At 68.1% G+C, this 114,304-nt stretch carries 103 protein-coding genes and 2 pseudogenes (1 of these 105 only partly in view); 50 read left to right on the forward strand and 55 right to left on the reverse strand.

What is annotated here, in order from left to right; genetic code table 11:
• Positions 1 to 120: 120 nt before the first annotated feature.
• Complete coding sequence (locus tag EV649_RS04700; protein WP_130380851.1) at positions 121 to 1,068, reverse strand: hypothetical protein; 948 nt, start codon at positions 1,066 to 1,068, stop codon at positions 121 to 123.
• 103 nt (positions 1,069 to 1,171) lie between these two features.
• Between EV649_RS04700 and EV649_RS04705 the strand changes: the two genes are divergently transcribed.
• Positions 1,172 to 1,681 carry a SigE family RNA polymerase sigma factor gene (locus tag EV649_RS04705; protein WP_241997708.1) on the forward strand — a complete coding sequence of 170 codons (510 nt, stop codon included), beginning with the start codon at positions 1,172 to 1,174 and terminating at the stop codon, positions 1,679 to 1,681.
• A complete protein-coding gene (locus EV649_RS04710; RefSeq protein WP_130380853.1) occupies positions 1,678 to 2,808 on the forward strand; it encodes a Gmad2 immunoglobulin-like domain-containing protein in 1,131 nt (376 codons plus the stop codon). Before EV649_RS04705 ends, EV649_RS04710 begins: the two co-directional genes overlap by 4 nt.
• Positions 2,809 to 2,812: 4 nt before the next feature.
• On the opposite strand, the gene EV649_RS04715 is transcribed toward EV649_RS04710, so the two are convergent.
• From EV649_RS04715 to EV649_RS04740, 6 genes are all read right to left on the reverse strand, one after another.
• On the reverse strand, positions 2,813 to 3,142 hold the full coding sequence (locus tag EV649_RS04715) for a helix-turn-helix domain-containing protein (protein ID WP_130380855.1): 330 nt from the start codon (positions 3,140 to 3,142) through the stop codon (positions 2,813 to 2,815).
• 80 nt (positions 3,143 to 3,222) lie between these two features.
• Positions 3,223 to 3,939, reverse strand: a complete 717-nt coding sequence (locus EV649_RS04720) for a 16S rRNA (uracil(1498)-N(3))-methyltransferase (RefSeq protein ID WP_130380857.1) — start codon at positions 3,937 to 3,939, stop codon at positions 3,223 to 3,225.
• 33 nt (positions 3,940 to 3,972) lie between these two features.
• A complete protein-coding gene (gene dnaJ, locus EV649_RS04725; RefSeq protein WP_130380858.1) occupies positions 3,973 to 5,115 on the reverse strand; it encodes a molecular chaperone DnaJ in 1,143 nt (380 codons plus the stop codon).
• 25 nt (positions 5,116 to 5,140) lie between these two features.
• Complete coding sequence (hrcA, locus tag EV649_RS04730; RefSeq protein WP_130380860.1) at positions 5,141 to 6,163, reverse strand: heat-inducible transcriptional repressor HrcA; 1,023 nt, start codon at positions 6,161 to 6,163, stop codon at positions 5,141 to 5,143.
• A 51-nt stretch (positions 6,164 to 6,214) separates the two neighbouring features.
• Positions 6,215 to 7,306: a Gfo/Idh/MocA family oxidoreductase gene (locus EV649_RS04735; RefSeq protein ID WP_241997709.1), complete on the reverse strand. Its 1,092-nt coding sequence runs from the start codon at positions 7,304 to 7,306 to the stop codon at positions 6,215 to 6,217.
• Complete coding sequence (locus EV649_RS04740; protein ID WP_241997710.1) at positions 7,303 to 7,944, reverse strand: ThuA domain-containing protein; 642 nt, start codon at positions 7,942 to 7,944, stop codon at positions 7,303 to 7,305. Before EV649_RS04740 ends, EV649_RS04735 begins: the two co-directional genes overlap by 4 nt.
• 178 nt (positions 7,945 to 8,122) lie before the next feature.
• Here EV649_RS04740 and EV649_RS04745 point away from each other — a divergent pair.
• From EV649_RS04745 to EV649_RS04760, 4 genes and pseudogenes are all read left to right on the forward strand, one after another.
• Positions 8,123 to 8,422, forward strand: a pseudogene (locus tag EV649_RS04745) (EF-Tu/IF-2/RF-3 family GTPase); the annotation flags it as partial.
• Positions 8,423 to 8,435: 13 nt separating this feature from the next.
• Positions 8,436 to 9,209: an MBL fold metallo-hydrolase gene (locus EV649_RS04750; protein ID WP_130380866.1), complete on the forward strand. Its 774-nt coding sequence runs from the start codon at positions 8,436 to 8,438 to the stop codon at positions 9,207 to 9,209.
• 104 nt (positions 9,210 to 9,313) lie between these two features.
• Positions 9,314 to 10,849, forward strand: coding sequence for an NCS1 family nucleobase:cation symporter-1 (locus tag EV649_RS04755; RefSeq protein WP_130380868.1), 1,536 nt, complete (start codon positions 9,314 to 9,316; stop codon positions 10,847 to 10,849).
• Positions 10,850 to 10,858: 9 nt separating this feature from the next.
• Positions 10,859 to 11,683: a DUF3097 domain-containing protein gene (locus EV649_RS04760; protein WP_130380870.1), complete on the forward strand. Its 825-nt coding sequence runs from the start codon at positions 10,859 to 10,861 to the stop codon at positions 11,681 to 11,683.
• Here the strand turns inward: EV649_RS04760 and EV649_RS04765 are convergent.
• Positions 11,658 to 14,234, reverse strand: coding sequence for a DUF3376 domain-containing protein (locus tag EV649_RS04765; RefSeq protein ID WP_198682303.1), 2,577 nt, complete (start codon positions 14,232 to 14,234; stop codon positions 11,658 to 11,660). The genes EV649_RS04760 and EV649_RS04765 overlap by 26 nt on opposite strands.
• Positions 14,235 to 14,337: 103 nt before the next feature.
• Between EV649_RS04765 and EV649_RS04770 the strand changes: the two genes are divergently transcribed.
• The 3 genes from EV649_RS04770 to EV649_RS04780 are packed head-to-tail and all read left to right on the forward strand — an operon-like array spanning position 14,338 to position 16,288.
• Positions 14,338 to 14,988, forward strand: a complete 651-nt coding sequence (locus EV649_RS04770; protein ID WP_130380874.1) for a hypothetical protein — start codon at positions 14,338 to 14,340, stop codon at positions 14,986 to 14,988.
• 3 nt (positions 14,989 to 14,991) lie between these two features.
• On the forward strand, positions 14,992 to 15,828 hold the full coding sequence (locus EV649_RS04775; RefSeq protein ID WP_130380876.1) for a hypothetical protein: 837 nt from the start codon (positions 14,992 to 14,994) through the stop codon (positions 15,826 to 15,828).
• 37 nt (positions 15,829 to 15,865) lie between these two features.
• A complete protein-coding gene (locus tag EV649_RS04780; protein WP_157996171.1) occupies positions 15,866 to 16,288 on the forward strand; it encodes a VOC family protein in 423 nt (140 codons plus the stop codon).
• Between the two features lie 18 nt (positions 16,289 to 16,306).
• On the opposite strand, the gene EV649_RS04785 is transcribed toward EV649_RS04780, so the two are convergent.
• The 8 genes from EV649_RS04785 to EV649_RS04820 all read right to left on the reverse strand — a co-directional run bounded on the left by EV649_RS04785 (position 16,307) and on the right by EV649_RS04820 (position 25,183).
• A complete protein-coding gene (locus EV649_RS04785) occupies positions 16,307 to 17,314 on the reverse strand; it encodes a LacI family DNA-binding transcriptional regulator (protein WP_130380880.1) in 1,008 nt (335 codons plus the stop codon).
• Positions 17,315 to 17,410: 96 nt separating this feature from the next.
• Complete coding sequence (locus EV649_RS04790) at positions 17,411 to 18,733, reverse strand: ABC transporter substrate-binding protein (protein WP_130380882.1); 1,323 nt, start codon at positions 18,731 to 18,733, stop codon at positions 17,411 to 17,413.
• A 213-nt stretch (positions 18,734 to 18,946) separates the two neighbouring features.
• Positions 18,947 to 20,047 carry a LacI family DNA-binding transcriptional regulator gene (locus tag EV649_RS04795; protein ID WP_130380884.1) on the reverse strand — a complete coding sequence of 367 codons (1,101 nt, stop codon included), beginning with the start codon at positions 20,045 to 20,047 and terminating at the stop codon, positions 18,947 to 18,949.
• Positions 20,007 to 20,306, reverse strand: coding sequence for a hypothetical protein (locus tag EV649_RS04800; protein WP_130380886.1), 300 nt, complete (start codon positions 20,304 to 20,306; stop codon positions 20,007 to 20,009). Before EV649_RS04800 ends, EV649_RS04795 begins: the two co-directional genes overlap by 41 nt.
• Positions 20,303 to 20,680 carry a M60 family peptidase N-terminal accessory domain-containing protein gene (locus tag EV649_RS41445; protein ID WP_130380888.1) on the reverse strand — a complete coding sequence of 126 codons (378 nt, stop codon included), beginning with the start codon at positions 20,678 to 20,680 and terminating at the stop codon, positions 20,303 to 20,305. The genes EV649_RS04800 and EV649_RS41445 overlap by 4 nt, the downstream gene beginning before the upstream one ends.
• On the reverse strand, positions 20,677 to 23,061 hold the full coding sequence (locus tag EV649_RS04810) for a polysaccharide lyase 8 family protein (protein ID WP_130380890.1): 2,385 nt from the start codon (positions 23,059 to 23,061) through the stop codon (positions 20,677 to 20,679). The genes EV649_RS41445 and EV649_RS04810 overlap by 4 nt, the downstream gene beginning before the upstream one ends.
• A gap of 94 nt (positions 23,062 to 23,155) precedes the next feature.
• Positions 23,156 to 24,367, reverse strand: a complete 1,212-nt coding sequence (gene hemW, locus EV649_RS04815; protein ID WP_130380892.1) for a radical SAM family heme chaperone HemW — start codon at positions 24,365 to 24,367, stop codon at positions 23,156 to 23,158.
• Between the two features lie 66 nt (positions 24,368 to 24,433).
• Positions 24,434 to 25,183: an META domain-containing protein gene (locus EV649_RS04820; protein ID WP_130380894.1), complete on the reverse strand. Its 750-nt coding sequence runs from the start codon at positions 25,181 to 25,183 to the stop codon at positions 24,434 to 24,436.
• Positions 25,184 to 25,279: 96 nt separating this feature from the next.
• On the opposite strand from EV649_RS04820, the gene EV649_RS04825 reads away from it, so the two are divergent.
• The 3 genes from EV649_RS04825 (at position 25,280) to EV649_RS04835 (ending at position 29,247) form a co-directional block, all read left to right on the forward strand.
• Positions 25,280 to 26,155: an alpha/beta fold hydrolase gene (locus EV649_RS04825; protein WP_157996172.1), complete on the forward strand. Its 876-nt coding sequence runs from the start codon at positions 25,280 to 25,282 to the stop codon at positions 26,153 to 26,155.
• Positions 26,152 to 26,838 (forward strand): IMP cyclohydrolase, encoded by a 687-nt coding sequence (locus EV649_RS04830; protein ID WP_130380898.1) that lies wholly within the window; start codon positions 26,152 to 26,154, stop codon positions 26,836 to 26,838. The genes EV649_RS04825 and EV649_RS04830 overlap by 4 nt, the downstream gene beginning before the upstream one ends.
• 120 nt (positions 26,839 to 26,958) lie before the next feature.
• On the forward strand, positions 26,959 to 29,247 hold the full coding sequence (locus EV649_RS04835; RefSeq protein WP_130380900.1) for a choice-of-anchor P family protein: 2,289 nt from the start codon (positions 26,959 to 26,961) through the stop codon (positions 29,245 to 29,247).
• 85 nt (positions 29,248 to 29,332) lie between these two features.
• Here EV649_RS04835 and EV649_RS04840 read toward each other — a convergent pair whose 3' ends face one another.
• A complete protein-coding gene (locus EV649_RS04840; RefSeq protein ID WP_130380902.1) occupies positions 29,333 to 31,168 on the reverse strand; it encodes a long-chain fatty acid--CoA ligase in 1,836 nt (611 codons plus the stop codon).
• Between the two features lie 108 nt (positions 31,169 to 31,276).
• Here EV649_RS04840 and EV649_RS04845 point away from each other — a divergent pair, with 108 nt between their 5' ends.
• Positions 31,277 to 32,872 (forward strand): peptide-N4-asparagine amidase, encoded by a 1,596-nt coding sequence (locus EV649_RS04845; protein ID WP_130380904.1) that lies wholly within the window; start codon positions 31,277 to 31,279, stop codon positions 32,870 to 32,872.
• Positions 32,873 to 32,875: 3 nt separating this feature from the next.
• Here EV649_RS04845 and EV649_RS04850 read toward each other — a convergent pair whose 3' ends face one another.
• The 3 genes from EV649_RS04850 to EV649_RS41060 all read right to left on the reverse strand — a co-directional run bounded on the left by EV649_RS04850 (position 32,876) and on the right by EV649_RS41060 (position 34,957).
• Positions 32,876 to 33,901: an aspartate-semialdehyde dehydrogenase gene (locus tag EV649_RS04850; protein ID WP_130380906.1), complete on the reverse strand. Its 1,026-nt coding sequence runs from the start codon at positions 33,899 to 33,901 to the stop codon at positions 32,876 to 32,878.
• 208 nt (positions 33,902 to 34,109) lie between these two features.
• The gene (locus tag EV649_RS04855) at positions 34,110 to 34,295 is read right to left on the reverse strand and encodes a tautomerase family protein (protein WP_130380908.1); all 186 of its coding nucleotides are present in this window, start codon (positions 34,293 to 34,295) and stop codon (positions 34,110 to 34,112) included.
• A gap of 245 nt (positions 34,296 to 34,540) precedes the next feature.
• On the reverse strand, positions 34,541 to 34,957 hold the full coding sequence (locus EV649_RS41060; protein ID WP_198682304.1) for a hypothetical protein: 417 nt from the start codon (positions 34,955 to 34,957) through the stop codon (positions 34,541 to 34,543).
• A gap of 317 nt (positions 34,958 to 35,274) precedes the next feature.
• Between EV649_RS41060 and kduI the strand changes: the two genes are divergently transcribed.
• Genes kduI through EV649_RS04875 form a run of 3 tightly spaced genes read left to right on the forward strand, consistent with a single transcriptional unit; the run spans position 35,275 to position 37,627 of the window.
• On the forward strand, positions 35,275 to 36,099 hold the full coding sequence (kduI, locus tag EV649_RS04865; RefSeq protein ID WP_238155344.1) for a 5-dehydro-4-deoxy-D-glucuronate isomerase: 825 nt from the start codon (positions 35,275 to 35,277) through the stop codon (positions 36,097 to 36,099).
• Positions 36,096 to 36,851, forward strand: a complete 756-nt coding sequence (locus EV649_RS04870; RefSeq protein ID WP_130380910.1) for an SDR family oxidoreductase — start codon at positions 36,096 to 36,098, stop codon at positions 36,849 to 36,851. Before kduI ends, EV649_RS04870 begins: the two co-directional genes overlap by 4 nt.
• A 20-nt stretch (positions 36,852 to 36,871) precedes the next feature.
• On the forward strand, positions 36,872 to 37,627 hold the full coding sequence (locus tag EV649_RS04875; protein WP_130380912.1) for an IclR family transcriptional regulator: 756 nt from the start codon (positions 36,872 to 36,874) through the stop codon (positions 37,625 to 37,627).
• Here the strand turns inward: EV649_RS04875 and EV649_RS04880 are convergent.
• The 6 genes from EV649_RS04880 to lepA form a co-directional block, all read right to left on the reverse strand.
• Positions 37,606 to 38,829, reverse strand: coding sequence for an MFS transporter (locus tag EV649_RS04880; RefSeq protein WP_130380914.1), 1,224 nt, complete (start codon positions 38,827 to 38,829; stop codon positions 37,606 to 37,608). The genes EV649_RS04875 and EV649_RS04880 overlap by 22 nt on opposite strands.
• 190 nt (positions 38,830 to 39,019) lie before the next feature.
• Complete coding sequence (locus tag EV649_RS04885; protein WP_130380916.1) at positions 39,020 to 39,646, reverse strand: MOSC domain-containing protein; 627 nt, start codon at positions 39,644 to 39,646, stop codon at positions 39,020 to 39,022.
• 24 nt (positions 39,647 to 39,670) lie between these two features.
• Entirely contained in the window at positions 39,671 to 41,062 is a 1,392-nt protein-coding gene (locus tag EV649_RS04890; protein WP_130380918.1) for an MFS transporter, read from the reverse strand.
• Positions 41,059 to 41,637, reverse strand: coding sequence for a TetR/AcrR family transcriptional regulator (locus EV649_RS04895; RefSeq protein WP_198682305.1), 579 nt, complete (start codon positions 41,635 to 41,637; stop codon positions 41,059 to 41,061). Before EV649_RS04895 ends, EV649_RS04890 begins: the two co-directional genes overlap by 4 nt.
• A gap of 68 nt (positions 41,638 to 41,705) precedes the next feature.
• A complete protein-coding gene (locus EV649_RS04900; RefSeq protein WP_130380920.1) occupies positions 41,706 to 42,614 on the reverse strand; it encodes an aminoglycoside phosphotransferase family protein in 909 nt (302 codons plus the stop codon).
• Entirely contained in the window at positions 42,615 to 44,504 is a 1,890-nt protein-coding gene (gene lepA / locus EV649_RS04905) for a translation elongation factor 4 (protein WP_198682306.1), read from the reverse strand.
• 114 nt (positions 44,505 to 44,618) lie between these two features.
• Here lepA and EV649_RS04910 point away from each other — a divergent pair, with 114 nt between their 5' ends.
• Genes EV649_RS04910 through EV649_RS04920 form a run of 3 tightly spaced genes read left to right on the forward strand, consistent with a single transcriptional unit; the run spans position 44,619 to position 47,176 of the window.
• Positions 44,619 to 45,524: a phosphotransferase gene (locus EV649_RS04910; RefSeq protein ID WP_130380922.1), complete on the forward strand. Its 906-nt coding sequence runs from the start codon at positions 44,619 to 44,621 to the stop codon at positions 45,522 to 45,524.
• A gap of 33 nt (positions 45,525 to 45,557) precedes the next feature.
• The gene (locus EV649_RS04915) at positions 45,558 to 46,067 is read left to right on the forward strand and encodes a SigE family RNA polymerase sigma factor (protein ID WP_130380924.1); all 510 of its coding nucleotides are present in this window, start codon (positions 45,558 to 45,560) and stop codon (positions 46,065 to 46,067) included.
• Complete coding sequence (locus EV649_RS04920) at positions 46,064 to 47,176, forward strand: hypothetical protein (RefSeq protein WP_130380926.1); 1,113 nt, start codon at positions 46,064 to 46,066, stop codon at positions 47,174 to 47,176. Before EV649_RS04915 ends, EV649_RS04920 begins: the two co-directional genes overlap by 4 nt.
• A 48-nt stretch (positions 47,177 to 47,224) precedes the next feature.
• Here the strand turns inward: EV649_RS04920 and EV649_RS04925 are convergent, their stop codons facing one another.
• Positions 47,225 to 50,221, reverse strand: a complete 2,997-nt coding sequence (locus tag EV649_RS04925; RefSeq protein ID WP_130380928.1) for a S8 family serine peptidase — start codon at positions 50,219 to 50,221, stop codon at positions 47,225 to 47,227.
• Between the two features lie 154 nt (positions 50,222 to 50,375).
• On the opposite strand from EV649_RS04925, the pseudogene EV649_RS41450 reads away from it, so the two are divergent.
• Positions 50,376 to 50,843, forward strand: a pseudogene (locus EV649_RS41450) (SRPBCC family protein).
• Between the two features lie 144 nt (positions 50,844 to 50,987).
• A complete protein-coding gene (gene rpsT, locus EV649_RS04940) occupies positions 50,988 to 51,248 on the forward strand; it encodes a 30S ribosomal protein S20 (protein ID WP_130380934.1) in 261 nt (86 codons plus the stop codon).
• A 129-nt stretch (positions 51,249 to 51,377) separates the two neighbouring features.
• Here rpsT and holA read toward each other — a convergent pair whose 3' ends face one another.
• Complete coding sequence (holA, locus tag EV649_RS04945) at positions 51,378 to 52,328, reverse strand: DNA polymerase III subunit delta (RefSeq protein WP_241997711.1); 951 nt, start codon at positions 52,326 to 52,328, stop codon at positions 51,378 to 51,380.
• Positions 52,329 to 52,446: 118 nt separating this feature from the next.
• Here holA and EV649_RS04950 point away from each other — a divergent pair, with 118 nt between their 5' ends.
• A complete protein-coding gene (locus EV649_RS04950) occupies positions 52,447 to 53,034 on the forward strand; it encodes an isochorismatase family protein (protein WP_130380938.1) in 588 nt (195 codons plus the stop codon).
• On the opposite strand, the gene EV649_RS04955 is transcribed toward EV649_RS04950, so the two are convergent.
• The 4 genes from EV649_RS04955 to EV649_RS04970 form a co-directional block, all read right to left on the reverse strand.
• On the reverse strand, positions 53,024 to 55,405 hold the full coding sequence (locus EV649_RS04955; protein WP_241997712.1) for a ComEC/Rec2 family competence protein: 2,382 nt from the start codon (positions 55,403 to 55,405) through the stop codon (positions 53,024 to 53,026). The genes EV649_RS04950 and EV649_RS04955 overlap by 11 nt on opposite strands.
• A 142-nt stretch (positions 55,406 to 55,547) precedes the next feature.
• Entirely contained in the window at positions 55,548 to 56,627 is a 1,080-nt protein-coding gene (locus EV649_RS41455; RefSeq protein WP_241997713.1) for a ComEA family DNA-binding protein, read from the reverse strand.
• A 296-nt stretch (positions 56,628 to 56,923) separates the two neighbouring features.
• Positions 56,924 to 58,333, reverse strand: a complete 1,410-nt coding sequence (locus tag EV649_RS04965; RefSeq protein ID WP_241997714.1) for an MFS transporter — start codon at positions 58,331 to 58,333, stop codon at positions 56,924 to 56,926.
• Between the two features lie 146 nt (positions 58,334 to 58,479).
• Complete coding sequence (locus EV649_RS04970) at positions 58,480 to 59,322, reverse strand: DegV family protein (protein ID WP_130380942.1); 843 nt, start codon at positions 59,320 to 59,322, stop codon at positions 58,480 to 58,482.
• Between the two features lie 53 nt (positions 59,323 to 59,375).
• Between EV649_RS04970 and EV649_RS04975 the strand changes: the two genes are divergently transcribed.
• Complete coding sequence (locus EV649_RS04975; protein WP_130380944.1) at positions 59,376 to 59,894, forward strand: pyridoxamine 5'-phosphate oxidase family protein; 519 nt, start codon at positions 59,376 to 59,378, stop codon at positions 59,892 to 59,894.
• Positions 59,895 to 60,523: 629 nt separating this feature from the next.
• Here EV649_RS04975 and EV649_RS04980 read toward each other — a convergent pair.
• From EV649_RS04980 to EV649_RS05020, 9 genes are all read right to left on the reverse strand, one after another.
• Positions 60,524 to 63,076 (reverse strand): helix-turn-helix domain-containing protein, encoded by a 2,553-nt coding sequence (locus EV649_RS04980; RefSeq protein ID WP_241997715.1) that lies wholly within the window; start codon positions 63,074 to 63,076, stop codon positions 60,524 to 60,526.
• Positions 63,077 to 63,298: 222 nt separating this feature from the next.
• A complete protein-coding gene (locus EV649_RS04985) occupies positions 63,299 to 63,493 on the reverse strand; it encodes a hypothetical protein (protein WP_130380948.1) in 195 nt (64 codons plus the stop codon).
• A 101-nt stretch (positions 63,494 to 63,594) separates the two neighbouring features.
• Positions 63,595 to 63,999, reverse strand: a complete 405-nt coding sequence (locus EV649_RS04990; protein ID WP_130380950.1) for a YjbQ family protein — start codon at positions 63,997 to 63,999, stop codon at positions 63,595 to 63,597.
• Positions 64,000 to 64,011: 12 nt separating this feature from the next.
• A complete protein-coding gene (leuS, locus tag EV649_RS04995; RefSeq protein WP_277875616.1) occupies positions 64,012 to 66,492 on the reverse strand; it encodes a leucine--tRNA ligase in 2,481 nt (826 codons plus the stop codon).
• Between the two features lie 215 nt (positions 66,493 to 66,707).
• Positions 66,708 to 67,568, reverse strand: a complete 861-nt coding sequence (locus EV649_RS05000) for a trypsin-like serine protease (RefSeq protein ID WP_130380952.1) — start codon at positions 67,566 to 67,568, stop codon at positions 66,708 to 66,710.
• Positions 67,569 to 67,670: 102 nt separating this feature from the next.
• Positions 67,671 to 68,570 carry an AraC family transcriptional regulator gene (locus EV649_RS05005; RefSeq protein WP_130380954.1) on the reverse strand — a complete coding sequence of 300 codons (900 nt, stop codon included), beginning with the start codon at positions 68,568 to 68,570 and terminating at the stop codon, positions 67,671 to 67,673.
• Positions 68,567 to 69,334 carry a phytanoyl-CoA dioxygenase family protein gene (locus tag EV649_RS05010; protein WP_130380956.1) on the reverse strand — a complete coding sequence of 256 codons (768 nt, stop codon included), beginning with the start codon at positions 69,332 to 69,334 and terminating at the stop codon, positions 68,567 to 68,569. Before EV649_RS05010 ends, EV649_RS05005 begins: the two co-directional genes overlap by 4 nt.
• A 97-nt stretch (positions 69,335 to 69,431) precedes the next feature.
• Complete coding sequence (locus EV649_RS05015; protein ID WP_130380957.1) at positions 69,432 to 69,680, reverse strand: hypothetical protein; 249 nt, start codon at positions 69,678 to 69,680, stop codon at positions 69,432 to 69,434.
• Between the two features lie 23 nt (positions 69,681 to 69,703).
• On the reverse strand, positions 69,704 to 71,383 hold the full coding sequence (locus EV649_RS05020; RefSeq protein WP_130380959.1) for a sodium:solute symporter family protein: 1,680 nt from the start codon (positions 71,381 to 71,383) through the stop codon (positions 69,704 to 69,706).
• 165 nt (positions 71,384 to 71,548) lie between these two features.
• Here EV649_RS05020 and EV649_RS05025 point away from each other — a divergent pair, with 165 nt between their 5' ends.
• Genes EV649_RS05025 through EV649_RS05035 form a run of 3 tightly spaced genes read left to right on the forward strand, consistent with a single transcriptional unit; the run spans position 71,549 to position 73,777 of the window.
• Positions 71,549 to 72,034, forward strand: a complete 486-nt coding sequence (locus tag EV649_RS05025; RefSeq protein WP_130380961.1) for a hypothetical protein — start codon at positions 71,549 to 71,551, stop codon at positions 72,032 to 72,034.
• A complete protein-coding gene (locus EV649_RS05030; RefSeq protein WP_130380963.1) occupies positions 72,031 to 73,143 on the forward strand; it encodes a histidine kinase in 1,113 nt (370 codons plus the stop codon). The genes EV649_RS05025 and EV649_RS05030 overlap by 4 nt, the downstream gene beginning before the upstream one ends.
• On the forward strand, positions 73,136 to 73,777 hold the full coding sequence (locus EV649_RS05035) for a response regulator transcription factor (protein ID WP_130380965.1): 642 nt from the start codon (positions 73,136 to 73,138) through the stop codon (positions 73,775 to 73,777). Before EV649_RS05030 ends, EV649_RS05035 begins: the two co-directional genes overlap by 8 nt.
• On the opposite strand, the gene EV649_RS05040 is transcribed toward EV649_RS05035, so the two are convergent.
• A complete protein-coding gene (locus tag EV649_RS05040; RefSeq protein ID WP_130380967.1) occupies positions 73,766 to 74,767 on the reverse strand; it encodes an endonuclease/exonuclease/phosphatase family protein in 1,002 nt (333 codons plus the stop codon). The two genes, EV649_RS05035 and EV649_RS05040, sit on opposite strands and share 12 nt — an antisense overlap.
• A 153-nt stretch (positions 74,768 to 74,920) precedes the next feature.
• Between EV649_RS05040 and EV649_RS05045 the strand changes: the two genes are divergently transcribed.
• From EV649_RS05045 to EV649_RS05055, 3 genes are read left to right on the forward strand one after another with little or no spacing between them, the layout of a single operon-like run.
• A complete protein-coding gene (locus EV649_RS05045) occupies positions 74,921 to 75,523 on the forward strand; it encodes a hypothetical protein (RefSeq protein ID WP_130380969.1) in 603 nt (200 codons plus the stop codon).
• 20 nt (positions 75,524 to 75,543) lie between these two features.
• Positions 75,544 to 75,966, forward strand: a complete 423-nt coding sequence (locus tag EV649_RS05050) for a carboxymuconolactone decarboxylase family protein (protein ID WP_130380971.1) — start codon at positions 75,544 to 75,546, stop codon at positions 75,964 to 75,966.
• A gap of 5 nt (positions 75,967 to 75,971) precedes the next feature.
• Positions 75,972 to 76,523, forward strand: a complete 552-nt coding sequence (locus EV649_RS05055; protein ID WP_130380973.1) for a dihydrofolate reductase family protein — start codon at positions 75,972 to 75,974, stop codon at positions 76,521 to 76,523.
• Here EV649_RS05055 and EV649_RS05060 read toward each other — a convergent pair.
• From EV649_RS05060 to EV649_RS05085, 6 genes are all read right to left on the reverse strand, one after another.
• The gene (locus EV649_RS05060) at positions 76,520 to 77,533 is read right to left on the reverse strand and encodes an iron-siderophore ABC transporter substrate-binding protein (protein ID WP_241997716.1); all 1,014 of its coding nucleotides are present in this window, start codon (positions 77,531 to 77,533) and stop codon (positions 76,520 to 76,522) included. The genes EV649_RS05055 and EV649_RS05060 overlap by 4 nt on opposite strands.
• Positions 77,534 to 77,559: 26 nt before the next feature.
• The gene (locus tag EV649_RS05065; RefSeq protein ID WP_130380977.1) at positions 77,560 to 79,839 is read right to left on the reverse strand and encodes a glycoside hydrolase family 95 protein; all 2,280 of its coding nucleotides are present in this window, start codon (positions 79,837 to 79,839) and stop codon (positions 77,560 to 77,562) included.
• Entirely contained in the window at positions 79,840 to 81,501 is a 1,662-nt protein-coding gene (locus EV649_RS05070) for an extracellular solute-binding protein (protein WP_130380979.1), read from the reverse strand.
• Between the two features lie 193 nt (positions 81,502 to 81,694).
• Complete coding sequence (locus tag EV649_RS05075; protein WP_130380981.1) at positions 81,695 to 82,639, reverse strand: carbohydrate ABC transporter permease; 945 nt, start codon at positions 82,637 to 82,639, stop codon at positions 81,695 to 81,697.
• Positions 82,636 to 83,634, reverse strand: coding sequence for an ABC transporter permease subunit (locus EV649_RS05080; RefSeq protein WP_130380983.1), 999 nt, complete (start codon positions 83,632 to 83,634; stop codon positions 82,636 to 82,638). Before EV649_RS05080 ends, EV649_RS05075 begins: the two co-directional genes overlap by 4 nt.
• A gap of 346 nt (positions 83,635 to 83,980) precedes the next feature.
• On the reverse strand, positions 83,981 to 84,865 hold the full coding sequence (locus EV649_RS05085; protein ID WP_157996174.1) for a phosphotransferase: 885 nt from the start codon (positions 84,863 to 84,865) through the stop codon (positions 83,981 to 83,983).
• 303 nt (positions 84,866 to 85,168) lie between these two features.
• On the opposite strand from EV649_RS05085, the gene EV649_RS05090 reads away from it, so the two are divergent.
• On the forward strand, positions 85,169 to 86,404 hold the full coding sequence (locus EV649_RS05090) for an MFS transporter (protein ID WP_130380987.1): 1,236 nt from the start codon (positions 85,169 to 85,171) through the stop codon (positions 86,402 to 86,404).
• An 11-nt stretch (positions 86,405 to 86,415) separates the two neighbouring features.
• Here EV649_RS05090 and EV649_RS05095 read toward each other — a convergent pair whose 3' ends face one another.
• Complete coding sequence (locus tag EV649_RS05095; protein WP_130380989.1) at positions 86,416 to 87,402, reverse strand: TerC/Alx family metal homeostasis membrane protein; 987 nt, start codon at positions 87,400 to 87,402, stop codon at positions 86,416 to 86,418.
• Between the two features lie 10 nt (positions 87,403 to 87,412).
• Between EV649_RS05095 and EV649_RS41950 the strand changes: the two genes are divergently transcribed.
• The 6 genes from EV649_RS41950 to EV649_RS05120 all read left to right on the forward strand — a co-directional run bounded on the left by EV649_RS41950 (position 87,413) and on the right by EV649_RS05120 (position 91,708).
• Positions 87,413 to 87,535 (forward strand): hypothetical protein, encoded by a 123-nt coding sequence (locus EV649_RS41950; RefSeq protein ID WP_277875617.1) that lies wholly within the window; start codon positions 87,413 to 87,415, stop codon positions 87,533 to 87,535.
• A 183-nt stretch (positions 87,536 to 87,718) separates the two neighbouring features.
• Positions 87,719 to 88,267 carry a TetR/AcrR family transcriptional regulator gene (locus EV649_RS05100; protein WP_198682307.1) on the forward strand — a complete coding sequence of 183 codons (549 nt, stop codon included), beginning with the start codon at positions 87,719 to 87,721 and terminating at the stop codon, positions 88,265 to 88,267.
• Positions 88,264 to 89,763: an MFS transporter gene (locus tag EV649_RS05105; RefSeq protein WP_130380993.1), complete on the forward strand. Its 1,500-nt coding sequence runs from the start codon at positions 88,264 to 88,266 to the stop codon at positions 89,761 to 89,763. The genes EV649_RS05100 and EV649_RS05105 overlap by 4 nt, the downstream gene beginning before the upstream one ends.
• Before the next feature lie 285 nt (positions 89,764 to 90,048).
• Positions 90,049 to 90,282, forward strand: coding sequence for a septal ring lytic transglycosylase RlpA family protein (locus tag EV649_RS41460; RefSeq protein ID WP_241997717.1), 234 nt, complete (start codon positions 90,049 to 90,051; stop codon positions 90,280 to 90,282).
• 12 nt (positions 90,283 to 90,294) lie between these two features.
• Positions 90,295 to 90,891 (forward strand): cell wall protein, encoded by a 597-nt coding sequence (locus EV649_RS05115; RefSeq protein ID WP_130380997.1) that lies wholly within the window; start codon positions 90,295 to 90,297, stop codon positions 90,889 to 90,891.
• A 1-nt stretch (position 90,892) separates the two neighbouring features.
• Positions 90,893 to 91,708: a MauE/DoxX family redox-associated membrane protein gene (locus EV649_RS05120; RefSeq protein WP_130380999.1), complete on the forward strand. Its 816-nt coding sequence runs from the start codon at positions 90,893 to 90,895 to the stop codon at positions 91,706 to 91,708.
• A gap of 153 nt (positions 91,709 to 91,861) precedes the next feature.
• On the opposite strand, the gene EV649_RS05125 is transcribed toward EV649_RS05120, so the two are convergent.
• Positions 91,862 to 92,371, reverse strand: coding sequence for an NUDIX hydrolase (locus tag EV649_RS05125; RefSeq protein WP_130381001.1), 510 nt, complete (start codon positions 92,369 to 92,371; stop codon positions 91,862 to 91,864).
• Between the two features lie 123 nt (positions 92,372 to 92,494).
• Here EV649_RS05125 and EV649_RS05130 point away from each other — a divergent pair, with 123 nt between their 5' ends.
• The 5 genes from EV649_RS05130 to EV649_RS05150 all read left to right on the forward strand — a co-directional run bounded on the left by EV649_RS05130 (position 92,495) and on the right by EV649_RS05150 (position 99,690).
• Positions 92,495 to 94,804, forward strand: coding sequence for a PQQ-dependent sugar dehydrogenase (locus EV649_RS05130; RefSeq protein WP_206751578.1), 2,310 nt, complete (start codon positions 92,495 to 92,497; stop codon positions 94,802 to 94,804).
• A gap of 51 nt (positions 94,805 to 94,855) precedes the next feature.
• Positions 94,856 to 95,251 (forward strand): VOC family protein, encoded by a 396-nt coding sequence (locus tag EV649_RS05135; RefSeq protein WP_130381003.1) that lies wholly within the window; start codon positions 94,856 to 94,858, stop codon positions 95,249 to 95,251.
• 169 nt (positions 95,252 to 95,420) lie between these two features.
• The gene (locus EV649_RS40730) at positions 95,421 to 95,909 is read left to right on the forward strand and encodes an SRPBCC family protein (RefSeq protein WP_157996175.1); all 489 of its coding nucleotides are present in this window, start codon (positions 95,421 to 95,423) and stop codon (positions 95,907 to 95,909) included.
• Between the two features lie 102 nt (positions 95,910 to 96,011).
• Complete coding sequence (locus EV649_RS05145; protein WP_130381007.1) at positions 96,012 to 96,440, forward strand: DUF1801 domain-containing protein; 429 nt, start codon at positions 96,012 to 96,014, stop codon at positions 96,438 to 96,440.
• Between the two features lie 220 nt (positions 96,441 to 96,660).
• Complete coding sequence (locus EV649_RS05150; RefSeq protein WP_241998093.1) at positions 96,661 to 99,690, forward strand: BTAD domain-containing putative transcriptional regulator; 3,030 nt, start codon at positions 96,661 to 96,663, stop codon at positions 99,688 to 99,690.
• On the opposite strand, the gene EV649_RS05155 is transcribed toward EV649_RS05150, so the two are convergent.
• Both EV649_RS05155 and EV649_RS05160 read right to left on the reverse strand, forming a co-directional pair.
• Positions 99,674 to 100,417: an ABC transporter permease gene (locus EV649_RS05155; RefSeq protein ID WP_130381012.1), complete on the reverse strand. Its 744-nt coding sequence runs from the start codon at positions 100,415 to 100,417 to the stop codon at positions 99,674 to 99,676. The two genes, EV649_RS05150 and EV649_RS05155, sit on opposite strands and share 17 nt — an antisense overlap.
• Positions 100,414 to 101,349, reverse strand: coding sequence for an ATP-binding cassette domain-containing protein (locus EV649_RS05160; protein WP_130381014.1), 936 nt, complete (start codon positions 101,347 to 101,349; stop codon positions 100,414 to 100,416). The genes EV649_RS05155 and EV649_RS05160 overlap by 4 nt, the downstream gene beginning before the upstream one ends.
• 148 nt (positions 101,350 to 101,497) lie before the next feature.
• Between EV649_RS05160 and EV649_RS05165 the strand changes: the two genes are divergently transcribed.
• From EV649_RS05165 to EV649_RS05190, 6 genes are all read left to right on the forward strand, one after another.
• Complete coding sequence (locus tag EV649_RS05165) at positions 101,498 to 102,172, forward strand: DUF4097 family beta strand repeat-containing protein (RefSeq protein ID WP_130381016.1); 675 nt, start codon at positions 101,498 to 101,500, stop codon at positions 102,170 to 102,172.
• Between the two features lie 156 nt (positions 102,173 to 102,328).
• A complete protein-coding gene (locus EV649_RS05170; protein WP_241997718.1) occupies positions 102,329 to 103,600 on the forward strand; it encodes an ROK family transcriptional regulator in 1,272 nt (423 codons plus the stop codon).
• The gene (locus tag EV649_RS05175) at positions 103,584 to 104,402 is read left to right on the forward strand and encodes an ABC transporter permease (protein ID WP_130381018.1); all 819 of its coding nucleotides are present in this window, start codon (positions 103,584 to 103,586) and stop codon (positions 104,400 to 104,402) included. Before EV649_RS05170 ends, EV649_RS05175 begins: the two co-directional genes overlap by 17 nt.
• Positions 104,399 to 105,217, forward strand: a complete 819-nt coding sequence (locus tag EV649_RS05180) for an ABC transporter ATP-binding protein (RefSeq protein ID WP_130381020.1) — start codon at positions 104,399 to 104,401, stop codon at positions 105,215 to 105,217. The genes EV649_RS05175 and EV649_RS05180 overlap by 4 nt, the downstream gene beginning before the upstream one ends.
• A gap of 9 nt (positions 105,218 to 105,226) precedes the next feature.
• Positions 105,227 to 106,231, forward strand: a complete 1,005-nt coding sequence (locus EV649_RS05185; protein WP_130381022.1) for an aliphatic sulfonate ABC transporter substrate-binding protein — start codon at positions 105,227 to 105,229, stop codon at positions 106,229 to 106,231.
• Positions 106,228 to 107,724 (forward strand): sulfatase-like hydrolase/transferase, encoded by a 1,497-nt coding sequence (locus EV649_RS05190; RefSeq protein WP_241997719.1) that lies wholly within the window; start codon positions 106,228 to 106,230, stop codon positions 107,722 to 107,724. The genes EV649_RS05185 and EV649_RS05190 overlap by 4 nt, the downstream gene beginning before the upstream one ends.
• A 37-nt stretch (positions 107,725 to 107,761) precedes the next feature.
• Here the strand turns inward: EV649_RS05190 and EV649_RS41065 are convergent, their stop codons facing one another.
• Positions 107,762 to 110,149, reverse strand: coding sequence for a family 43 glycosylhydrolase (locus EV649_RS41065; protein ID WP_198682308.1), 2,388 nt, complete (start codon positions 110,147 to 110,149; stop codon positions 107,762 to 107,764).
• Positions 110,150 to 110,335: 186 nt separating this feature from the next.
• Here EV649_RS41065 and EV649_RS05205 point away from each other — a divergent pair, with 186 nt between their 5' ends.
• The gene (locus EV649_RS05205; protein ID WP_130381024.1) at positions 110,336 to 110,983 is read left to right on the forward strand and encodes a dihydrofolate reductase family protein; all 648 of its coding nucleotides are present in this window, start codon (positions 110,336 to 110,338) and stop codon (positions 110,981 to 110,983) included.
• Between the two features lies 1 nt (position 110,984).
• On the opposite strand, the gene EV649_RS05210 is transcribed toward EV649_RS05205, so the two are convergent.
• Positions 110,985 to 112,109 (reverse strand): HAMP domain-containing sensor histidine kinase, encoded by a 1,125-nt coding sequence (locus tag EV649_RS05210; RefSeq protein ID WP_130381026.1) that lies wholly within the window; start codon positions 112,107 to 112,109, stop codon positions 110,985 to 110,987.
• The gene (locus EV649_RS05215; RefSeq protein ID WP_130381028.1) at positions 112,102 to 112,791 is read right to left on the reverse strand and encodes a response regulator transcription factor; all 690 of its coding nucleotides are present in this window, start codon (positions 112,789 to 112,791) and stop codon (positions 112,102 to 112,104) included. Before EV649_RS05215 ends, EV649_RS05210 begins: the two co-directional genes overlap by 8 nt.
• A gap of 87 nt (positions 112,792 to 112,878) precedes the next feature.
• Between EV649_RS05215 and EV649_RS05220 the strand changes: the two genes are divergently transcribed.
• A complete protein-coding gene (locus tag EV649_RS05220) occupies positions 112,879 to 113,469 on the forward strand; it encodes a M15 family metallopeptidase (RefSeq protein WP_130381030.1) in 591 nt (196 codons plus the stop codon).
• Positions 113,466 to 114,304, forward strand: partial view of a peptidoglycan bridge formation glycyltransferase FemA/FemB family protein gene (locus EV649_RS05225; protein ID WP_130381032.1) — the 5' portion only. 289 nt of this gene lie beyond the right edge of the window; the window shows 839 of its 1,128 coding nt (coding positions 1–839); its start codon is at positions 113,466 to 113,468; its stop codon lies off the right edge, out of view. The genes EV649_RS05220 and EV649_RS05225 overlap by 4 nt, the downstream gene beginning before the upstream one ends.

The raw sequence follows: 114,304 nt of genomic DNA on the forward strand, positions 1-114,304 counted from the left end.
GATCTTGTGCGACGCCTGCGTGCTGGCGGCAGCTGCCCCGTTCGGGCGCGCCTCCGGTTCGATACTGCGTGGCCTGGACAGCCTGTTCCCTCCTGATGCCGATGAAGTAGTCCACCCATGCTAGCCGTCTCGTCCGACACCCTCACCGGTAATTCCCCGGGACACGCTTCCCGGGCGCCGCTCGGGCGGCTTCGCCGGGGTCGCCCCGGCGGCGGCGTTCGGGCTCAGGACACCGGCGAGGCGGGCGATCTCGTCCGCCTCCGGGCCGGCCTGGAGCACCCCGTGCTCGAGAGCGAGCCGGCGGTTCCGCTCGAGGGTCCACTCCCGGCCTGGGTACAGGTTCACGGTGACACCGGACGGCGACGGGCGCAGCATCGGCGCCAGGTCGTTGCGCCGGGCCCGGTTCGCCGTCTCTGGAGCGAGGTCGCGATTGAGCTCGTAGCTGTGCAGCATCCGGTACGTCGCCTCGATCGCGGCGCGCGTCGAGCCCGAGGTGGCCGGTGGCGTGTCGAACTCGTCGGAGTGGGTGTTCTTACCGTCGTCGATTCCCACCGCGTGTACGGGCGTGAACACGTGCAGCGACTGCACCGGCGCGGTCGGGTCACCGTCGTACACCGAGTCCGCACGCCAGGCGTGCGCACCGGAGTAGCTGTCCTGCAGGGCATGGGCCGCCGCGCCGAGATGCTTGAACTCGTCGGCAGCCGACGCCCGCGCGAGCTCGTCGTAGATGTACTCGGTGTTGATCTGCAGATTGTCCCAGCCCTTGCGGTACGGGTCCGCCATGAAGTGCTCGCGTTGCGCGTTCGGATTCACGTACGCCGAATGCGCGGTCGGGCCGGGACCGGCGTACGGGACGGACTTGCCGGATCCGCCGTAGTTCTCGATCACGCCCGCGCCGAGCGGGCGGTCCTGATGCGCCTGGCTCTTGTCCAGCGCGGCGGCGTACTCGTCCTGTCGCAGACCGCGGATGGTCCCGTCCGGTCCCGCCAGCTGCTCGTACAGGCGCGCGACCGCGGCGTACGTGATGTCGTGATGCCCCGACCACTGACCGTCACCGCGTTGCTTCATGCGTCCAGGTTCCCACTGGTTCGGGCGAACCTGTTGTCAACCTGGGACGGGGTCTTTGCGTCGTCTTTTCGTGGCACAACCGGCCGTGGTGTACGAAGAGTGCGTGACACATGAGTCCTCGTGGGATGCCGACGAGGCGCTGACGGCTGTCTACACCGCGCACTACACCTCGCTGGTCCGCCTCGGCTCCCTGCTGCTGCGTGACACCGGTACGGCGGAAGAGATCGTGCAGGACGCGTTCGTCGCGATGCACGGCCGCTGGCACCGGTTGCGCGACCCGCACAAGGCGCTCGCGTACCTGCGGACCGCGGTGGTGAACCGCTGCCGCTCCCGCCAGCGCCACCTGGTGGTGGTGGACAAGCACACCCCTCGGACCCTTCCCGATGAGCCGAGCGCGGAGCAGGCCGTACTGCGGACCGCGGAGACCGACCGGGTGATCGAGGCGATGCGGACCCTCCCGGAGAAGCAACGCACAGTGATGGTCCTGCGCTACTACGGTGACCTGTCGGAGGCCGAGATCGCGGACACGATGGGCATCAGCCGGGGATCCGTGAAGAGCCACGCCGCGCGCGCGAGCAAGTCGCTGCGCCAGCTCCTGGAGCAGAACGTATGAACGACAACAAGCCGAACGACCCGTTCGACGAGCTGATGCGGCGGTCCCTCCACGAGGAGGCGGACCGGATCGAGCCGTCCGACGCACTGCCGGAGATCCGCGCCCGCGCGCACGCCCAGCGTCCCGCGGCGCGGCGCCCCTGGCTCCTGACCGCCGGCCTCGCCGCAGCCGGCACCGCCGCCGCCATCGGCGCCTTCACCATGCTCAACGGCCCCGACAACATCGCCGACGACGGCGACGCAGTAGCGGGCCCCGGTACGACGACCACCGCAACCGGTGTACCGGAGAGCCAGACCCCGTCGATCGCGAGCGCCACCCCCGAACCATCGCAGGCGCCGACCGAGCCGCCGACCACGTCGCCCTCGGCGAAGACCGCCGGGCCGACGGATCGCGGCGTACCGGAACCGGCCGTCAAGAGCACCGTCGTACCCGTGTACTGGCTCGGCCAGCAGGTCGGTGCGCCGAAGAAGTCGGCCGCGCGTCTGTACCGCACCTGGGCCAAGGTCAGCGGCCGCCCGGCCGAGCAGGCGGTCCGCATCATGACCACCAAGCAGCCGAGCGACCCGGACTACTACTCGGTCTGGCGCGGCGCAGCCCTGAACACCGTCACCCGCTCGAACGGCATCGTCACAGTCGACTTCAAGCAGCTGCCAACGACCGCCCTCGACGCCGACCTCGCGCGGGTTGCGGCGCAACAGCTGGTCTACACCGTCCAGGGCGCGCTCGGAGACAACCGAACCCCGATCCAGGTCACCGAGGCCGGTCGCTCAGGTCGAAGGCTGTTCGGCCAGGTCGACACCAGTGGGCCGTTGAGCCGTGCGCAGGCAGCCGACGTGCAGGCGCTGGTCTGGATCGACTCGCCGGCCGAGGACCAGTTGGTCAAGTCCAAGGTCACGGTGCAGGGCGTCGCGTCGGCGTTCGAAGCGACGGTCAACTACGAGGCGACGAACCTGAAGACGCGAGAGACGAAGAAGAGCTTCACCTCCGCCAAGGAAGGGCAGAAGTTCTCGCCGTACTCCTTCCAGCTGACTCTCACGCCTGGGGAATGGCAGATCAGCGTTTACCTGCTCTCGGCCGAGGACGGCAGCATCACGAACACGGACAGCAAGTCAGTCGTCGTGAAGTAGTTCCTCAGTCCGCGCGGTCGATGGTGGCCGACAGGAGGCCGGGGAAGGCTGTGTCGAATTCGGGCCGGCGAAGGCGGTTGAGGCGGCGGGCGCCTTCGTCGCGTTGTTCGATCAGGCCGGCGGCGCGGAGTACGGAGAAGTGGTGGCTGGCGGTGGCCTTCTTCACCGGGAGGTCGAACGTGCCGCAGGCGCGGGTCCAGTCGTCGTGGACGGCCAGGTCCCGCAGGATCGAGCGCCGCACCGGGTCCGCCAGCGCATCCAGCGCAGCCTGCAACGGCACCTCGGCTGGATCCACGTGGCTGAGCGTGCGGGCACGAGCTGACTCGACGGACATGGTGTTCGATCCCTGTCGTACAGTGGTGTTCGGTTCCTGTCTAACAGCTTAGCGAGGGCGAACCAGCGAGAAGGGCGCGGTCAGGTCCAGCGGGAGCGGGACAGGAGGGCTGCGGCTGCTGCGACGCCGGCTGTTGAGGTTCGGAGGACGGTGTCGCCGAGGCGGATCGGGTTGGCTGCGAAGGACTTGAGCTCGGTCGGGGCTATGCCGCCTTCGGGGCCGATAACTATGACGACGTCGCCGGTTGTGGGTAGTTCGAGGGACGCCAGTGGGGTGGTGGCTTCTTCGTGCAGTACGACGGGGAGGGCTGCGCCGGCCAGCAACTCGGCGACCTCGGTCGTGGTCGCGATAGGGGTCACCTCGGCGAACCAGGTACGCCGCGACTGCTTGCTGGCCTCGAATGCCCATGCCCGCCACTTCGCGAGCGTCTTCTCGACGCGCTCCGGGTTCGCGCGGAACTGACTGCGCTCCGCGTTCCACGGCACGATCACGTCGACGCCGACCTCGGTGAGCATCTCCACCGCCAGCTCGGCCCGCTCGCCCTTCGGCACCGCCTGCACCACAACCACGCGGGGATCGGCGGCAACAACGGCTCCCCGCTCGTCCACCGCCACGGTCACGCCAGCCTTGGACGCGGCAACCACAGCCCCTTCGGCCCAGGTCCCGCGCCCGTCCGTCAGCCGAACGCGCTCCCCCGGCCCGATCCGCCGTACGACCGCCGCATGCCGCCCCTCGGCGCCGTCGAGCACCAACTCGTCCCCGCCGAGGTCAGCGCAGAAGAACACCGCAACCCCCACCTACAGAACACCTCCGGGGCGTCGCGAGGCCATCTAGTGGGTGCCGAAGGCGTCGCGGAGGCGGCCGAAGACGGTCTTGTGGGTGGCTTGGACCTGGCCCTGCGGGCGTTCCTCGTCGCGGACGGCCGCGAGTTGCCTGAGGAGCTCGGCCTGGGCGTCGTCGAGCTTGGTGGGGGTCTCGACGATGACCTGGACGATGAGGTCGCCACGACCGGCGTGCCGCAGCCGCGGTACGCCGCGTGCGGTCAGCGTCATCGCCGTACCGGACTGCGTGCCGGGCCGGATCTCCAGCGGTGTCGTCTCGCCCTCGAGCGTCGGGAGGTCGATCGTCGTACCGAGCGCGGCCGCCGTCATCGGCAGGGTCACCGTGCAGTGCAGGTCGTCGCCGTTGCGGGTGAAGATGTCGTGCGGCTCGACCTCGATCTCGACGTACAGGTCGCCGGCCGGACCACCGCCGGGGCCGACCTCGCCCTGCCCGGACAGCTGCACGCGCGTGCCGGTGTCGACGCCGCCGGGGATCTTCACGGTGACGGTACGCCGGGAGCGCACGCGCCCGTCGCCGGAGCACTCGACGCACGGGCTCGGGATCGTGGTGCCGTAGCCGCGGCAGTTCGGGCACGGCCGCATCGTCCGCACCTCGCCGAGGAACGATCGTTGCGTGTGCGTGACCTCGCCACGCCCGTGGCAGATCTCGCAGGTGACCGGCTCGGACCCGGCCGCCGCGCCGGACCCGCTACAGGTCGGGCACAGTACGGCGGTGTCGACCTTGAGCTCCCGCGTCGTGCCGAACGCCGCCTCGGCCAGGTCGATCCGCAGCGGGATCAGCGCGTCCTGACCACGCCGGGTCCGCGGCCGCGGCCCGCGGGTGGCCCCGCCGGTCTGGCCGAAGAACGCGTCCATGATGTCGGTGAACGTGAACGCCTGGCCGAAGCCGGCCCCGCCCGGTCCACCCGCCGCGGTGGCGAACGGATCGCCGCCGAGGTCGTGCATCTGCCGCTTCTGCGGGTCGCTGAGCACCTGGAACGCTCGTCCGATCTCCTGGAACTTCTGGTGCGCGTCCTCGGAGTCGTTCACGTCCGGGTGGTACTGGCGTGCCAGCTTGCGGTACGCCTTCTTGATCTCGTCCGACGAAGCGTCACGGCTGACACCTAGGACGGCGTAGTAATCGGTGCTCATACTCCAGACCAGGGGGTTGTCTTCATTAGGATTCGGCCAGGATCTGGCTCACATAGCGCGCGACGGCACGTACGGCGCCCATCGTGCTCGGGTAGTCCATGTGGGTCGGGCCGACGATGCCAAGTGTGGCGAGCGCCTCCGACTGCGACCCGTACCCGGTCGCGACCACCGACGTGGTGGCCAGCTCCTCGAACGGGTTCTCGTGACCGATGCGAACGGTCAGCGTCTGCGGGTTGGTCGCCTCGCCGAGCAGCTTGAGGAGGATGACGTGCTCCTCCAGCGCCTCCAGCACCGGCTTCACGTTCCGCTCGAAGTCGTCGCCGTACCGGGTCAGGTTGGCGGCGCCGCCGACCGCGATCCGCTGCTCGCCGACCTCGTCGGTGAACGCCTCCAGCAAGGTGGTGACGATCGCCGCGACGATCGACCGGTCGGCCGGCGCGAACGACTCCGGCACGCCGGCCAGGGACGTCGTCGCGTCGGTCAGCCGCTGACCGGCGAGCGCAGTGTTCAACCGGGACCGCAGGTCCGCGATCAGCTGCTCGTCGACGTCGTTCGGGTGCTCGACGAGCCGCTGCTCGACCCGGCCGTTGCTGGTGATCAGCACCAGCAGCAACCGCCGCGGGCTCATCGTGACGACCTCGATGTGCCGGACGCTCGACCGGTTCAGCGACGGGTACTGCACGATGGCGACCTGGCGGGTGATCTGGGCGAGCAGCCGGACGGTACGGCGGACGACGTCGTCCAGGTCGACCGCTCCGGCCAGGAACGACGTGATCGCCTTCTTCTCGGCGATCGACAACGTCTTGACCGTGCTCAGCTTGTCGACGAACAGCCGGTAGCCCGCGTCGGTCGGAATCCGGCCGGCGCTGGTGTGCGGCTGGGTGATGTACCCCTCCTCCTCCAGCGCGGCCATGTCGTTACGCACGGTGGCCGGGGAGACGCCGAGATTGTGCCGGTCGACCAGTGTCTTCGAACCGACCGGCTCATGAGTGGCCACGTAGTCCTCGACGATGGCGCGGAGCACATCCAGCTTGCGTTCGTCGAGCACGCGCACCACCCTCTCCGACTGTCTTGGCACTCAATCGTTCGGAGTGCCAGTCTAGGCGGTCTCGGGCGACGCTCCCAACGGAACGGCCGCGGGACGTGTCACCGTACTGGCCACATCGAGGGGCTGATCCTGTACGGCGGAGTCCACGAACGACTCCAGTACGTCGAGCACGTGGTACGCCAACTCCCCGCTCGCGCGGTGCGGCTCGCCGGTCCGCAACGCCCGGGCCATGTCCGCGACACCGACCCCGCGCCCGGCTCCGGCGTACCCACCGGCGACCGGGACCTCGGTCCACTCGCGCTGCTCGGGAGTCACGACCTCGACGGTCCCGTCGAACCCGTTCGGGTCCGGAACGGACAGGCTGCCGTCCGTACCGTGGACCTCGATCCGCGGCAGCCGCCCGGCCCACACGTCGAACGACATCAGCACGGTCGTCAGCGCGCCCGACTCGTGCTCCAGCACGCCGGTGACGTGCGTCGGCACCTCCACGTCGAACACGGTCCCGGCCCGCGGCCCGGTGTGGATCTTGCGCTGCTGTTTCGACTGGCCCGCGCGAGCGGTGACCCGGACGACCGGGCCGAGCAGCGTGACCAGGCTGGTCACGTAGTACGGGCCCATGTCGAGGACCGGTCCGCCGCCCGGCTGGTAGTAGAACTCGGGCGCGGGGTGCCACAACTCGTGGCCGGGCGTCACCATGAACGCGGTCGCCGCGTGCGGGGTGCCGATGTCACCGCGGTCGATCACCGCACGAGCCGTCTGGGTGCCGGTGCCGAGCACCGTGTCCGGTGCGCAACCGATCCGGAGGTCGTTGGCGGCGGCGTACTTCAGCAGCGGCTCCGCTTCGGTGCGGTCCATGGCCAACGGCTTCTCGCCGTACACGTGCTTGCCGGCTGCCAGCGCGGCCTGGTGCACAGCGGCATGGGCGGCCGGGATCGTCAGATTGACGACAATCTCAATGTCGTCAGCCGCGTACAGCTCCTCCGGTGTGAGCGCGCGGATGGCCGGGTTCTTGTCGGCAATCGTTTGAGCACGCGCCACGTCCAGGTCCGCGACCGCGACCACGTCGACGCCGGGAAGCTTGCCCAGGTGGTCGAGGTACGTGCCGGAGATGACGCCGGTGCCGACGATGCCTACGCGTGTCACTTGCTCGCCCACAGCAGTCCCCGTTCGATGATCGTGCGGACCTCGGGCGTCTCCAGGTCGTCGAGCTTGTGACCGACCGTGCAGACGAAGACCTTGCCCTCGCCCCAGGTGCGGGTCCAGACGGCCGGCATCACGGCACCCTCGATCCACGGGTAGTCCGGGTGCGACTCGAACGTTGTGGTCGCGAGCACGTTGTTGGTCGGGTCGTAGTGCACGTAGTACTGCTCGGTGTGCACGTCGAAGTGCGTGATGCCCTCGACGATCGGGTGGTCGGCGACCACCTCGACGCGATAGTCCGTGAAGCCGTGCGGGTGCGAGATGAACTGCCCGCCGGTGATGAAGCTGTAGTCCACGTTCTTGCGGAACGAGTCCGCGATCCCGCCGTGCCAGCCGGCGAACCCGGTGCCGCGCCGGATCGCCGCTTCCAGACCCTTGAAGTGCTCAGGCTCGATCTCGCTCATCGTCACGCACTGCAGGATCAGGTCGACGTTGTCGAGATCCAGGTACGCCTCGGTGCTGTCGAAGACGGCCACCTCGTAGCCGCTCTCCTGCAGGAACGGGATGAACAGGTCGGTCGCTTCGACCGGGGAGTGCCCTTCCCAGCCGCCCCGGACCACCACAGCACGTCGTGTCGTCACACCGACCACCCTTCGAAAGTTTCGGAGTTCCGATCGGAACACTTGCGACCTTAAGTCGCCAGGAGAGGGCTTGCCAACCCGCTAGTCTCGATGGATGGGCTGGAAGTTTTGGAAGCGGTCTAACCCGATGGATCCGCAGGAGATGCTTGCGCGGGGGCATTCGCAGCCGAACAGTTTTCCGGGGCCACCGCGGCCGCAGGACAACCTGCCGGTCGGGTCGTTCGGGATGACGGTCGAGGACGTGTTCTCGATCACCGGTCGCGGCACCGTGGTGACCGGGCGGGTGCAGGCCGGGACGGTGACGGTCGGCGAGCAGGTGCTGCTCAGCCGGGCCGGGCAGCCGATGCTGCAGGTCGAAGTGACCGGCGTCGAGATGTTCCGCAAGACCCTGCAGACCGCGACCGCCGGCGACAACGTCGGGCTGCTGCTCCGCGGCCTCGCGAAGGACCAGGTGGCCAGAGGCGATGTGCTGAGCAAGTAATGTCGAGTCCATGAGCGCTTGGGCCGAGATCGGCGATCGCACCTGGGTCCGCCGGTACGACGAATGGGACCTGAACGTCGGCCTCGTCGTCGGAGCCGACGGCGCACTGGTGATCGACACCCGCGCCACGACCGAGGAGGCCGAGCAGCTCCGCGAGCACATCCGCGAGCTCACCGACGTACCGGTCAAATGGGTCGTCAACACGCACGCGCACTTCGATCACGTGGCCGGCAACAGCGTCTTCACCGACGCGACGGTCTACCTGCACGAGAACGCCGCCGCCGAGGAGAAGCTCACCGGTACGACGTTCGCGGTCGCGAAGGTCATCGACCTCGGCGACCGTCGCGTCGAGCTGCTGTACGTCGGCAACGGGCACACGTCCGGCGACACCGTGGTCGGCGTACCGGACGTGAACGTGTTCTTCCTCGGCGACCTGCTTGAGGAGTCCGCGCCGCCGTCGTACGGCGAGGACTCGTTCCCGCTCGAATGGCCGGACACGGTCCAGAGCGCGATCGGCATGATGACCGCGGACGCGAAGATCGTCCCGGGCCACGGCGCGGTCGTCGACGTCGAGTTCGCCACCGACCAGGCGATGGACCTGGGCAAGGTCGCCAACACGATCTCGACCCTGCACCACAACGGCACGCCTCTCGAGAAGGCGCTCGAGCACACCGAGGACTGGCCGTGGCCGGTCGACAAGCTCCAGGACGCGATCCGCCGCGGCTACCAGGCTCTCGGTACGCCGCAACGCCCGAGCCTCCCGCTGCTCGGCCTCTCCGACTAAGGGCTGACCCGAGTTCCTGCCCTTTCGGTAGTTGTCCGTTGACACGAAGTCATCCCGTCGCGCAACTTGTTCGGAGCGGACCCGACCGGATGGGGTGGAACTTCATGGCCACGACCGAACAAACGGTTCACCCCGACGGGCGCGTCGAGCTAGCTGATCCTGACGTACTGGCGGACAGCGCGTACGCGAACGCGGAGCTGGCGCCGACGCGGTTGCCCGAGCGCACCTGGACGACGTACAACTACGCCGCGCTGTGGATGGGGATGGCGCACAACATCCCCAGTTACCTGCTCGCATCCGGCCTGGTCGCGATCGGGATGAACTGGCTGCAGGCGTTCTTCACGATCACCCTCGGGAACCTGATCGTCCTCGTTCCGCTGCTGCTGAACAGTCACGCGGGAACGAAGTACGGCATCCCGTTCCCGGTCTTCGCGCGGGCGTTCTACGGCGTCCGCGGCGCGAACTTCCCGGCGTTGCTGCGGGCCTTCATCGCCTGTGGCTGGTTCGGGATCCAGACCTGGATCGGCGGGCAGGCGATCTACGTGATCGTCGGCGAACTGGCCGGCACGGGCTGGATCGAGGCGTCCGCGATCGGCGGGCATCCGTGGACGATGTGGCTGAGCTTCCTGTTCTTCTGGGTGCTGCAGATGGTGCTGATCTTCCGCGGTATCGAAGGACTGCGCCGGTTCGAGAACTGGGCGGCGCCGCTGGTGACGGTCGCGTTCGTGGCGCTGATGGTGGCGATCCTGGTGAAGGCCGGCGGGTTCGGGCCGATCCTGTCGCAGCCGTCGAAACTCGGCTGGGACGCCGACTTCTGGAAGATCTTCGCGCCGTCGCTGATGGGCATGATCGCGTTCTGGGCCACGCTGTCGCTGAACATGCCGGACTTCACCCGGTTCGGGAAAGGCCAGCGGGCGCAGGTCTGGGGGCAGATCATCGGCCTGCCGACCACGATGTCGTTCATCGCGCTGGTCTCGATCATCACGACGTCCGGCACCGTCGTGCTGTACGGCTCGGCGATCTGGGACCCGGTCGAGCTCACCCGCCGGTTCGAGAACCCGGTGATCGTCACGATCGGCCTGGTGATGGCGATCCTCGCGACGATGTCCTGCAACGTCGCGGCCAACGTCGTGAGTCCGTCGTACGACTTCGCGAACGCGCTGCCGCGATGGCTGAACTTCCGGACCGCGGGCCTGCTGACCGGCGTGATCGGCATCCTGATCCAGCCGTGGCGGCTGATCTCGGACCCCTCGATCTACATCTTCGTGTGGCTGTCGTTCTACGGCGGTCTGCTCGCGTCGGTGGCCGGCGTACTGATCGCGGGCTACTGGGTGATCGACCGGACGAACCTGAACCTCGCCGACCTCTACCGGCCCGGCGGCCGCTACTGGTACGCCGCCGGCTGGAACTGGCGCGGCGTCGTCGCCACCCTGCTCGGCTCACTGCTCGCCGTCGGCGGCGCGTACTCGAACCCGGGCGCCGGCCCGTTCCCCGAGAACGGCCTGATCCCGTTCCTCAAGCCGCTGTACGACTACTCCTGGGCCGTCGGTCTCGCAGTCGGCTTCATCGCGTACTTCGTTCTCACACTCACCGCGCCGAGCCGCCGGTCAACTGCGACGCATGCGGCTCCCAGTTATTAGCATGAGCAGGTGGCTGACAGGTATGGGAACGACGTGCTTGCGGGTGACTGGCGTAAGCCCAAGAACGGGCGGACCGTCGAGGTCGAGATCGCGAAGGGGATGGTCGTCGAGGAGCCGAGTTCGGGGTTCGTCGGGGCGATCGTGCGCTGGGAGCACGGGGTCGTCGACCTGGAGGACCGGCACGGCAAGATCCGTACGTACCCGCTCGGTCCGGGGTTCTGGATCGACGGCAAACCGGTCAGCCTGAAGCCGCCGAAGAAGGCCGGGCCGGCGAAGAAGACCCGGACCGCTTCGGGATCGGTGGCCGTCGACAACGTCCGGGCGAAGGTCGCGCGAGCCAGCCGGATCTACGTCGAGGGCCGGCACGACGCGGAGCTGGTCGAGAGGGTGTGGGGTGACGACCTGCGGATCGAGGGCGTCGTGGTCGAGTACCTCGAAGGCGTCGACGACCTGGTCGAGATCGTCAACCGGTTCCAGCCCGGTCCCGGCCGGAGGCTCGGCGTACTCGTCGACCACCTGGTCGAGGGGTCGAAGGAGTCGAAGATCGCCGCGCAGGTGTCGAACCGGTACGTGCACGTGGTCGGCCACCCGTTCATCGACATCTGGGAAGCGGTCAAGCCGTCGTCGGTCGGTATCAAGGCGTGGCCGCGGATCCCGCACGGGCAGGACTGGAAGAAGGGCGTGCTGCAGGCGTTCGGCTGGCCGGCCACCGATCAGGCCGACGTCGCCGCCGCCTGGAAGCACATCCTGTCCAAGGTGAACAGCTTCGCCGACCTCGATCCGGCCCTGCTCGGCCGCGTCGAGGAACTCATCGATTTCGTGACTCTCGACTGATTTCGGGCATCCGCCGCACGATCCACGCGCGGATCCGGCGGCGGGCGCGGCGTACATACCAGGTGACGACGCCGAGCACCGCGCTGAGTGCGAGCACCGCACCGGCCAGCACCGCGGCCGGGATCCGTAGGGCATCGACGACACCGGAGAGCACCAGCAGCACGATGCCGGCGGCAGCTGTTGCCGCAGGCAACCATGGCTCGAAGATCGCGGGTCGATGCGCGGGGCTCAGCTTGGCGCCGCGCACCATCCGCTCCCACACCGTCTGCCGGGCCGGTTCGGTGAACCAGCGCGCGGTCCGCAGCAGCCACGAACCGGGCTGCTGCTTACGGCCCGCGGCCGCCTTCACCCAGCTGCCGACCTGCGGACCGAGACCACCGGAGACGTCGACCATCCGGTCCGCGATTCCCTTGGTGATCGCGCGTCCTTCGGGTGACGCGTTCAGCTCGTCCCGCATCGTCACGAGCGCGCCGAGGCCCGCATCGACCGGGAAGTCCTTGGCCAGTCGTTCGATCCGCTCGGCGACCGCGTCGAGCTGCCAGCCTTCGGCCTGCAGGACCTGACGCTGGGTCTCACGGATCCAGTCCTCGTCCGCACCGAGCATCGCGCCGAGGTGCGCGACGCAGTGCAACCGGCCCATCAGCCAGTCCCACCGTCGCCAGTCGGCCGCCCCGAACGCGCCGAAGTGACCCACCTGGCTGCCGTAGAGAATGCGATCGTTCAGCTGGTTGGCGATCGATCCTTCCTGCAACTCGTCGAGTACCTCGAGCGGGATGTCCGGTCCGAGGCGGAGGAACTGGAACGGGGCGCTGCGCTGTTGCGGCGTGCGTGCCGACGTACAGCGGGAAACGATCTCGACCTCGAGCGCGGTGTCGACGAGCTCCCAGCCGACCACCGCGATCAGGGTGGCGAACGCGTCGCCGAGCGCGCGCTGGATCTGCAACTGCTCGAAGATGTCGTTCAGCCCGACCGCGACCGCTTCCGCGCCGCCGGCCGGACGAAGGTCGAGATTCGCGGCGGCCAGTTGTACGTCGAGTGCGTCGCGGACCGCCTGGACCTTCATCAGGCAGTCGCTCGCCGCGGTCAGCCGCTTGTCCAGATCGCCGCGCTCGTCCTGCGGCGCGGACCTGATCCGGTTCCGCAGCGAGCGCAGGATCAGGCGGACGATCCGCTCGGCGGCGCCGGTCCCCCACAACCAGCTCGGGTTGCCGTCGGCATCGTCCCGGAGCGCCGCCGTGGAGCCGTCCGGCGCCGGGACCCACGGGTGCTCGGTGGCGAGGATCTCGTCGATCTCCGATTCCGAGAGCGCGGTCGCGGCGTCCAGCACGGTCGACTGGTCGTGGCTCGCGATCGTCACAGCCTCCCAGACGCCGCCGGCCGCGCGTCCCCGCGAGTAGGCCGGCTGCAGCGCCTCGGCCGCCGCCTTCAACCGCACTCGCTCCTCTGGTTGCTTCAGGCAACGGTCGAAGAGGCGCTGGCTGTCGGACCAGGACGCGTCCGCCTCCAAGAGCAGGCGTTCCAGCTGCTCGACGTCGGAGCGGAAGTCCACCTCCCGCGGGAACTGCACCGCGGACATCGCCGCGACCCGCCAGCTCGGCTCCTTCGCACCGGGCAACGCCGTCGACGCGTGACCGATCCCGGCCGACGGTACGACGTACAGCACATAGCGGGTCGCCTTGCCGTTGACCGGACGCCGGGCAACGACATCGAGCACCGGACCGAAGGGCGCGTTGTCGAGCACGCCGCCGTCGACGAGCCAGGATCCCGACTCGGCCGGGCCGGGCTGGATCCGCGGAGGTTGCGCGGCCAGCTCCGGCGTCTCCAGCACCGGACCGAACGCGGCCGGGAACGACGCGCTCGCCCGCGCCGCCCGCGCGAGCAGGTCGGTGTCCTTCAGTCCGTTCTTGTCCTCGACGGTGAACTTCCGCTGCGCGCCGTCGTACGTCGGCGCATCCTCACTCGTGAAGCCGTACAGGTACCGATGATCCGGTACGACGAATGCCTGGCCCGCAGCGTCCTTCGCCTCGAACTGCTGCACACCCAGCCCCGACGCGGTGACGAACAACGTCACCGGCTCCTCCGCCTTGCTCTCGCCCGCGTCGGCGACGCCCTTGAGCAGGTCCTCGAGCTGCCGCAGGAAGTACTTGCCGTCGAGCACCGAGCTCGACTTCGCTCCCGCGGACGGCACCAGCTTGCCGACGTCGAGCGACCCGAGCCCGATCCACTTCTGCCGCAGCCACGGACCGTTGTCGCCGTCGGGGTCGAGGGTCGAGCCGTTCGCGATCGCGGTCGCCAGCAGCGAACCGTTCAGACCGCCGGCGCTCGTCCCCGCGATCACGTCGACCACCACCCGGCGCCGTTCCTCACCACGATGGCACAACTCCCGCCAGCGATCCGCGAGCACCGCGTCGTACGGCTGCGGGCCGGGCGCATCGTTGCCACCGGACGCGCGCCGGATCAGATCCAGCTCATGCGTCACCCCGCCCATCCAGACCGCCAGGCTGACACCACCGTTCAGAACCAGCGCGATCCGGATCTCGTGGTCGGTCATGGGGCTTAGAACTATCACGGATGGCCGGTCGTCGCAGCGGAGAGTGAACAAAAGGTTGTGGCCTTCTGCACGCAGGGTCATCCTGTTCGTGGGGGTGGTCGTGATGCGCGCCTGGGCTGTGATGGTTTCCGTCATCGCACTGCTGGTGGCGGGGTGCTCCGACACGTCGGGTGACGAAGGTACGTCGCCACCGGACGGGACCACGACCTCCGAGAGCACCAGCGAGCCGGCTCCCGAGTCGACGGGCGCCGAGTCGACGCAGCCGCGCGAGAAGAAGCCGTCGGTCGAGATCGCAACGCTGCCGATCGGTCCGGGAGCCCAGGCGAACCAGCCGGACGACCAGGCCAAGCAATGCGTCGGGGTCAGCCTGACCGGACTGGAGCTTCCGCAAGGGTCCACAGCGACTTACCGCGCACCCACTCTGAAGCAGGACGGTACGTACTTCGAGATCGACCAGTCCGCCTGTGGCGGCCAGAGCCCGGTGTGCTCCGGCCACCAGATCAGCGCCGACGAAACACCGGCCTGCTTCGCCGGAGTCCGGCAGGTGACGAACGCCGAAGGGCACCACGCCACCTTGATCATCACCGCGGACGCGACGTGCGCCACCGCGGAAGACTGCAAGGCACTCGAGCCTGGTGGCATCAGCCAGATCGGCTTCGACTCACGCGCACTCGGCGGCCCGGGGCCGAGCGAGTCGCCGATCGAGACGCCCGAGACGCCCGAGACGCCCGCTGAGACGCCGTCGGACGGCTGACCGATGGCGGACGAGCGGTCGCAGGCTGAGCGGTGGATCAGTTTCGCGGCGAGCATCGTCACACCGGTGACGTTGGTCAGCGCGCTGCTGTTCTACTTCGGGTACGTGTCGGCGCGTTCGCAGTACGAGTACTTCGGGATCGACGTCGACACGATCGGGCTCAGCACGCAGGACTACGTGATGCGGAGTCCGCAACCGCTGCTCGTCCCGCTGCTCGTCATCACGTTGCTGGTTGTCGCCGCGCTGCTGATCCACAATGCGATCCACCCGACGCCAACCGGCGTACGGCGGGCTGCGCGGATCGCCGTACTGATGCTGATCGTCGGTGTGGCCGGCCTGCTCGCCTATCCGTTGATCGGCGGGATCGCGTACTACGCGCTCATCGTGCCCGCCGTCATCGGCCTGGCCGCCGCGACACTTGCCTACCTCACCTATCTACGCCGCAAGGCCGACCCGTCCGTCGGTCCCCAACGGATCCTCATCGCACTCCTGGCCGTCGTCACCGTCATCTGCGCGTTCTGGGCCACCGCAACCATCGCCCAGTACTCCGGCCTCGGCCTCGCCAAGTCGGACGCCCGCCACCCGAACCGTTTCCCCGTGGTCATCCTCGACACGAAGGAGAAGCTCGCGCTGCGCTCCCCCGGTCTGGAGGAGACCGCGCTGCGTGCGGGTGCGGGGCAGACGTTCAACTACCGCTACCGCGGCCTACGCCTGCTGGTAGTCGGCGAGAACCGCCTGTTCCTGGTGCCGACGAACTGGTCCGCGTCGAACACCACGCTGATCCTCCCCCTCGACAACACCATCCGGGTCCAGTTCCAGTTCGAGAACGACCCGCCCTAGCCGGAAAATGTCGGACCCGCGAGCGACGATGTCGCTTATGAGTGCTGACGCTCCTGCGACCCGACCGGTACTTCGCAGCCTTGATGCGGTCGTCCTCACGGTTCCCGACCTGGACGCAGGCCTCCGGTTCTATCGGGACCGGCTGGGACATGACCTGCTGTGGCGCAACGACGACCTCGGTCAGGCCGGCCTCCGCTGCCCGGAGTCGGCGACCGAGATCGTGATCTCGACACGTCTGCCACCTGAGCCCAACTGGTTGGTGCAATCGGTGGACCAGGCGATCGAGGCGATCACGGCAGCCGGTGGTCAGCTGCTCAGCGGCCCCACCGACATCCCAGTTGGCCGCGTCGCGGCGGTGTCCGACCCGTTCGGAAATCGGCTCGTTCTGGTCGATCTCAGCGCGGGCCGCTACACCACGGACCAGCACGGCCAGGTAACAGGCGTCACCCCGGAGCCGTAGTCCGCCGCGAGTGTCTGGTCAGGCGCTGTCGCGAATGATGAGTTCGGTGTCGTAGATCTCGGCGGCTGTCAGGTTCGCGCCGGCGATCTTGGCGAGGAGGATCTCCGCGAGGCGTGCGCCCAGTTGTTCGACCGGCTGGCGGACTGTGGTGAGTTTGGGGGTGGTCGTGGTGGCCAGGACCGAGTCGTCGAAGCCGACCACGGCTACGTCAGCGGGGACGCGGCGGTTGTGTTGCGACAGGACGCGGAGGGCCGCGGTCGCCATCAGGTCGGACGCCACGAACAGTCCGTCAAGATCCGGGTGCTCGTCCAGGAGCCGGAGGGTCGCCTGTTCACCACCGTCGGCGGTGAAGTCGCCGTACGCGATCATCGCGGGCAGTCCGGCTTCCTTCATCACTTCCTGGTAGCCGGTCAGGCGGTCGATGCCGGCGGTCATGTCGAGCGGCCCGGCGACCGTCGCGATCTTGCGGCGGCCGATCGACAGCAGGTGCTCGACCCCGGTCCGGGCGCCGGCGACGTTGTCCACGTCCACACTCGCCACCGGTACGTCGACCCCGAGCGGCCGCGCGCTGAACACGATCGGCAACGGCAACTGCGCCAGCTCCTGCAGCACGTTGTCGCGGCCGTGGTGGCTGATGATGATCGCGCCGTCCACGTGCCCGCCGCGCAGGTACCGCAGGAACCGCTGGTCGTCGGCCTCGGCCGGCTCGATCAGCAGCACGAGCTGGGACGACGTCGGCGCGAGCGTCCGGCTGACGCCGCTCAGCATGCCGGCGAAGAACGGGTCGGAGAACACCCGGCTGTCCGGCTCCGGTACGACGATCGCGATCGAGTCGGTCCGCCGCGTCACCAGCGCGCGAGCCGCCCGGTTCGGCACGTAGCCGAGTTGCAGGATCGCCTGCTCGACCGCGGCGACCGTGTCCGGCAGCACCTTCGGCGATCCGTTCACCACCCGCGAGACCGTTGCCCGCGACACCCCGGCGAGCGCCGCGACCTGCTCCAACGTCGGAGAACCAGACTCGTTCATCGGCACTCCTCAGTTCTCGATTGGCCCGCGTTCACACCGTAGTACCTCCCCGGCCGAACGCGCGTCAGACGTCGGCCACCGGACGTGGCGTGTTGTTCAGTTGCCGACGCGGGTGTCGGCGACCTTCTCCGCCTGGGCGAGGGCCTGCTTCCACGCGGCGTCCGGCGGCTGCTTGCCGTCGTCGACGCGGGACAGCGCCGCACTGAAGATCTGGTTGATCTCGCCGTCGCGGGGACCCTTGTGCTGCTTGAGGATCACGTTCCGGGCCCGGTTGATGAAGATCTGCCCGACCGGCGCGTTGTTGAAGTACGCGTTGACCTGCGACTTCACCTGCGGGTCGTTGTAGGCGTCGAGCGTGGACGGGAACGAGCCGATCTTCTTGAACACCTTCACCTGCTGCTCCGGCGCGGTCAGCCAGGCGGCCAGCTTGGCGGCCTCCTCGGGCTGCGGCGACTGCGCCGGCACGGTCAGGTACGACCCGCCCCAGTTGCCACCGCCGCCGGGAAACACGTCGGCGACGTCCCACTTGCCCTTGCCGTAGGCACCAGCGTTGTCCTGGATCACGCCGAGCAGCCAGCCCGGGCATGCCATGGTCGCGAACTTGTCGCTGCGGAACGCGGCGTTCCACGCGTCGCTCCAGGCCGGCAGCCCCGCGGACAGACCGTCCTTGCTACCGGCGACCACCTGTTTCCAGGTGTTCTTCAGGAGCGGGTTCTCGTCGCCGAGGAAGCGGTCCTGGTTCGAGTAGTACGCCTGGATCAGCTGGTTGCGCATCGCTTCCCAGGTCAGCACCGCGGAGTCGTACCAGGCCGAGCCCGGGACCCGCTCCTTGAACTTCCGTCCGGTCGCGAAGTACGACGGCCAGTCCTGGAAGAGCTCGGCCACCTTGGCCCGGTCGGTCGGCAGCCCGGCCTTCTCGAACAGGTCGCGGCGGTAGCAGATCGCCTCGGGGCCGATGTCGGTGCCGTAGCCGATGATCTTCCCGTCCGGCGCCGTCGCGCCGGCCACCTTCCAGTCCAGCCAGCGGTCCCGCAGGTCGTCCGCGCCGTACTTGCGCAGGTCGACGAACTTGTCGTCCTTGGCCAGGTACTTGTAGATCCAGCTGACCTCCATCGCCTCGATGTCGGCCAGGCCGGTGCCGCGGGCGAGGTTCGCGTCCAGGTTCTTGACGTGGTCGTCGACGGTCTTGGCGTGCTGCTCCACGATCGTGATGTTCGGGTGCGCGGCCTCGTACTCGGCGTACAGGTCGGCGTACCCGAACTCGTTGAAGGTGGCGATGGTCAGCTCGACCTTCGGCCCGTCGGTCTCGGCGGCACCGGACTCGGGGGTGCCGGAACCGCCGCCGCAGGCAGCGGCGGTTAAGATCGCGGCGCAGACCAGGACGCCGGCTACGGGGCGATAGCGGGCCTTGGGCCGCATGCGAAGCTCCCTGGAACTCGGACGGGGGTTGAGAGCGCTCTCGGATCGCGAAAGTGAGCTGAGTCTCAAGTGTCCACAGTGGATATGTCAAGCATCCCGTCGTCACACTGAGACACGAGGTCAGACAGGTCCTGACATAGTGTCATCGCTGATCACGCTGCGAATCACTCCGATCACCGAGGGCGGCCGAGGCTGGCAGTTCGCTGTGAGTGATCAGCGCGACCGCGGCGGTCCGACGGAGTCGCGGACCACGACGACGGTGCCGAGCGTGGTCATCGGCTGCTGATGTGCGAACGGGTCCGCGCTCGGTGCCTGGCCCGCAAGCCCGGCCCGTACGGCGGCCCGCCCGAGCTCCTCCAGCGGTACCCGCACGGTCGTCAGCGCCGGCTGCAGCTCGGTCGCCACCGGTACGTCGTCGTACCCGGCCACCGACACGTCGTCCGGGATGCGCAGGCCGCGCTCGCGCAGGGCGGCGTACACGCCCGCGGCGACGATGTCGTTGGCGGCGAAGATCGCGGTGAAGTCGAGCCCGTCGTCGAGGGCCCGGAGTGTCTGCTGGTAGCCCCACTGCCGGCCGAACGCGCCGGTCCGCACCAGGGTCGGGTCGTGCTCGAGCTTGCGCGCGGCGAACGCCTGCCGGAAACCGCGGAGCCTGGCGGTCGTCGTGGACAGGGTCGTCGGCCCGCCGAGATACAGGATCTTGGTGTGACCGGCGCTGAGCAGGTGATCGGTGATCGCCGCCGCGCCGCCCGTGTTGTCGTACTCGACCGCGAACGCCGGTACGCCGTCCTCCAGCCCCGGCCGACCGCAGAGCACGAGACTCGAACCGTTCTTCGCCAACTGACGGGCGCGTTGCCCGACCGCGGCGAAGTACTCCTTGTCCTCGACCGCTCCGCCGACCAGGATCACCGCGTCGGCGCGCTGTTCGAGCAGGAGGTCGACGAACCGCAGCTCGGCGGACTCGCCGCCCTGGGTCGAGCAGACCAGGCACAGGCGGCCGGAGGCGAGCGCCTCGGACTGGACGCCGCGGGCGATATAGGCGAAGAACGGATCGACGATCTCGCTGACCACGATGCCGACCACGCGGGTGGTGGACCCGGCGAGGGCGCGGGCGTGCGCGTTCGCGACGTACCCGAGGTCCCGCATCGCGCGTTCGACCGCGGCCCGGGTCGAGGCCGCGACCGGATAGTTGCCGTTGACAACACGAGAGACGGTCGCGGTGGAGACGCCCGCGCGGGCGGCCACGTCCCGGATGGTCCGGGCGGAGTCGGGGTCACGCCGGCGCGCCCGCGACCGGGGCGGTTCCGCCGCCATCACCCACCTCCTCACCCAGTTGTACGTCGGCCGTCGTACCGTCGGCGAACCGGACTGTGACGTGCAACCCGTGCACCGTCACGTCGATGCTCTCGGCCAGTTGCCGCGGCCAGACCGTGTCGCCGGACAGTACCACCGCGGACACCAGCACCAGCGGATCTTTCCCGTCGTGCTGAGCCTCCAGGTACGGCGTCGCCGAGTGCGGACCGAACGCGTTCGCGTCGAGCCCACGTCGTACGGCGGCGCTCTCGGTACTCACGCAGTCCGACCACCACTGACGTGAGCCGGTCGTCCCTGAGCCTCCTCGCCGATCGTGACCTTCGCCTGGCCGGTGTCGCCGATCAGCTTGAGGTAGACGACGCCACCGCCTGCATCGGTGACAGTGTTGCGGCCGAGTTGGAGCGGGTACTCGCGCGGTGACTTGAACTCCTTGCGCGCATCGGCGTCTGAGGCGCCGATCACCAGCGCCGGGGCCAGGCACCCGTCGTGGACGACCAGGTTGAGGGCGGTGGCGGCAGGCAGGTAGTAGCCGGTCGAGCGGAGCTCGCTGGCGCTCAGCGAGTTCCGCGTGCGGTCGAGCTCGGTCGGCGGGCCGGCACGGGTTGCCGGCCCCGGTTGCTTGCGGAAACTCAGTTGAACGACACGGTGTGAGTTGCGCCTTTCGTACCGCTGACGGCGATGTCCATCACCAGCTGTTTGCCGGTGGCAACTACCGTGACGGCCGGATCCTTGGCGAGCACCGCGCCGACCTGACGGTCGATCGTCAGCCGGACGGTTTGCGCGGTCCGGCTCGGATCGGACACGGCGACAGTCGTCGTCCGGCCGTCGCTGCCGATCACCACGGAGGCGGGCCCGTCACTGGCCACCAATCGCGGCCCTTCAGCTACCTCGGACACGGCACCGGCTGTCCAGAAGTTCACCAGGACCAGGTTCTCGCGGTGGGACCGAATCGCTTGGACATTCGGATTGTTGACAAGGACGGTCATCCCCGGATCAGCCGCCCGCTCGGCCGTCTGCCGACTGGTTGCATTGGGCAACACGACGTACGCGTAGTTCCCGGTCTCGGTCCCGTGTTCCAGGATGAGCTTGGCGTAGCGGCGGGTGTACGGCGTCGTCGAGCCGGCCGTGTCGTTGCCGATGTTGATCTCGGACCACGATCCGGTCCGGTCCTCGCGCTGGATCCTGAGTGGCCCGCCACTGGGGAACACGTAGCCCGCGACGCCCTCCAGGTGCGCCCACTGCGGGTCGTCGTACGTCCCGTCCGTTGCTCCGCTGCCGTCGAGCAGCAGCGCGGCCGTCCCGTTCTCGTGGAGATTCCGATTGTCGACAATCGTCTCGACCGGGTAGCCGCCGGTGCCGGTGACTCCGGCGCCGAGGGCAACGATCGAGTCGCTCAGACAGAACCAGGACTTCCTGGCCTGCAGGGTCTTGTCGTGGTTGATCAGGTGCATTCCGACCGCGCCGGCGACGTTCTTGTACGACGCTCCACCGACCCATTCGGCGTACGCCGCGACCGTCCCGGTCCCACTCCCGGAGCCGCCCGGTTGGCGGGGTTGCGTGCTGACCGTCGTACCGGGCATCCGTTGCGCGTCGACCGTCGGCCAATAGGCGTCGTTGAACTGGGACTGGTCGCCGTTGTACAGGTACGTCATGCCGTCGCCGACGTACCAGCCGCGGAGGTTCTCGCCGTTGCCCCACTCGTAGCGCGCCATCCGCTTCGACGACATCGCGATCGCGAACGTCCAGCCCGGACGGCGGTGCACGACGCGGTCCTGGTTGTAGAACTGGAAGTGCCGCGGGACAGCCGGCGCCGGGACGACACCGGCATCGTCGAGCAGCGCCTTCGCACGGGAGATCTCCGGGATCGACGCACCCGGGAGGTAGTCGTTGAGGCGATCGCGGGTGATCCAACCCTTGGCGAGCGGCTTGTAGCGCGAGGCGTACGGCTCGGCGACGCCGCTCGCGAGGAGCAGGACTGTCGACGTGGTGCCGTGGCCGTTGCGATGGTCGCCGGCCCGTTCGCGGGAGATCGCGCGGCCGGAGACGCAGTCCATCATCAGATTGTCGACAATAAACGGCGCGAAGCTCGCCTCGACCGCGTCCAGGAGTACGGCGCGGTTCGGGTCGGCGATCTCCCAGGTGGAGCCGCCGAGCAGGGCGATCAGGTTCGCGACCCCGCCCAGCGCCACGTTGCCGTACGTCCCGACGTACGCGAGGTTGCCGTGCTGGACGAACGAGCCGTCGCGGTAGAAGCCGTCGCCGCTCGTGACGTAGGTGAAGACGCTGTTCTTGCCGGACTCTGCGACGTCGCTGAGGGCATCGCGTGCTGTCGACAATTTGACGGTCGACTTTCCGACGATGCCGCGGAGCGCGACGATCAGCGCCTTGTCGACCCGGTTGGCGCCGGTCTCGCGGAGCGTGGGCGAGTTGGTACGCCGGTTCGGGTCCGGGACGAACCGGTCGACGGCCGTCAGGTACTTGGTGAGCTGCTCAGCGGACAGGACGTCGTACGCGAGAACGCAGGTGTCGAGCAGCGCCCGCGGCGCACCGATCTCCCAGAACCACCAGTTCCCGGTCTCTTTGAGCGTCTCGTTGTAGGCGTTCGCGTTCAGGAAGTCGAGCGCCCCACTCAACAGTTCTCCGGTCTCGCTCTCGGTCTGGGTAGTGCCTGTGGTCGCGCGGGCGAGCGCGATCGTCTTCAGGCGCGTGTAGCTGATCGAGAAGTTCCCGCTCGTCGAGCTGAGCGGCAGATCCGGCCAGAGCGCCGTCCGGTCCGCCGACGTGATCATCGTGTCGACGTACTGCTGCGCCTGCGTGCTGAGGCCGGCGAGCGCGTTGGCGTACGCCGGATCGGCCGTGTCGATCGCCCCGCCGGTGTTGAGCTCGGCCCAACGTGTGCGGAGTACGTCGTACTCGTCCTCGGCGTACGCGCGGGTGGGCAACCCGAGCGTGCTGAGCGCACCGGCGGCAAGGCCGGCCTGAAGCAACAGTCGACGACGGATGAAGGGCGGCATCGCGACTCCTCGAACGGTAGTAAACGCTTACCGCCAAGCCTGCCGTCTGCTCATAACAGTCGTCAACAGGTGACTGTGATCAGTTCTGATCACTTCACGGGAGCAGGTCCCGGACCACCGCATCGGCCAGCAACCGCCCGCGGTCAGTCAGCACGAGCCGGTCGCCGGACACCACGACGAGCCCGTCGGCCACCACCTGGTCCAGTGAAGCGCGACCTGGCTCGTCGAGCACATCCAGCGGAAGTCCGGCCGACAACCTGACCTCGAGCAGCACTCGCTCGACGCGCCGGGTCTCCTCGTCGAGGGTCTCCCGCGCGTGCGCCGGACTCTCGCCGGCGTTGATGCGCTCGGCGTACGCGCTCGGATGCTTGACGTTCCACCAGCGCACCCCGCCGACATGGCTGTGCGCGCCCGGCCCGATCCCCCACCAGGTGTCGCCGCGCCAGTACAGCTCGTTGTGGCGGCAGCGTGCCGCCGTACTGCGGGCCCAGTTGGACACCTCGTACCACCGCAGCCCCTGGGCCGACAGCAGTTCATCGGCCAGCACGTACTTGTCGGCCAGGTCGTCGTCGTCCGGCATCGGCAGTTCACCGCGCCGGATCCGCCGCGCGAGCTGCGTGCCGTCCTCGATGATCAACGCGTACGCGCTGACGTGGTCCGGCTGCGCCGACAACGCCGACTCCAGCGACGCCCGCCAGTCGTCGAGCGACTCCCCCGGCGTCCCGTAGATGAGGTCCAGGTTCACGTGCTCGAACCCGGCCGCGGTCGCTTCCTTGACCGCCTGCAACGCGCGGCCCGGCGTGTGCTGCCGGTCGAGGATGCGCAGTACATGCGAGGACGCGCTCTGCATCCCGAAACTGACCCGGGTGAATCCCGCCTCGAGCAACGCCTCGAGGTACGCCGGGTCCACCGACTCCGGATTCGCCTCCGTCGTCACCTCCGCGCCAGGCGCGAGCCCGAACTCGTCCCGCACGGCGGCCAGCATCTTCCCCAGATCGGCGGCCGGCAGCAAGGTCGGCGTACCGCCCCCGAAGAACACCGTGTCGACCGGCCGGTCCAGATCCCCCAGGACCCGCCGCGCCATCCGGACCTCGTCGACCGCGGTCTCGGCGTACGACGCCTGCGAACCCCCACCACCCAACTCCTTGGCGGTGTAGGTGTTGAAGTCGCAGTACCCGCACCGCGACGCACAGAACGGCACATGCAGATAGAACCCCAACGGCCGCGCGGAAGCCTCCCGCACAGCAGCATCCGGCAACGCCCCATCCCGAGGCGCAACCTCCCCCTCAGGCAATGTCGACGGCACCCACCCATCCTACGGACCCACAACCACCCCTCCACACGCTGACCACAGCCCGCCCCCACAGTCCGGTCAGAAGCTGGGGTAGGGGGTTCCTTCGGGGCGTGGGGCCTTGAGGTTGAGTCCGGCGGTTCGGGTCGGGCCTCGGAGTTTCAGGTGGTTGGACTCGATTGTGTAGGTAAGCGGCGTGCGGAGGCTTTCGAGGACCGCCTCTTCGAGGGCGGTGGGGTGACCGGGGGCGACGGTGAGGTCGGTGAAGGTGAGGGTGTCGTTGTCGCGCGTAACCGTGGCGATGAAGGGACTGCTGCCGGTGGAGCCGCTGGCTTCGGTGCCGTCGAGGGTCAGGGTTGCGGGGCCGACGCCGAAATAGTGTTGGAAGAGGCCACCGCGGACGACCGACTCGATGGTCCAGGTGGTGCCGTCGAGCGGGAGATCGGGTTCGGCGAACCGGCGATCGAGCAGCACGATCGTCGTACCGCCGTCGATCAAGGTGAGCGTATCGCCCTCGACCGACCACTCCGGCTCGTCCAACAGGAGCCTCATGAGCCAGTCGTCCTGGGCCTCGAACTCCGGACCGCATCCCATCTGGGTCTGGATCGCCCGCTCGAACCGCAGGACCCCGTCGTCGAGCATGATCCCACCGCTCAGCTCGTTACAGCCGGCCCGCGCGATCAGGACGCCGTCCTTCCGGATCTCCACCCGAATCCGGGTCCCCGGGACCAGCTCTCGCTCCACATCATCTTCGGTCACCGCCACCGACAAGTACGTCTTCCCGAGCGGCGATCCCTCTCCACCGATCAACGGCCCATAAACCAACGTCATCCGATGCCCCCAACCGCGTCCTCCCCATCATGGACCCGTGAACGACGGGTTCGTAAAGGCGTCTTTGGGCTCGGGTGCGCGTATATGCTCGCCGCCATGCTGAGTGATGGGGTGCGGACGATCACCGCTGGTGGGGTTGAGCATTGGGTGCGGGTGGCTGGGGCGGGGAACGGCGGGGTGCCGTTGGTCCTGGTGCACGGCGGACCTGGGGAGAGTTCGTATTCGATCGAGCAGTCCGTCGGGGACGAGGTCGCGAAGCTGGCGCCGGTCGTGTTCTACGACCAGCGTGGGTGTGGGCGTTCGGCGCGGCCGGACGATACGTCGACGTACACGATGGAGCAGCTGGTCGCGGATCTCGAAGAGTTGCGTACGGCGCTGGGCGTCGAGCGGATCGTGCCGTGGGGTGTGTCGTTCGGGTGCCTGCTGGCGGCCGAGTACGCCGTTGCGCACAGCAACCATGTGGACGGCCTGATCCTGCACGCGCCGCCGATCACCGATCCGCTGCACCCGGGGCTGTGGACGATGCGGCCGGGTGCCGTCGACCCGTTCCTCACGCCTGACGAGCGGACGGCGCTCCGTGCGCAGCTCGACGGCGTCACGGAGTCGATCGAGCGTACGGTCGCTGCGCTCGGGGCGATCGCGGGCAGTGCGAACGCCGCCCGCTTCTTCTACCACGACCCGGCGAACATCCCGCCCGACGACGAGAACGCGCCCGAGTCCAACCTGGAGATGGCGATGGCGCTGGTCGGCAACGAACGCGTGGAGCTCGCCGACGACCTCGCCGCCCTCGACGTACCCGTCCTGATCCTTGCCGGTCTCTGGGACCGCCACGTCGGATTCGACATGCCCCGCGATCTCGCGACCCGGTTGCCGCGGGCGACGCTCGAGATCTTCGACCGTTCGGCGCACTCGATCCATGACGAACAGCCCGGCGAGTACGTCGAGGCCATCCGCAGGTTCCTCGCCCGATGAACCTCATCGAATCGGTCGAGTACCCGGGCCGCGGTCTCGCCATCGGCCGTGACGTCAACGGCGTCCCGTTCTTCACGTACTGGCTGACCGGCCGCTCCCCCGCCTCCCAGTCCCGCGAACTCGTCGTCCACGATCGCGAGATCATCGTCCGCGACACCTCGGGCGGCCCGGTCGACGACCTGCGCCACTACACCGCGGCGACCCGCGGAGACGACTGGGTCATCGTCGGCAACGGCACCCAGGTCAGCGAACTGACCGCAGCCCGCGATCAGCAACCGGACCTGCAACTCGCGCTGAGGCGACTCACCTACGAACCCGACCCGCCGATCCGCACCCCACGCATCACCGCCGGCGCCACCATCACCGGCAACGAACTCACCGACGCCGTCATCGGATCCGCACGAGCGTACGACGATGCGCCGGAACTCACCGAGCACCCGTCGCTCTACGCAGCCCGCATCGCACCGGCAACCGCCGTCACCACCACGACGTACTCCGGTACGACGGACCACGTGATCACCAACGGACGCCCGGAAACGATCGCGATCCCGTTCACCTGGTCCGAGTCCACCGACCTGATCTGGCGCGCCCTGCAACCGGCACTCCGCGTCGCCGCGATCACGGTCCGCCTGAACGAACCCACCTTCACCGACGCGGTTCTGCAAACGAGAGCAAGTGCCTGAGCCTCCCGACCTCGCAGTGGAGTGAACCCCTGTGTGCGTAGCATCACAGCCTTTCATCGAAGGACTGTGCACGCGCACCAGCAGTAGCTCCAGGACGATCAGGTCGGAGGAGACACTCGAATGCTCGGACAACTGGGCCGCTCACGCGCTGCCCTTGTCACCGTCGGCGCCTTGCTCGTAGGAACGATCGGAATCACCGGCTCGGACGCCGCGATCAGCGAAAAGCCTGCTGCACAAGGCCAAACCTCAGCTGTCAGGACGACCGCCGAGACCGCCCACGACGCGACGACGAGTCGCGCCAAGACTCATCGCAGTACCACGACGCACACCACCAAGAAGGATTCGGCGACACGCGCGACCCGGGACATCGCGCTGCGCAAGGTCCTCGCCAAATATCTGAAACCTGGTCACCGTGACTATCTCGGTCTCGAGAAGGGCCTGTCGGCGATCGGCGCGACCGGTCTGCGGATCGGTGGCCGTACGCCGGCCGAAGCGCAAGCGGCGCAGAACGAACCGAAGGGCAAGGCTGCGGCACCCCGGACCCTCCAAGGCGAGGACGGCAAGTGCCCGAAGGCGACCAAGGAGTACCGGTTCAACTGTGAGCTGCTCTTCTTCCACGAGACCTCTCCCGGCTACACCTACATGGGAGATGTCGCCGTACTGTCGTGGGACTTCGAGTTCCTCGGCGGTGACAAACCCAAGGGCAGCCCGCTCGACGACATCGCCGCGATCGACTTCGGCAACTACAACGAGAAGTGCTACGAACCGGGCAAGTCGTCCGAGGCGGCGTGGACGTACTACCCCGGCGGCGGCGAACTGAACGGCGAGCCTGCCAAGGACGTGAGCGACCTGGTACGGCGGGAGTCCGCGAGCCCGGAGAACAACGCCACGGTCTGGCGGGTCGTCGACGAACCCCAGGACGGAACGAACCTGCCGAAACCTCTGGTCGGGTACGTCGAGGTCAGCCTGCAGCATCGGATCGGTGCGCCGGGGTGCGGCGACAGGTTCGAGGAGATCCGCGCCGCCGGTCACTACCTGCACAACGAGGACGGCAAGGGCAACTGGGACGGCGTGACCGTCGGCGCCGGGTACGGGCCGCTGTCGGTGTCGTACACGCCCGGCTCCGACCCGGGAATCGACAGGCAGTCGTCCACTGGGGTTCTGGCGCTGCACGAACCGGATGTCGTACCGACGAGACTGAACTACATCGGTTCGAAGAACATCCGCTACAACGTGCCGTTCACGGCTGCGGCCAGGCTGACGGGTGGTGCGGCAACGGCAGCCCACAGAGGGTCAGCTTCGCCTCGGACGCGGGCCGGAGAACCGAGCGTGCCGATCCCAGGTGCACGGATCCAGTTCACGCTCGGTCTTGGTGGTGGTACCCAGACGTGCACCGGGACGACCAACTCCAATGGCGTCGCGAGCTGTGTGCTCACGCCGACGCAGAAGTCCGGGCCGACGACCCTGACGCTGCGGTACCTCGGCGGTGACGGGTCCGCTGCGAGCTCCAGCTTTGTCGCGTTCACCGTCGAACACCAGGCGACGGACGTTGCGTACACGGGACCGAAGCGGGTCGCCAACGGCACTCCCGCCAATCTGTCCGGGACGCTCCGCGAGCACCACGGTCCGCCGATCGCCGGCCGGAAAGTCCAACTGGCGTTGGGGAACGGCAGTCATCGCCAGGTCTGCACCGGGACGACCGACAAGTCCGGCAAGGCCCGCTGCACGATCAAGTCCGTCGATCAGCCGTTGAATTCCAAGGCCACTGTTCCGGTGTCGGTGGGGTTCTCCGGGGACGACTACTACCTGTCCTCCAGCAAGTCGGCGACTGTCCTGCTGGAGTACTACACCGGACGCGCGTACGGCATGACCGGCAACGTCACGCTTCCGCTGATCGCCCAGATCAAGGTGCCGCCGTCCCCGGACACCAAGGGCGTCCGCGTCGCGAAGGCGTACAGCACCAAGACATCCTGCACGGCGGAAGTCAGCGCTGACCGTCTGGTGACCACGAAGGCGCTGTGCCCGAAGGTCGTCACCGCCCTCGCGCCCGGCACGTCCACCGCGACGTCCACGGTGGAACGGACAACGATCGGCATCCCCGGTCTCCCGGCGATCGAGGTGCGGGGCGCCACCGCCACGTCCACCAGCAAGTGCGGTGCCAGCGGTTCCGCATCCGGCACCACCGACCTGGCCGGCCTCTACATCGGCGGCCGACGGATCCCCATCTCCGCCGAACTGAACAGCACGATCGACGTAGCCGGAATCCACATCATCACCAACGAACGCAAGCCGGCACCAGGAGCCGAACACGGCCAAACCGTGAACGCCCTCCACATCACGGCTCTCGACGGCAAGGTAGACGTAGTCGTAGCCTCCGCCACCACCGCCGTACACAACTGCGCCAGCTAACCCCGAACGCAACAGCCACCGGGGCCGGCACTGCAGGACATGCACCGCGAGGCACCTACTGCGGCGCTTGTCCTGCAGGCAGGTGCTACTCGTACATCTTGTCGAGTACGTCGGCGTACTGGGTTTCGACGTGTTTGCGTTTGAGTTTGAGGCTCGGGGTCATCTCGCCCGACTCGACGGTGAGGTCGCGGTCGAGGATGGTGAACTTCTTGATGGTCTCCCAGCGGTTGAGGCCGGCGTTGAGTTCGTCGACGTACCCCTGGACCATCGCGTGCGCGGCGTCCGACGTGACGATCTCGTCGTACGGCTTGCCGCCCAGGCCGTTCGCGGCGGCCCAGCCCTCGATCGCGTCGGGATCGAGGGTGACCAGCGCGGAGACGAAGTTGCGCAGGTTGCCGTGCACGATGAACTGGCTCGCGTACGGGCAGATCGTCTTGAAGCGGCCCTCGATCACCTGCGGCGCGACGTACTTGCCGCCGGAGGTCTTGAACAGGTCCTTCTTCCGGTCCGTGATGAACAGGTACTCGTCCTCGAAGTGCCCGATGTCGCCGGTGTGGAACCAGCCGTCGGCGCCGAGCACCTCGGCGGTCTGCTCGGGCTGGTTGTGATACCCGCTCATCACCCCGTCGCCCTTGATCAGGATCTCCCCGTCCTCGGCGATCTTGAACTGCGTCCCGGGGAACGCCGGCCCGACACTTCCCAGCCGGTACTGCGTCGGTCGGTTCAAGGTCGATCCCGCCGAGGTCTCCGACAACCCGTACCCCTCGAGGATCAGCAGCCCGGCCGCGTGGAACCACTCCGCCAGCGACTTGTCGAGCGCGGCAGACCCGGACACGAAGAACCGGATCCGCCCGCCGAAGCGGGCCCGGATCTTCGACAGCACGAGCCGATCGGCCGCCGCGTACTGGGCGCCCAGCAACCCGCCCGGCTCCTTGCCGGCCTGCCGCAGCGCCGAGACCTTGGCACCCACCCCGAAGGCCCAGTCGAAGAGCTTGGCCTTCGCGCCGCCCTCGGACTGGATCATCGTCACGATCCGCCCGTGTGCCTTCTCGAAGATCCGCGGCGCCGCGGCCATGAAGGTCGGCTGTACTACCGCCGCATTGTCGACAATCTTGTCGATCCGTCCGTCGACCGCGGTCGCGAACCCGAGCTGGAACTGTACGGCGAGCAGCACCTGGCCGAACACGTGCGACAACGGCAGCCACAGGAACTGCAGGTCGTCCGGTGAGAGCACCCGCATCCCCTCGACCGCGGCGCCCTCGTACGTCCACACCGAGTGCGGCAGCCGCACGCCCTTCGGACGTCCCGTCGTACCGGACGTGTAGATCAACGTGCACAGGTCGCCCGGCTTGATGCCTGCAATCCGATCGTCGACAATCGACGGGTGCTCGGCCAGGTGCGCGTCGCCGAGCAGGTCGAGCTCGGCCAGCCCGATCACCCAGTCACCGTCGCTCTCCTCCGGCGTCCCGTCGAGCAGCACGACCTTGCGCAGCGACGGCGTCTCGGTCCGGTGCTCGCGGAGCTTGTCCACCTGCCCCGCGTCCTCGGCGAACACCACCTGGACGTCGGCATCGGCCACGATGAACGCCACGTCGGACGAGATCGTCGACGGGTAGATCGTGGTGGTCGCGGCGGCGGCCAGTACGGCGGCCAGGTAGCACTCGATCCACTCGATCCGGGTGCTCGAGGCGACGGCGACCCGCTGCTCCGGCTCCACCCCGAGCGCGATCAGGCCGGCGGCGCGCCGGCGGGTCAGTGCCTCGGTCTCCCGCCAGGACACCGACTTCCATTGCTCCCCGCGCGGGAAGCGGAACGCCTCCCGGTCAGGCGTCGCCTCCACCCGGTCCAGGAACATCTGGGCCATGGTGTCCTTGCGGTTGCTGAGAAGCGCGAGCTGGCCGGAATCGGCGACAGGCTTCATAACTGGCCTCCGTAGGGGGTCAAGTGACTGGAGGGTAATCGCTGGGCACCGTGCCTGACCATGGCACTCGCTTGCCCACCTGCACCTTCTCCATTACGTTTCCGCAACATGCGCATACGGTCGGTGGCTCTCGTCTCACTATCCGTTCTACTCCTCGCTCTCGGCGCTCCGGCCCACGCGGTGACCCCGCCGGCGGAGTTCGGGTCGGACTACGACGATCCGCGGACCCCCGCGCCGACGGTCGCCGTACCGGACACCAGGCACTGCGAGGTGCAGATCGTCCGGAACCAGTTCCGCAACTTCGACCCGTACCAGGCGACATACACACCGCCGGCTGCCTGTGCGGGGCCGTGGTCCAAGGTCGTGCTGCGGATGCACGGCGAGGTGAAGGGCGTCCAGTACGACCGCCTCGGACACATCACGATCGGCGGCGTCGGCGTCTTCCGTACGTCGACCCCGGAGCCGAGCGCGGACGGTATCGCCTGGGACGTGGAGAAGGACGTCACGTCGTACAGCCCGCTCCTGCGGACGTCGCAACCCGTCGTGATGGAGCTCGGCAACGTCGTCAACGACACGTACACCGGTGTCCTCGACATCACCGTCACGCTCGACTTCTACACGACCGACCGGCACACCCCGGCTGCCCGGACCGCCAACGAGGTACTCCCGCTGGAGAACCAGACGCGTCAGGACTCGGACCTGATCGGTACGGCGACGTTGCCGCGGAACACGACCCGCCTCCTCGGCGAGGTCTACGTCACCGGATCGGGCGGCGGCTGTGAGGAGTTCTGGGACACGTCGGCGCCGGCTGAGACCGGGTACTCGTGCCCGGACGGATCGCCGTACCGCGAGGTCGACGTCAGCATCGACGGCAAACTCGCCGGGATCGCGCTGCCGTACCCGTACATCTACACCGGCGGCTGGTCGAACCCGTACTCGTGGCGCCCGTCCCCCGCACCGCGCGCGTTCGACATCAAGCCCTTGACCTATGACCTCACGCCGTTCACGGGACTACTCACCGACGGCAAGCCGCACGAGTTCCGCGTGCACGTCGACGGCGTACCCGCCGGCCAGTCCGGGTGGTTCACGGTCCCGAATCTGCATGTGTGGACCGACGCACACCGCGCGCAGACTACCGGCGGCCTCACCTCGTACGCCGTCGGCCCGCTGACGAAGACCGACGACGTGACCGGCGCACCGAACGCGGCCGGCTCCGTCACCACGAACGCGTCCCGCATCCTGACGATCAACGGGTACGTCGACACCTCGGCGGGCCGCGTCCGGACGAGCGTCCAGCGCACGCTGAGCAATGTCTCGAAGCACACCTGGGACGCCGGCGAGTCCCGTGACGCACTCGACGCGAACTGGCGCGACACCGCGACGACGATCAGCAACGGACGCGTCGAACGCACCGACCTCGACTACGGCAAGAACGGCGTACTCACCTTCTTGCCCAACGCAACAATCCCCGGAGCGTACGACGTCGTCACCGACCTGAAGATCCACGACACGATCCGCACGCCGGCCAGGATCAGCACCGAGACGTACGACGGCCGCGCGTCCTGGATCTACGGCGTACCGCGGGACCAGCGACATGCAACCGGGACCCAGACCGTGCGCTACCGCGCGATCGGGCACGGCTGCTACGACCACACCCTGACCGCGGTCAACGGCGTGTACACCAAGGACTTCTACCGCTGCTGAAGGTCAGCGTTGGGCGAGGAGCTCTGCGATCTGGACCGCGTTCAGGGCGGCGCCCTTGCGGAGGTTGTCGTTCGAGACGAACAGGATCAGTCCGTGGTTACCCGGGACGGACTGGTCCTGCCGGATGCGACCGACGTACGACGGGTCCTGGCCGGCCGCGAGGAGCGGGGTCGGGAGGTCCGTGACGGCGACGCCCGGCGCGGCACCCAGGATCTCGGTGGCGCGCTCCGGGGTGATCGGCTCGGCGAACTCGGCGTGGATGCTGAGCGAGTGGCCGGTGAAGACCGGCACCCGGACGCACGTGCCGGCGACCGGCAGGTCCGGGAGGTGCAGGATCTTCCGGCTCTCGTTGCGGAGCTTCTGCTCCTCGTCGGTCTCACCGGTGCCATCGGCAACGATCGAGCCGGCCAGTGGCAGGACGTTGAAGGCGATCGGCCCGGCGTACACCTTGGGCTCCGGGAGGGTGATGCCATCGGTCCCGCGGGCGAGCGCGCCGCCGGCCACGGCCAGCTCACGAGCCTGGTCCTCGAGCTCACTGACGCCGACGCCGCCGGAACCGGAGACGGCCTGGTAGGTCGAGACGACAAGGCGAGTCAGACCGGCTTCGCGGTGCAGCGGGGCCAGCACCGGCATCGCGGCCATGGTCGTGCAGTTCGGGTTGGCGACGATGCCCTTCGGGATCGTGCCGAGGTCCTCGGGGTTCACCTCGGACACCACCAGCGGCACGTCCGGGTCCATCCGCCAGCCGGACGAGTTGTCGACGACGACGGCACCGGCCGCCGCGACCTTCGGGGCGAGCTCCTTCGACGCCGTCTTCCCGTTGGAGAACAAGGCGAGCTCGAGCCCGGAGAAGTCCGCCGTCGCCGAGTCCTCGACGACAACCTCCCGGTCCCCGAACGCCAGCTTCTTCCCCGCCGACCGGGCCGAGGCGAAGAACCGCACCTCGTCCACCGGGAAGTTGCGCTCAACCAGCAACTCCCGCATCACGCCGCCGACCTGACCCGTAGCACCGAACACACCAACTCGCATGCGACAGACATTAATAGGTCAAAGCCGAACCCGCCCGCGCGTTTCACCATCCGGTGCCCCCGGCCGACCACAGACGCCCGCATCTCGTGGGTTGGCGTCCGAGATGCCGGGTTTGCGTCCGGGATCCTGGACGCAAACCCGGCATCTGGTGGGTGGACCCACGAGAGGGGATCAACCCGCGGGCCGGTGGGGTGCGCGGGTGCGCGGGTCAGGCGTCGGAGGCGAGGGTTCCGCCGTTGGCTACGTCGGTCTTCTCGATCTCGGTGAAGACGATGCGGACGGCTTCGCGCTTGGCGCCGAGGATGGCGATCGCGGAGTCGGTGACGGCGGCGACGAACTCGCGACGCTGGTCGAGGGTGCGGCCGGAGAGGAGTTCGACGGTGATGTTCGGCATAGGGGTCTTCTCCTAGGGTGGACGGTTCCGTGACGTGGGACAGTGTTTCAGATTCAGGACAGCGTTTTCAGGACAGGGCCGCCTGGCGGATGGTGACCTCATCGGGGTCGGTGTTCAGCGAGTCGACCAGTTCGTCGACGTCCGCGCGGTTCTCCGGCGCGAGCAGGCCGAGTCCCACGTACACCACCAGGGAAGTTGCCAACGGCAACGCGACGACCAGCCCTTGCGGGGCTGGGGTTCGCGGTTCATAGCCGTGCCTGACTGCGCAAGAAGGCTCCCCGCACTGCCACGGCCCGTCCGGCCGCGGTTACTGCTGGTCCAGCTACTGCCGGTTGCTTGGCTATCGCAACTGGTGAGGACGTTACCTCCCCCAACCGACAAAATCTGAATCGAGCGAGTACGGCGATCGCGACCCACTTCGACGCGATGTCGACGACCTTCAGCGCGGCACCGGAGTACGCGAGCGCCTGCTGCGTCGGCAGGTTGTAGCGGCGCGCGAGGTACTCCAGCGGCGACACGACCCCGTGTTTGGCCCGCAGCCGGTTCCAGCGCGCCGCGAACAGGAACGCGCCGATGCCGACACCGACGCCGATCGTCATCGCCCACCAGACGTAGACGGTGATGCCGTACGAGTACGCGACCGCCGCGCACGCGACGAACATGCCCTCGGCCGGACATGTGGTGCGAGATGCCGGACAACCACCAGGGAATCCGGCCTCCGGTCGTGAAGTAGTCCACGACCGTCTTGATCTTGGTGCGCGACCAGACTCCGATCAGCACCATCAACACGAAGTAGCCGACCAGGACCGACCAGTCCACAGCGGTCATCGAGATCCTCCCAGGGGCGATGGGCGAGTGACTGGACGGTTCCATTCACCAGAACCGCGTGTCAAGGCACAGAACCTGGAACACCTTCCTGGCCCAGTTCCAAGACTCCACAGCGATTGACAGGTGGTTCTGCTGAGTAGAACCTTGTTCCGTGACTCTGCAGATCAGGCACGCCACCCACCCCGAGCAGCTGCCCGGCTTCGACACGGCCGCGCTGCGCCGCCACTACCTCGTGGACGACCTCTTCGTCCCCGGCGCCGTCACCGCGGTGCTCACCCACCACGACCGGATCGTGCTCGCCGGCGCCCGCCCGACGGACGGGCCGCTGACGCTGGGCACCTACCCCGAACTGCGCAGCGAGTTCTTCCTCGAACGCCGCGAGGCCGGCATCGTCAACGTCGGCGGACCCGGCACGGTCACCGCCGACGGAACGAAGTACGAGCTGACCACCGGCGCCTGCCTGTACGTCGGACGCGGCGTCCGCGACGTGGTCTTCGAGGGACCCGAGTCGGCGTTCTACGTCTTCTCCGCGCCGGCGCACACCAGCTTCCCGACCGCGCAGGTCAATCCCGGTGAGGGCAATCGCCTCGAGCTCGGCGATCAGCAGACCGCGAACCGCCGGACGATCGACCAGTTCATCCACGCGGACGGCGTACAGAGCTGCCAGGTCGTCCTCGGCGTGACGACGTTGCACGCGGGCAGCACCTGGAACACGATGCCCGCCCACACCCACGACCGCCGTACCGAGTGCTACCTGTACTTCGGGCTCCCGGAGACCGAGCGGATCGTGCACCTGCTTGGCGAGCCCGAGGAGACCCGGCACCTGCTGGTCGCGGATCGTCAGGCGATCATCTCCCCCAGCTGGTCGATCCACTCGGGCTGCGGCACGTCGTCGTACAGCTTCGTCTGGGCGATGGCCGGCGAGAACCAGGCGTTCGGCGACATGGACGGTGTCGACGTACGGGATCTGCGGTGACGCTCTTCAGCCTCGAAGGACGTACGGCGCTCGTCACCGGAGCGCGGCGTGGGATCGGCGCGGCGATCGCTGCCGGGTACGCCGCCGCCGGTGCCGAGCTGATCCTGATGGCTCGGGACGCCGCGCTCGAGGACACGCTCGAGGCGATCAAGCAGAACGGCGGCGGCGACGCGACCGTGGTGATCGCGGACTTCGCCGACCCGGCCGCGGTCGAAAGGGCAGCGACTGAGATTGTCGACAACAGGAAGGTCGACATCCTGGTCAACAACGCCGGCACGATCCGGCGGGCGCCGGCGGCCGAGACCACGACCACGGACTGGCAGCACGTCATCGACGTGAACCTCAACTCCACCTGGGCGGTGACGCGCCCGATCGGGGCCGCGATGGCGGAACGGCGTACCGGGAAGATCGTCACGATCGCGTCGTTGCTGAGCTTCCAGGGCGGGATCACCGTCCCGGCGTACACGGCGAGCAAGCATGCGGTGGCGGGGCTGACCCGGGCGCTGGCCAACGAGTGGGGGCCGGCAGGGGTCCAGGTGAACGCGATCGCGCCCGGGTACATCAGCACGGACAACACCACGGAGCTGCGCGCGGACCCGGAGCGGGAGGCTTCGATCCGGCAGCGCATCCCGGCCGGCCGCTGGGGGCAGCCGGAGGACGTCGTCGGGGCCGCGGTGTTCCTCGCGTCGGCGGCGGCGGACTATGTCAACGGGCACGTGCTCGCCGTCGACGGTGGCTGGCTGGCGAGGTAAGGAGTGGCAGGATGTCCGACATGAGTTCGCCCTCGGCCATCGACAAGACGTTGATGGTGCTGGACGCCGTACTGGAGCACTCGCGGTTCACCGACGTGGTGAACGCGACCGGCCTGGCCAAGTCGACCGTGCACCGGATCATGGCGTCCCTCGTCGAGCACGAGTTCGTCACGCAGGCCGACGACGGCTCGTACCACCCGGGCCCGAAGGCGCTCCGGCTGGCCGGTCACGCGCTGACGAACGTCGATCTCGCCACCGTGGCCCGCCCGGTGCTCGCGGACCTCGTCGCGCAGACGCGGTGCACGGTCCACGTCGGCCTGCTGAACGGTGACGAGGCGATCTACGTCGCGCGCCTCGACGGCCCGAAGCCGTACCGGATGCCGTCGCGGGTCGGCAAGGCGATCTGGCTGCACTGCACCGGCATCGGCAAGGCGCTGCTCGCGGAGAAGGACGACGAGGCGCTCGACGTCCACATCACCCGGACCGGCCTGCCCGCCCGCACTCCCCTGACCCATACGTCGGCGGCCGCGCTGAAGGCCGATCTCGCGCAGACCAGGTCCCGCGGCTACGCGCTCGACGACGAGGAGAACGAGCCCGGCATCCGCTGCGTCGCCGCAGTCATCCACGACCACACCGGCGCCGCGATCGCCGCAGTCAGCATCTCGACGCTCTCGCTGGAACAGTCGATCGCCCAAGTCGCCCTAATGGCACCGGCCGCCATCGAGGCCGCCCGCAAGATCTCCGCAGCCCTCGGCTACCGCGAACCCACCAACTGACCCGCCGCCTGCCGCGCGGCCGCCCAGCGCACGACCGGTACCGACAGGATGCCGACGACGGCGAACCAGACGCCGAGGATGATCCAGCCGGGGACGCCCAAGCCGAGTGGGAGAAGGGCGAGGACGGTCGGCGCGAGCATGCTGCTGATCGACATGCTGGTGTTCCAGACGCCCTGGTACTGCCCCTGAGCGTGGCCCGGCGCCAGGTCGAAGCTGAGCAAGAACGACCCCGAGGACTGCAGCAGTTCGGCAATCACCTGGACCAGAGCACCGACCGCGAGCAGACCGACCGCGATCGCTGCGTTGCCCCAGGTTGCGCCGGCCATCAGGACCATCGATGCCAACAGCAACAACCCTGCGGTACGGGTGGCGCGGGCGGCCGTGGTCGGATCGGCGATGCCGCGCGACGAGCGCACCTGGAACAGCGAGACGACCACGGTGTTGATGATCAGGAGCAGCGCGACCGTCCAGCGCGGGGCGTCCGTGTGATCGACCACCCAGAGCGGGATCGCCACATCGAGTACGGCGAAGTGGATGCTCATGCCCGCGTTGAGCGCGGCGACCGCGAGGTACGCGCGGTCGCGCAGCGCGATCCACACCGGCCCGTCGTCGTCATGGGGTCGCGGCGCGACGCGCGGGATGGCCAGTACGGCGAACGCCGCGATGCTGCTGAGTGCGGCGTCGAGCACGAACATCAGGCGGTACGCCGTACCGGTATCGAAATGCAGCGCGAACGCGCCGATGCCCGCACCGGCCATGATGCCGATGTTCGTGACGGCCCGTAGGTACGCGCGGGCCGCGACCCGGCCGGCCCCTACCGTGACGGCGGCGATCAACGCGGCGCGGACGGCTCCGGCGCCACGGTCGATCATCGTCAGCACGATGCTCACGACCAGGAACTGCCAGAAGTTGTGCACGAACAGGTAGACCAGCGAGAGCGCGCACACCATCAGACTCAGTACGACGAACAACCCGCGAGGCCCGCGACGATCCGCCAGATGCCCGAGCGGTACGGCGGACAGCAGCCCGAACAACCCAGCCACGGTGAGGCCAAGCCCGACCTGCGCGATCGACAGCCCGATGATCCGGTTGAAGTACAGCACGCTGACCGTCATCAACAGCCCGTTACCGACCCGACTCAGCAACGTCGCCAGCGCCAACGGCCGCAACGGCCCAGCCTCCGGCAGTACCCCCTTCACCACCCCCGCTCTCCTCTCCCCATTTGCCTGGTTGACCCACCAATTTGCCTGGCTGACCCAGCAGATCCTGGGTTACTGACCCTCAGTACGGGTGTGCAACCCCTCATTTGCTGGGTCAGCCAGGCAAATTGGCCGGACACCCGGGTCGGGGTGATGTGGGTGCGGGCCGTTGGGGTTGGTTGCGGGTCGGGGCTCATCCGCGGGACAGGACGCGGTGGGCGGTGTCGCGGAGTTCGTCCATCAGGTCTACGCCGGAGTCGAGCATGCGCCGGAACTTCGCCGGATCCTGCGGGCTGAACATCTCCGCGATGGTGACCTCGTGGTCCGGTCGGCTGATGATCTCGATCGGGTCGCCGGCGCCGATCGTGCCTTCGCGGAGCACCTTCAGGTACGCGCCAGGGCAGCCGGCCTGGTGGAAGCGTTTGACCCAGTGCGGTTCCTGCATGCGGTGCTGGAACGTGATGCACGGGATGCGCGGCGCGCGGACCATCACCTCGACCTCGTCGCCGATCCGCCAGACCTCACCGAGCAGGGCACCGCTGATGTCGAGCCCCTCGGTCCGCAGGTTCTCGCCGAACAGACCGGTCGGGATGTCGCGCCCCAGCTCGGCGGCCCACCAGTTGGCGTCTTCCTCGGCGTACGCGTAGAGCGCGAGATCCGGGCCGCCGTGGTTCTTGGTGTCGCAGACCCGGTCGCCGGCGAGACCGAGCTCACCGACCCGGACCCGGCCGGACTGCGGGCGCTTGTCGATCGCGGTGAATCCCGTCTCCTTCGGACCCGGGATCAGCTTCTCCACCACATTGACCGTCAACAACCGCATACCGGCATCCTCTCCCGGCAACCGCTAACGATCCACCGGTTTAAGCGGGAGTACGGCGATGATCAGCAAGGTGACCGCGGTGGCGGCAACCCCGATCCAGGCGGCCGCGCCGTACCCGGACTCGCGGGGGAAGACGCCCGTCGTATGAGTCGCCAGGATCAGGCCGCCGAGGGCGCTGCCGGTGGAGAAGCCGACGCTCCGGACGACCGCGTTCACGCTCATCGCGCTCGCGGTCTCGGCGGGCGGCGTGACCGCGAGGATCACGACCGGCATCGCGGCCGAGAACGCGCCGACGCCGAACCCGAGGATGCCGATCGCAAGGATCGGTTCGACCAGATGTGACCGGGTGAGTGCGAAGAGTACGAACGCGGCGAGGACCACCGACGTACTTGCTGCTAGCAACAACCTGGCGCCGAGGCGGTCCCGCCAGGCCGGGATCAGCCGGCCGGCGGCGAAGCCGAGGAGCGAGAACGGGACCAGGACGAGGCCCGCCTGGAACGAGTTCAGGCCGAAGCCGTAGCCGGCCGCCGCGGGCGTCTGCACGTAGCGGGTGATCAGGCTGAAGAGCAGGTACATGCCGACGCCGCCGGTGAGCATCACGAGATTGGCGGCGGCCACCGCGGGGTGCCGGAGGAGCTTGATGTCGACCAGCGGACTCTCGGTGCGGACCTCGAGGAAGGTCCAGCCGATCAGGAGCAGAAGCGCGGCCACGAGGATCGCGACGGCCAGGCCCGCGTGGTGGCGCCACAGGCCCGTGTCACCGATAACGAGCAGTAAGGCCGGCAGGGCGATCGCGAGCAGGATCGCGCCGCGGACGTCGAGTCGGGACGACGGCCGGTCCGGGGCCTGCGGTAGCGCGAAGACGGCGGCGGCGAAGGCGGCTGCGGTGATGGCGAGGCCGAGTCCGTACGCCGCGCGAACGCCGGCGACATCGGTGAGCAGCCCGGACAACGGGTAGCCGATCCCGATCCCCGCGGTCGACGCGACGGACAGCAACGCGATCGTCCGCGCGGCCCGCTGCTCGTCCAGGTGGTCCCGCGCGACCGCCATCATCAGCACGATCAACCCGATCCCGGACCCCTGCAACGCTCGGCCGACCAGCAGGAACGCGAACGGCAACGGGATCACCGTCAGCAGACTGCCGACGACCTCCACCGCCAGCATCACCAGTACGACGGTGCGCCGCCGCGGGCCGGACCCGAGCCGCCCAAGCACCGGCGTCGTCACAGCGCCCGCCAGCAACGCGATCGTCAACGTCCACTGCGAGGCGGCGAGCGAAACGTCGTACGCCTCGGCCACCGCCGTGATCAACGGAGCGCCAAGACTCCCGATCACCGCGCCGACCAATCCGACGAAGACCAAGAACCGCGCGAGCATCCCTGGCGACTGCACCAAGGCGCTCTGCCTCGTGCTCATCGGTTCGTGTCGGTGGTGATGTGGGTGAAAAGGCCTGGTTTGATGCGGGTTCTGGCTTGGTGGGACCACGGTTCGTCCACCTGCGGGAGATCCAGGGCCGCGTTCGTGTTGAGAAGCATGCCGAAGGCAAGGAACGCCTTCACCGTGACCGGGTCCAGTTGGGCGGTGTCGGCGACGGACTGCCACAACCGCGCGAAGCTCGCCCGTACGGCGTCCCGCACCTCACCGTCACCCGCTGCCGCGGCGGCTGTGCCCTGCAACTGGAGCAGCAGCGTCGTGCGGTCGGCGAGCATGTCGTTGTACTCCTGCCCCATCGCCGCCAGCGCCTCGACCCCGCTCGCCCCGCCGGCGGCCGCGACCATCGCCAGCCGCATCCGCTCGAATGCGGCGTCCACGCACTCCAGGAACAACAGTTTCTTCGTCCCGAACAGCCGGAACACGTACGCCTGCGTGATCCCGGCCCGCCGTGCGATCGTCTCGGTCGAAGCGCCGTACAGCCCCGCGGCCGCGAACTCCTCCTCGGCGATCCCGAGGATCTGCTCCCGCCGCTCCTGCCCGCTCATCCGTGTTGGCATATCGCCGAAGTTAGTAGGTAGTAACTACTAACTTCAACCCAGTGTCTCCTACCTCACGTCGACCCGTATCAGTCCTGGATGGCCTTGACGATGGCGATGTTGCGGGTCAGCCAGTCCTGCGGGAGGGACTCGTCGCTGCTGGTGGACTCCAGGGTCCAGAGGACGTTGAGCATCTGGCGGACGATCACCCAGTTGCGGGCGCGGTCCTCGTCGAAGCCGGCTGCGTCGATCGTGGTCCAGAACCGTTGCCGGACCGCGAAGCGCAGGTCATGGGCGGCCTCCACTTCATCCCAGCGGTTCCAGATCAGAGGCGCGACCTCGTAGTGCGGGTCGCCGGACAGCGGTTTCGGGTCGATCACGAGCCACGGTTCACGGTCCGCGGCGAGCATGTTCTCGTAGTGCAGGTCGGTGTGGATCAGCCGGCCGTCGGTCGCGGGATCGGAGATGAAGTCCTCGGCCAGCGAGATCGCCTGCTCGACGTACCGGTGCGGCACCGGCGCCGACGCGGGCAGTTGCCGGAATCGAGCCACCCAGTGCTTCAGTTCCTCGGACAGGGTCCGGAACTGCGGTCCCGCGGGCACATGCAGTCGCTTGTAGGTGCCGCCAACGAGCTCGCAGGCGTCGAGCGCGTCGATCGTCGTCAGGTCTCGCGGTTCCAGGCGTTCGAGCAGGAGCGCGAACCGGCGCGGGTCCGCGCGCAGCATCCGTACGGCGCCGTTGCCGGCCCAGGTCCGCAGCGCCAGGTGCTCGGTCTCCGCCTCCCAGTGCGGGAACTGCACCTTCAGCACGGCCCGCTGACCCTGGGCAAGCACGGGTACGACGATCGCACAGTTCCCGTACGCCGCCGTACCGTCGACGCGCAACTCCCACTCGTCGAGGAGATCCCGCAGCAACCGCGGCAGCCGATCCAGCCAATCCGCCCAGTCCTGCCCGCGCGAAGCGACAACGAGCAGGCCTTCAGGTATCTGGACCGGCACCTATTTCTTGCCGGCTTTCTCGGCGGATTCCGACGTACGGAGGGCGGCGATGAAGGCCTCTTGCGGGACCTCGACGCGGCCGACCATCTTCATCCGCTTCTTGCCTTCCTTCTGCTTCTCGAGCAGCTTGCGCTTCCGGGTGATGTCACCGCCGTAGCACTTGGCGAGGACGTCCTTGCGGATCGCGCGGATCGACTCGCGGGCGATCACCCGGGATCCGATCGCGGCCTGGATCGGCACCTCGAACTGCTGCCTCGGGATCAGTTCCTTCAGCTTGCCGGCCAGGGCGACACCGTACGAGTAGGCGTTGTCCTTGTGCACGATCGCCGAGAACGCGTCGACCGTCTCGCCCTGCAGCAGGATGTCCACCTTGACCAGCGCCGCCGCCTGCTCACCGGTCGGCTCGTAGTCGAGGGACGCGTAGCCCTTGGTCTTGGACTTCAGCTGGTCGAAGAAGTCGAAGACGATCTCGGCCAGCGGCAGCGTGTAGCGCAGCTCGACCCGGTCCTCGGACAGGTAATCCATGCCGCCCAGGTTGCCCCGCTTGGTCTGGCACAGCTCCATGATGACGCCGATGAAGTCCTTCGGGCTGAGGATCGTCGCCTTGACCACCGGCTCGTAGATGTCGGCGATCTTGCCCTCGGGGAACTCGCTCGGGTTGGTGACGACGTGCTCCTTGCCGTCCTCCATCTCGACCCGGTAGACCACGTTCGGCGCCGTCGAGATCAGGTCCAGGTCGAACTCGCGCTCGAGCCGCTCGCGGACGATCTCCATGTGCAGCAGCCCGAGGAACCCACAACGGAAGCCGAACCCGAGCGCGCCCGAGGTCTCCGGCTCATATTGCAGGGCCGCGTCGTTCAGCTGCAGCCGCTCCAGCGCGTCCCGCAGCGTCGGGTAGTCGTCGCCGTCGATCGGGAACAGCCCGGAGTACACCATCGGCTGCGGGTGCTTGTAGCCGCCGAGCGCCTCGGTCGCGCCATGGACGGCTGCGGTGACGGTGTCACCGACCCGGGACTGGCGGACGTCCTTCACGCCGGTGATCAGGTAACCGACCTCGCCGACGCCGATGCTCGGGGACTTCATCGGCTCGGGTGAGATGACGCCGACCTCAAGCATCTCGTGCACCGCGCCGGACGACATCATCTTGATCCGGTCCCGGTGGGTCAGCTCGCCGTCGACCACCCGGACGTAGGTGACGACGCCGCGGTACGTGTCGTAGACCGAGTCGAAGATCAGCGCGCGCGGCGGTGCGTCCTTGACGCCCTTCGGCGGCTCCACCTGCGCGACGATCTCGCTGAGCAGCTCCTCGACGCCCTCACCGGTCTTCGCGGACACCTTGAGCACGTCGGACGGGTCGCATCCGATGATGTGCGCAAGCTCCGCGGCGTACTTCTCCGGCTGCGCGCTCGGCAGGTCGATCTTGTTCAGCACCGGGATGATGTGCAGGTCGGCGTTCAGCGCGAGGTACAGGTTCGCGAGCGTCTGCGCCTCGATCCCCTGCGCGGCGTCGACCAGCAGGACGGCGCCTTCACACGCCTCGAGCGACCGCGAGACCTCGTACGTGAAGTCCACGTGGCCCGGCGTGTCGATCATGTTCAGGATGTACGTCGTCCCGTCCGGGGCGAGCAGGCCGCCCGGGGAGTCCGGACCGGGTGCGTACGGGAGCCGGACCGCCTGCGACTTGATCGTGATGCCGCGTTCCCGCTCGATGTCCATCCGGTCCAGGTACTGCGCCCGCATCTGACGGCCGTCGACGACACCGGTGATCTGCAGCATCCGATCGGCCAGCGTCGACTTGCCGTGGTCGATATGGGCGATGATGCAGAAGTTCCGGATCAGCGACGGGTCGGTGCGACCCGGCTGCGGCACTTTCGTGGGGCCAACGGGCACGGAGGGGATCCAGTTCTGGTCTCGAAGGGTATATCCGGTCAATCATCCCATGGCGGTCCAGCAGATTCGAAAATCACGGGCGGACGGCCTGTGGGCCGCCTACCGTTTGGTCGCATGGCACATGCTGCTGGGGTCCGGTTGCCCTTCGAGAAGCTGCCCGCCGCGGTGCGGGCCTGGGTGGAGCGCTCTCTCGGCTCGGTCGTGGTGTCCGCGGTCACCCAGCAGGGCGGCTTCTCCCCCGGCGTCGCGGCCCGCCTGGTGACCGCCTCCGGCCGCCGGGCCTTCGTCAAGACCGTCGGTACGGCGCTCAACCCGAAGACGCCGGAGCTGTTCCGCCAGGAGATCACCGCGACGCAGGGAATCGGCACGGTCCCGATGGCACCGGTCCTGTTCGACGTGTACGACGACGGCGACTGGGTCGGGATGCTCTTCGAGGACATCGAGGGGCGACTACCCGCGCACCCGTGGGAGCAGGCTGACGCCGAACGGGTGCTGGGCGCACTGGACGAGCTGACCGATGCCCTGGACCCGTCACCGTGGCCTGACGCACCTGTGGCGGCTGTGCGGAGCAGGGAGTTCCTGAGCCGGTGGGACAAGGTGCTGGAGGACGGTCTCGCCGTACCGGACTGGATGGACGGCCGGGTGGAGGAGTTCGCGGAGCTGGCGCGGACCGGGCTCCGTGCGCTGGCCGAGGGGAAGGCGCTGGCGCACTGGGACCTGCGGGCGGACAACATCATCCTGACCGACGACCGCGTGGTGTTCATCGACTGGGCGCACCCGGCGCTGGCACCGCGCTGGGCGGACACGGTGATCCTGCACGCCGAGATGCGCGCCTCTGTCACGCTGCCGGAGTTGCCGGACGACGAGGCGATCACGGGGTTCATCGCGGCGATCGGTGGCGGGTTGTGGTGGGGTGCGGCGCAGCCGGCGCCACCGGGGCTGCCGACGGTCCGGATGTGGCAGCGCGAGAGCGCTCTGGTGCACTTGGACTGGGTGCGGGACCGGACGCAGCGTTCCTGAGCGCCGCGCGTCTCTAGCGGTGTGACGAATCAAATGGTGAGCATCGGACGCCCGGCGCCTGCACAGGCGGCCGTGTCGGCGCTTTACCAGCAGCACTGGGCCGGACTGGTCCGGCTGGCGGTGCTGATGGTCGACGACCGGCAGGCGGCGGAGGACGTCGTACAGGAGGCTTTTGCCGAGCTGTACCGGCGCTGGCCGTTGCGGGGGCCCGATGCGGCCCTCGCCTACCTGCGTACGGCGGTGGTGAACCGCAGCAGGTCAGTACTGCGACGACGCAAGGTCGCGCGGTTGTACATCCCACCGCACCAGGCGCCGAACGCGTCCGCCGAGAGCGCCGTCGTACTGAGCGAGGAACGGACCCAGGTACAGCAGGCGCTCCAAGGACTGCCGCGGCGGATGCGCGAGGTCCTTGTCCTGCGCTACTACCTCGATCTCCCCTTTGCCGAGATCGCCCAGATTCTCGGGATCAGCGAGTCCTCCGCCCGCGCCACGTCGTCGCGCGGTCTCGCCGTCCTGACCGAACGCCTCGAGGAACTCCGATGACCGACACCGAAACCCGCCTCCGCGACTACCTGCACACTCAGGCCGCCACCGTCCCCGACAACGCCCAAGGCCCGGGCCTTGAACCACCCGAACGCCGCCGCAACTGGCCGGTCCTCGCAGCAGCCGCAGCGATCGTCGTGGTCGTCGTACTGGCGGCGTCCCTCTTGACCCGAGGCGACCGACCCGACCCGGCGCGACGCCCGGCGCCACCTGTGTCCGGAGCCGCTCCCCAAGTTCCATACACGGTGTACGAAGAGAACGCGCTCCACGACGGCAAGCAGAAAGTGCGCATTCCGAAGGGGATCGACGGTTTCTTCTTCGGGCGGGCCGGCGGTGGCTGGCTGGGCCAGCAGATGTCCGTGCCCGGCCAGTTCCGCCCCGGCATCCTGCTGCCGAACAGCACCTTCCGGACGCTCGGCCCGGACCGGTCCGGCTATCAGGTCCTGTCGCCGGATCGCAAGCAGGTGGCGATGTACCACTACCTGTCGAACACGCGCGGCCAGGTGATCGTCGTCGACATCCAGTCCGGGAAGCAGGTCGCAAAGCTGCCCGCCGCGGCTGGGCAACCGGCCCTCCTCGGCTGGAACCAGGACGGCCTGTGGATGGATCGCGGCAAGGCCGGACTGGTCGTCTGGCAGCCGGCCTCCGGCCAGCAGCGACCGGTGTCCATCGCCGGCTTCGACGGCAGCGCGGCGATTCCAGCGGCGGCCGGGACCATCGTCGTGTCGACCAAGGCCGACGGGAAGCGGTGCCTCAAAGCCGGTGCGCTGCGCGACGACGGGTTCAAGGTCCTGCGGGACTACTGCGACGAGGGGCCTGAACACCTTTACCCGGTGCTGTCACCCGACGGGCGGACCATGATCCACAGCGTGCGGGCGGAGGCCATCGATATCAACACCGGTCAGGTCACCAAGCTCAAACTGCAGGACAGGATGACGGACACCCTGCCGCTGCCGGTCTTCGAGAACGGCACCCAACTGCTGACGCTCACCGAGACGGTTGCTGCCGGCGGCGCCGTCCACAATCAACTGTTCCGCTGCGACGTCACGTCGGGCGAGTGCAAGCTGCTGGTCAAGAACGCGGACGGCTGGACGATCCACGAGCCGTAACAGACGACGAGGGCGGCCCGGCGGTGTGCCGGGCCGCCCTCGTCGGTGTCAGCTGTCTACGCGTACGACGGTGGAACCGGAACCGTCGGCGCCGTCGGTGAAGTGCAGCTGGCCGAGGTACCTGGTGCCGGCAGTCAGTCCGGTCCAGTTGGCAGTCACTGAGGTCTGGCCGGCGACTGTCACCGGCTGGCTGGCCGGTGTGACGGTCAGATTGCCTTCCGCCTTCTGCAGCTCCCAGTGGTCGAGTTTGACCTGCTGCTCGTTCGCCCCGGCGTACAGGTCGACGTACACGTCCACCTGACCACCTGCGGGCTGCGACAGGTTCACCTCTTCCTCAGCCGAGCCCCCGGTGCTACTGCCGAGCAGAGTCGTCGTACCGGCCTTGTACGCGAACACGTCCAGGTCGGTGCCGGCCGGGTAGTCCGCGTCGAACGTGGAGAACCGGGCGTACGTCGTACCAGCCGGGACGTTCACGGTGAACTTCGCGACGTGGTCGTTGACCTTCGGCGCTGTCGTCGGGAACGACACGCCACCCGGGTTCTTCAGCGCGGCCTCGCCGACCGTGGCCGGGTTCAGGCCCACCGCGGTGGTCTCGAGCGTTCCGGCGTACCCGGCCGTGATCGGGACCTCCACGGAGCCGGCTGTGCCGGTGCCGTTGACCTGGACCGGCGCCTTCACCGTCAGCGGCTTGATCGCCAGCGTGCTCGCCACGGTGTGCTTCACCGACTTCCAGACCAGGCGGCCGAACGAGTACTGCTCGAGCGGAGCACCGTCGTTCTCGATCGTGACCTTGTACGTCGTACTGCGGCCCGGGAGCGTGATCAGGATCCGCGGCGTCACGGTCACCTTCAGGCCCTTGAGGCCCTCGACCTTCGGGAGGTAGACCTCCGGGACGTCGCCGACGTTCGTCACGGTCCGGGTCACGGTCTGCTTGCCGGCCAGGTCACCGATCGCGATCGTCGGGTAGTTCAGGTCGCTGAGGTCGATCTTGCCGTTCGCGCACAGCTCGTGCGTGCTCGGCACCTGGCCGGAGCCGCAGACGAACCTCGTCCAGTCCGTGTACGTCGAGTCGTAGACCAGGCCCGGGTCCATGCCGAGCTTCGGCTGCACTTCGCCGGCGCCGTACCCGAACGGGTTCGCCGGCGAGCCGGAGTCGTTCTGGATCGGCTTGCCGCTGGTGTCCTTGTCGGTGGCGGTCGTCATCATCGCCGACTTGATCGCCATCGGGGACCAGGTCGGGTGCTTGCTCTTCAGCACCGCCGCGATGCCGGCGATGTGCGGCGTGGACATCGACGTACCGCTCATGAACGCGTACTCGCCACCGGCCGCGCTGAACGCGGTCGTCGCGGCCAGCACGTTCGTGCCCGGCGCCATGATGTCCGGCTTGAGCAGATCGCCGTTGCCGGCCGGGGACGGGCCGCGGCTGGAGGAGCTGGCCACCTTCGGGGCGTTGACTCGGACTGGCGTACCGGGGCCGATCGTCGCAGTCGGGTTGGTCGTGCCGCTCACGTACGCCTTGACCGCGGGCGCGGCCTTGTCGTCGAGGTGGACGGTCGGGACCGAGTGCAGGTCGGAGTCCAGCGTGCCCGGGGTGATGTTGAGCAGGATCATGCCGACACCGCCCGCGTTCTTCACCTGCAGGCTCTTGTCGACGCGGGCGTTCCCACCGCGGTCACAGACCACGATCTTGCCGGTGGCCTTCGCCGGGTCGAGCGTGCCCGCCTGGCAGAGGGCCAGGTTGGCCGGATCGGCATTGGGCAGGCCGGCGTCCTTGGCCAGGACCACCGGCGTCTGCGGCGTACCGGAACCGATGCCCGCGCCGGTGTAGGACTTGCCGTCGCCGAGCGTCACCGTGGTCTGGATGTCGCGGTCATGGGTGCCGTTGGCAACCGACGTGACCCAGGGGTACGTCTTGCCGACGGTCGCCTCGCCCGGACCGGTGTTCCCGGCGCTGGTCGCGACGAACACGCCCGCCTTGGCCGCCCGCAGGAACGCGAGACCGGTGGCGTTCACGTACGTCGATCCGCTGCCGGAGATCGAGTAGTTGATGACGTCGACGCCGTCCGAGACCGCGGCGTCGATCGCGGCCACGATGTCAGCGTCGGTACCGCTGCCGCCACCCGTCGCGTCGACCGCCCACAGCGCCTTGTAGATCGCGAGGCGGGCGTGCGGCGCCATACCGGAGCCCTTGCCGTAGTCGCGGCCCATGACGGTCATGTCGACGCCGTAGTTGCCGGCCGCGGTGCTGGCGGTGTGGGTCCCGTGGCCGCCGTAGTCACGCGGCGACTTGAACTCGTCCGGGATCGGGCGGGTGCCGATGCCCTTGTCGAAGTACCGGGCGCCGATCACCTTGTTGTTGCAGGTGACGGGCGCCTCCTCGCCGGCCTGGCAGGTGCCCTTCCACTTCTTCGCGACGATCGCGTCGGACTGCTTCGTGGTCTTCATCGGCGCGAAGCTCGCCCGCTCCGGGACGTACCCGGAGTCGATCATCCCGATGATCACGCCGTCGCCGGCCTTGTCGATACCACCCGCCTGCTGCCAGGCGCCGCCCTTGCCGGACAGCCCGAGGAAGCGCGGGGTGTCGACGGTGTCGGCGTGCTCGATCTCGCTCGGCTCGACGCTCTTCACTCCCGACGACTTGGCCAGCTTGACCGCATCGTCGTACGACATCTCGGCGGAGAATCCGGCGTACGTGTAGCTGTAGTCGTAGAGCTTCTTGACGCCCGGGACCTTGGCGATGACCTGGTCGCGCTCGCCGGCGAGGTGCCTCACGTAGTCGACGACCGGCGCTGCGGTCTTCAGCAGCTTGCCGCCCGGCAACACCTTGGTGGCGGCGAGACCGGCGATGCCGCCGGCGTACTCGGCGACCGGGGAGTCGTCGAGCTGGACGATGTACGAGCCGGTCTCGGAGCGCTTGACCTCCGGGTCGGCGACCGTGCTTGTGGCCGGCTGGCTGGCGCTGGCGGCGTTCACCAGCACGGGTACGCCGGCGCCGGCGGCGATCAGTGCGGTGGCGACGACGATCGCCGGGCGTTTGCGGGTCACGCAGTTCCTCCAGGGCTTGGACGGAGCGATGGTGGAGCCTTCGGCTCGCGGACGTCCCGGCGCGCAGGCGTCACGGGGCCCCGAGTATGCCGTCACGTGTCGCCGGTGTCACGCTGTGCACAGCAGATGATGGCCGACAGCAAGGGAAAACCCGATGCCGGATCTGACCGAGTCCATCACAGTGCATTCGTCTGCTGACGCACTGTATCGGTTGGTCAGTGATCTGCCCCGGATGAGCGAGTGGAGCCCCGAGTGCACCCGCGTCACCTGGTCCTCGGGCGAGTCCTCCGGCGGTCCGGTGTCAGGGGCACGGTTCGTCGGGCACAACTGAGTGGGCGTCGTGCGGTGGTTCACCTTCGGGAAAGTGGTGACCGCGCAGCCCGGCCGCCGGTTCACCTTCGACATCACCTTCGGCCCGGTCCCGATCTCGCGCTGGGACTACGAGTTCACGCCGACCGCAACCGGCTGCGAGGTCACCGAGTCCTGGACCGACCACCGCCCGTCGGTCCTCAAGCTCCTCTTCCGGCCCGTCTTCGGCAACCGCGCCCCACGCAACGCGCACGGCATCCACACAACGCTGACCCGGCTGAAATCCGCCGCCGAGACGACCGCACGGGCCTGATTCACCCCCGGCCCGGCTGGAGCGGGTTTGGAGGAGTGGACGGCTTGTTGGTAATCTGGCCCTTCGCGCGTTCACGGGTGGTGCTCAGCCGTGCGCCGTAACACCTTCCGAATGACCGCATACTCCTGATCGAGGCACTGCTCCGTGGCGAACATCAAGTCCCAGATCAAGCGCAACCGCCAGAACGAGGCTGCGCGACTTCGCAACAAGTCGGTGAAGTCGACCCTCAAGACGGCTGTTCGCCGCTTCCACGAGGCCGTCGACGCCGGCGAGGCCGAGAAGGCCAACGAGACCGCCCGCAAGGCTGGTCGTCTGCTCGACAAGGCCGTCAGCAAGGGCGTCATCCACGCCAACCAGGCGGCCAACCGCAAGTCGGCCCTCTTCAAGAAGGCCGCTTCCCTCTAACACCAGGGCCGCGTCCCCGACGCGCCCCGCCAACGATCGGCCCGGTCCTCGCGACCGGCCGATCGTTTTTGCGTACCCAAAACCAGCACTGACGGTCGTCACTCGGGACTCCCAGCGGGAGCTGAGCGGTTAGCGGCGGCCGTGGGCTCGGGTGATGGTCAGGACCATGCGTTCCAGGGCGTAGCCGGCGTCGCCCGAGGCGCCCTTGACGTCCGCGTCGGCCTGCGCGACCGCCTTGATCGCGGTTGCGAGGCCACCTGGAGTCCAGCTGCGCGACTGCTGCTTGAGCTGCTTGAGCTTCCACGGCGGTACGCCGACCTCGCGCGCCAGGTCCCCCTCCCGCATCCCACTCGGCGCACTCGAGTACTTCGCCAGCCCTCGCAACCCGCCCGCCATCGCACTCGTCACCAGCACCGGCGCCACGCCGCAGTCCAGCGCCCACCGGAGCTGCTCCAGTGCCGGCTCCGTCCGACCGGCGATCGCCGCATCCGCGACCGCGAAGCTCGTGACCTCCGCACGCCCACCGAAGTACTGCCCGATCAGCTGAGTCGTCACCGCCTGACCGCCCGAATCCGACACCAGCTGCGAACACGCCCCCGCCAGCGCCCGCAGGTCGTGACCGACCGCGTCCACCAGCGCCGACGCCGCCCCCTCGTCGACCGTCCCGCCATGCAGCCGGATCTCCCCCGCCACGAACTGCGGAAGCTCCCACGCCTTCGGCGCCGTCGCGACGACCTCGGTGACCGATGCCTTGCGCAACTTGTCGAGGACGCCCTTGCCCTTCTGCCCACCGGAGTGCACCAGCACGGCCAGTACGTCGTCCGACGACGAGCCGGCGTACTCGATCAGGTGTGGCGCCATCTCACTCGGCAGGTTCTCCAACCCGCGCAGCACCAGCACCCGCTCGGTCGCGAACAACGAAGGCCCAGTCAGCTCCGCGAACACCCCGACATCCAGCGTCGACGCCTCGAGATCCGTCACCTCAACCGCGTCGCCGCCGCCGTCCGTCGCGTTCTTCGACACCGCCGCGATCGCCGATCGCACGGCCCGATCTGCCAGGAACGACTCGGTTCCGGTCACGAGGAGCACATCGCCCAGCTTCGGCGCAGAACCTTTACGAGCAGCCACCCCGTCAGCATCCCACGCCCTCCGGACAATCCCGGTGCGGCCCCGCAGCAAACCGGCGAGGATGGCGGCCATGACCTCACCCGGCGCGACGCCCCCACCCAGCGCGATGCGCTCACCCGTCGACGCCTTGGTGCTCGTCGATCTGCAGACCGCGTTCGTCTCCGGCCCCGACGCAGTACCCGGCGCAGCTGCCCTCCTGGATCGGACAAGCGACCTGCTGGACCGTGCCCGAGCCGCCGGCGCAGTCGTCGTACACCTCCAGAACGACGGCCCACCCGGCGCAGACGACGAGCCCGGAACGCCCGGTTGGGAGCTGTACCTGCCGCTCAAGCCGGGTCCCCGCGAACACGTGATCCGCAAGCCACGTGACGACGGCTTCGACGCGACGCCACTCGGGGAAAACCTGGTGTCGGCCGGCGTACGGTCGCTCGCCATCTGCGGTGTCATGTCGGAGATGTGCGTACACGCGACAGCCAAAACCGCCCTCGCCCGCGGCTACCGAGTCGTCCTCCCGTACGACGCCCACGCCACGTACGACATACCCGCCGTCCCCGGAGTAGCGGACAAGATCCCAGCCCACATCGTCTCCCGAGTAGCCGCCTGGTCCCTAGGCAACCAACCCGAAAACACCACCCCCACCTCCGCCGTCACCTTCTAGCTCCCTCCTGCAGGCGTGGGTGGGTGGTCAGGGCCAGGTGGTTGTTGGTGTTGGTGACGATGAGGGCACCGCTGACGTTGGTGGTGGCCGTTCGGGTCGCGTCGTGGGACAGGAGGTCCAGGGTTCTCGGCGCCGGGTGCCCGTAGTCGTTGTCCCGCCCGGCTGAGATGAGCGCCAACCGAGCGTTCGCAGCAGCGATGAACGCAGGATCCTGCTGAGCCGAACCATGGTGCGGAACCTTCAACACATCCGCCCGCAGATCGGCCCCGCTCGCCACGACAGCGCGCTGCGACTCAGGCTCCAGGTCGCCGGTGAGCAGGATCCGGAGGCCGTCGAGCTCGACCATCATCGCGATGCTGGCGTTGTTCTCCGGCGACCCTTCATCCGTGGACGTCGCAGACGACGTACCGGGCGGAGGCAACGCCGGCACCTTCGCCGGCCACAGCGTCGTCCACCTCACCTTCCCCACGACCCGTTGCTCGCGGAACGCGACCGTACGCACAACCACCCCGTGCTGCGACGCCAAATCGACCACCCGGTCATACTCAGCACGCGGTGAGAAGTACGGCGTCACCTCGATCTCGTCCACCCGCCGATCGTTCAGTACGCCGGCCAACCCGCCGACATGATCCGCATGGAAGTGACTCAGCACGACGACCGGGACGTACTGGACATCCAGGTCCTTCAAACACCGATCCATCGCCGCCGGATCCGGCCCGGTGTCGACAACAACCGCCGTACGATCACCCGCCCGCAACACCAGACCGTCCCCCTGTCCGACATCGCAGGCGACGAACAACCAGTCGTCGGGCGGCCACCCGAGCGATCCGACGGGACGCAGTACGACGACCGCGAGCAGGATCACCGCGAGAATCATCGCTATCGGGCGAGCCAGGATGCGGTGCAGACCCAGCACGAGCGCCAGGCAAAGCACCGACAGTACGGCGACACCGACCACGGTCGCCGGCCACGCGTTGGCGGCGCCCGGGAGATCCGCGCCTTCGCGAGCAACCAGGATGATCCAGCGGGCGGGCCATCCGGCGGCCCAGCCGACGACCTGCGCCAGTTGGCTGCTCACCAAAGCGACCCCTGCCGCGACGAAGCCGAAAATCGTGGCCGGTCCGACCATTGGTCCCGCCAACAGGTTGGCGGCGACCGCGATCAGCGACACCTCACCCGACAGCCACGCGACGACCGGCGTACACGCGAGCTGCGCGGCGAGCGGGCACGAGATCGCGTCGGCCAGCCAGCCAGGCATCCACTTCGCCAACGCATCCCGCCAACCTGGTCCGAGCAGGATGATGCCCGCCGTCGCGAGCACCGACAGCGCGAACCCGGCCGAGCGCGCGAGCGACGTGTCCAGTAGCAGCAACACGATCACTGCGACCGACAGACTGCGTACGGCGCGGCGCCGCCCTCCCCCGCTGGTCATCGCCGCCAACGCGATCAGTCCCATCGCGGCCGCCCGAAGGACGCTCGGCTGTGGTCTGGCCAGGACGATGAACACGACGACTGTCGACAACCCGACCGCGGTCAGCCCGCGCGCCCGCACGCCGATCAGGCGCGCGAGCGGGAGGAGGAACGCGAGGAGGAGCGTCAGGTTCGTCCCTGAGACGGCGGACAGGTGCGTCAGGCCCGTGGTTTGGAAGTCCGCGTTCAGGTCGGTCGACACGCCGGAGACGTCGCCCATGACGAGTGCGGGCACGAGCCCGCGGACATCCTCGGGCTCACCAGCGACCGCGTCTCGCAGTCCTGCCCGGACCTGTTCAGCCTCACGCAGCCACCACGGCGGCTCGTCTACTGTCTGCGGAGGCGACCTGGTCGAGAGCATCGCGGCCACCTCGGCGCCACCTTCTACCTGCTCGAGCCTCCCGCTCGCGTCAACATGCTGGCCGTACCTGACGTGCTCCCATTTCGCAGTCCCCACCACCAGGACCGGTGTACGCACCCGTTCCCGGATCGCGTGCTCCGTGCCGGCGCGACTGCGGATCTCCTCGACGGTCGCTCTGACCACGACGTACGGCGGCCGTCTACTGGTGGTGCTCTGCCGGAGCGATGGATCCCCGTCGATCTTGAGTCGGACGGTGACCGTCGCTGAGCCGGTCGCGAGTTCCTGCACGGGTCCTGCGCGGAGGGCGGCGGTGTGCAGCCCGGCGGCGATCGCCAACCCACCCACAACAACCAACGAACCAACTACCGCCCCACCACTCACCCAGCGGCTGGCTCGCGGGGTTGCTGCAGTTCTAAAGCCGCGGTTCGGCCGTCGGAGGATCAGCCCGAGTGTCGCGGCGAGTGCCAGTGCAAGCCCGGCGACGATCCCGCCGACGATTGGCGACTGACCGACCAGCACCGCCGCAGCCAACCAACCCACAGCCGCCGGGATGAGCAACCGCGCATCGAGCCGCTCAGCCTCAGCCGCCTCCGCGGTTGCCGACTCAGCAGCCTCCCCAGGTACAGGAACAGGTGCGGGGGTTGGTGCGGGTGGGTGGTTGGAGGGTGGGTGGTTGGCGGGGTCAGGTGCGGACATGGGGTTTTAGGGAGTCGAACTTCTTGGGGCCTACGCCGGGGACCTCCTGGAGTTGGTCGATGGTGGTGAAGGGGCCGTTCTGGGTGCGGTAGTCGAGGATTCGTTGGGCTAGGACGGGGCCTACACCGGGGAGGGCGTCGAGTTGGTCGAGGGTGGCGGTGTTCAGGTTGACGGGGGCGTTGGGGGCTGAGGACGGGCTTGGTCCTGCGGTTGACGATGGTTGGTTCGGGGGTTGGGGTTGGGTGGTTGCGCCGACGATGATTTGTTCGCCGTCGGTTACTTGGCGAGCGAGGTTGAGGGTGGTGAGGTCTACGCCTCGGAGTGCGCCGCCTGCGAGCGTCAGTACGTCGGCTACGCGGGAGCCTGCTGGGGCGCGGATGAGGCCGGGGCGGCGAACCTTTCCTGCGACGTGGACCACGACGGGTGGTTGGCCGGATGAGGTTCCGGTGCCAGGCGTCTGATTGATGCCTGGGGTTTGGTTGGCGCCGGTGGATTGGTTGGCGGCTGGCTGGGTTTGCGGTGAGGCGGGGCCGGGTTGGGTGGGAGTTGGCTGGCTTACTGCGGAGCCTGTCGTTGTGGTGGTCGGACGGGTGTCGGGGAGGGGTTCGGGGCGGGCTCGGAGGAAGGTCCAGGCAGCCCAGGTCAGGCCGAGGATGAGTACTACGGCCAGGACGGCTATGTGGCGTGGGGTGAGGGTCCAGCGGGCGTCGCGTAGTCGGTCGGGTCGGGGTTGTTCGGGGGTCCAGCCGCCTCGCACCTCATCACGCTCCTCCGGGTATTCGTCTCGGTTCTGCCTGTCGCTCGGCTGCCTGCCGCTGGGATGTACGCCGCGATCAGCCGCGGCGGGCGCACCGCCCGGGTCGCCCGTTTGAGCGGTCCGGTCGCTGGACATCCGCCCTCCGATGGTCCGGTCGGCGGGCGGCTGGGTGGTTGGGGTGTGGTCGGCGTACGGGGTGTGAAGGTGGGTGGCGGTGGGGTCGGCGAGTGGTGGGCGGGGGGTGAGGCGGGCGAGGGCGAGGGCTCGGGTGGCCGGGTCGAGGGGTGGGGTGCGGCGGAAGACCTTCACGCCAGAGAAGGTACGAGTCCGAGGCTTGCGTGAAACCGCGAGTTGAAAGCTGTGGAGAACCTCCCGCTTGCACCGGGAGCTCAGGATCGGGCGCCCCAGGTGATGCCGTCGGTCGCTGGCAGAGCGCGGCGGCGTTTGGCCGGTTCGTGGGACTGGGGACCCCCTATGGGGGCGGGGAACAGGAAATAGCCTGTCTCCAGACCCCAGTAGCAGTTCCCAGCATCCGGTCCGAGGCGCGATGCGCACGCGCGGACTTCGCGCCGGCTATTGAGGGCCGGGCGGTCTGCTGGGGTCGGTCAGCCTCGTGGGTGGATTCGGGTGCTGTTGATTGCTGCCAGTAGGAGCAGGGCCGCGGCTGAGCCGAGGCTGATTCGCAGGCCGGTGAGGAAGGTGTGCGGGTTGGCGATCAGGGCGCCGAAGACGGCGATGGCGACTGCTCCGCCGATCTGGCGGAAGGTGTTGAACACGGCGCTGGCGGTTCCTGCACGCTCGGCCGCGACACCTTCGAGGACGACTCCGGTGATCGAGGGCATGGCCAACGATCCGCCGGCGCCGATCGGCACGACGCAGAGGGCGGTCACGACCGGCGACTCCAGCGGTGCCGTGAGGAGCAGGGCCAGGAGTCCGGCGGTCATCGACAGCAACCCGGCCACGACCGGGACCCGCGCTCCGAACCGGTTGGTGACCGGGCCGCTGGCGAGATTCCCGGCGATCGCGAAGAAAGCGGAGGGCAAGAACGCCAGTCCGGCGTGCAGCGGCGACAATCCGAGGTGCTGCTGGAGGAACAGACTGACGACGAACACGTTGCCGTAGTTGCCGACCATGAAGGCGAACCCGACGGGCAGGGCCAGCCGGAAGCCGCGCGCCCGGAACAGTTCCAGCGGCATCATCGGGTGCCGGCCACGGGCCTGAACGGCCAGGAAGGCGGCGAGCGTGATCACGGCGATCGCGAGCGCGGCGACGACGGTGGGTTGGGTGAACCCACGATGGCCGCCTTCGATGAGTCCGTAGACCAGGGTGGACAAGGCAACGACGGCGAGGAGCTGGCCGGCCCAGTCGAACCGGGACGGTCGGGTGGGCGAGGCGGCCACCGCGACCAGGAAGGCGACCATGCCGGCGCAGACGGGCAGGTTGATCGTGAAGACCCACCGCCAGTCGAGAGTCGTGAGCAGCCCGCCGAGAGGTTGTCCGACCAGTCCGGCGACGGCGCCGCCGACCGCCCAGACGCCGAGCGCACTGGCTCGGCGTCGTGGGTCGGGGAACGCTTCACGCACCAGGGCCATCGACGCCGGCAGCATGATCGCCGCGGCAGCGCCTTGCGCGCAGCGGGCGGCGACCAGTACGCCGATCGTGGGCGCGGCCGCACAGGCGGCCGAGGCCAGTCCGAACCCGACGATGCCCGCGCCGAGAGCCTTCTTCGCGCCGATCCGATCCGCCAGGTTGCCCGCGAACAGCAGCAGCGCGGCGAACAAGAGGGTGTAGCCGTCGATCGTCCACTGCTGGCCGGTCGTTCCGCCGCCGAGCTCGGTCCTGATCCGGGACAGGGCGACGTTGACGATCGAAATGTCCAGCGTGATCAGGAAGAAGCCCAGCGAGGCGATCGTGATGACGATCCGCGCGTGCGGCGCATCTGCGCTGGCTGATCCAGCTACCGGCGGTACCCCGTCCTCGGTCGAGTGGCTCGGCACTGCGTCGGTACGTGGCAAGGCATCCCACTCTGCGCACAGTTGCGCGGTCGGTCTCGATACATCAGGTCGCGTACTGAGTCTGCCAAATTCGTTCGCGACGAGGCAGGTACTGCGATTACCCCGCTGCGGCGGATGCCCGCGCTGCCGCCCTGGTGGCGCGGGGGCTAGTAGGGGCTTACTACTACGGCTAGGAGGCCGGGGCCTACGTGGGCTCCTATTACGGCGCCTACTTCTCGGAGGACTATTTCGTCGGCTCGGGGGAGGCGGGTGGCCAGGTCGTCGGCCAGGGTTTGGGCTTTTTCCAGGTTGGCCAGGTGGTGGACGGCGATCTGGACGGGGGTGTCGCCGGCGCGTTGGACGGCGATGTCGGCGAGGCGGGCGATGGCTCGGCTGGAGGTGCGGACCTTTTCCAGCGGGACGATTCGGCCGCCGCTGATGGTGAGCAGTGGCTTGACCGCTAGCGCCGTACCGAGGAGGGCCTGGGCGGCGCCGATGCGGCCGCCGCGGCGGAGGTATTCGAGGGTGTCCACGTAGAAGTACGACGAGATGGACTTCATCCGGGCCCGGGCGGCGGCTTCGACCGCGATGGCGTCCTCTCCGGCGGCGGCTGCGGCGGCCGCGGCGAGGACCGGGAACCCGAGGCCCATGCCGAGCGAGCGGGAGTCGACCACGTGGACCGGGATCGGCGATTCCTTGGCGCCGATCATCGCGGCCTCGAACGTGCCGGACATGTCACCGGACAGGTGGATCGAGACGATCGCCTCGGCACCGTCCGCGGCGCACGCGGCGTACATGTCGGCGAACGTGTGGGGCGCCGGTCGGCTGGTCGAGACCGGTGTGAACGTCCTCAGCGCCTCCGCGACCGCGTCCGCCGAGGTGGCGCCGTCGTCGTACGAGGTCCCGCCGATCACGACCTGGAGCGGTACGACGGTCAGCGGGTGGCGGAGCAGCTCGTGCGTGGACAGACCGGCCGTGGAGTCGGTGACGACCTGCACGCGGGCTGCCATGCAGCGAGGTTACCGGACAGTTAATGTCCCAGCGCAGTGCCAAACTCCACAATATGAAGGAGACAGGGACCGAAGTCACACAGTTACAAGCGCTCCTCGACGCGGCGTACGAGCGGTCGACCGAGCATCTGCGGAACATCATCACCGGACCGCGACGGCTGGACGCCGGGGAACTGGTGCGGGTTCTGACCGGGATGTGCACCCTGAACCTGGCCACCGTGACCGCGCACGGCGAGCCGCGGATCAGTGCGGTGGACGGGCACTTCCTGCACGCGCGGTGGGTGTTCACGACGTCGGCGTCGGCGGCCAAGGCTCGGCACCTGAAGAAGCGGCCGGCGGCGAGCATCTCGTACGTCGACGGCGAGCGGATCGGGGTGTTCAGCCACGGGAACGTCGAGTTCCTGACCGCGGATCACCCGGATTTCGCGGAGATCGAGGAGCACCTCACCAACCACTACGGCAGCTCGCCGTCGAGCTGGGCCGACGACATCGTCTACTGCCGCCTCCAGCCCTCGTGGATGGTCGGCTACGCGTTCGACAAGGCGGCGGTGCTGGACACACCAGCGAGGTGAAGGCCACCCCTCCCGGGACCTTCACCTCGCTTTGGTTGTGCCGGGCTACTGACGTCCCCTGTGCGTCACCAGCCCGGCTCGTCCTGCTGACTCCCCCTGGTTGTCAGCCGAAGTTGGTGGGTCCTCGGCGAGCTACTCCCCGTATCCGGCTCCGTGAGAACCGGCCTGACCGCGAGCTCGTCGAGGTCCCGGGAGGTCCCAGCGGCCGGCCCGCCGGCGGGTGACCAAACCCACCGGTTTACCCGCACCAGCCGGATCGCGACACTCGTCCCCTGTCTCGTGTGCCTGATCCTGTGCTGGGACCCCGCCCCGGAAGCAGTGCCCTGACGGTGCACCGCGCCCGGTACAGGCAGGACAGATCCACACTCCACAGCACTCCGGAGCTCTCGGCCGCCGGTCGGCGCCCCCACCAACCAGCCACCGGAGGCCCTCCGCGTCGCCTTCGCCGGGCTAGGCAGTTGAGCGGTTCGCCATGGCCTCTTCATGGTTCACCACCCTTTCGCTGCCCGTTTCCGGTGTCGGTCTCTGCTTCGTGGAACCTGCCCTACGGCTGTAATTCTTTGTCCGGCAGCCATGTCAGGACGAGGCAGAACAACCGGCAGTTACCCGGCAGCTTCAGCAGATCCGCGTCATAAAAGCGGCGAAGAAAGCGCAGCGAGTACGTCGCTGGCCAGTCGCTGTACGGCGGCGGACGGGTCCGGCTCCGGCCACCCGTCCGCGACCGATGCGCTCTCGCAGGACTCCTGCAGGACCGCCCACGCGGTCGGCAGCATCGGCGGGTCCATCGACTGCTGCCACGCCAGCAGCTGGCCGCACACAGCGTCTCCCGCCTCCGAGCGCCCCAGTGCGTGCAGCACCGCCACAGCTTCCGGCAGTACTTCGAGCAGGTAGACGACCCGCCCTTCGAGCAGCAACCGATTGAGCGCGTCCAGGATCGTCACCCGCGCCTGCTCGGCCTCACCGGCGGCACGAGCCAGCCGGGACCGGTAGAGCATCACCAGGTAGTCGAAGTACCCACGGTGGCCGCGGATGTCGGCGTCGGCCTGGTCAAGCAGCGCCCGCGCCTCGTCGTACCGGCCGTCGTGGTACTCCACCATCGCGAGGCACCCGGCGACCTTGGTGCGCTCCGGGTCGTCCGACGCCTGGCTGTCGCGTGCGAGCTGTGCCCAGTGACGGGCGCCGGACAGGTTCCCCAGCTCGAGGTCGACGCGGCTGAGCGCCATGTACGCGATCTCGTCCGGGTAGACGCCCGGATTGATCAGTGCGGCCTCCCACGCAAGCAGGAGCTCCTTGGCCTCCACCAACCGACCCCACCGCAGCAACGCCAGCCCACAGGTCGCCTGCACGGTGGCAGACCGCTGTACGTCGCCATGCTTGCGAGCGTCATCTACCAGCGCCGGGATCTCGGCCAGGCTCTGTGTATCGAGCAGGTGCGACCCGGACGACACCCAGCCGCCCCTGGCGACCAGGCCCATCTCTGTCTCACCCGGGATCCGCGTACGCGCCTCCTCGTAGTGCCGACGAGCACCACGGATGTCACCGGTCAGACTGGACAGTCGACCCGCGATGGCGAGCAGCCGCCCGCTCGTCTCCTTGTCGGACACGTTCTCGGCGCACAGCGTCGCCCACCGGATCCCGCTCTCGGCGACACTCGCCTGGTACTGCCACGCGATCCGGAACCCGAGCACGATCCGCGCCGCGGTGTCCCACTCCCCCAGCTCGCCCGCCCGATCCAGCGCAACCTCGAACAGCGCCGAGTTCGCATGCGCCGCCCGGTACCGCCGATCGCGGTCCGGTGAGGACCACGCACCCTCGAGCCCCGAGACGTACGTCGTGCACCACTCGACCGCCCGGTTGCGGAACTCTGTGAGGTCGTCGCCCTGTGACGACAGCCCGGCGTACGCGTGCTCCCGGATCGTCTCCAGCAGCTTGTACCGCGCGCCGTACAACTGCTCGAACTCGTGCACCGGCTGCAGCAGCGACTTCTCCACCAGCTCGGCGAGCAGCATCGGTACGTCGCTCTCGTCGATCGGAACGCCCGTGCAGACACCCGCGACAGCCTCGAGCGTGAACGGTGAACCGAGAACCGAGGCCCGGTACAGCAGCTGCCGCGCTGGGTCCGAGAGCGCATCGACGCTCCACGCGATCGTGTCGGCCAGCGTCCGCTGATGCGGCGCACCGAACCGCCGCGGCCCGGACAGCAACCGGAACCGGTCGTCGAGCGCAGCGAGAATCGCCTCCACCGACAGCGACCCTGCCCGCGCGGCCGCGAGCTCCAGCGCGAGCGGCAGACCGTCCAGTCGCCTGACGAGCCGCGCCACAGTCGAGGCATTCGAAGGGGCCAGTGTGAAGCCCGGCCGCACCCGCGCGACGCGGCGGCAGAACATCTCGACCGCCGGTGACGCCGCGATCGCCTCGAAGTCCTCGTCGTTCGCCGGTACGCCGAGCACCTGCACCCGACGTACCACCTCGTCCGGCAGGCCGAGCGGGATCCGGGACGTGACCAGCACACCGATCCCCGGGAAGCTGCGGACCATCCGGTTGGCGACTGTCGCGACACCGTCGAGGACGTGCTCGGCGTTGTCCTCGACGATGACCAGGTCGCCGGGCCGGCGTCCGGACAGTACGTCGTCGAGGTCCGACGTACCCGGGGCTGTGCCGAAGGCATCCAGGATCGCCGACGGTACGGCGGCATCGCGCTGGACAGTGGTGAGGTCGACGACCACGACGGTCGTGTCGGCGCCGGAGAACCGGTCTGCCGCGGCGAGCGCCAGCTCGGTCTTGCCGACCCCGCCGGGACCGACGAGCGTGACGAGCCGGTTCTGCCGCAGCAGCGACTCGAGCTCGAACAGCTCCTGCTCACGACCGACCAGACCGTCAGGAATCGGGCGGGTGCCACGCCAGCGCAGACCGGTCGGTACGGCGTCCGCGACCGAGACGACCGGCGGCGATGGCGCCACCGCCCGTACGACGGGACGCATCGAGCCATGCCCCGCGGTGGCGAGGAAGTGATCGGTGTCGTCAGGCCGCAGGCCGAGCGCCGAGGCGAGCAGGCGGACGGAGTCCTTGCGCGGGCGCGCGACCCGGCCGGCCTCCATCTCGCGGATCGACCGGACACTCAGCCCGGCCCGGTCGGCCAGCTCCTCCTGGGAGAGGCCGGCCTGGACCCTCAAGTCGAGCAACAGATCGGCGAATCCTCGCCGACCGTCCGCCCGGCCATCCGTGTCCGACACAGCCCGTCACCCCTCTGAAGGCCTCACGTTCCTGTCACAACATAGCGTGACGGACGGGAACTTGCCGGAGGTGATCGGCGTGCGGGATGCGGCCTGGGTCACACAATTCGTTGACTTCGGCAACGGATTCGACGGCCCGGAGAAATCCCTGCGAACTCAGAAATGCATGTTTCAAGCAGTCGCGCGAACCGAGCTGGATTCATTTTCGGCGGCGTACAGAGAAAGGATGCCGGCCCAGTCGTCGATCCGGGCGCGGGTATCCGCGCGGCCGGAGTCGGCATTCAGCAGGCTGCCGTCGGAAATGCCACGGGTGGCGCGAACCAGGAGCTCGGTGGTGACGTCGCGCAGCGTGTCAAGGGCAGCCATGGCGACAATTCAAGCGGAGCCGTGTTTCGCAAACGTAACGCGATCGGCAACATCACGATAAGTCACGAAAGACCTGGAAATACTTGTTACCAGGTAGTCCATTAACCGGCCAGGAACGACAACCGGACATGCCGGTCGGGATTGTCGCGATTGGTGTCGACCAGACAGATCGATTGCCAGGTACCGAGCGTCAGCCGGCCCCTCAGCACCGGCACGGTCGCGTACGGCGGAATCAGGGCCGGCAGCACGTGGTCGCGACCGTGTCCGGGCGACCCGTGCCGGTGCTGCCACTCGAAGTCCCGCGGCAGCAGGTCCCCGAGCACGGCCAGCAGATCGAGGTCGCTGCCGGCGCCGGTCTCGAGGATCGCGACACCGGCGGTCGCATGCGGCACGAATACGTGCAGCAGGCCGTCACCGCGACCGGAGACGAACTGTTCACACCGGCTCGTGAGGTCGAGGACGACCTCACGAGCACCGGTATGAATATCCAGGACGACCGAATCCATCAGGCTCCAGAATCAGGCAGGGACGATGTTGACCAGCTTGGGCGCCCGCACGATCACCTTGCGGGTGCCGCGGCCGTCCAGCGCCTTCTGGATCGCCTCGGACGCCAGCGCCAGCTGCTCCAGGTCGGCGTCGGAGATGTCCGGCGCGACCTCCAGCCGGTCCTTCACCTTGCCGGCGATCTGCACCACGCAGGTGACCGACTCCTGGACCAGCAGCGCCGGGTCGACCTTCGGCCAGCCGGCCTTGGCGACGGTCGGTTCGTGGCCCAGCTCCTCCCACATCTCCTCGGCCGTGTACGGCGCGACCAGGCTCAGCACGATCGCCACCGTCTCGACCGCCTCGCGCACCGCCGGGTCGGCCGCGCCGGGACCGGAGTCGATCGCCTTGCGGGTCGCGTTCACCAGCTCCATGACCCGGGCGATCATGACGTTGAACCGGTGCGAGTCGATCAGCTCGGCCGCGTCCGCCACCGTCCGGTGGGTCAGCTTGCGCAGCTCGACGTCACCGGTCGAGGGGTCCGAGCCGACCGGCGCCTCGACCGCTCCGGCCAGCCGCCAGGCCCGCTGCAGGAACTTCAGCGAGCCGCCCGGGGACATGTCGGCCCAGTCGATGTCGTCCGCCGGCGGACCGGCGAACACCATCGTCAGCCGGACCGCGTCGACACCGAACTCGTCGATCTGGTCGCCCAGGTTCACGCCGTTGCCCAGCGACTTGCTCATCGACTTGCCCTGGTTGATGACCTGGCCCTGGTTCAGCAGCCGGGTGAACGGCTCCACGACGTTCAGCAGGCCCATGTCGTGCAGCGCCTTGACGAAGAACCGCGCGTACAGGAGATGCAGTACGGCGTGCTCCTTGCCGCCGACGTACTGGTACACCGACATCCACCGCTCGGCCGTGGCCTGGTCGAACGGACCGTCGGTGTACTCCGGCGACAGGTAGCGCAGGAAGTACCAGGACGAGTCGACGAACGTGTCCATCGTGTCGGTGTCGCGCTCGGCCTTGCCGCCGCACTTCGGGCAGTCGACCTCGACCCACTCGCGGGCCGCCGCCAGCGGCGACACGCCCTTCGGCTGCAGGTCGGCGCCGCGCAGGTCGGGCAGCTCCATCGGCAGTTGGTCGTCGGGGACCGGGACCTCGCCGCAGGACGGGCAGTGGATGATCGGGATCGGGCAGCCCCAGTACCGCTGGCGGCTCAGCAGCCAGTCGCGCAGGCGGTAGTTGATCGTCCGCTCGCCCAGGTCCTTGCTCTCCAGCCAGTCGATGATCCGCGACTTGGCGTCGGCGATGTCCAGACCGTCCAGGCTGATCTCGTCGTTGGCGCTGTTGATCGCGGCGCCCTCGCCGGTGAAGGCCTTCCCGTCGAAGTCAGCAGGAGGCTGCACGGTACGGACGATCGGCAGGTCGAACTTCTCTGCGAACTCCCAGTCGCGCGTGTCCTGGCCGGGGACCGCCATGATCGCGCCGGTGCCGTAGTCGGCCAGCACGTAGTCGGCGGCCCAGATCGGGATCCGCTGACCGGTCACCGGGTTGATCGCGTACGAACCCAGGAAGACACCCGTCTTCTCGCGCTCGGTGCTCTGCCGCTCGATCTCGGTCTCGCCCTTGACCTTCGCCAGATAGACGTCGAAGTCCTCCTGCTGCTCCGGCGTGACCAGCTCGGCGGCCAGCTTCGCGTCCGGCGCGACGACCATGAAGGTGGCGCCGAACAGCGTGTCCGGCCGGGTGGTGAACACCTTGATCGGCTCGTCGCGGCCCTCCACCTGGAAGTCCGCGAACGCGCCCTCGGAGCGGCCGATCCAGTTGCGCTGCATCAGCAGGATCTCTTCCGGCCACTGCAGCAGCTCCATGTCGTCCAGCAGCCGCTGGGCGTAGTCAGTGGTCTTGAAGTACCACTGGGTCAGCTCCCGCTTGGTGACCTCGTGCCCGCAGCGCTCACAACGCCCCTGGACGACCTGCTCGTTGGCCAGCACGGTCTGGTCGTTCGGGCACCAGTTGACGAACGAGGCCTTGCGGTACGCCAGGCCGCGCTCGTACAGCCGCAGGAACAGCCACTGCGTCCAGCGGTAGTACTCCGGGTCGGACGTGTGCAGCCGGCGCGACCAGTCGAAGCTCAGCGCGTAGCGCCGGATCGACTCGGCCTGCGTCTCGATGTTGCCGTAGGTGTACGTCGCGGGGTGCTCGTTGCGCTTGATCGCGGCGTTCTCCGCCGGCAGACCGAACGAGTCCCAGCCGATCGGGTTCAGTACGTCGTACCCCTGCTGGAACCAGTAGCGCGCCAGGACGTCGTGCAGCGCGAACACCTCGGCGTGGCCCATGTGCAGATCGCCGGAGGGGTAGGAGAACATCGTGAGCGCGTAGCGACGCTCGGCCGAGCCGTCGTCCTTCGCCTTGAAGGGATCCAGCTTCTCCCATACCGGACGCCACTTGGCCTGCATGGCGTTGAAGTCGTAGCCGCCCCTGTCGATCTGGGCGTCCTCCACCTGCTCGCTCACGGTCCTACTCCATACTTCGTGTGTTTGTTGAGCCTAAATGTGCCAGAAGGCACCCCTGGACATAAAAAAGCCCCTCGCACAGGAGGGGACGCCGCACTGACCGGCGCTTCGGCGCCTGGATGCCAGCACGGCTAACTAAGGAGCAGGCTCACTCGCATGGAGTCAGAATAGCACCGGTGCCGCGACGTACCGAGACGCCGCGGCACCGGGTGCGGTCAGCCGATCGGTACGCCGAACGTCTTCAGCCAGTCCTGGACGACCTTGATGTCGATCCGCTGCAGCCCGTCGAGGTAACGGCAGTTCTGCGTGTAGCCGTAGCTGGTCACGGTCACCTGGTAGCCACCGTGGAACGTCGGGCCCCCGGAGTCACCGAAGCAGGTGCCGCCGGTACCGCGGTTGTCGTTCTCGTTGCCGTTCACCTGCAGGATCTGCGGGGTGAGCTTCTGACCGGGCTCGTCGGCCCAGCGACGCAGCAGCGGGTACGACATCGGGGTCGGCTTCTGCGGACCCGAGTCGGCCTTGCGGACCTCCGTGCCGTAGCCGACGGAGCGGAAGATCGTGCTGTTCAGCTTGGGCTGCTGGTACGCGTTCAGGTAGTTGGCGGGCGCGACCTTGGCCGGAGCGATGTTCGTGACCGCGCGGTCGAGCACGATCACGCCGACGTCGTTCCAGTTGGCCAGGTCGGTGAAGTCGGAGTACTTCGGATGCGCGTACGCCGTACCGGACTTGTAGCCGGCCTTTTCGAGCTCCGCCTGCGTGTAGCCCTTCGCCGGGTCGGCGGCGACCGGGAACGGCGACGGCGGCTGCTCGGCGATCACCGAGTCGAACGTCACCAGGGTCTTGCCGAGGGTGCCCAGCGTGCAGTGGGCCGCGGTGACCACGACGGTCGGCGACACGAGTGTTCCCGTGCACCGGAAGCGTCCGTCCGGTTGGTAGAACAGGATCAGCCCGACGTTGGGATGCGCGTTGCCGTCGGGTTGGCCGCCGGTGATGGCGCTCGCGGGCACCAGGGATGTCGCAGCAAGTCCCAGTGCCAGCGCACAGACGCCGATGATGCGGCTGAGTCGATTCCTCATGGATCCCCTCCAGGGGTACGGCGGAATACCTGAATGCATTGGAGCAATCACCCACCGCGTTGTCCATAGGTTCGTTTGACTACGTTCTGTGACCACGCCGCCCTAGATGAACTCGGTGCCGCCGGCGCGGCGGTGGTCGCCGGGGGTGCGGCCGTACTGGCGTTTGAAGGCAGTGGAGAACGGACGTACGTCGGAGTAGCCGCAGGCTCTTGCTACCTCGGTGATGGACAGGGTGTGGTCCATGAGGAGCTGGGCGGCCAGCTCGAGGCGGAGGCGGCGCAGGGTGGACATGATGGAGGCGCCGGTCTGCTGGGTGAACAGCCGTTCCGCGTGACGTTCTGACAGGTGTGCGGCGGCCGCTACGTCCCGGACGGTGATCGGGCGGGACAGGTTGTCGCGGAGATGACGCTGCATGGCGTCGACGACCAGTGGTCCCCTGTCACGTCGTACCGGCTCTACAGCTAGGTCGTCGTCCAGGGCGAAGGCTCGCGCGGTCTCCAGAACCAGTGTGGCGCCGAGCGTGCCGAGCGCGGTGGTGTACCCGGAGACTGGTGCAGCTGCTTCAGCTGCGAGTGCTGTGACCAGGGACGGCAACGAGCCGGCTCGGTCGGACACCACCGGTCCGTCCGACCGGGTCAGTCCGGACCACCAGCCGGAGTCCCCTGGAGTAGCGCCGGACGGTCTGAACGTGAAGCCCCAGAAGGCGATTCCCAGTGGAGACACCCGCGACGACTCGATCTCGTGGATGTCGCCCGGGCGTGCGAGGAAGACCGAGCCGGGTGCCACGTCGTACTGCACGGAGCCGGAGTTGAAGCGGCCCTCGCCGGAGTACGCGAGGCAGACCTCGTGGAACGAGTGGCTGTGCCAGTAGTTGCGCCAGTACTCCGGCCGGTAGTGGCCCCAGCTGAGGAAGTCCGCGCGGAAGCCGTCGACCTCACAGGACTCGAGCAGTCCCGCGAGGTCGACGAACCGGTCCGCACCGGCAACGTCCAAGAGGGTCAAACAGCGCTCCTGCCAGTGGGGTCGACTCCGCGCAGAATCATGCCCTGGCCGAGCGACCACTCGTGCGTCTTGACGGTCGGCGGGTCCGACGGGTCGCGGTACTGGATCAGCCAGGTGGTGCGCGCCTCGTCACTGGTGTTCACCCCGGACCCGTGCACGGTCAGGTAGGTGAAGAACAGTACGTCGCCCGCCTCGGCCGGCTGCGGCGTCGCCGCGTCGAACGACGGCTCCAGCAGGTGGTACGACCCCTCCGGGCTGTGCTCCCGCGGCCCGTCCTTGTGACTGCCCGGAATGACCCGCACGCACCCCTTCTCCACCGGTGCGTCGTCGAAGTGGAAGATCGCCGCCCCGACCCGGTGGTAGGTGTGCGGGAAGAACGGGTGGTCCTGGTGCAGCGGGAACGGCGAACCGTTCTCCGGCGGCTTCACGAACAGCTTGGTGTGGTGCAGCTGCACGTTGTCCACACCCATCACCGCGGCGGCCACGTCGGTGAACCGCGGGTCCACCAGGAGCTTCGAGAACTCCGCGTCGTAGAACTGCGCGTCGTGCAGGTGCTGCAGCTTCGTCGGCGCCTCGGTCATGTCCCGGGCGGCGCCCCAGGTCGGGTCGTCGGTCCGGTTCAGCCGCGCCAGCAGGTCGTGGCTGCGCTGCCGGTAGTGCGCTGCTTCTTCCTTGCTGAGCAGGCCTTTCACCAGCACGAAGCCGTTCTCGGCATACTGCTGCGCGAGCGTCGAGAGTTCGGGACGCTCGGATGTGATCGTCATGTCGGAGTACCTCCTGATCGGGTACTTCGAGATTACGAACGCCGGCGCCCGGACGGGAGGACCCGACCGGACGCCGATGTTCGTCAAACGGACATGGCTACTCGTCGGCCGGTTTCGAGTCGACCGGTACGGCGATCGGCCGCAGCCGGGCCCACAGCACGAACACGGCGGTGAACACCAGCATCCCGAGGCCGCCCCAGAGGTTGATGTTGATCCCGGCGGCCTTGTCGATCTCGGCCTGCTTCTCGACGATGCCGAGGACGGTCAGCACCACGCCGTAGATCCCGACCAGGGTCGCGATCACGATCCGGATGTCGAACGCCCCGGCCTTCTTCTTGTCTGCCATCACAATGCTCCCTTCGCCGACGCTCAGCCGAAGACGATGTTCAGGACGATGGTCATCGCCAGCGAGATGCCGGCCAGCAGGACCGGCCTGCGGTACCAGCCGTGGTCACCCCGGAGCACCACCTCGGTGCGCTGCGCCTTCGGCGTCAGCGAGTACACCAGGCCGACCAGCTCGGAGTCTTCCTTCGGCCTGGTCATCGTGCTCACCAGGACGCTGATCAGGATGTCGACCACGAAGGCCGCGCCGGCGCCGACGAAGCTCGCGCCCTGACCGGGCAGGTTGATGACACCGGTCTCGGACAGGACGAAGACCAGGATCGCGGTCGCCGTACCGCTGACCAGGCCGATCCAGCCCGCCGCCGCGGTCATCCGCTTCCAGAACATACCGAGGATGAACGTGGCGAACAGCGGCGCGTTGAAGAACGAGAACAGCTGCTGCAGGTAGTCCATCAGGTTGCTGTAGCCGGACGCGATCGCGGCGGTGCCGATCGCGATCAGCGTGCCCGCCACGGTCGCCCACCGGCCGGTCCGCAGGTAGAAGTCGTCCGGCCGGTCCTTGATGATGTAGCGCTCGATGATGTCGTACGACATCACGGTGTTGAACGAGCTCAGGTTGGCCGCCATACCGGCCATGAACGACGCCAGCAGACCGGTGATCGCGAGGCCGAGCATGCCGTTGGGCAGCAGGTCGCGCATCAGCAGCAGGATCGCGTCGTTGTAGTCGACCTCACCGCTGCCGGTGGCCTTGAACTGCGCCAGTTCCGGCACGATGACCGCGGCGATGATGCCGGGGATGATCACGATGAACGGCACGAACATCTTCGGGAACGAGCCGATGATCGGCGTCCGCCGGGCCGCTGACATGTTCTTCGACGCCATCGCCCGCTGTACCTCGACGAAGTTCGTCGTCCAGTAGCCGAACGAGAGCACGAAACCGAGACCGAACACGATGCCGATCACCGACAGGAAGCTGTTGCCGAATCCGCTCAGCGCGTTGCCCGGCCAGGCCGACATCTGCTCGCTACCGCCCGGCGACGCGGTGACCTTGTCGACCAGGCCTTGCCAGCCGCCGACCTTGTGCAGGCCGACCAGGGTCAGCGGCAGCAGCGCGGCGACGATCACGAAGAACTGCAGCACCTCGTTGTAGATCGCCGCGGACAGCCCGCCGAGCGTGATGTAGCTGAGCACGATCACGGCGGCGACGATCACCGACACCCAGATCGGCCAGCCGAGCAGCACGTTCACGATGGTCGCCAGCAGGAACAGGTTCACGCCCGCGATCAGCACCTGCGCCAGGGCGAAGCTGATCGCGTTCACCAGGTGCGCGGGCTTCCCGAACCGGCGCAGCATGAACTCCGGCACGCTGCGGACCTTCGAGCCGTAGTAGAACGGCATCATCACGACGCCGAGGAACAGCATCGCGGGGATCGCGCCGATCCAGAAGTAGTGCACGGTCGGCATGCCGTACTGCGCGCCGTTCGCCGACATGCCCATGATCTCGATCGCGCCCAGGTTGGCCGAGATGAACGCCAGGCCGGTGACCCAGGCCGGCAGCGACCGGCCGGACAGGAAGAAGTCCAGGCTGTTCGACACCGCGCGTCTGGCCAGGTACCCGATACCGAGTACGAAGACGAAGTAGAGGGCGATGATGATGTAGTCGATCGCCGTGGCATCCAGTCTGAGGATGGATTGTTGGGCAAGCATCGGGCCTCCGGACCGCCGGTATGACAGATCGTGTTGTTACCGGTCAGGAACGTTACTCCTACTTTCAACCAAGCGGGCGGCGACCCGGCGGACGACCGGTCTCCACCCGGATCTCCACCCCTGGTCGGTCCCCTGGAAAGACCGGGCAGACCTACCGTCCGTGACATGAGCTTCGGAGCGTTGCCCAACGCACTCGTCGTGATCGCCGTCGTGGTGGCCGTGCTCGCCCGGCGGCTGTCCTGGTCCGAGCTGGAGAACTCCGACACCGACGTGTGGCGTGGCCCGGTCGTGCTGATGGGGGTCGGGGTCTACCAGCTGTACGACCGGCACACCGGCCTCGGCGTCGTGGACGTCGTACTGCTCGTCGTCGGCACCGCGCTCGCACTCGTCGCCGGTGTCGGCTCGGGCCGGGTCGCGCAGGTCGAGCGGCGCGCCGGGAAGGTGTTCTTCCGGCTCGGGATGCCCGGGCTCGGCATCATGGTGGCCTACCTGGTCGTCCGGCTCGGGCTCGTGGGACTCGGCCACCTGCTCGGCGCCTCGGTCGCCGGCGGCGGCGCGCTGATGGTCTCGATGGGTGCGAACCTGTTGACCCAGTCGCTGATCATCCAGAGCAAGGCGAGCCAGATGGCCGAGGAGTACACCAACCAGTGAAGCTGAAGGCGCTGCTGCCGCCCCGTCCGCACGGAGAGAGCGGCTGGGTCGGCCGGGTGCTCACCACGGGTGTCGCGGTCGCCGTTCTGGCCACCGCGCGCCCCGCGTCCGCGTGGGTCTGGGTCGTGCTCGGTGTGACCTTCGCCCTCTTCGTGGCCGGCTCGGTGCTGATGACGGCTCGCCCGTACGTCTCGCTAGCACTGCTAGGCACGGTCGCGGTCAGCAACGCGCTGATCGCGGGCTACCCGCAGTCGAACGCCCTGGTCCTGGTGCTGGTCGCGATCACCGACATCGCCGTGATCGACTTCGGGCGCCGCGGCAACCGGCCGATCATTGCTGTCGGCATCGGTGTCGCGGCGGCATACGCCGGTTCGGCGTGGTGGTTCGAGCAGCCGGACACCTGGTACTTCTCCCAGCTGCTCTGGACCGCCGTACTGACCGCCTTCGGGTTGAACCGGCGCCAGTACGAGGTGCAGGCAAGGCAGACCGAGCAGTTGCTGGAGCAGACCCGGCTGGCGCAGAGCGAGCACGCCCGTGCAGCCACGCTGGAGGAGCGCGGGCGGATCGCTCGGGACCTGCACGACGTACTGGCGCATTCGCTGGGCGCACTGAGCGTTCAGCTCGAGGTAGCCGAGGCGTTGCTGGATGAGCGCGGTGACACGGCCGGGGCGTTGGAGCGGGTACGTCGGTCGCGCCGGCTCGCCGTACAGGGGCTGACTGAGGCGCGGAACGCTGTAGCTGCGCTGCGGGCAGATGAGGTGCCTGAGCTCCCTCAAGCACTCGCTGCGATCGCGGAGCAGCACGAGAAGGACCACGGAACCGCCGTACGGCTCACTGTCACTGGTGGTCCTAGGAAGCTGGACTCCGGTGTCACGGTCGCACTGCTCGGTGCGGCTCGCGAGGCACTGACCAACGCGGCCAAACATGCACCTGGCCAGGCGGTGGAGATGCAGCTCGACGGTATGCGGCTGTCCGTTCGGAACAAGGGTGTCACGACTGGCGAGGGGTATGGGCTGGCCGGGATGCGGGAGCGGCTGGCCCTGGTGGGTGGGACATTGACGGCAGGTGCGGACGGCGACGACTGGTTGGTGGTGGCAGAGGTTGACTGACGCAATCCGAGTGGTCGTGGCGGACGACCAGCAGGTCGTGCGAGAAGGACTGGTCGCTCTACTCGGGCTGATCGACGGCGTCGAGGTCACCGGCGCGGCAGCGAACGGTGTCGAAGCCGTCGACCTGGTTGCCCGGGGCAACGTGGACGTGGTGCTGATGGATCTGCGGATGCCGGTCCTGGACGGGACGCAGGCGACCGCGCGGATCACGGCCGACTTCCCGGAGGTCGCCGTACTCGTGCTGACCACGTACGCCGACGACGCCTCGATCGCGAACGCGCTCCGCGCCGGGGCGCGCGGCTACCTCACCAAGGACGCCGGCCGCGCCGAGATCGGCGCCGCGCTGCGGTCGACCGCCGCCGGGCAGTCGACGTTCGACCCCGAGGTCTCGAAGCGTTTGATCGCGGGACTCACACCAACAGACCAGGAGACCGATGGGCTGACGGCCCGGGAGACCGAGGTACTGCGGTTGATCGCGCAGGGCCTGAGCAACCCGGAGATCGCCGGTCAGCTGTTCATCAGCGAGGCGACCGTGAAGACGCACATCAACAACACGTTCGCGAAGATCGGGGCCCGGCACCGCGCGGAGGCGGTGCGGTACGCCTATCGCAAAGGGATCGCGTCAGATGCGTAGCTCGGCGACGACCGGGCGGTGGTCGCTGCCGGTCGAGCTCATCACCCAGGCCTTGGTCGGGGTGACGCCGCGCACCAGGATGTGGTCGATCCGCGCCATCGGGAACTTCGCCGGCCAGGTGAACCCGAAGCCGATGCCGGCCGCGCCCTGCGCCGAGCGGAGGCCGGCCGTCAGCGGGGCGAGACTGCGATCGTTCGCCGTACCGTTGAAGTCGCCCATCACGATCACGCCAGCGAGCCGCTCATCGGCGATCTGCCGGCCGAGCGCCTTGATCGTGTCGTTGCGCTGGTCCGACGTGAAGCCGCTGGTGCCTACGCGGACCGAGGCCAGGTGCGCGACGTACACGGCGACCTTGCCCTCCGGCGTACTGACCTCCGCGCGCAGCGCACGGGTCCATTTGAAGCCGACGTCGACGGACGTGGTCTCGACGACCGGGTACTTCGACCAGAGGGCGACCGTGTCGCGGGACACCTGGTACGGGTACAGCTTGGCGAAAGCAGCCTTGTAAACCTTCAGGTCCGACGCAGTGAGCTCCTCGAGCGCCATAACATCGGCGTCGGCCCCGATTAGGTCCTGCGCGGTCTTCTCCGGATCGGGGTTGGCGGCGTCGACGTTGTGCGTCAGCACGCGCAGGTCGTACGCTCCCCCGCCGCCCTTGCCCGGGACGAGCAGGTCGCCGAACATCAGGCCCCACACGAGCGCGGGGACCAGCAGCGCGACACCGGCCGTCGCGGAGCGGCGTACCAGAGCGGCGACACCGAGCACCGGTACGGCGAGGCCGACCCAGGGCAGGAAGGTGTCGAGCAGACTGCCCAGGTTGCCGACCGAGTTCGGAACGTGACGGTGGAACAGCAGCGGCAGCGCCGACAGGATCGCCAGCACTGCGATCACCCAGCCGCGCCGCCACATGCCACCCATTTTCCTCCGCCGCGCGCTGGTGCGCGGCGGCGGCGGTTTGCGAGTGGCGACAGCTGTCTGGCGGTCCGGCATGGAGTGATTGTTGCGGACGGCCGGGCCGGACCAAAGTCCATGCACCGTCAGGTACGGCGATTTCATCCGTACGGACGATCGCCCGGCACCGGAATGATGAGGAATCTGTGAGAGCTCTGGTGCCTTCGAGGGAGCGCACCGCACAATGCCCGTATGCCGTCAGCGCAGATCACCGAGCCGTTCGTCGTCAAGCGCCACGGGCTCGGTACGACGAAGACCGCACTCGCGCTCGGCACCGTAGTGTTCGGCCTGATGGTGGCGCTGACGCTCGCGATCGTCGTGGTGCAGGCGATCCGGGGCGCATCGATCCGGGAACCGCTCGAGGCGGTGTGGCTGGGCTGGGGCGGTACGCCGTTGATCTTCGCGGTCGGGCTGCCGATCCTGCTCGTGGTCGGTGCGATCACCGCGTTGGAGGAGCGCCGCGAGGACGACGTCGACGACGTACTGCTGACCGTGGACGACGCCGGCATCTACCTCGGCGGTGAGCAACCGCGCACGATCCCGTGGGACGAGGTCCGCGGCGTCTGCCGGGTCGAACGCCAGGAGAGTGAAGAGATGTGGGAGCCGCGGCTGGTCGTCATGCTCGTCGACGAGGACGCACTCCCCCGCAGTACCAAGGCCTGGGGCCCGTCCTGCCCGTGGCCCGGCACACACGAGATCCTCGCCCGCTCTCTCCCGTACGACGACCTGGTCACCGCGATCGCCCAACGGGCCCCGCACATCAACGTCACCAACCGCGGCCGCGTCGAGGACTGATCGCCGGTTACCGTCAGGACATGACGGCTCCTGACATCGGCAGTGCGGAAGAGCAGGCGCGGTACCAGCGTGGGCTGGAGGTTCTGAGCGGTATCGACGGTGGCGGCGCTCCTGCTGTGATGGACAGCCTCGGAGACATCGCCCCGGCGCTCGCACATCACATCGTGGCGTTCGGCTTCGGCGACCTGTACTCCCGGCCGGCGCTGGTTCCCCAGCAACGCCAGCTCGTCACCCTCGGGATCCTGGCCGCGCTCGGCGGCTGCGAACCCGAGCTCGAGGTGCACATCAAGACCTCACTCAACGTCGGCCTGACGCCGGCCGAGATCGTCGAGACCTTCATCCACACCGCCGGGTACGCCGGCTTCCCCCGCGCGATCAATGCGATCACGGTCGCCAAGAAGGTCTTCGCCGAACGCAACCTGCTGCCGGTCACGGAAGGATGAGCTCCATGGCACAACTCGTCTACTCAGCCATCGCCTCGCTCGACGGGTACATCGCCGATGCCGACGGCTCCTTCGACTGGGCCGCGCCGGACGAGGAGGTCCACGCCTACGTCAACGGCCTCGAGCGTCCGAACGGCACCTACCTGTACGGCGCCCGGATGTACGCCACGATGTCGTACTGGGAAACCGCCGACGACCCGGCGCCGGTCAGCCGCGAGTACGCCGAGATCTGGCGCGCCGCCGACAAGATCGTGTACTCCCGCACCCTGCCGGCGGTCACCACCGCCCGCACCCGCCTGGAACGCGAGTTCACCCCCGACGGCGTGGCCCAACTCAAACAATCCTCGCCGACGGCCATCTCGATCGGCGGTGCGAACCTCGGCGGCCAGGCCCTTCTAGCCGGCCTGGTCGACGAGATCCACGTCTTCCTCGTCCCGGTCATCGTCGGCGGCGGCACGCGAGCCCTCCCCGACGGTCTCAAGGTCGGTTTGGAACTCGTGGCCGAGCGACGCTTCGCGAGCGGTTTCGTCCACCTGCACTACCAGGTGACGAACTAGCCCTTCGGTCCGAGCAGCTTCTCCAGGTCGGTCAGGACGTCCATCGCGCCGATCGGGCCGAGGCCGAGGAACCAGACCTCGTCGTCGACGCGGGCCGACTTGCCTGCCTTGACGGCGGGCAGGGACTTCCAGAGGTTGCCGTTGACAACCTTCGTCTCGTCGGTGGTGCCGGGCTTGCCGTAGCTGGAGTAGAAGATCCAGTCGCCGGTGGCCTGGCCGATGTTCTCCTGGGAGACCTCGACGGCGAGATCCTGCACGTCCTGGATCTTCGGGCGCGGCAGGCCGATGTCCTTCAGGATGACGCCGATGAACGACAGGTTGCCGTACAGCCGGATCTGTCCGGGACGGAACCGGACCAGCGAGATCGTCGGCGTACCCTCCACCTTCGACTTCACCTCGTCGGCGCGCTTCTGGTAGTCGTTCAGCAGCGCGGTCGCCTTGTCCTCCTCGCCGACCGAGTCCGCGACCAGCAGGAAGTTCTCCTTCCACGGGAACCCGGGCCGGATGCTGAACACGGTCGGCGCGATCGCGCTCAGCTTCTCGTACAGGTCGTTGGCCCGCAGCTTGCTGCCCAGGATCAGGTCCGGCTTCAGCGCGGCGATCGCCTCGAGGTTCAGTTCGCTGATGCCGCCGACGGTCTTGATTCCCTGCGCCTTGTCGGCGAGGTACGACGGTACGCCGCTCTGTCCCGCCGTCGTCGCCATCCCGACCGGGGTGATGCCCAGTGCCAGCACGTCGTCCAGCTCGCCGCTGTCCAGGACGACCACCCGCGACGGTTTCGCCGGGATCTCGGTCGAACCGAGCGCGTGCTTGACCGTCCGGGGGAACGCTCCCGGCGCGGCGTCCGAGCCGAGTTTCGCGGTCTCCTCGTCGGCGGTCTTGAACAGCCGCCCGCCGGTCGCCACTTCCTTGTCACCCACGCCGGTGTCCGCAGTCTTGGTGTCCCCGCCGCCGCACCCGGCCAGCACCAGTACGGCTGCGGACGCAACGATCCCGATCAGTTTCTTCACGGACATTGAGACTACAACAAGTTTGGTTAGGCACCCCTAACCAGGTCCAGCTGCTGACCGGCCGCCAGCTCCACAGTGCGCTCCGCGTCCGGCAACGCGATCCGATACGTCCCAGCGGCAGACGCCCGTACGACGGCCTCGGTCAGCCTCCCGTCGCGCCAGGCGACGTCGAAGGACAGGCCGCCCCGAGCGCGGAGCCCGTGGAACGAACCGTCAGGCCACTCGGGCGGCAGGGCGGGAAGCAGCCGGATGACGTCTGTGTGGCTTTGCAGGAGCAACTCGGGGATGCAGCCGGTCAGGCCGAAGTTGGCGTCGATCTGGAAGATGTCGCCGTCGCGGTGCAGCAGGTTGCCCGACACGAGCCGGCTCAGGTAGTCCTGGATCACCTCGACGGCTCGCGCCGGCTCGAACAGCCGCGCCCACAACGCCACCAGCCAGGCCGCGGTCCACCCACCGTTGGTGGCACCCGCGGTCCGCAACTCCAGTGACGCACGAGCCGCCGCGGCGAGTTCCGGCGTACGCATCGGGTCGATCTCGGCGCCCGGGTGGAGGCCGTACAGATGCGACTGGTGCCGGTGCTGCGGCTCCGACGGCTCCCAGTCCGTCGGCCACTCGTGCAGCCGTCCGTCCGGTGTCACGCGAATCGCAGGCAACCGATCACGAGCAGCCGCAGCCCGCTCGGCCAGCGACGAGCTCAACCTCAGCACACCTTCGGCTTCGACCAGGTTCGCGAACAACTCGCGGATCAGCCAGATGTCGTACGTCGACGTGAGGTCGACCGATGCCTTCGCACCGGACGGCAGCACGAAGTGATGCTCCGGCGCAGTCGACGGAATGAACTGCAACTGCTCGCCGTCGTCGACGAGCATCGCCAGTACGAACTCCGCCGCGCCCGCGATCAACGGATACGCGCGGTCCCGGAGAAAGTCCGCGTCCACCGTGAACCGGTAATGCTCCATCAGATGCGCCGTCAACCACACCCCACACGTCGCGCACATCGACCACACCGGATCGTCCCCGCCGTCGCCGACAGGCCAGGTCGCCCGCCAGATGTCCGCATTGTGGTGCGACCCCCAGCCAGGAGCGTCGTACAAGATCCGAGCCGTCTCGGCACCCGATGAAGCCAGGCCCTCGAGCAGATCGGTGAGTGGGTCGAAGCACTCGCTCAGCCCGGTCAGGTCGGCGAGCCAGTAATTCATCTGGGTGTTGATGTTGTTGGTCCAGTCGCTGGCCCACATCGGCCGCCGGTCCTGGTTCCAGATGCCCTGCAGATTGGCCGCCTGCGTCCCAGGGCGGGAGGATGCGATCAGCAGGTACCGGCCGAGGTTGAAGGCCAGCGCGACCAGATCCGGATCGTTGCCCCCGGCAGCGACCGCCTGGACGCGCTCGTCGGTCGGCAGCTCGACAGAGACGCCGAGCTCCAGCGACGCCCGGTCGTACAACGACGCGTGGTCCTCGACGTGCCGCTCCCGAAGCTTGTCCACGGCAACCGAATCCAGCACCGCCGTCGCAGCACTCAAAGCCACCAGCGGATCCCGCCCCGGCGGCACCCGCCAGCCGGCGAACGTACTCGCCGCCGCCAGCACCACGGTCACCCGAGACGCCCCACGCACCGCGACACCGGCGTCGGAGGTCGTCACCGATCCTCCGTCGGAGAAGGCACGCAGCGCGACACCGAACCCGATGCCGCGCCCCTCCTCGTACCGGATCGGGTCCGGACTCTCCCGGTACTCGATCGTCAGATCCGACGGCGCCCGCCCGACGACGCCATAGGTGCCATCGGCAACGTCAACCGTGATCGGATGCTGACTTTCCAGGCTCAGATCCAGCGAGATCGCACCAGGCTGGTCGGCCGTGATCGTCCATGCCAGCACCTGGTCCGGCGCGGACACAAAGGTCTCGCGCCGGAACCGGGTGCCGTCCACCGTGTAGTCCACGCCCACGACGCCGGTGCTCAGGTCGAGCGTGCGCCGGTACGCCGTCGCCGTACCGCTCGACCGGATCACCAGGTCGGCGAGCGGCTGGTACGACTCCACCAGCGGACCCTGCAACGCCCGGGTCCGCTCGGTGGCCGCCAACCGATCACCGTCCTCCAGCAACAACCGGCGTACGTCGGCCAGCACCGCCGGCCCGTCCGGGACGGTCAGCGTGCGCGGACCGTCACCGGACCAGACGTCGTCGAGGTTGAGCGCGATCCGCTCGTCGGCGACCCGGCCGTACACCTTCGCGCCGAGATGCCCGTTGCCCAGCGGCAACGCCTCGAACCAGTCCGACGCAGGAGCGTGGAACCACAGTAGGTGGGACAACTACTTGCTCCCGGACTTGTACTTGTCGTAGGCCTGCTGGTTGATCTCCAGGTACCGCGGCATGCCGGTGCTCTCGAGCCCCTTCACGTACGCGTCCCAGTCGGTGTCGATGTTCTTCGAACCGGTGATGAACGCCAACTGGTTCTGGTTCACGTAGGTGTTCAGGTTGGTCTGCAGCGTCGCGAGTTCACCGCTCAGGCTCGGGTCCGGCCAGACGAACGTCTGCGGGAACCACTGCGCCTTGTCCTCGTGACCCTCGTACTGCTTGGTGGCCTCCCACAGCCGCCGCTCCAGGCCGGCGCCGGTGTAGATGTCCTTCGGCACGACCTGCGCGTTCCGGAAGGCCAGCGTGTTGTTGTACTGACCGAGCGCGCCCCAGCTGATGTTCTTCGGCGCGTCCTGCTTCGGCTTGTACAGCGCCTTGGTGCTGGCGTCGAGCGCGATGTCACCGGCAGCGGGCTTGGTCCAGCCGACACCCTCGGGGCCCATGTTGGTGATCATCTGACCCTCGTCGCTGTAGATCCAGTCGAGCATCTTGATCGCCGCGACCTGGGCCTCCTTGCTGGCCTTGTTGGTCAGCATGAACGTGTACCCGGTCGAGGTCGGGTGGTTGTACCCCGTGTAACTCTTGCCCTCCGGACCGGTCAGCGGCGGCACGGCGTCGTACTGCTTGTCCCGGCCGTCCTTCGAGTCCAGCTGGACGAAGATGCCCGGCCACAGCACCGGCACGGAGCCCAGTACGACGGCCTTCGGGTTGTTGCCCTGGGCCTGCAGCGCCTGCGCGTTCTGGGTGAACGCGGCCTGGTCGATCAGACCGTCCTTGTAGAGGCCGTGGATGTACTTCAGGCCTTCCTTCCACTGGTCCGACGTCACCGGTGTGGTGACCTTGTCGCCGTTCAGGGTGAGCAGCGACCGGACGCCGTTGTTCGCGCCGACCGGGTCGTAGGCGAACGCGTTCATCAGGTACGCGATCAGGCTGCTGTCCTGCGGGTCGGTCGTCATCGGGATCTCGTCGGCCTTGCCGTTGCCGTTCGGGTCCTTGGTCTTGAACGCCTCGAGCACCTTGCGCAGGTCGTCGGTGGTCTTCGGCACCTGCAGGCCGAGCTTCTTCAGCCAGGTGCTGTTGATCCACAGCTTGTCCGGGTACGTGCAGTGGAAGCAGTCCGCCCACTGCGGGAGCGCGTAGATGTGACCGTCGGGCGCGGTCGACATCTCCTTGTACTCCTTGTTGGAGTCCAGCGCCTTCTGGATGTTCGGCGCGTTCTCCTTGATCAGGTCCTCGAGCGGTACGGCGATGCCCTGCTGGCCGAGCTTCAGCACCTCCGCCTGGGTGAACGCGTCGATCCACGGGATCAGGAAGAACAGGTCCGGGTAGTCGCCGCTGGCCAGCGAGATCTGCCGCTTCTCCTTGGCCGGCCCGGCGTCGTACGTCGTGGTCTGCCAGCGGAACTGGATCTTGAACTTGTCGCTGATGATCTTGGTCACCGCGTTGGTGTCCAGGTTGGTGCTCTGGTCGGACGGCGTGAAGGTGTCGATGACGACCTTCCCGTCCGCCGATGTCTCGTTCGCCGCACCCTTGCCGGACTTGTCCGAGCTGCAGGCGGCCAGGACGAGCGCGCCGGCTGCTGCCAGCGCCACGACCTTGCTCACGGATGAGCGCATTGCGGTGTTCCTTTCTGAATGGGGTAGGTGGTGGCTGGTGGTCCCGCGCCGTAGCGAGCAGGTGCTCGGTGCGGTGCATCGGCGTGCGGGGGCGAAGGTCTCGATGCGGAGCATCGTGGCCTTTGCACCCGTGCGTCGAGGTGCCGTGCCGAGTGCCGCGCAGTAGGCGGGGGACCACCAGGCACCACCTTCGTCAGCCCTTGACCGCGCCGACCATGACGCCCTTGGTGAAGTGGCGCGCGACGAACGGGTAGATGATCAGTACGGGCAGGCTCGAGATGACGATGAGCGCGTACTTGAGGACGTTGGCCAGCTGTTGCTGTTCGAGCTGCTGGGCCAGACTCGTCGTGGTGGTGGACCCGGTGAGGGTGTTCAGGATCAGCACGTTCCGCAGCACGATCTGCAGCGGGTACAGGCCGGGGTCCTTGAGGTAGATCAGCGCGTCGAAGTAGCTGTTCCACTGGAAGATCGCGTACATCAGCGCGATCACCGCGATCACCGGCTTGGACAGCGGCAGCACGATCGACCACAGGAACCGGAGATCGCTGGCCCCGTCGATGGTGGCCGCCTCGTACAGCTCGTCGGGGATCGTGCTGCGGAAGAACGTCCGCGCGATGATCACCTGCCAGACCCCGATCGCGCTCGGGATCACCATCGCCCAGCGGGTGTTCAGCATCCCGAGGTCCTGGACCACCAGGTACGTCGGGATCAGGCCGCCGGAGAACAGCATGGTGAAGATCAGCACGCTCATGATCACGTTCCGGCCGAAGAACGTCCGGCGGGACAACGGGTACGCGATCGCGATCGTCAGCGTGACGCTGATCAGGGTCCCGCCGATCGCGTAGATGAACGAGTTCAGGTAGCCCTTCATGATCAGCGGATCGCTGAAGGCCTCCTTGTACGCCCGCAGGCTCGGCTCGATCGGCCAGAGCAGCACCCGGCCGGCGCTCACCGCCGACGGGCTGCTGAACGAGTTCGCGACGATGTAGATCAGCGGTACGGCGACCAGGATCAGCGCGATCCAGAGCATGATCCGCACGCCGATCAGGAAGATTCTGTCGGTGCGCGTCTCCTCGATCGTGGTGCGCTCCGACCGCTTCACCGACGTACGCCGGAAGCCTTGCAGAGTGATGCTCATGACCAGAGTCCGTTTCCGGTGATGCGCTTGGCGGCGAAGTTCACGCCGAGCAGCAGGAACAGGTTGATCACCGAGTTGAAGAGCCCGATGGCGGTCGCCATGCTGAAGTCGGCGTTCAGCAGACCGGTCTTGTAGACGTAGGTGGCGATGATCTCGGACTGCGCGGTGTTCAGCGGGTTCTGCAGCAGGAAGGCCTTCTCGAACCCGATCGACATGATGTTGCCGACGCCCAGCACCAGGATGATCACCACGGTCGGCATGATCCCGGGCAGGTCGACGTTCCGGATCCGCTGCAGCCGGCTGGCGCCGTCGATCCGCGCCGACTCGTGCAGCGCCGGATCGATCCCGGACAACGCGGCCAGGTAGATCACCGCGGAGTACCCGGTGGTCTGCCACACGTCCGACCACACGTAGATGTGCCGGAAGTAGTCCGGATTGCCGAGGAAGTCCACGGACGGTACGCCGAACAGCCCGATCGCGTCGTTGACGAACCCGAGCCGCGGCGACAGCACCAGGATCGTCATCGACACCACGACCACGGTGGAGATGAAGTACGGCGCGTACGTGACCAGCTGGACGAGCTTCTTGAAGCGGCCGTTGCGGATCTCGTTCAGCGCGATCGCCAGGATGATCGGGATCGGGAAGCTCGCGAGCACCGTGTAGACCGACAGCAGGAACGTGTTCTTCACCAGGGTCCAGAACACCGGGTTCTGGAAGAACAGTTCGAAGTTGCGGAAGCCGACCCAGTCACTGCCCCACGGGCCTTTGATCGGGCTGTAGTTCTTGAACGCGATCACGGCGTTCGCGATCGGGACGTACTTGAAGATCACGAAGTACGCGAGCGGTACGACGACCAGCAGGTAGAGCTGCCAGTGCCGCCGGAGACTGCGCCAGGCCTGGGTTCGGCGACTCGTTCGCGGTGGTTTCCGGGCGGTCACTGCAGCCGGCGATGCCGGTGCCGCCGGTGCCGGTTTCACCTCGAAGGTTGCGCTCACTCCGCATCCTTTCCCTCACGCGCTGGAGTGGAACCGATATCCGATAGGATCTCGGGTTTCGCTATCCCGGAGGATGACACACAACCCAGGGGCAGCGGAAGACTTTCTGCCCGGGTCGATACCGGACGGTGACCGATGGGCTCAGATCCCTTGCAGGTAAGGGTTTTCCAGCGTTGCCGCTAGCAACTACCGATCACAGAACGCCGAATGATCCGGTGGCTCACCACCGGATCCGGGCGTACGTCGATCACACCCGGGGTCGCTCTGAGCCACCGACACCGGATCGATCCACAATTTATTTCTTCTGTTAACTATATCGCAGTCAACCCGCCTGCGCCGTTCTGTGTCAAGACCTGATCGCGGCCAGCTGCCGAGCGATCAGCACCTCGTCGAAACGGCCCGCCTGCCGGCCGTTCCAGAGCTCGGCCATCACCATCAACACCCGGAACACCACCCGCAACGGCTCAATCGCAGCCAGCTCGTGCTCGGTGAGCGGTTCGACGGCGGCTCGCTGATAGCCGGTCAGCATGTCCGGCTGCGCCCTGGCGATCACGAGTTCCCAGACACGGCTGTCCGGGTGGCACAGGTCGAAGTCGATCACCCCGGCGAGACGATCGTCGTCGTCGAAGTGCAGATTCCAGCTCGCGAAGTCCCCGTGCACGATCGTCTGCGGCAGTCCCAACAGGTCGTGCTCGCGCACCAGCTCCTTGGCACCGTCCATCGCGTGCGCGGCCCTGTCGGCAAGGTCAGGCCGCTGCTCGCGGAGCAGCTCGACGCCGCCGTCCCAGCCCTGGAAGTCCCCCATCGCGTCCAGGTCCGCGGCCTGGAAGAACCCGGGCCGCGAGCCCAGGTCGACGTCACTCAGGTCCGCGTGCATCCGGGCGAGCACCTCGCCGCGCTCGGTCTGCTGCGCCGCGGTCTCGTTCTGGCGTGGTTGGCCCGGCACGAAGCGGGTGACTGCCCAGAGGCGTCCGTCGTACTGGATCGGGCCGGCGATTCGCGCGGGGACGCACCAGCCGCACGCTGTCAGGCGATCGAGCACCTGGGCCTCGTAAGTGAGGTCCTCTTCAGTCCTCAGCAGGTGGTACCGGCGGAGGATGTGGTGCTCGCCGTCGCTGGTCCAGAGATGCCAGTTCCCGTTACGAACCGAGTCCTCGTCGCCACGCCGCGTCGGCTCCAGCCGCGCCTGCTCGATCCCCAATGCTTCCGTCACATCACCCAACGCGACCATCCCTGCATCCTGGCAGGTCGGGGTGGATGGGGCCGCTGTGGACCGAAAGGGCGATGAAAAACCTGACCCGACCATCACGGGGGAACGGCCGGGCCAGGCACTACCGATAGTACCCCTGATCACCAACAGGAGTCGGCTAATTCGAAGGCAGACGCGCCGCGTCTCCCCTACCCTGTCGCCATGCGTACTCGCTCCTGAAAGCGCACCACCGCGGCCCCGCCGCCGTCCGTGCGCCACGCAAGCGTTTGACCTTGTCGGTCGGCGCTTCGTCCTGCCCGCACGCGCTTTCAGGAGCCACCCGAAATGCTTTCCTACCGGTCTGCCGACCCCACTCCGACGTACTACGTCTACAACGCCGCCTGGTCCTTCCTGGCCGCCCTCTCGTTCACGCTCAACCTCGTGTACTACGTCCGCGACGCCGGACTCGACCCACTGCAGATGGTCCTGGTCGGGACCACGCTCGAGCTCACCTGTTTCCTGTTCGAGATCCCCACCGGCATCGTCGCCGACCTGTACAGCCGCCGACTCTCGATCGTGATCGGCTTCGTGCTGATCGGCGCCGGCCTCCTGCTTCAGGGCCTGGTACCGGCGTTCCTGGCGATCCTCGCCGCGCAGGTGCTGTGGGGCGTCGGCTACACGTTCACGTCCGGCGCCGACCAGGCCTGGATCACCGACGAGATCGGCACCGAACGGGTCGGCCGGGTGTTCGTCCGCACCCAGCAGTTGGAGCTGGCCGCGAAGATCGCCGGCACGGTCACCGCCGGTGGTCTCGGACTGATCAGCCTGCCGTTGCCGATGGTGATCTCCGGTGCGGGGACGATGCTGCTCGGCCTGCTGCTCGCGGTGTTCATGCGCGAGCAGAACTTCCACCGCACGCCGCGCGAGGAGCGCGAGACGTTCCGGCAGATGGCCGAGACGTTCAAGCACGGTCTGGCGGTCGCCCGGCGGCGTCCCGTCGTACGGACGCTGGTGGTCATCAGCCTGATCGCGGGCCTGTCCAGCGAGGCGTTCGACCGGTTGTGGTCGGTGCGGCTCTTGACCTTCAGCTTCCCGACCGTGTTCGGTACGTCGGACCCGGCGCTCTGGTTCACCCTCCTGGCGTTGGCCGGCACGGCCCTCTCGCTGGGTGCATCACTGCTGCTGAACCGCTTCTCCGCCGAACGCCTGCAGGCCTCGCACCCGACCGGCATCCTCGCGACGCTCGCCGCGCTGGACGTCCTCGGCATGTTCCTGTTCGCGTTCGCCGGGAACCTCTGGCTCGCGCTCGCGGCGCTCTGGCTGCGACAGATCGCCGACACCGTCGCTACTCCGATCCACTCCGGCTGGCTGAACCGGCACGTCGACTCGCGTTCCCGGGCGACCGTGCTGTCGATGGTGTCGCAGGCGAACGCGATCGGTCAGGTCGTCGGCGGCCCACCGCTCGGTGCCCTCGGCCGTACGTCGTTGCGCGGCGCACTGCTCGGATCCGCGCTGATCTGGCTACCGATCCCGGCGTTGTACCTGCGGCTCAAGGAAGCCCGCAGTACCACGGCCGTCTGATCGGCAGTGGTTCATTCGTCGATCTTGATGCGGATCGCTTCGCGGCGGTTGTCGCGCGCCGACTTGAGCAGGCTGGCGACCGTGGTGACGAACAGCGTGCCGACGATGAAGCCGAGCGAGGTCAGGATGCCGATGTGCGGCAGGTGGATCGCGCCGATGTCGTCGATGTGCGAGCCGTGCAGCGCCTCGATGATCAGCTTCACGCCGATGAACGCGAGGATCACCGACAGGCCGACGTTCAGGTAGACGACCCGCTCCAGCAGGCCGCCGATCAGGAAGTACAGCTGCCGCAGACCCATCAGCGCGAACGCGTTCGCGGTCAGCACGATGTACGCGTCCTGGGTGAGGCCGAAGATCGCCGGGATCGAGTCCAGCGCGAAGATCACGTTCGCCATCCCGATCGCGGAGATCACGATCACGAGCGGGGTGAGCATCCGGCGGCCGTCGGTCCTGGTGACCAGTTTGGCGCCGTCGTAGTCGTGCTGCAGCGGCAGGATCCGGCGCATCCCGCGGATCACGACGTTCTCCTGGAAGTCGGACTCGTCGTTCTCGCCCTCGATCGCCAGCCGGACCGCGGTGTAGACCAGGAAGGCGCCGAAGATGTAGAAGACCCAGCTCGCGGCCGAGATCGCGGCCGCGCCAGCCAGGATGAAGACCGCCCGGAGCAGCATCGAGACCACGATGCCGATGTACAGCACCTTGTCCTGCGCCAGGCTCGGTACGGCGAACCGCGCCATGATAATCACGAACACGAACAGGTTGTCGACGCTCAGGCTGTACTCGGTGATGTACCCGGCGACGAACTCGCTGCCCGACTGTCCGGGACTGAACAGGAACAGCCCGAGCGCGAACAGCCCGGCCAGGCCGACGTAGAACAGCACCCAGCGGGTCGCGTCCTTGATCGTCACGGTGTGGTTGCGGCGCGCGATCACGATCAGGTCGAACGCGACGATCGCGAGCAACCCGGCGATCGTCAGCACCCAGACGGCAGGGGACATGACAGAGACCATGACGAACCTCCGGACGTCGGCGTACAGCTGGCTTGGTCCGGAGGTCTCTCCCACCCGGATGATCTCGTGCTCGATCGGTCCGGGCCGGCAGCACCGGTTCGGCCGCCCAGGCCTCCCGTGATGACGACGCTGCCGTGGCGGGATACTCCCCTCCACAAACGCGGCAAGTGTATAGGGTCCCGATCGATCTCACCGTTCACCAGGTCACACCCGACACGCTCTCCGTGATCGTATACCGCATACAGGCTTCAATGCTAGAGAACTCGATGAGACACCACTGTCTCATTTGAGGTATTGTCGTCTCATGGCTGTTGATCGAGAGCAGGTACTGCGGGCCGCCGCGAGTCTGCTGATGCGGAAGTCCTCCGCGACCATGGACGAGGTGGCGCGGGCCGCCGGGATCAGTCGCGCCACGCTCAACCGGCAGTTCGCCGGGCGGGACGCGCTGGTCCGGGCGCTCGAGGAGCTCGGCATCGCCGAGTGCGAGGCCGCAGCGGAGAGGGCGGCCGTCGACGACGGCCCGGCCCCGGACGCCGTACGGCGCTTGGTGCTAGAGCTGGAGCCGGCCGCGGGACTGCTCGCGTTCCTGTACTCCGAGAACCAACTGTTCGAGGGCGAGGAGCTGAACGAGGGCTGGGCCAGGCTCGACGCGCGCATGGTCGCCCTGTTCCGGCGCGGTCAGGAAGCAGGCGAGTTCCGCATCGACCTCAGCCCGGTGTGGCTGACCGAAGCGCTCTACGGGCTGCTGGTCTCCGCGGCCTGGGCCATCTGCGAAGGACGGGTCGCCCCCAAGGACTTCAGTTCGAACGTCACCGAGTTGCTGCTCGGTGGCGCAGTACGGAGAGAGAAATGAAGCAGCAAGCGATCACGCGGCCGAGGCGCTGGCTGGCGCTCGGCGTACTCGTGCTGGCCGTTCTGCTCGTCGCCGTTGACGCAACGGTGCTCGGGCTCGCGACGCCATTCCTCTCGGAGGATCTGAAGCCGTCGGGCACTCAACTGCTGTGGATCGGCGACGCGTACTCGTTCGTGCTGGCCGGGTTGCTCGTGTCGATGGGCAGCCTCGGCGACCGGATCGGCCGCAAGCGCATCCTGCTGATCGGCGCGACGGCGTTCGGCGCGATCTCGGTGCTGAACGCGTACGCGAACTCGGCCGAGCTGATGATCGTGGCGCGAGCACTGCTCGGGGTCGCGGGCGCGACGCTGATGCCGGCCACGCTCGCCCTGATCCGCAACCTGTTCCACGACCCGCGGGAGCGCAGCGTCGCGATCGGGATCTGGGGCGCCGCGGCGTCGGCGGGAATGGCGATCGGCCCGATCGTCGGCGGCGTACTGCTGGAGAACTTCTGGTGGGGTTCGGTGTTCCTGATCAACCTGCCGGTGATGGCGGTACTGGTCGTCGTCGGCGCTCGCCTCCTCCCGGAGTCCCGGAACCCGCAGCCGGGTCCGTGGGACCTGATCAGTGTCGTGCTGTCGATGGTCGGGATGATCGGGATCGTCTACGCGATCAAGGAGTTCGCGGCGCACGGGTTCGGCTGGATCTCGCTGGCCGCGGGCGTGATCGGCGCGATCGCCCTCTACGGTTTCGTACGTCGTCAGCGTCGGCTCCCGATCCCGTTGCTGGACCTGCGGTTGTTCCGCAGCCGTGGTTTCAGCAGCGCCGTACTGGCCGATCTGCTCACGATCCTCGGGCTGTCGGGATTGATCTTCTTCCTGTCGCAGTACCTGCAACTGGTGCAGGAGCGGCGGCCGATCGAGGCCGGGCTCGCGGAGTTGCCGGCCGCGATCGGTGCGATCGTCGCCGGTCTGCTCGCCGGGCAGGTGGCGCGCCGGTTCTCGGTGCGCGCGGTCGTGGCCGGTGGTCTCGCCGCGATCGGGCTCGCGCTTGCAGCGCTCACCACGATCAGTCAGGACACCGAGTATCCGTTGCTCGGTGCGGCGTTGCTCGTGGTCGGGGCTGGTGCTGGGTTCTCGTTCACGGTCACCGCCGACGTGATCCTGGCCGCCGTACCGAAGGAGGAAGCGGGTGCGGCGAGTGCGGTGTCCGAGACGGCGTACGAGCTCGGTGCGGCGCTTGGGATCGCGCTGCTCGGGTCGATCGTCACCGGCGTCTACCGCGACTTCACCGGTCCCGCGGGCACGCCTGCCGCGGCACACGAGTCGCTGGGTGGAGCGGTCGAGGTGGCCGCACAGCTTCCGCCGGAGGCGGCGGCTCAGTTGCTCGATGCAGCGCGAGAGTCCTTCGCACACGGGGTTTCCATCGCCGCCGGCGTCGGTGCTGCCGTCCTGCTGATCACCGCGGTCGTCGCCTGGTTCCTGCTCCGCGGACAGGTACTCAGTACCGAGCGCTAGGCAAAAAGTTTCCGTTTCTGCGATTACCTCTGGGAGATTCCGCCGGATCGGAGTACAAAAGAGTTCCAGTAGGTCTTACCGCCCCTAGACCTGGAGGAATTTGTCATGGCCGGATTCAACGGCGAAGCATCGTGGTTCTGCTGCGGAAACGCATGGGGACCCTGCGCGAGCACCGGTCACGGTGCCTGCGGCACGTGTAATTCCGGGAGTTTCCAGCACGCGTGGCCGAATACGTCGGACGCGTGCCTGTCAATCACCCGTCCGGACCGCTGCGGGTTCACCGGAATGACCCGGCGTACCTGCGGTTTCCGGCACGCCACCACCAACCTGTGCAACGGAAAACGGGTCGTCACCTCGATCGCGGACTGCGGTCCGCAGACCGACCTGTTCTGCGGTGAACGCGCCTGCTGCGGCGGGACGTGTGCCGCGAACCGCCTCCTCGACCTCACTCCGGCCGCGTTCTCGGCGATCGCGAGCCTGAGTGCCGGTCTGATCCCCGCGAACATCGACGTCGGCTGAGGAGTGAGTGAGATGACCACAACGATGGACCGTCGCTCGCTCCTCACCCGTGCGGCCCTCGGCGCGACCGGCCTGGTCGCCGCGAGCGCCATGGGTTCACTCGCCCCCGAGGCCGCGTTCGCCACGCAGTCCCCCGACGCCGGTCAGCCGGACCCGAACTTCGCCGAAGGCGTGATCACCGGCCGGAACCAGGATCTCCTGCAGGTACAGGGATCCGACGGCCGGCTGCACCGGATCCAGCTGACCGGCGTGACGAGTGTCTGGAAGCTCCGCCCGACCACGATCGACCAGGCCCGGATCGGCGACGGTCTGTACGCGCGCGGCGTACTGCTGCCGGACGGGATCCTGGCCGCCGAGGCGATCTGGGTCAACATCGTCAACCTGACCGTCGCGATCACGGCGATCGGGCGTAGCGGCGTCCAGTTCGACCACCACGGGCAGAAAGTCGTCGGGCACGTCCAGTCCGGAACCACGGCGGCCGTGTACAACGGCACGCCCGCGGTGTCGGACCTGTCGATGCTCAAGGTCGGCCGGCACGCCCAGGTGATCGGGGCCTGGCGACCGGGGACCAACGAGATCGACATCGCGACCATCTACACGTCGAACTGACATGGGTACCTTGGCGGCTGCTCAGCCGCTTCTGATCGGGTTGCTCCTGCTCTGGTCGTCGTACGGCAAGTTCGCCGATCCGAAGCAGGCCGAGCGTACGGCGTTACCGCGACTCGTCGGCGAGTCGCGGGCAATCACGGCGTACCGGACTGTTGCCGGGGTCGAGGCGTTGGTTGCCTTGGGCCTCCTGTTGCCACCCGTCTGGACCCTCGAGGCGCTCGCCGCGATGGTGCTGGCGGCCGGCTTCACCGGGTTCCTGATCTACTCGAAGATCGTCGTACCCGAGGCGTCCTGTGGGTGTACCGGGAAGTCGGCCAGACCAGTTGGCGCACGAGCGATCGCGCGCGCTTTGTTGCTGCTGGCAACTGCTGTGGCAGCGGCTTTCGCCTCAACCGGCTGGTGGTCAGCGGGTTCGGGGGTGCTCGTGCTCGTCGTCGAGGCGGCGGCGTTCGCGATGCTGTCCGCCGAGCTCGACCGGTACTGGCTGCTGCCGCTGCGGCGGATCCGGATCCGGCTCAGCCACCCGTACGCCGGTACGGCCTCCGACGACACACCGCTCGCCGCGACGCAGCGGCGGGTCCTGCTCAGCCCGGCGTACCGCGCGGTCGACGGGTTGCTGCGTTCCGACATCCACGACTACTGGGACGACGAGGACTGGCGGTTCGTGAGCTACGCCGCCAGGTACGACGGCCGCCGCGCGACCGCCGTCTTCGCCGTACCGCACCAGGACTCCACCCCGTCGGCGATCCGGGTCGCCGTCGTCGACGAGGAGGGCCTGACCCTCTACCGTCCCACCATGCTCGCCACCGCCGGGTAGGCCCGGACCGCCAGCCCATCACAATTACCCCTCCACCGCTCCCGTCACGCTCGTCGCGGCGGGAGCGGCCGCATTGTGATGGCCTGGCGATCCACGCTCAGGTGCACTACCCCACCGCCCGACACGTCCTGTCGAGCTGCGCATCACCGGCCCTCAGATGGGGTGGCCGAAGTCGGCGTACGTGGGGGTGCCGGTGGTTAGGGCTTGTTGGGCGAGGGTTAGGCGGCGGGTCATGGAAGGGCGGAGGCGGGGAGTTGCCTCGGTGAGGGTGAGGTAGTGGTGCGCTCGGGTTTCGGTGGGGTCGAGGGTGAGGGCGGGGTCGTCCAGGATGCCGCCGTCGAAGATGAAGGCCAGGGAGTCCGACCACGGGCCGTGGGCGGGGACCCAGTCGACGACCAGCAGGCGGCCGATCTCCAGGTCGAGGCCGATCTCCTCCTGCACCTCACGGCAGCACGCCTCGTACGGGGACTCGTCGGACTCGACGATGCCGCCGGGGATGTCGAGGGTCGGCTTGTAGGTGGGTTCGAGGAAGAGGATCCGGCCGGCGTGGTCGCGGATCAGTGCGCCGCCGGCGGCGGTCTTGCGGGGGAAGCGGGCGGCGATGCCTGGGTTGAACTCCTTCTCCGGCTCGCCTTCGGCAGCAAGGTCGTCCAATCGATTCACGACTCCAGTGTCGGCTACCTGCTGAACTCGGCCGGCTGCGGGCAGCTACCCACTCGACGGTTGCCGTGGATGGGCGCATTCTGAACCACAGACAGCGCCCGGAGGGGTCTGAGGCGCTGAGAAGTGGGGGACGAGATGTGGGGTCTCGGTAGAACCGCGCACGGGCGCGGACGGATCAGCATGGCGGCGGCGATGCTCTTGGTCGCCGCAGTACTCAGTCAAGGCGCGGCCAAAGCAGAAACATTGCCCACCGGGTTCCGCGACTCGGTCGTCCTGAGCGGATTGACGAACCCGACGGTGCTGCAGTTCGCGCCGGACGGGCGGATCGTCGTCGGCCAGAAGAACGGCGTGATCAAGATCTTCCAGAGTCTCACCGACACCAGTCCAGTCACTGTCGCCGACCTGTCACTCCAGGTCGGCGACTACTGGGACCGCGGCCTTCTAGGTCTCGCGCTGCCACCCAACTTCCCTGCCGACCCGTACATCTACGTGCTCTATGCGTACGACGCGGCGATCGGCGGAACCGCCCCGCGGTGGAACGACGCCTGCCCGACACCACCCGGCCCGACCACGGACGGCTGTCTCGTGTCGGCCCGGCTGTCCCGGCTGCAGATCAGCGGCAACGTCATGACCGGCTCCGAGCAGGTACTGATCAACGACTGGTGCCAGCAGTTCCCCAGCCACTCGGTCGGCACGCTGCTCTTCGGGCGTGACGGCTACCTCTACGTCAGTGGCGGCGACGGCGCGAGCTTCAACAACGTCGACTACGGCCAGTACGGCGCGACCTACGCCGGCGACCAGGCGAACCCCTGCGGAGATCCGCCGGGCTCGGTCGGCACCGCTCTGACAGCACCGAACGCGCAAGGTGGCGCGCTGCGCAGTCAGAGCGTCCGCCGTCCCAGCGGTCCGGCCACGCTGGACGGCGCGATCCTGCGCCTCGTCCCCAGCACGGGTGCCGGCGCACCGGGCAACCCGTTCATCTCCTCGGCGGATCCGAACGCCCGGCGGATCGTTGCCTACGGCGTACGTAATCCGTTCCGGATGACGCAGCGCCCGGGGACCGACGAGCTGTGGATCGGCGACGTCGGGTGGAACTCGTGGGAAGAGATCAACCGAGTGGTGGTCCCGACGACCGCGAACAACTTCGGCTGGCCTTGCTACGAGGGGACGCCCGCCCAGGGCGGGTACCAGGGTGCCGGGTTGTCGTCGTGCTCGTCGCTGTACTCGACGCCCGGTTCGGTCGTCGCGCCGTACTACGCCTACAACCACAACGCCTGCGTGGTGAGCTACACCGGCTGCCGCACCGGCGGTTCGTCGATCACCGGGATCACCTTCTACCAGGGTGGGTCGTATCCGTCGGAGTACAACGGCGCGCTGTTCTTCGCCGACCACTCGCGGAACGAGATCTGGGCGATGCTGCCCGGTACGAACGGCTTGCCCGATCCGGCCCGACTGCGGTCGTTCGTCGGCGTCGACTCGACGGGTGGCGCCGCCGGCCATCCGGTTGACCTCAAGACCGGTCCGGGCGGCGACCTGTTCTACGTCGACATGGAGAGTGGCGCCGTACACCGCATCACCTTCACGGCCGCCAACCAGGCGCCGACCGCGGCCTTCACGGCAACCCCGTCCAGTGGCGCCGTCCCGCTGACCGTCAACTTCAACGGCAGCGCGTCGTCCGATCCCGAGGGCGGACCGCTCAGCTATTCGTGGGATCTCAACGGTGACGGCACGTTCGGCGACGCGACCGGCGCGACGGCGACGCACACCTACAGCGCGGCGGGGACCTATCACCCGAGCCTCCGGGTGACGGACAACCAGGGAGCGACGGGTACGACGTCCGTCACGGTCACGGCCGGCAACACGGCGCCGACGGCGGTGATCGACTCGCCCGCAGCGAGCCTGACCTGGAAGGTCGGTGACCAGATCGCCTTCAGCGGCCATGCGACCGACCTGCAGGACGGGTCGTTGCCTGCGTCCGCGCTGAGCTGGAAGCTGATCATGCATCACTGCTTCACGCCGTCCGACTGCCACACGCACGAGGTGGAGACGGTCGGCGGTTCTGCGGGGACATTCGCGGCACCGGACCACCCTTATCCGTCCTGGCTCGAACTGGCGTTGACCGCGACCGATTCCGGAGGTCTGTCCTCGACGACTTCGGTCCGGCTGGACCCGCGGACCGTCGTACTCACGTTCCGGACCAACCCGGGCGGGCTCACCCTGACCAACATGGTCGTCAACGAGGCGCCACGCTCGACACCGTTCTCCGTCACCGTCGTGGTCGGCTCGGCGAACTCGGTCAGCGCTCCGTCTCCACAGCAGTTCAACAAGTTCACGTACTACTTCACATCGTGGTCGGACGGAGGTCCGGTGAACCACACCATCACCGCACCGGCGGTGAGCACCACCTACACCGCCGTCTACCGGAAACGCTGATTTGTCGGATCGCTCCTCTAGCGTCGTAGGCCCATAGGAGGAGGTACTGCGATGCTCAGAGGACGATCCGCGAAGGGGCACTGGTTCGGGACGGTGATCGACGCACCGGACCCGCAGGCGCTCGGGCTGTTCTACCACGAGGTGCTCGGCTGGGAGATCCACAAGAACGAGCCCAACGAGTTCACCCTCGCGGTTCCCGGCAACTCCGAGACGTACGTCGCGTTCCAGGCACAAACGTCCGCGCCGTGGGAGCGCCCGGTCTGGCCGGCTGTCGAGGGACGGCAGCAGATGATGATGCACCTGGACGTCGAGGTCGGTGATCTCGACGCCGCCGTTGAGCATGCCTTGGAACTCGGCGCCACGCTCGCCGAGTTCCAGCCCCAGACCGACGTCCGCGTTCTACTCGATCCAGCCGGCCACCCGTTCTGCCTCTACGCCGACAGCTGAGCGCGGAGGTAGGCGAGCATGCCCACCTGACCGCGCCCACCCCCAGTTCGTGACGACACCGAACGTGACCGTCGTCACATCCACAGACCCGGATGGATGCTCAGGGCAACCCCCTCGACGGGCGCCCGGGATCGGCGCATCGTGGAGACAGCACCACCGGGGAGGGACCATGCAGGCACTCGTAGACATCGAGGAGACCATCCACGTCGACGCCACACCGGACGCCGTCTGGCAGCTGATCACCGACGTTCGGCGGCATCCGGAGTACGCCGGCCCGAAGAGCATCACCAAAGTCATCGACTTCGATGACACGCTGCACGTCGGAGCGCGTTGGATCGCGCACGAGAAGTTCGGGCCGCAGAAGTTCGACGCGCCGTCCGAGGTGACCACGTGGGTTCCGGACCACAACTTCGGCTGGGTCTCGTTCCCGCCGATGAAAGAGGCCAATCGCGGCGAAGGCGGCCGGGTCTTCTGGTCCTACACCGTCACGCCGGAGCTGGACGGCACCCGTCTCACCCATCACATGGAGGTCCTGCCACCGGCGAAAGGCGCGTGGACCCTGAAGACGATGTACGCCGTCCTCCGGCTGCCCGCCAAACAACGGCGAGGGATCCGGACCACCCTCGCCAACATCAAATCCACCGCCGAGCACACCTGACGCGCAAGGTGGTCAGATCGATCAGTTTTCGAGAAGCGAGGGTGTGCGGCGGCTTCTAGTGTTTGGGGTGTTGGAGACGGCAACCACACAAGGGAGAGTCCGATGGCCACCACGAAGAACACGAAGAAGTCGTACGACGGGTTCAGCGAAGCCGAGCGGGACGCGATGAAGGAGCACGCGAAGGAGCTGAAGAGCAAGGAGAACCCGGCCGAGGCGCAGGCGGCGAAGATCGCGGGCATGGCCGACGCGGACCGCGAGATCGCCGAGCGGCTGAACGAGCTGATCCCGCAGATCGCGCCGGAACTCACCCCGAAGCTGTGGTACGGCATGCCCGGCTGGGCGAAGAACGGCAAGATCGTCTGCTTCTTCCAGGACGCCGCAAAGTTCAAGTACCGCTACTCCACGTTCGGTTTCCAGGACTCCGCCAACATCGACGACGGCGCGATGTGGCCGACGTCGTACGCCATCACGAAGCTGACGCCGGCAGTCGAGAAGCAGCTCATCGCGCTGATCAAGAAGGCCGTCAGCTAGAGCTGCGGCGGCGGAGCCAGGATCGTGATGCCGTATCCCCCTCCACCCAACCCGACCTGCGTCGGCGTCACCAGCCTGCGCGGGGAAGTGGTCAGGTAAGCACTGGGTGCGTGGCAAGATCTGGTGGGTGCAGATTGGGATGTTGGGGCCGTTTGAGGTGCGCGCGGGCGATGGGGGGCTTGTCGACGTGCCGGGGGCTCGGTTGCGTGGGCTGTTGATTGTGCTTGCGCTGGACGCCGGGCGGGTGGTTCCTAAGGCCACGTTGGTGGACTGGATCTGGGGTGAGCAACCGCCGTCGGACGCCGCGAACGCCTTGCAGCGGTTGGTGTCGCGGCTGCGGAAGGTGCTTCCGGACGGCTCGGTCGAGGGCCACACGGACGGCTATCGGTTGAAGATCGATCCCGACGCTGTGGACGCCGTACGGTTCGAGCGCCTCCTCACCCGGGCCCGCACCGACCAGGACCCGCAAGGTGTCCGGCTGCTGCGTGAGGCGCTCGCGCTGTGGCGTGGCTCGGCGATGCAGGATGTCGGGCTGACCGAGAGCGGCGCGTTCGACGCGGCCGTGACCCGGCTCGACGGACTCCGCCTGACCGCGATGGAGGACCGGTATGACGCCGAAATCACCCTCGGCCACGGCGCGGATCTCGTCACTGAGCTGACCGACCTGGTCGCCGCCCACCCGGTGCGCGAACGCCTCGTCGCCGCCCTGATGCGCGCTCTGGTCGCCTCCGGCCGCGATACCGAGGCGCTTCGCGTGTATGAGCGCACCCGCGAAACCCTCGCCGACGAACTCGGCGTCGACCCCTCACCGGAGCTGTCCGCCCTGCACGTCGCCCTCCTCCGCGGCGAGCTGGTACGCCGGGACGAGAAGCGGAACACGAACCTCCGCGAAGAGCTCACGACGTACGTCGGCAAGGACGCCGACATCGCCACCGTCCGCGACCTGATCGCTGGACACCGCCTGACCACGCTGATCGGGCCGGGCGGATCGGGTAAGACCAGGCTCGCGACCGAGACCGCGCGGACCGTGCTCGGCGACCTGCCCGACGGCGCCTGGATGGTCGAGCTCGCGGCGATCGGCGCCGACGGGGACGTGGCGCAGGCGACGCTCGGCGCGCTGGCGCTGCGGGACGCGCTGCTCGGCGACGTACCGGACGCGGCCCCGACGGACCGGGTGATCGCCGCGGTCCGCGAGCGGGCGATGCTGCTGATCCTGGACAACTGCGAGCACGTGATCGAGTCCGCGGCGACGTTCGCGCACCGGGTGCTCGGCGAGTGCCCGCGGCTGCGGATCCTCGCGACCAGCCGGGAACCGCTCGGTATCACCGGCGAAGCGCTGTGGCCGGTCGCACCACTCGCGCTCCCCACCGGCAACAGCGAGATCGACGCCTCGCCGGCCGTCCGTCTGCTGCAGGACCGGGCACGGGCCGTCCGCGCGGACCTCGCCTTGGATCCGGAGACGATGGCCCGGATCTGCCGCGCGCTGGACGGTATGCCGCTGGCGATCGAGCTGGCCGCGGCCCGGTTGCGCACGATGTCGCTGGAGCAGCTCGCGAACCGCCTCGACGACCGGTTCCGCCTGTTGACCGGCGGCAGTCGTACGGCGCTCCCCCGCCACCGCACGCTGCGCGCAGTGGTCGACTGGAGCTGGGAGCTGCTCTCCGACGCCGAGCGGTCGGCCCTGCGCAGGCTCTCGGTCTTCGCGGGCGGCGCGAGCCTTGAGGCGGCCGAGCAGGTCTGCGCGGGTGGTGAGGTCGAGTCGTGGGAGGTGCTCGACCTGCTGACCGCGTTGACCGAGAAGTCGCTGGTGGTCACCAAGGACGAGGGCGCGCCGCGGTACCGGCTGCTCGGCACGATCAAGGAGTACGCCCACCAGCGTCTCGAGGAAGCGGGCGAGACCGACCAGACCCGCCGTACCCATCTCGCCTACTTCACCGAGCTGGCCGAGACCGCCGACCCGCACCTGCGCCGGACCGAGCAGCTCGAATGGCTGGCGATCGTCGAAGGCGAACACGACAACATCGCCGCGGCGATGCGGGCCGTGCTGGCGGCCGGTGACGCGGAAGGCGCGATGCGGCTCGCCGCGGCCGCCGGGTGGTACTGGTGGTTCGCCGGGCACAAGGTCGAGGGCAGCGAGTTCCTGATGGCGGCCCCGGCGGTCCCGGGCGAGGCCCCCGACGAGACCCGCGCGGTGGTGTACGCGTTCGTCACCGGGTTCATGACCTCGGGACGCGGACGCGACGAGAGCAACGCCGAGGAATGGATCCGCAAGGCCGCGGACGTCAGCCGGCGGGTCAAGAACACGCATCCGGCGGTGACGATGTCGGAAGCACTCGAACGCCTGCTGCAAGGGCCGTCCGAGTTCGTGTCCGCCTTCGAGCCGCTGCTCACCGACGAAGATCCTTGGGTACGGGCGCTTGCGCGTTTGCAGACCGGCAAGATGCGGATCATGCTCGGCGACGGAGACGTGGACGCGGACGTCGCGCTCGAGACCGCGCTCGGCGAGTTCCGTGCGATCGGCGAACGCTGGGGGATGTCGTTCGCGCTGACCGAGCTGGCGGACCGGGTCGCCGTACGTGGTGAGTTCGCCGACGCGTGCGAGTACTACGAGCAGGCGATCGCGGTCGCCGCGGAGGTCGGGGCCACCGAGGACGTCGTACGGATGCGGTCGCGGCAGGCCCAGCTGTACTGGCTCGCAGACGACCACGAGGCGAGCGCGACCGCGATGGCGGAATCGCTGCGGCAGGCGGACCGCGTCGCGTGGCCGGAGGCCCTGGTCGAGGTGGCGTTGTGCAAGGCGGAGCTCGCGCGCTGGAGCGGCGACGCCGAGGAGGCACGCCGGCAGCTCGACCTCGCGACGACCCTGCTGGGCCACGAGGCGGAGCGGGCGAACCTGCGCGCGATGATCCAGGACGTACTCGGCTACCTGGCCGTGGATCTCGACCAGGCCTGGCAGCACCGCAGCGCGGCGTTTCAGGCAGCGACCGAGAGCGGGCACGCCCCCGGGATCGCGCAGATGCTCGTGGGGATCGCGGATCTTGCCTTGCGCACCGATCAGGACGAGCAGGCCGCGCGCCTGCTCGCCGCGAGCGCCGTCGTACGAGGCCTGCCCGACCGGTCCAACCCCGATGTGGCCAAGGTGGAGCAGGAGACGCGCCGCCGCCTCGGTGACGCGAAGTTCACCGAGGCGACGGAAGAGGGCCGGCAGGCGAGCTGGCGAGAACTCGTCGAGGTCACGCTCGCTTCTTGAACGTCGAGGTCGCCCAGACGTACCCGACCACGGCGATCCCGAGGCACCAGGCGAAGGCGGCGATCATGTCACCGGTCTCCGGCGCGCCGTTCAGCAGCCCGCGCAGGCTCTCGATGATCGGCGTGAACGGCTGGTACTGCGCGAACTGCTTCACACCGGGACCCATCTTGTCGGCCGGCACGATCGCGCTGCTGAAGAACGGCAGCATCACCAGCGGCACCGAGGCCAGGCCCGCGGTCTCCGGGGTCTTCGCGAACAGGCCGAGGGCAACGGTCAGCCAGCCGGTCGCGACCCCGAGCAGTACGACGAGACCGATCACGCCGAGCCACTGGGCGAAGCTCGCGGACGGGTTGAAGCCGAGCGCGAACGCGACCCCGATGATCGCGGCGATCGCGATCAGGTTGGTCATCACGCTGGCGATCACGTGCCCGGTCAGGACCGCGCCCCGCGGCACGTCCATCACCTTGAAGCGGTTGATGATGCCCTTGGTCATGTCGGAGTTCACCGCCGTCGCCACGGCGCCGAGCCCGTAGCAGACCGCCAGCAGGAGCATGCCGGGGGTCGCGTAGTCGACGTACGGGACGCCGACGCTGAACGCGTCGCCGAGCATGTAGACGAACATCAGCATCACCACGACCGGCATCAGGACCGCGTTGAAGACGGAGGTCGGGTTCCGCGCGATGTGCTTGAGGTTGCGGCGCAGCATCACGATCGAGGGGTTCTTCATTTCGCGACTACCTCCGCGGTGTCGTGGCCGGTCAGGGCGAGGAATACGTCATCGAGGTCAGGGGTGTTGACGGAGAACTCGTCGGCGTCGATCGAGTACTCGTCGAGCCGGTCGAGCAGCTTGCGGACCGACTGGGTGCCGCCGTCGCTGGGGACCCGCAAGGTCAGCGCGTCGTCGTCCCGGGTGGAGTCGGGCATGATCCGGGCGGCCGTGTCGAGGTCCTCGACGGAGCCGAACCGGAACCGGACGTGGGTGCCGGGGATCTGCCGCTTGAGCTCTTCCGGGGTGCCCTGGGCAACCAATCGGCCCTTGTCGAGTACCGCGATCCTGTCGGCCAGCTGGTCGGCCTCGTCGAGGTACTGCGTGGTCAGGAAGATGGTCACGCCGTCGGCCAGCAGCTCGCGGATGATCGTCCACATGGTGCGCCGGCTGCGCGGGTCGAGGCCCGTCGTCGGCTCGTCGAGGAAGATGATCTGCGGGTCGCCGACCAGGGTCATCGCCAGGTCGAGCTTGCGGCGCATACCACCGGAGTACGTCGCCGCGGACTTGTCGGCCGCCTCCGCGAGGTCGAAGCGCTCCAGGAGCCGGTCGACGACCTCGTCGCCCGCGCCCTGGCTCAGGTCGACCATCAGCTGGAGGTTCTCGCGACCGGTCAGCAGCTCGTCCACGGCCGCGAACTGGCCGGTGACCCCGATCGCGGACCGGACCGCCTTGGCCTCGGTCGCGATGTCGTGCCCGGCCACCCGGACCGTACCGCCGTCTGCCTTGGTCAACGTGGTCAGCACGTTCACCGTTGTCGTCTTGCCGGCCCCGTTCGGGCCGAGCAGGGAGAAGACGGTGCCCGCGGGGACGTCGAGGTCGATCCCGTCGAGCACGGTCTTGTCGCCGAATGCCTTGCGCAGTCCTGTGACCGCGATCGCCGAAGTTGTCATGGGAACACCTTCGGCGGGCGTCCTGACACGCACCTGACACGCCGCCTACACGGTGTCAGCGCCGTGTCCGCAGGGATCACAGAGCCTTGTCAGCGCACCCGGCCAGAGTTGTCGTCATCAGCCGGATCACGACTCAGGAGCACTCGAAATGGCGACCTTCAGCACCCCAGCACCGATCTCCGCCGCCGTCGACATCATCTTCGGCGACATCACCGTCAAGGCGAGCGACCGTACCGTCACCGTCGTCGAGGTCCGGCCCGTCGACCCCACCTGGGAGCTCGACGTGAAGGCCGCCGAGCAGGTGGTCATCGAGTTCACCGACGGGAAGCTGCAGGTCAAGCACCCGAAGCTGAGGTCCATGTTCAGCAAGCGGTACGGCGCGATCGAGGTCCTGATCGAGCTGCCGACCGGCTCCGACGTCCAGGGGTACACGGCGAAGGGCGAGTACGTCGTCGAGGGCGAGGTCGGCTCGTGCGAGCTGAAGACCGCGAACGGCGACATCCGGGTCGGCAAGGTGGCCGGCACCCTGCGCGCCAAGTCGGCCACCGGCCACATCACCGTCGAAGCGGCCGGCGCCGAGGTCAACGCGCGGACCGCGAACGGCGACATCCGCGTCGGTGCCCTCGGCACCGGCACCGTCGACCTCTACACCGCCACCGGCGAGGTCGCGATCGGCGTCCCCGCGGGAACTGCGGCCGCGCTGGACGCACACACCTCGATCGGCCGCGTGTTCAACGACCTGGAGTCCGATGAGAACCCCACCCGCACCGTCACCGTCCGCGCCCGCACCCACGGCGGCAACATCACCCTCCGCCGCGCCTGAGCTCGGATCTCCAGGCCATCACAATTGGCCGCCACGGCACGTCCCCAGCGCACGCTCCCCCGGCGTCCAGCAATTGTGATGGCCTGGCCGTCGAAAAAGAAGCCGAATTATGTCGGACTGTTGACGGAATAATTCCGGGTTCCTAGCGTCACGAAGGTGCAGACCTATCCAGGAGTGCAGGCGCTGATGCGGAGGACCCACGAAGAGCGGGTCCTCCAGGTGCTGCGGGAGCAGGGCGCGCTCAGCCGGAACCAGATCGCCCGCGCCGTCGGCCTGTCCCGTACGACCCTGTCCGAGATCACCGGGAGCCTGCTGCAGCGGGGCGCCATCGTGGTGACCGACACCGACGCGGCGCACCGTGAGGGCAGCGGCCGGCCCGCCGAGCGGCTGGCCCTGGACCCGGCATCCGGACAGTTCATGGGCGTCGACTTCGGGCATCGCCGCGTGCACGTCACCGTGGCCGACGCCTCGCACGAGATCGTCGCGTCGGGCTCCGACCGGTACGAGGACCACATCGACTGGCCGACCCGGCTCGACGTCGCGTTCCGTCTGGTGGAACGACTCAGTGACAAGTTCGGCGTCCACTACGGCGCCCTGCAGGGTGTGGGCATCGGCATCCCCGGGCCGTACTCGGGCAAACCTGGTGTGCGCGACTACCCGTCCCACCGGGTGGCGGCCGACGGTTTCCACGAGGCCTCGGTCGACGAAGCGTTCCTCGAGCGGTTCGGCGCACCGGTGATCGTCGACAACAACACCCGGCTCGCGGCGCTCGCCGAGGCGATCTTCGGCGAGAAGGCGATCGAGCACCTCCTCTACGTCCGTCTGTCCGACGGAGTCGGGGGCGGGCTCGTGGTCGGCGGACGCCTCGTGTCCGGCTCCGCCGGACTGGCCGGCGAACTGGGCCACGTCACGGTGAATGCCGACGGCGGCCCCTGCCGCTGCGGCAAGAACGGCTGCCTCGAGACCGTCGCCTCGGTCCCAGCGATCCTGGCCGCCTGCCGGGCCGCCGGGCTCCCAGTGGAGAGTCTGAACGATCTGGCGGCCGCGGTCGCGAGATCGCACCCGGTGGCCGACCGGGTACTGCGTGACGCTGCCGCGGCGGTCGGCCGCGTCCTCGCCGCTGTCGCGATGGCGCTGAACCCCGCCGAGATCGTGATCGGCGGCGAGATCACCCGGCTCGCGCCCGTGATCGTCCAGCAGGCCGCCGCGACAGTCGCCTACGAGCTCTTTCCGGGCGCCGCCTCCCCCGGTGTACGGGCGGCGCACCTCGCCGACGACGACGGCGCGCTCGGTGCCCTCGCCGCGGTGTTCCACAGCTCGCCGCTCCTGGCGGGCTACCCAGAGACGCCGGCGTCGGACGGCGCCGGTTCGCGGGCGGCAATCCGCCCGCGGCAGACCCGAGGAGTGGCCGATGGCCGTCATCAGTGAACAGACCGCCCGCGGCGCGAAGCCGCGCGACCGCGCCGGAGGACGATCTCGCGCTCGGGTCGGTGGTCTTCCCCTGCTCCTGAACGCGGTCTCGGTCGGCCTCGGTATCGCGGTGTGGTGGGCGCTGGCTCTCGCCGGACTCAAACTGCCCACGCCTCCCGAGGTCGTCGCGCAGGCGATCACCCTGATCGGCAACGGCACGCTGGGCAAAGACGTCCTGGCCAGCCTGACGCGGGTCCTGATCGGTTTCGCGCTCGGCACCGCCGCCGCCGTCCCCGTCGGGTTCCTGATGGGCTGGTACGCCGTCGTCCGCGGACTGGTCGAGCCGTGGATCCAGTTCTTCCGCACCGTTCCACCGCTGGCGATCATCCCGCTGGCCATCGTGCTGATGGGGATCGGCGAGGCGCCGAAGATCTTCGTCATCTTCCTGGCCGCGTTCCTCGCCTGCGTGATCTCGACGTTCCAGGGCGTGGTCAACGTCGACCGCACGCTGATCAACGCGGCCCGGGTGCTCGGCGCCAAGGACGCCGGCATCTTCGCCCGGGTGGTGGTGCCCGCGTCGACGCCGTTCATCCTCGTCGGCATGCGGGTGGGTCTGGGGTCGGCCTGGGCCACCCTGGTCGCCGCCGAGCTGATCGCCGCACAGCAGGGCCTCGGTTTCCGGATGCAGAACGCGCAGCTCTACTACGACCTGCCGACGATCTTCGTCGGCCTGATCTCGATCGGGATCCTCGGCCTGCTGATGGACCGCGTCCTCCTGATGGCCGAACGCAAACTCACCGGATGGCAGGAGCGCCGATGACCGCCAAGATCTCCGTGCAGTCGGTCACCAAGACCTTTGCCCTTGGCAAGGACATGTTCACCGCGCTGGACCAGGTGTCGCTGGACATCGCCGACAACGAGTTCATCACCGTTGTGGGGCCGTCGGGGTGCGGGAAGAGCACGTTGATGAACATCCTCGCCGGCCTGGAGGAACCGACCTCGGGGCGCGCGCTCGTCGACGGCGTACCGGTGTCTGGTCCCGGGCCTGAACGCGGCGTGATCTTCCAGCAGTACGCGCTCTTCCCCTGGCTCACCGTGCGTAAGAACGTCGAGTTCGGCCTCAAGACCGCAGGCGCCGGCAAGGCCGAGCGACGCGAACGAGCCCAGCATTTCATCGACATGGTCGGGCTCGGCGAATTCGCCGACGCGCTGCCCAAGATGCTGTCCGGCGGTATGCGGCAGCGTTGCGCGATCGCTCGTGCGTACGCCGTGAACCCGTCGATCCTGCTGATGGACGAGCCGTTCGGGGCCCTGGACGCCCTGACCCGGGTCAAGCTGCAGGAACAGCTCCTCGACACCTGGAGCCAGGAGCAGCGCACGGTCATGTTCATCACCCACGACGTCGACGAGGCGGTCTTCCTGGCGAACCGCGTCATCGTGATGGCCGCCCGGCCGGGGCGGATCTACGACGTGGTCGACGTCGACCTGCCGTACCCCCGGTCGGAGGACTTCCGCCTCAGCCCCGAGTTCGCCGCGCTGCGCAACCGGGTCTGGCACTCCGTGTACCACCAGGACGGCCGCACCTCGGCCGATTCCGGAACCTCTCTGCCGTCACCCGCGACGGCTCGATCCTAAGGACGTCTCATGTCACTCTCACGCAAACTGACGGCCCTGGCCGCCGGCACAGCCGCCCTGGCGCTGGCCCTGTCCGGCTGCGGAGGCGGCTCGGACGACGGCGCGAGCGGCGATCTCCAAGAGGTGAGGTTCGGCTACATCGCCGACTACAACGGCACCAGCCTGCTCGCGATCGCGAAGGACCAGAAGCTCTGGGAGAAGCACGGCCTGAAGGCCGACACCAAGGTGTTCACGAACGGCCCGTTGCAGATCCAGGCCCTCGGCACCGGCGACCTCGACTTCGGCTACATCGGCCCGGGTGCGTTCTGGCTGCCGGCGTCCGGGCAGGCGAAGATCGTCGCGATCAACACCCTCGGCAACGCCGACCGGGTGATCGCGCGCTCCGGTACCACCTCGATCGACCAGCTCCGCGGCAAGACCGTCGGCGTACCGGAAGGCACGTCGGGTGACATGATCCTCACCCTCGCGCTGCAGAAGGCCGGTATGACGAAGAAGGACGTCAAGGTCGTCAACATGGACGCCTCGACGATCGTCTCGGCGTTCGCGTCCAAGAAGATCGACGCCGCCGGCTTCTGGTACCCCGCCATCGGAACCATCAAGAAGCAGGTCCCGGATCTGACCGAGCTCGCCAAGAACTCCGACTTCGAGTCCCAGGTCTCGTTCCCGACCGCGTTCGTGGCCGGCAACGACGTGGTGTCCGGCCAGAAGGACAAGACCGAGAAGACGATCGCCGTACTGCGGGACGCGATGGCCTACCGCTCCGCCAACATGGACAAGTCGATCGAACTGACCGCGAAGATGCTCAGCGTGCCGGTCGACCAGGTCAAGGCCGACGCGGGCAACGTCAAGGTGCTGTCGGTCGACGAACTGGACGCGAAGACCAAGGACGGCACGATCGGCAAGTGGCTCAACGGGATGGCCGACTACTTCGTCCAGGCCGGCAAGCTGAAGTCGAAGACCGACCCGAAGACCTACTACACCGGCGACCTGTTCACCACGGCGGCGGCCAAGTGACCGAGCCGAAGAACATCCTCTTCCTGATGACCGACCAGCACCGGGCCGACACGCTCGGCGCCTACGGCAACCGGTTGGGGACCACCCCGAACCTCGACGAGCTGGCCCGCACCGGGACCCGGTTCGACCGCTGGTACACGCCGACGGCGATCTGTACGCCGGCCCGGGCCAGTCTGCTCACCGGCCAGGCGCCGTTCCGGCACAAGCTGCTGGCGAACTACGAGCGGAACGTCGGGTACCTCGAGGACCTGGCCGACGGGCAGTTCGCGTTCTCGCAGGCGCTGCGTGACAAGGGGTACAACTGCGGACTGATCGGCAAGTGGCATGTCGGCACCAACAAGTCGGCCGGTGACTTCGGGTTCGACGGCCCCGACCTGCCGGGGTGGCACAACCCGGTGGATCACCCGGACTACCTTGCCTACCTCAAGGAGCGGGGCCTGCCGCCGTACGAGATCTCGGACCGGATCCGCGGCACACTGCCCAACGGCGGACCCGGCAACCTGCTCGCCGCCCGGCTGCACCAGCCGGTGGAGGCAACGTTCGAGCACTACCTCGCCACTCGTGCGATCGAGATGCTCGAGCGGTACGCCGCGGACGTCCGTGAACGGGAGCAACCGTTCTTCCTCGCGTTGCACTTCTTCGGGCCGCACCTGCCGTACATCCTCCCGGACGAGTACTTCGACCTGATCGATCCCGCGGATGTCGAGCTGCCACGATCGGTGGCGGAGACGTTCCAGGGCAAGCCGATGGTGCAGAAGAACTACAGCGCGCACTGGACGTTCGACACCATGCCGATCGAGACCACGCGCAAGCTGATCGCGATCTACCAGGGGTATGTCGCGCTGATCGACCGCCAGCTCGGCCGGGTGCTGGACGCGATGCGCCGGCTCGGGCTCGCCGACGACACCTCGGTCTTCTTCACCTGCGACCACGGGGAGTTCACCGGCTCGCATCGGCTGCACGACAAGGGGCCCGCGATGTACGAGGACATCTACCGCACGCCCGGCCTGATTCGCGTGCCGGGGCAGCCGGAGGGCGTCGTACGGAACGAGTTCGTCAGCCTGCTCGACTGCACCGCCACGATCCTCGAACTGGCCGGGGCCGACCCGAAGGCGGCCGTCGACTCGCGGAGTCTGCTGCCGCTGGTGAGTGGCGAGCCGGCCGAGTGGGAGGACGACATCGTGTGCGAGTTCCACGGGCACCACTTCCCTTACCCGCAACGGATGCTGCGCGCGGACCGGTACAAGCTCGTGGTGAATCCGGACTCGGTGAACGAGCTCTACGACCTGGAGCTCGATCCGGACGAACTGCTCAACGTGTACGAGCACCCGGAGAATGCCGGCGTACGGTCGCGGATGATGCGGCGGCTGTACACGGTGCTGCGGGAGCGGGGCGACAACTTCTACCACTGGATGACGTCCATGTACGACGTGGGCGACGTCGGCTACGACCCCACGATGAGCGGGCTCGACGAAACGACGTACCAGAAGTAACTCCGTGGGCCCTCCCGCACGAGGGCCCACGGTCTCTTCACTGCAGCGCGCGGAAGTCGTCGATCCAGGCGTAGCCCGGCGCCGACATCGCGTCGTCACGCGACTGCACGGTCAGCGGGGCGAAGACACAGTTCAACAGCCACGGTGTCTTGGTGGCGCTCCAGCCGGCCGTCATGGACGGGATCTGCCGGAAGCCGTACGTCGCGACGGCGAGCCGGCACGTGGCGCGGAAGCGTTCCAGCTCGTCCCGCAAGAAGTGTTTCTTGGACTCGAACCACGGACTCCCGGACAGCAGGTCGTTCCACTTGCGTGCGGGGAACGGGTGCTTGATGGCGTCGCCGATGACTTCCCACACCTGCCGGTCCGGCGAATAGCCGTACTGCTGGGCGAAGGCCGCCGGAATGCGATCGGTGAGGTGCTGCTGCCAGTACCAGACGAGGGAGAACTCCGTGACGAGGAACATCTGCTCAGGCCGGAGCCGGGGCAAGGTGTAGTCGAGGAAGTCCTGGATCGCGCCCTCGTCGGCGACGTGCGGATGCAGGTCGACGCCCTCGAGCTCGGGCGTCTCGCGGACGAACCGCAGATAGCGCTCGACGGCGGGTGTGCGGTTCTGCGGCAGATCCAGCCGGTTCAGGGCACCCATGAACAGATGGGTGGTGCTTCCCTCTGGCCGGGCGTTGACGACATGACGGGCAACGGTCTCGTAGAACTCGTTGAGACGCTCGTCGCGCTCGGCCGGCAGGCTCTCGATGAACGGCTCGTTGCCGATCGTGACGACGTCGGCGGTCCCGAATACCAGTGGCAGCACCCGGTCGAGTCGCGCGAGTTCGGCAGCCATCTCCGGGCTGCCCGGGCGCGGGAAGGACGTCGTGGTCTTCGGGAACTTCAGGCTGAGCAGGGTCTTGTAGCCGCGGCTGTGGGCGTCGCGCATCACTCGCAGGGTCTCGCTCTGCGCAGGCGGTACGGCGTCGGCCTCAGGCAACGCGTAGAAGCCGCGGACCCAGCTCGCGCGCGCCGTCCGCAGCTCGCGATAGTTCACCTGGTTCAGGTTCTCGTTGTAGTTGGCTCCGAGAGCACCGAGGGCCGGCAGCGGTTCGGTCCCGGCGGCGGGCGTCGTACGGCGTTGCACGTACATGCGATTGCTGTCCGGGCCCGTCCACTCCATCCGGACGACTCCTGGCACTGCCGCGTCGGCGATGCGGGTGGGGTCGGCCCAGTAGCCGAACGCGGGGTTTCGGAAGAAGGTCGCCCACAGGTGGCCGGATGCGTCGACGAAGACGTTGTTGTGGCCGGCGCCGACACCCGCGGTCCAGCGTTTCGAGTACGGGCCCTCGAAACGGTCGGCGACCGCCATGATCAGGTCGTACTGGTACTGGACGCGTCCTGGCGCGGGCGGGTCGTACGCGTTGCGTGCGCTGCCGTCCGGGTTCGTCGAGGCGCGGTCCCAGGCGGCGTGCATGAGGTAGTACTTTCCGCCGTACTTCAGCACGTACGCACCCTCGAGGTAGGGCTCGGGCGAGTACGGGCTCTGCTGGAACGCGGGCAGGTTGGTCGCGGGAACGATGTCTTCCATGTCGTCGCGGAACCGCGCGTAGAGGTTGTTGTGCAGGACGAGCCACGCGTCGTCGCCTTCGGAGTACAGGCCGCCGTCGATGTGGTGGTAGGCGCCGGGCAGGACGAAGGCAGGGCCGCCGACGAGCGGGTCACCGAAGGGCTTTTCGAGGTTGCCCTGGGCAACTCGGTACGGGCCCTCGACCCCGCCCTCGCTGATCAGCAGGAACGACCCGACCTTGCGGGAGTGATCGCCCATACAGGCGACGATGTACCAGGTACCGCGGAAGTAGTGGAGTTCGGGAGCCCAGGCGTTTCCCCGTTTGCCGAACTGGTCGTCGTACCAGTACTCCTGCCACGGAGCGACGACGGTACGGCCGGGCGTGTTCTCGCCGGCGAACTCGGGTGACCAGACCTTGCCCAGCTCCGCATCGGGCCGGATCCCGCTCGTGTCGGCGAGCCGCCACGGGCCGTGCAGAGACGGTGCGGTCCAGACGAAGATGCCGTCGTTCCACGGGCCTGCCGCGGGCCGCCCCGGCACCCGCGTCGTACCTGTCGCGACGTACAGCGGGCGGCCGTCGACCGTGAAGCAGTTGACGTGCGTGTCACGCATCCACACCCGCCCGAGCTCCTCGTCACGAGGCCGTAGCTCGAGCGGCAACACGAAGGAGTTGTCGTCACGCGGCCACAGGTCGAGCCGGGTGTCAGCCACGCCGTACGGCTCCAGCTCGGGCCAGGCCCCCGGGTACCGCCGCAGCGGGCTCGCCTCCATGGAAGTGCTTCCGTACGCCGTTCCGCCGGGTAACGCCGCAGCGGCGACGGCCCCGGCCAGGCCGCCCAGGACTGTCCTCCTGTTGACGTGAGCTCTCTCCATCTGCGCATCCTCCTTGAGCGAGCAGGACACCGTGCCCCACCCGGAGCACACGCTAATCAGACTCATTTCGACGGTGAACCAGCGACAAAAGCAGATTTTCTGTGCGGTGATGTCAAGACGGGGTGGTTGGCGTCGACCTTCCCGTGAGAGCGCCCGAAGGCGGCGCCGAAACGAAGGAGCATTCCGATGTCCGAAATCCGTGTTCACAACCTCGCGATCTCACTCGACGGCTTCGCCACCGGCGACGGCCAGTCCCTCGAGGCCCCGTTCGGGCACGCCGGTGAGCGGCTGCACGAGTGGCTGGTCGGCACCCGGTTCTTCCACGCGGCAGACGGCCTGACCGGTGGCACCGTCGGCATCGAGAACGCGTTCGCCGAGCGGCACGAGCCCGGGATCGGCGCCGAGATCATGGGCGCTGGCAAGTTCGGTCCGCCCGGATGGCAGGACGACCCGGAGTGGAAGGGCTGGTGGGGCCCGAACCCGCCGTTCCACTCGCCGACGTTCGTGCTCACCCACCGCCCGCGCGCGTCGGTCGAGATGGAGGGTGGCACGACGTACCACTTCGTCGACGCCACGCCGCGCGAGGCCATCGAGCAGGCTCGCGCCGCGGCGAACGGCGGCGACATCCGGGTCGGCGGCGGGCCTACCGTCGTACGGGAGTTCCTCGCCGAAGGCCTGATCGACTACGCGCACATCGCCCAGGTCCCGATCCTGCTGGGCCGCGGCGTCCGGCTGTGGGACGGCCTGGAGGCGCTCGAGGACAAGTACGACTTCGAGGCGGTCACGAGCCCGAGCGGCATCACCCACCTGACTCTCACGCTCAAGGCGGCTTAGATCAGATTTCGGGCCCGGCGGCGCCGTGGGTTCGTCGTGTCCTGCTCTTCTCGGCTTTCCGCAGGGGAAGTTCCACGGTGACGCGAAGCCCGCCGCCTTCGCGCGGAGTGAGGGTGAGGGTTCCGTTGTGGGCCTGCGCGATGCTGTTGACGATGGCCAGGCCGAGGCCGACGCCGGCGTGGTCGGAGCGGGCCCGTTCGGCGCCCCGCTGAAACGGCTCGACCAGCGTGGACACCAGGTGTGCGGTGAGTTGCTGGCCGGTGTTCTCGACGGTGAGCCGCACGGTCCGGGGGCCGACGCCGGTCCTGACCCAGATGCTGCCCTGGTCCGGCAGGTTGTGGACGATCGCGTTGTGTACGAGGTTCGTCGTCAGCTGCAGGAGCAGCGAGTTCGAGCCCATGGTGGGGGCCACCTCGCCGGAGGTCTCGATGGTGAGGCCGCGCTTCTCCGCGAGTGGGAGCAGCGTTTCGGTGGCCTCTTCCGCGAAGAGGGACAGGTCGACGGGTTCCCGGATGAAGGTCCGCTGGTTGGCGCGGCTGAGCAGGAGCAGTGCCTCGGTGAGGTCGATCGCCCTGGTGTTGACCAGGTGGAGGCGCTCGACGAGTTCGCCGGTGTCGCGGTTCGAATCCTTGCGGGCCACGTCGAGCAACGTCTGCGTGATCGCCAGCGGGGTGCGCAGCTCGTGAGACGCGTTCGCCGCGAAGCGTTGCTGTTCGGCGTCATGCGCTTCGATACGGGCGAGCATGACGTCGAAGGCGTCGGCCAGCTCGCGGAACTCGTCGGTGCGGCCCTCGAGATGGATCCGGTGCGACAGCGAGCCGTTCGCGGCCAGGCGGGTCGCATGGGTGATGCGAGTCAGCGGCGCGAGCATGCTGCCGGCCAGAATCCATCCGCCGACGAGACCGAAGACCAGCAGGAACGCCATCATCATGGTGGCCTTCGGGATGAAGGCGCGCACCAGGTCGGAGCGGTCGGGCATCCGCATCGGCGCGACGATCATTTCGGGTACGTAACGCAGCAGGAACACCCAGACGACCGCGAGCAGCAAGACACCGGCCAGCACGATGAATCCCGCATAGCTGAGGGTGAGCTTGAGCCGAACGCTCAGCCCCGGCTCCCTATCCACGACCTTCAGCTCCAGTGTCGGACGCTGTGTCGATGCGGTAGCCGGCGCCGGCCACTGTGGCGATCAGCCAGGGCTCACCGAGGCGTTTACGCAGGGCCGAGACAGTGATCCGTACGGCGTTGGTGAACGGGTCGGCGTTCTCGTCCCAGGCCCGCGCGAGGAGATCCTCGGCGCTGACGACACCGCCTTCGGCAGCGACCAGGACCTCGAGTACGGCGAACTGCTTCCGGGTGAGAGCGACGTACCGGCCGTCGCGGTAGACCTCGCGGCGGAACGGGTCCAGCCGCAGTCCCGCGATCTCCCACACCGGCGGCCGGTTGTAGGCGCGCCGGCGGTCGAGCGCCCTGAGGCGGAGGACCAGCTCCTGAAGTTCGAACGGCTTCGTGAGGTAGTCGTCGGCGCCGAGCTCGAACCCCGACGCCTTGTCGTCCATCCGGTCGGCGGCGGTCAGCATTAGGATCGGCATACCGCTGCCGGAGGCAACGATCCGCTTGGCGATCTCGTCACCGGACGGGCCGGGGATGTCGCGGTCGAGAACGGCGATGTCGTAGGTGTTGATGCTCAGCAGTTCCAGTGCGGCGTCACCGTCACCCGCCACGTCGGCGGCGATCGCTTCGAGGCGCAGGCCGGCCCGGATGGCGTCCGCCATCTCAGGTTCGTCCTCCACGATCAGTACGCGCACAGTCTCGATGGTACGAGGCGTCACATATCGCCCGCGTATCCAAAACCGGATACGCGCTGACAACACCCGCGTGTTTTGACTGGACCCATGTCCGTCAGCGCACCGGCAGCAGGCCGCCGTACCAAGATGACCATCCGCGCGACGCTCCTGGTCGCGAACGTGGCGATCATCGGCGTGTTCATCCACCAGTCGCTCGCGTTCCCGTCCTTCCCGGCCGGATCCACGCTCGGCGAGACGGACGGCGCCGTACCTGACGGTGTCACGGTCTTCGACGACATCCCCGCGGTCGCCAACCTCGATCCCGCCCTGCTCGTTGCCCTGCGCAAGGCCGCGACGGATGCCGCGGACGACGGGGTCAAGTTCTACGTCAACAGCGGCTGGCGTACGCCGGGGTACCAGGAGCACCTGCTCCAGGAGGCGGTCTCGAAGTACGGCTCGGAGCGGGAAGCGGCCCGCTGGGTCGCCACTCCTACGACGTCGCCGCACGTGGCGGGGCAGGCTATCGACATCGGGCGCTCCGACGCGACGGCCTGGTTGTCCGAGCGTGGTTTCAGGTATGGGCTCTGCCAGATCTACGACAACGAGCCGTGGCACTACGAGCTGCGCCCGGAGGCCGTCACGCGCGGCTGCCCGCCCCGCTACGCCGACCCGACGCAGGATCCGAGGATGCAGGGGTGACGCTGACCGTCGCGCCGATCAGCTCGGCCGAGCATCTGGAGTTCGTGCAGGCCCAACGGTCGGTGAGCTTCCTGCAGACCCCGGCGTGGGGGCGTGTGAAGACCGAGTGGCGTAGCGAGTCTCTCGGTTGGTACGACGGGCGGCGGCTCGTCGGCGCTGGGCTCGTGCTGCACCGGCCGGTGCCGCGCCTCGAGCGCCATACGCTGGCCTATCTGCCCGACGGGCCGTCCATCGACTGGACCGGCGATCTCAGCAGGTGGCTCGACCCGTTGGCGGCGTACCTGAAGGCACAGGGTGGGTTCGCGATCCGGTTGGTTCCGCCGCTGCGCACGGACAGTTGGAGCGCCGCTCAGGTCAAGGCGGGTATCGCGGACCCGGGCGTCGGGCGGCTCACGGACGTGCCTGGTGAAAGCGATCTGGTTGGTGCGCGGGTGGCTGGTTGGCTGCGCGACGCGGGTTGGCTGGCGCAGAGTCCGGAGGACGGGTTCGGGGCAGGGCAGCCGCAGTTCAAGTACGAGGTTCCGCTGGCCGGGCGGAGTGAGGACGACGTGCTCGGGGGCATGAATCAGCTATGGCGCCGCAACATCAAGAAGGCGGCTCGGGCCGGTGTCGAGGTCACGGTCGGCTCGGATTTGAAGGCATTTCACGATCTGTATGTGCACACCGCCGAGCGCGATCACTTCGTGCCGCGGCCGCTGCGGTACTTCGAGACCATGTTCGCCGAGATGAGCGCGGAGGACCCCGAGCGGATCAAGCTCTACCTGGCTCACCACCAGGGCGACCTGGTCGCCGCCACGATCCTGGTCCGCGTCGGCGCCTACGCGTGGTACTCCTA

It is taken from the genome of Kribbella sp. VKM Ac-2569 (assembly GCF_004216905.1).
In the GTDB taxonomy this organism is placed as follows: Bacteria; Actinomycetota; Actinomycetes; order Propionibacteriales; family Kribbellaceae; genus Kribbella.

Excerpts from the sequence above, each read along its gene's own strand:
- EV649_RS04775 (WP_130380876.1), top strand. The coding sequence starts at position 14,992 with ATGGCGGACGAGCGGTCGCAGGCTGAGCGGTGGATCAGTTTCGCGGCG.
- EV649_RS04820 (WP_130380894.1), bottom strand. The coding sequence starts at position 25,183 with ATGACGTTGGTTTATGGGCCGTTGATCGGTGGAGAGGGATCGCCGCTC.
- EV649_RS04710 (WP_130380853.1), top strand. The coding sequence starts at position 1,678 with ATGAACGACAACAAGCCGAACGACCCGTTCGACGAGCTGATGCGGCGG.
- EV649_RS04700 (WP_130380851.1), bottom strand. The coding sequence starts at position 1,068 with ATGAAGCAACGCGGTGACGGTCAGTGGTCGGGGCATCACGACATCACG.
- EV649_RS05010 (WP_130380956.1), bottom strand. The coding sequence starts at position 69,334 with ATGACGATCACATCCGAGCGTCCCGAACTCTCGACGCTCGCGCAGCAG.
- EV649_RS05165 (WP_130381016.1), top strand. The coding sequence starts at position 101,498 with ATGGCGACCTTCAGCACCCCAGCACCGATCTCCGCCGCCGTCGACATC.
- EV649_RS41065 (WP_198682308.1), bottom strand. The coding sequence starts at position 110,149 with ATGGAGAGAGCTCACGTCAACAGGAGGACAGTCCTGGGCGGCCTGGCC.
- EV649_RS04915 (WP_130380924.1), top strand. The coding sequence starts at position 45,558 with ATGGTGAGCATCGGACGCCCGGCGCCTGCACAGGCGGCCGTGTCGGCG.
- EV649_RS04895 (WP_198682305.1), bottom strand. The coding sequence starts at position 41,637 with ATGCCAACACGGATGAGCGGGCAGGAGCGGCGGGAGCAGATCCTCGGG.
- EV649_RS04920 (WP_130380926.1), top strand. The coding sequence starts at position 46,064 with ATGACCGACACCGAAACCCGCCTCCGCGACTACCTGCACACTCAGGCC.
- EV649_RS40730 (WP_157996175.1), top strand. The coding sequence starts at position 95,421 with ATGCAGGCACTCGTAGACATCGAGGAGACCATCCACGTCGACGCCACA.
- EV649_RS05145 (WP_130381007.1), top strand. The coding sequence starts at position 96,012 with ATGGCCACCACGAAGAACACGAAGAAGTCGTACGACGGGTTCAGCGAA.
- EV649_RS05055 (WP_130380973.1), top strand. The coding sequence starts at position 75,972 with ATGGCACAACTCGTCTACTCAGCCATCGCCTCGCTCGACGGGTACATC.
- EV649_RS04845 (WP_130380904.1), top strand. The coding sequence starts at position 31,277 with ATGCGCATACGGTCGGTGGCTCTCGTCTCACTATCCGTTCTACTCCTC.
- EV649_RS05085 (WP_157996174.1), bottom strand. The coding sequence starts at position 84,865 with ATGGTCGCGTTGGGTGATGTGACGGAAGCATTGGGGATCGAGCAGGCG.
- EV649_RS04840 (WP_130380902.1), bottom strand. The coding sequence starts at position 31,168 with ATGAAGCCTGTCGCCGATTCCGGCCAGCTCGCGCTTCTCAGCAACCGC.
- EV649_RS05015 (WP_130380957.1), bottom strand. The coding sequence starts at position 69,680 with ATGGCAGACAAGAAGAAGGCCGGGGCGTTCGACATCCGGATCGTGATC.
- EV649_RS04875 (WP_130380912.1), top strand. The coding sequence starts at position 36,872 with ATGAGTTCGCCCTCGGCCATCGACAAGACGTTGATGGTGCTGGACGCC.
- EV649_RS05090 (WP_130380987.1), top strand. The coding sequence starts at position 85,169 with ATGCTTTCCTACCGGTCTGCCGACCCCACTCCGACGTACTACGTCTAC.
- EV649_RS05040 (WP_130380967.1), bottom strand. The coding sequence starts at position 74,767 with ATGCCGGACCGCCAGACAGCTGTCGCCACTCGCAAACCGCCGCCGCCG.
- EV649_RS05115 (WP_130380997.1), top strand. The coding sequence starts at position 90,295 with ATGACCACAACGATGGACCGTCGCTCGCTCCTCACCCGTGCGGCCCTC.
- EV649_RS05155 (WP_130381012.1), bottom strand. The coding sequence starts at position 100,417 with ATGAAGAACCCCTCGATCGTGATGCTGCGCCGCAACCTCAAGCACATC.
- EV649_RS04970 (WP_130380942.1), bottom strand. The coding sequence starts at position 59,322 with ATGGCAGCCCGCGTGCAGGTCGTCACCGACTCCACGGCCGGTCTGTCC.
- EV649_RS04830 (WP_130380898.1), top strand. The coding sequence starts at position 26,152 with ATGAACCTCATCGAATCGGTCGAGTACCCGGGCCGCGGTCTCGCCATC.
- EV649_RS41060 (WP_198682304.1), bottom strand. The coding sequence starts at position 34,957 with ATGTTCGTCGCGTGCGCGGCGGTCGCGTACTCGTACGGCATCACCGTC.
- EV649_RS41460 (WP_241997717.1), top strand. The coding sequence starts at position 90,049 with ATGACCCGGCGTACCTGCGGTTTCCGGCACGCCACCACCAACCTGTGC.
- EV649_RS05095 (WP_130380989.1), bottom strand. The coding sequence starts at position 87,402 with ATGTCCCCTGCCGTCTGGGTGCTGACGATCGCCGGGTTGCTCGCGATC.
- EV649_RS04910 (WP_130380922.1), top strand. The coding sequence starts at position 44,619 with ATGGCACATGCTGCTGGGGTCCGGTTGCCCTTCGAGAAGCTGCCCGCC.
- EV649_RS04855 (WP_130380908.1), bottom strand. The coding sequence starts at position 34,295 with ATGCCGAACATCACCGTCGAACTCCTCTCCGGCCGCACCCTCGACCAG.
- EV649_RS05100 (WP_198682307.1), top strand. The coding sequence starts at position 87,719 with ATGGCTGTTGATCGAGAGCAGGTACTGCGGGCCGCCGCGAGTCTGCTG.
- EV649_RS05185 (WP_130381022.1), top strand. The coding sequence starts at position 105,227 with ATGTCACTCTCACGCAAACTGACGGCCCTGGCCGCCGGCACAGCCGCC.
- EV649_RS04950 (WP_130380938.1), top strand. The coding sequence starts at position 52,447 with ATGACCTCACCCGGCGCGACGCCCCCACCCAGCGCGATGCGCTCACCC.
- EV649_RS04795 (WP_130380884.1), bottom strand. The coding sequence starts at position 20,047 with ATGGCGGCGGAACCGCCCCGGTCGCGGGCGCGCCGGCGTGACCCCGAC.
- EV649_RS04825 (WP_157996172.1), top strand. The coding sequence starts at position 25,280 with ATGCTGAGTGATGGGGTGCGGACGATCACCGCTGGTGGGGTTGAGCAT.
- EV649_RS05000 (WP_130380952.1), bottom strand. The coding sequence starts at position 67,568 with ATGAGGAATCGACTCAGCCGCATCATCGGCGTCTGTGCGCTGGCACTG.
- EV649_RS04765 (WP_198682303.1), bottom strand. The coding sequence starts at position 14,234 with ATGACCGACCACGAGATCCGGATCGCGCTGGTTCTGAACGGTGGTGTC.
- EV649_RS04990 (WP_130380950.1), bottom strand. The coding sequence starts at position 63,999 with ATGGATTCGGTCGTCCTGGATATTCATACCGGTGCTCGTGAGGTCGTC.
- EV649_RS05120 (WP_130380999.1), top strand. The coding sequence starts at position 90,893 with ATGGGTACCTTGGCGGCTGCTCAGCCGCTTCTGATCGGGTTGCTCCTG.
- EV649_RS05160 (WP_130381014.1), bottom strand. The coding sequence starts at position 101,349 with ATGACAACTTCGGCGATCGCGGTCACAGGACTGCGCAAGGCATTCGGC.
- dnaJ (WP_130380858.1), bottom strand. The coding sequence starts at position 5,115 with ATGAGCACCGATTACTACGCCGTCCTAGGTGTCAGCCGTGACGCTTCG.
- EV649_RS04810 (WP_130380890.1), bottom strand. The coding sequence starts at position 23,061 with ATGCCGCCCTTCATCCGTCGTCGACTGTTGCTTCAGGCCGGCCTTGCC.
- EV649_RS04850 (WP_130380906.1), bottom strand. The coding sequence starts at position 33,901 with ATGCGAGTTGGTGTGTTCGGTGCTACGGGTCAGGTCGGCGGCGTGATG.
- EV649_RS04715 (WP_130380855.1), bottom strand. The coding sequence starts at position 3,142 with ATGTCCGTCGAGTCAGCTCGTGCCCGCACGCTCAGCCACGTGGATCCA.
- EV649_RS05135 (WP_130381003.1), top strand. The coding sequence starts at position 94,856 with ATGCTCAGAGGACGATCCGCGAAGGGGCACTGGTTCGGGACGGTGATC.
- EV649_RS04885 (WP_130380916.1), bottom strand. The coding sequence starts at position 39,646 with ATGCGGTTGTTGACGGTCAATGTGGTGGAGAAGCTGATCCCGGGTCCG.
- EV649_RS05025 (WP_130380961.1), top strand. The coding sequence starts at position 71,549 with ATGAGCTTCGGAGCGTTGCCCAACGCACTCGTCGTGATCGCCGTCGTG.
- EV649_RS05205 (WP_130381024.1), top strand. The coding sequence starts at position 110,336 with ATGTCCGAAATCCGTGTTCACAACCTCGCGATCTCACTCGACGGCTTC.
- EV649_RS05105 (WP_130380993.1), top strand. The coding sequence starts at position 88,264 with ATGAAGCAGCAAGCGATCACGCGGCCGAGGCGCTGGCTGGCGCTCGGC.
- EV649_RS05070 (WP_130380979.1), bottom strand. The coding sequence starts at position 81,501 with ATGCGCTCATCCGTGAGCAAGGTCGTGGCGCTGGCAGCAGCCGGCGCG.
- EV649_RS05020 (WP_130380959.1), bottom strand. The coding sequence starts at position 71,383 with ATGCTTGCCCAACAATCCATCCTCAGACTGGATGCCACGGCGATCGAC.
- EV649_RS04835 (WP_130380900.1), top strand. The coding sequence starts at position 26,959 with ATGCTCGGACAACTGGGCCGCTCACGCGCTGCCCTTGTCACCGTCGGC.
- EV649_RS05180 (WP_130381020.1), top strand. The coding sequence starts at position 104,399 with ATGACCGCCAAGATCTCCGTGCAGTCGGTCACCAAGACCTTTGCCCTT.
- EV649_RS05220 (WP_130381030.1), top strand. The coding sequence starts at position 112,879 with ATGTCCGTCAGCGCACCGGCAGCAGGCCGCCGTACCAAGATGACCATC.
- EV649_RS05075 (WP_130380981.1), bottom strand. The coding sequence starts at position 82,639 with ATGAGCATCACTCTGCAAGGCTTCCGGCGTACGTCGGTGAAGCGGTCG.
- EV649_RS04975 (WP_130380944.1), top strand. The coding sequence starts at position 59,376 with ATGAAGGAGACAGGGACCGAAGTCACACAGTTACAAGCGCTCCTCGAC.
- EV649_RS05050 (WP_130380971.1), top strand. The coding sequence starts at position 75,544 with ATGACGGCTCCTGACATCGGCAGTGCGGAAGAGCAGGCGCGGTACCAG.
- EV649_RS04755 (WP_130380868.1), top strand. The coding sequence starts at position 9,314 with ATGGCCACGACCGAACAAACGGTTCACCCCGACGGGCGCGTCGAGCTA.
- EV649_RS04985 (WP_130380948.1), bottom strand. The coding sequence starts at position 63,493 with ATGGCTGCCCTTGACACGCTGCGCGACGTCACCACCGAGCTCCTGGTT.
- EV649_RS04780 (WP_157996171.1), top strand. The coding sequence starts at position 15,866 with ATGAGTGCTGACGCTCCTGCGACCCGACCGGTACTTCGCAGCCTTGAT.
- EV649_RS04890 (WP_130380918.1), bottom strand. The coding sequence starts at position 41,062 with ATGAGCACGAGGCAGAGCGCCTTGGTGCAGTCGCCAGGGATGCTCGCG.
- EV649_RS05045 (WP_130380969.1), top strand. The coding sequence starts at position 74,921 with ATGCCGTCAGCGCAGATCACCGAGCCGTTCGTCGTCAAGCGCCACGGG.
- EV649_RS05175 (WP_130381018.1), top strand. The coding sequence starts at position 103,584 with ATGGCCGTCATCAGTGAACAGACCGCCCGCGGCGCGAAGCCGCGCGAC.
- EV649_RS41950 (WP_277875617.1), top strand. The coding sequence starts at position 87,413 with ATGACGAACCTCCGGACGTCGGCGTACAGCTGGCTTGGTCCGGAGGTC.
- EV649_RS04785 (WP_130380880.1), bottom strand. The coding sequence starts at position 17,314 with ATGAACGAGTCTGGTTCTCCGACGTTGGAGCAGGTCGCGGCGCTCGCC.
- EV649_RS04750 (WP_130380866.1), top strand. The coding sequence starts at position 8,436 with ATGAGCGCTTGGGCCGAGATCGGCGATCGCACCTGGGTCCGCCGGTAC.
- EV649_RS04770 (WP_130380874.1), top strand. The coding sequence starts at position 14,338 with ATGCGCGCCTGGGCTGTGATGGTTTCCGTCATCGCACTGCTGGTGGCG.
- EV649_RS04790 (WP_130380882.1), bottom strand. The coding sequence starts at position 18,733 with ATGCGGCCCAAGGCCCGCTATCGCCCCGTAGCCGGCGTCCTGGTCTGC.